This window comes from Sanguibacter massiliensis (assembly GCF_900240335.1).
Lineage (GTDB): Bacteria > Actinomycetota > Actinomycetes > Actinomycetales > Cellulomonadaceae > Flavimobilis > Flavimobilis massiliensis.
The window spans coordinates 2135807-2250532 of record NZ_LT964979.1; the positions used below are offsets into that span (position 1 = coordinate 2135807).

The 114726-nt window shown below is 72.4% G+C and carries 107 protein-coding genes and 4 rRNA genes (2 of these 111 only partly in view); 71 read left to right on the top strand and 40 right to left on the bottom strand.

What is annotated here, in order from left to right; genetic code table 11:
* The 5 genes in view from C1729_RS09925 to C1729_RS09945 are tightly spaced (at most 13 nt apart) and all read left to right on the top strand, a layout consistent with a single transcriptional unit that may run on beyond the window.
* On the top strand, positions 1-1847 hold the 3' end of the coding sequence (locus C1729_RS09925; RefSeq protein WP_422917648.1) for a nitrate reductase subunit alpha. 1939 nt of this gene lie to the left of the window's left edge; only the last 1847 of its 3786 coding nucleotides appear in the window; the start codon falls outside the window, past its left edge; its stop codon occupies positions 1845-1847.
* Complete coding sequence (gene narH, locus C1729_RS09930) at positions 1847-3637, top strand: nitrate reductase subunit beta (protein WP_102509798.1); 1791 nt, start codon at positions 1847-1849, stop codon at positions 3635-3637. Before C1729_RS09925 ends, narH begins: the two co-directional genes overlap by 1 nt.
* On the top strand, positions 3634-4422 hold the full coding sequence (gene narJ, locus C1729_RS09935) for a nitrate reductase molybdenum cofactor assembly chaperone (RefSeq protein WP_242493785.1): 789 nt from the start codon (positions 3634-3636) through the stop codon (positions 4420-4422). The genes narH and narJ overlap by 4 nt, the downstream gene beginning before the upstream one ends.
* A complete protein-coding gene (gene narI / locus C1729_RS09940) occupies positions 4419-5165 on the top strand; it encodes a respiratory nitrate reductase subunit gamma (RefSeq protein WP_102509799.1) in 747 nt (248 codons plus the stop codon). The genes narJ and narI overlap by 4 nt, the downstream gene beginning before the upstream one ends.
* 13 nt (positions 5166-5178) lie before the next feature.
* Positions 5179-6555, top strand: a complete 1377-nt coding sequence (locus C1729_RS09945) for a ThiF family adenylyltransferase (protein WP_102509800.1) — start codon at positions 5179-5181, stop codon at positions 6553-6555.
* 420 nt (positions 6556-6975) lie between these two features.
* On the opposite strand, the gene C1729_RS09950 is transcribed toward C1729_RS09945, so the two are convergent.
* From C1729_RS09950 to C1729_RS09960, 3 genes are read right to left on the bottom strand one after another with little or no spacing between them, the layout of a single operon-like run.
* A complete protein-coding gene (locus tag C1729_RS09950; protein ID WP_102509801.1) occupies positions 6976-7452 on the bottom strand; it encodes a MogA/MoaB family molybdenum cofactor biosynthesis protein in 477 nt (158 codons plus the stop codon).
* Positions 7452-7940 carry a cyclic pyranopterin monophosphate synthase MoaC gene (gene moaC / locus C1729_RS09955; RefSeq protein WP_102509802.1) on the bottom strand — a complete coding sequence of 163 codons (489 nt, stop codon included), beginning with the start codon at positions 7938-7940 and terminating at the stop codon, positions 7452-7454. The genes C1729_RS09950 and moaC overlap by 1 nt, the downstream gene beginning before the upstream one ends.
* Positions 7937-9217: a molybdopterin molybdotransferase MoeA gene (locus tag C1729_RS09960; protein ID WP_102509803.1), complete on the bottom strand. Its 1281-nt coding sequence runs from the start codon at positions 9215-9217 to the stop codon at positions 7937-7939. Before C1729_RS09960 ends, moaC begins: the two co-directional genes overlap by 4 nt.
* A 149-nt stretch (positions 9218-9366) precedes the next feature.
* On the opposite strand from C1729_RS09960, the gene moaA reads away from it, so the two are divergent.
* Positions 9367-10473, top strand: a complete 1107-nt coding sequence (gene moaA, locus C1729_RS09965) for a GTP 3',8-cyclase MoaA (RefSeq protein ID WP_102509804.1) — start codon at positions 9367-9369, stop codon at positions 10471-10473.
* Positions 10474-10475: 2 nt separating this feature from the next.
* Positions 10476-10745: a MoaD/ThiS family protein gene (locus C1729_RS09970; RefSeq protein ID WP_102509805.1), complete on the top strand. Its 270-nt coding sequence runs from the start codon at positions 10476-10478 to the stop codon at positions 10743-10745.
* A 76-nt stretch (positions 10746-10821) separates the two neighbouring features.
* On the opposite strand, the gene C1729_RS09975 is transcribed toward C1729_RS09970, so the two are convergent.
* Positions 10822-11298, bottom strand: coding sequence for a molybdenum cofactor biosynthesis protein MoaE (locus tag C1729_RS09975; RefSeq protein WP_102509806.1), 477 nt, complete (start codon positions 11296-11298; stop codon positions 10822-10824).
* A 230-nt stretch (positions 11299-11528) separates the two neighbouring features.
* Between C1729_RS09975 and mobA the strand changes: the two genes are divergently transcribed.
* The 12 genes from mobA to C1729_RS10035 all read left to right on the top strand — a co-directional run bounded on the left by mobA (position 11529) and on the right by C1729_RS10035 (position 24063).
* Positions 11529-12146: a molybdenum cofactor guanylyltransferase gene (mobA, locus tag C1729_RS09980; RefSeq protein WP_102509807.1), complete on the top strand. Its 618-nt coding sequence runs from the start codon at positions 11529-11531 to the stop codon at positions 12144-12146.
* A 102-nt stretch (positions 12147-12248) separates the two neighbouring features.
* Complete coding sequence (locus C1729_RS09985) at positions 12249-12650, top strand: TOBE domain-containing protein (protein ID WP_102509808.1); 402 nt, start codon at positions 12249-12251, stop codon at positions 12648-12650.
* Positions 12647-13558 carry a molybdate ABC transporter substrate-binding protein gene (gene modA / locus C1729_RS09990; RefSeq protein WP_102509809.1) on the top strand — a complete coding sequence of 304 codons (912 nt, stop codon included), beginning with the start codon at positions 12647-12649 and terminating at the stop codon, positions 13556-13558. The genes C1729_RS09985 and modA overlap by 4 nt, the downstream gene beginning before the upstream one ends.
* Positions 13555-14469: an ABC transporter permease gene (locus C1729_RS09995; RefSeq protein ID WP_242493787.1), complete on the top strand. Its 915-nt coding sequence runs from the start codon at positions 13555-13557 to the stop codon at positions 14467-14469. The genes modA and C1729_RS09995 overlap by 4 nt, the downstream gene beginning before the upstream one ends.
* Entirely contained in the window at positions 14466-15251 is a 786-nt protein-coding gene (locus C1729_RS10000) for an ABC transporter ATP-binding protein (RefSeq protein WP_102509810.1), read from the top strand. Before C1729_RS09995 ends, C1729_RS10000 begins: the two co-directional genes overlap by 4 nt.
* Positions 15248-15583 (top strand): DUF6457 domain-containing protein, encoded by a 336-nt coding sequence (locus tag C1729_RS10005; protein WP_207204600.1) that lies wholly within the window; start codon positions 15248-15250, stop codon positions 15581-15583. The genes C1729_RS10000 and C1729_RS10005 overlap by 4 nt, the downstream gene beginning before the upstream one ends.
* Positions 15584-15781: 198 nt before the next feature.
* The gene (locus tag C1729_RS10010; protein WP_165375478.1) at positions 15782-17065 is read left to right on the top strand and encodes an SWIM zinc finger family protein; all 1284 of its coding nucleotides are present in this window, start codon (positions 15782-15784) and stop codon (positions 17063-17065) included.
* Positions 17062-18546, top strand: a complete 1485-nt coding sequence (locus tag C1729_RS10015) for a DUF5691 domain-containing protein (RefSeq protein ID WP_102509812.1) — start codon at positions 17062-17064, stop codon at positions 18544-18546. The genes C1729_RS10010 and C1729_RS10015 overlap by 4 nt, the downstream gene beginning before the upstream one ends.
* Positions 18543-19634, top strand: coding sequence for an ATP-binding protein (locus C1729_RS10020; protein WP_102509813.1), 1092 nt, complete (start codon positions 18543-18545; stop codon positions 19632-19634). The genes C1729_RS10015 and C1729_RS10020 overlap by 4 nt, the downstream gene beginning before the upstream one ends.
* Positions 19631-22087 (top strand): DUF5682 family protein, encoded by a 2457-nt coding sequence (locus tag C1729_RS10025; protein WP_207204601.1) that lies wholly within the window; start codon positions 19631-19633, stop codon positions 22085-22087. Before C1729_RS10020 ends, C1729_RS10025 begins: the two co-directional genes overlap by 4 nt.
* Positions 22084-23256, top strand: coding sequence for a VWA domain-containing protein (locus C1729_RS10030; RefSeq protein WP_102509814.1), 1173 nt, complete (start codon positions 22084-22086; stop codon positions 23254-23256). The genes C1729_RS10025 and C1729_RS10030 overlap by 4 nt, the downstream gene beginning before the upstream one ends.
* A gap of 147 nt (positions 23257-23403) precedes the next feature.
* Positions 23404-24063, top strand: a complete 660-nt coding sequence (locus C1729_RS10035; protein WP_102510635.1) for a DNA alkylation repair protein — start codon at positions 23404-23406, stop codon at positions 24061-24063.
* 133 nt (positions 24064-24196) lie between these two features.
* Here the strand turns inward: C1729_RS10035 and C1729_RS10040 are convergent, their stop codons facing one another.
* Entirely contained in the window at positions 24197-25279 is a 1083-nt protein-coding gene (locus tag C1729_RS10040) for a Gfo/Idh/MocA family protein (RefSeq protein ID WP_242493788.1), read from the bottom strand.
* A 480-nt stretch (positions 25280-25759) separates the two neighbouring features.
* Between C1729_RS10040 and C1729_RS10045 the strand changes: the two genes are divergently transcribed.
* The 6 genes from C1729_RS10045 to C1729_RS10070 all read left to right on the top strand — a co-directional run bounded on the left by C1729_RS10045 (position 25760) and on the right by C1729_RS10070 (position 32093).
* On the top strand, positions 25760-26746 hold the full coding sequence (locus C1729_RS10045; protein ID WP_102509816.1) for a siderophore ABC transporter substrate-binding protein: 987 nt from the start codon (positions 25760-25762) through the stop codon (positions 26744-26746).
* 50 nt (positions 26747-26796) lie between these two features.
* Entirely contained in the window at positions 26797-27804 is a 1008-nt protein-coding gene (locus C1729_RS10050; protein WP_102509817.1) for an ABC transporter permease, read from the top strand.
* Entirely contained in the window at positions 27797-28858 is a 1062-nt protein-coding gene (locus C1729_RS10055) for an iron chelate uptake ABC transporter family permease subunit (protein WP_102509818.1), read from the top strand. Before C1729_RS10050 ends, C1729_RS10055 begins: the two co-directional genes overlap by 8 nt.
* Positions 28855-29610, top strand: a complete 756-nt coding sequence (locus tag C1729_RS10060) for an iron ABC transporter ATP-binding protein (RefSeq protein ID WP_102509819.1) — start codon at positions 28855-28857, stop codon at positions 29608-29610. Before C1729_RS10055 ends, C1729_RS10060 begins: the two co-directional genes overlap by 4 nt.
* Before the next feature lie 333 nt (positions 29611-29943).
* On the top strand, positions 29944-31179 hold the full coding sequence (locus tag C1729_RS10065; protein ID WP_102509820.1) for an AGE family epimerase/isomerase: 1236 nt from the start codon (positions 29944-29946) through the stop codon (positions 31177-31179).
* Positions 31176-32093 (top strand): carbohydrate kinase family protein, encoded by a 918-nt coding sequence (locus tag C1729_RS10070; RefSeq protein ID WP_102509821.1) that lies wholly within the window; start codon positions 31176-31178, stop codon positions 32091-32093. Before C1729_RS10065 ends, C1729_RS10070 begins: the two co-directional genes overlap by 4 nt.
* On the opposite strand, the gene C1729_RS10075 is transcribed toward C1729_RS10070, so the two are convergent.
* Entirely contained in the window at positions 32087-32731 is a 645-nt protein-coding gene (locus tag C1729_RS10075; RefSeq protein WP_102509822.1) for an NAD(P)-dependent oxidoreductase, read from the bottom strand. The two genes, C1729_RS10070 and C1729_RS10075, sit on opposite strands and share 7 nt — an antisense overlap.
* Before the next feature lie 112 nt (positions 32732-32843).
* Between C1729_RS10075 and C1729_RS10080 the strand changes: the two genes are divergently transcribed.
* From C1729_RS10080 to C1729_RS10105, 7 genes are all read left to right on the top strand, one after another.
* Entirely contained in the window at positions 32844-33266 is a 423-nt protein-coding gene (locus C1729_RS10080; RefSeq protein ID WP_102509823.1) for a winged helix-turn-helix transcriptional regulator, read from the top strand.
* Positions 33263-34078, top strand: coding sequence for a macro domain-containing protein (locus C1729_RS10085; RefSeq protein ID WP_102509824.1), 816 nt, complete (start codon positions 33263-33265; stop codon positions 34076-34078). The genes C1729_RS10080 and C1729_RS10085 overlap by 4 nt, the downstream gene beginning before the upstream one ends.
* 157 nt (positions 34079-34235) lie before the next feature.
* A complete protein-coding gene (locus C1729_RS10090; RefSeq protein ID WP_102509825.1) occupies positions 34236-34796 on the top strand; it encodes a PadR family transcriptional regulator in 561 nt (186 codons plus the stop codon).
* Positions 34793-35485 (top strand): ABC transporter ATP-binding protein, encoded by a 693-nt coding sequence (locus C1729_RS10095; protein ID WP_102509826.1) that lies wholly within the window; start codon positions 34793-34795, stop codon positions 35483-35485. The genes C1729_RS10090 and C1729_RS10095 overlap by 4 nt, the downstream gene beginning before the upstream one ends.
* A complete protein-coding gene (locus tag C1729_RS15215; protein ID WP_277985813.1) occupies positions 35482-35616 on the top strand; it encodes a hypothetical protein in 135 nt (44 codons plus the stop codon). The genes C1729_RS10095 and C1729_RS15215 overlap by 4 nt, the downstream gene beginning before the upstream one ends.
* Positions 35616-37634, top strand: a complete 2019-nt coding sequence (locus C1729_RS10100) for an FtsX-like permease family protein (RefSeq protein WP_129590725.1) — start codon at positions 35616-35618, stop codon at positions 37632-37634. Before C1729_RS15215 ends, C1729_RS10100 begins: the two co-directional genes overlap by 1 nt.
* A gap of 254 nt (positions 37635-37888) precedes the next feature.
* The gene (locus C1729_RS10105; RefSeq protein WP_102509828.1) at positions 37889-38881 is read left to right on the top strand and encodes a bile acid:sodium symporter family protein; all 993 of its coding nucleotides are present in this window, start codon (positions 37889-37891) and stop codon (positions 38879-38881) included.
* Between the two features lie 132 nt (positions 38882-39013).
* Here the strand turns inward: C1729_RS10105 and C1729_RS14635 are convergent, their stop codons facing one another.
* Positions 39014-39154 carry a hypothetical protein gene (locus tag C1729_RS14635; RefSeq protein ID WP_165375479.1) on the bottom strand — a complete coding sequence of 47 codons (141 nt, stop codon included), beginning with the start codon at positions 39152-39154 and terminating at the stop codon, positions 39014-39016.
* A 515-nt stretch (positions 39155-39669) separates the two neighbouring features.
* Here C1729_RS14635 and C1729_RS10110 point away from each other — a divergent pair.
* Entirely contained in the window at positions 39670-41409 is a 1740-nt protein-coding gene (locus C1729_RS10110; protein WP_165375480.1) for an endonuclease/exonuclease/phosphatase family protein, read from the top strand.
* Between the two features lie 9 nt (positions 41410-41418).
* Here C1729_RS10110 and C1729_RS10115 read toward each other — a convergent pair whose 3' ends face one another.
* A complete protein-coding gene (locus tag C1729_RS10115) occupies positions 41419-41745 on the bottom strand; it encodes a hypothetical protein (RefSeq protein ID WP_102509830.1) in 327 nt (108 codons plus the stop codon).
* 105 nt (positions 41746-41850) lie between these two features.
* Between C1729_RS10115 and C1729_RS10120 the strand changes: the two genes are divergently transcribed.
* The gene (locus C1729_RS10120; protein ID WP_102510636.1) at positions 41851-42495 is read left to right on the top strand and encodes a 1-acyl-sn-glycerol-3-phosphate acyltransferase; all 645 of its coding nucleotides are present in this window, start codon (positions 41851-41853) and stop codon (positions 42493-42495) included.
* Positions 42492-42986: a GNAT family N-acetyltransferase gene (locus C1729_RS10125; RefSeq protein ID WP_102509831.1), complete on the top strand. Its 495-nt coding sequence runs from the start codon at positions 42492-42494 to the stop codon at positions 42984-42986. Before C1729_RS10120 ends, C1729_RS10125 begins: the two co-directional genes overlap by 4 nt.
* 185 nt (positions 42987-43171) lie before the next feature.
* On the opposite strand, the gene C1729_RS10130 is transcribed toward C1729_RS10125, so the two are convergent.
* Positions 43172-43498, bottom strand: a complete 327-nt coding sequence (locus tag C1729_RS10130) for a hypothetical protein (protein WP_102509832.1) — start codon at positions 43496-43498, stop codon at positions 43172-43174.
* A gap of 90 nt (positions 43499-43588) precedes the next feature.
* Positions 43589-43951, bottom strand: a complete 363-nt coding sequence (locus C1729_RS10135) for a DUF952 domain-containing protein (protein WP_102509833.1) — start codon at positions 43949-43951, stop codon at positions 43589-43591.
* 183 nt (positions 43952-44134) lie between these two features.
* On the opposite strand from C1729_RS10135, the gene C1729_RS10140 reads away from it, so the two are divergent.
* From C1729_RS10140 to C1729_RS10150, 3 genes are all read left to right on the top strand, one after another.
* Positions 44135-44311 carry a CsbD family protein gene (locus C1729_RS10140; RefSeq protein WP_102509834.1) on the top strand — a complete coding sequence of 59 codons (177 nt, stop codon included), beginning with the start codon at positions 44135-44137 and terminating at the stop codon, positions 44309-44311.
* Between the two features lie 123 nt (positions 44312-44434).
* Positions 44435-44638: a hypothetical protein gene (locus tag C1729_RS10145; RefSeq protein ID WP_102509835.1), complete on the top strand. Its 204-nt coding sequence runs from the start codon at positions 44435-44437 to the stop codon at positions 44636-44638.
* Positions 44639-44731: 93 nt separating this feature from the next.
* Positions 44732-45133, top strand: a complete 402-nt coding sequence (locus tag C1729_RS10150; RefSeq protein WP_207204602.1) for an NUDIX hydrolase — start codon at positions 44732-44734, stop codon at positions 45131-45133.
* Between the two features lie 16 nt (positions 45134-45149).
* Here the strand turns inward: C1729_RS10150 and C1729_RS10155 are convergent, their stop codons facing one another.
* The 3 genes from C1729_RS10155 to C1729_RS10165 all read right to left on the bottom strand — a co-directional run bounded on the left by C1729_RS10155 (position 45150) and on the right by C1729_RS10165 (position 47873).
* Positions 45150-45788 carry a M15 family metallopeptidase gene (locus C1729_RS10155; RefSeq protein WP_102509836.1) on the bottom strand — a complete coding sequence of 213 codons (639 nt, stop codon included), beginning with the start codon at positions 45786-45788 and terminating at the stop codon, positions 45150-45152.
* A gap of 122 nt (positions 45789-45910) precedes the next feature.
* A complete protein-coding gene (locus C1729_RS10160; RefSeq protein WP_102509837.1) occupies positions 45911-47182 on the bottom strand; it encodes a M18 family aminopeptidase in 1272 nt (423 codons plus the stop codon).
* 151 nt (positions 47183-47333) lie between these two features.
* Positions 47334-47873: a GNAT family N-acetyltransferase gene (locus tag C1729_RS10165; protein ID WP_102509838.1), complete on the bottom strand. Its 540-nt coding sequence runs from the start codon at positions 47871-47873 to the stop codon at positions 47334-47336.
* A 555-nt stretch (positions 47874-48428) separates the two neighbouring features.
* Here C1729_RS10165 and C1729_RS10170 point away from each other — a divergent pair.
* The 3 genes from C1729_RS10170 to C1729_RS10180 are packed head-to-tail and all read left to right on the top strand — an operon-like array spanning position 48429 to position 52858.
* Positions 48429-49283: a hypothetical protein gene (locus C1729_RS10170; protein WP_129590726.1), complete on the top strand. Its 855-nt coding sequence runs from the start codon at positions 48429-48431 to the stop codon at positions 49281-49283.
* 32 nt (positions 49284-49315) lie between these two features.
* On the top strand, positions 49316-51814 hold the full coding sequence (locus C1729_RS10175) for a glycoside hydrolase family 31 protein (protein WP_102509840.1): 2499 nt from the start codon (positions 49316-49318) through the stop codon (positions 51812-51814).
* A gap of 24 nt (positions 51815-51838) precedes the next feature.
* Positions 51839-52858, top strand: coding sequence for an asparaginase (locus C1729_RS10180; protein WP_102509841.1), 1020 nt, complete (start codon positions 51839-51841; stop codon positions 52856-52858).
* Positions 52859-52871: 13 nt separating this feature from the next.
* On the opposite strand, the gene C1729_RS10185 is transcribed toward C1729_RS10180, so the two are convergent.
* From C1729_RS10185 to C1729_RS10205, 4 genes are all read right to left on the bottom strand, one after another.
* Positions 52872-53648, bottom strand: a complete 777-nt coding sequence (locus C1729_RS10185) for a VOC family protein (RefSeq protein WP_102509842.1) — start codon at positions 53646-53648, stop codon at positions 52872-52874.
* Positions 53649-53774: 126 nt separating this feature from the next.
* Positions 53775-55313, bottom strand: coding sequence for an MDR family MFS transporter (locus C1729_RS10190; protein ID WP_102509843.1), 1539 nt, complete (start codon positions 55311-55313; stop codon positions 53775-53777).
* 340 nt (positions 55314-55653) lie between these two features.
* Positions 55654-55980, bottom strand: a complete 327-nt coding sequence (locus C1729_RS10200) for a branched-chain amino acid transporter permease (protein WP_102509844.1) — start codon at positions 55978-55980, stop codon at positions 55654-55656.
* Positions 55973-56668 (bottom strand): AzlC family ABC transporter permease, encoded by a 696-nt coding sequence (locus C1729_RS10205; RefSeq protein WP_102509845.1) that lies wholly within the window; start codon positions 56666-56668, stop codon positions 55973-55975. Before C1729_RS10205 ends, C1729_RS10200 begins: the two co-directional genes overlap by 8 nt.
* Before the next feature lie 67 nt (positions 56669-56735).
* On the opposite strand from C1729_RS10205, the gene C1729_RS10210 reads away from it, so the two are divergent.
* Entirely contained in the window at positions 56736-57044 is a 309-nt protein-coding gene (locus C1729_RS10210; protein WP_102509846.1) for a hypothetical protein, read from the top strand.
* Between the two features lie 173 nt (positions 57045-57217).
* Here C1729_RS10210 and C1729_RS10215 read toward each other — a convergent pair whose 3' ends face one another.
* The 5 genes from C1729_RS10215 to C1729_RS10235 form a co-directional block, all read right to left on the bottom strand.
* The gene (locus C1729_RS10215) at positions 57218-57892 is read right to left on the bottom strand and encodes an IMPACT family protein (protein ID WP_242493789.1); all 675 of its coding nucleotides are present in this window, start codon (positions 57890-57892) and stop codon (positions 57218-57220) included.
* Positions 57893-58198: 306 nt separating this feature from the next.
* Positions 58199-58531: a hypothetical protein gene (locus C1729_RS10220; RefSeq protein WP_102509848.1), complete on the bottom strand. Its 333-nt coding sequence runs from the start codon at positions 58529-58531 to the stop codon at positions 58199-58201.
* On the bottom strand, positions 58500-58841 hold the full coding sequence (locus tag C1729_RS15390) for an HAAS signaling domain-containing protein (RefSeq protein ID WP_102509849.1): 342 nt from the start codon (positions 58839-58841) through the stop codon (positions 58500-58502). The genes C1729_RS10220 and C1729_RS15390 overlap by 32 nt, the downstream gene beginning before the upstream one ends.
* Complete coding sequence (locus C1729_RS10230; RefSeq protein ID WP_102509850.1) at positions 58838-59182, bottom strand: PadR family transcriptional regulator; 345 nt, start codon at positions 59180-59182, stop codon at positions 58838-58840. The genes C1729_RS15390 and C1729_RS10230 overlap by 4 nt, the downstream gene beginning before the upstream one ends.
* A gap of 52 nt (positions 59183-59234) precedes the next feature.
* The gene (locus C1729_RS10235; RefSeq protein WP_165375481.1) at positions 59235-60086 is read right to left on the bottom strand and encodes a Cof-type HAD-IIB family hydrolase; all 852 of its coding nucleotides are present in this window, start codon (positions 60084-60086) and stop codon (positions 59235-59237) included.
* Between the two features lie 36 nt (positions 60087-60122).
* On the opposite strand from C1729_RS10235, the gene C1729_RS10240 reads away from it, so the two are divergent.
* On the top strand, positions 60123-61265 hold the full coding sequence (locus C1729_RS10240) for a MalY/PatB family protein (protein WP_242493790.1): 1143 nt from the start codon (positions 60123-60125) through the stop codon (positions 61263-61265).
* A 33-nt stretch (positions 61266-61298) separates the two neighbouring features.
* On the opposite strand, the gene C1729_RS10245 is transcribed toward C1729_RS10240, so the two are convergent.
* Complete coding sequence (locus C1729_RS10245) at positions 61299-61694, bottom strand: ATP-binding protein (RefSeq protein ID WP_102509852.1); 396 nt, start codon at positions 61692-61694, stop codon at positions 61299-61301.
* Positions 61695-62041: 347 nt separating this feature from the next.
* Here C1729_RS10245 and C1729_RS10250 point away from each other — a divergent pair, with 347 nt between their 5' ends.
* Both C1729_RS10250 and rpmF read left to right on the top strand, forming a co-directional pair.
* Positions 62042-62323: an HU family DNA-binding protein gene (locus C1729_RS10250; protein WP_102509853.1), complete on the top strand. Its 282-nt coding sequence runs from the start codon at positions 62042-62044 to the stop codon at positions 62321-62323.
* A gap of 204 nt (positions 62324-62527) precedes the next feature.
* Entirely contained in the window at positions 62528-62698 is a 171-nt protein-coding gene (gene rpmF, locus C1729_RS10255; protein WP_102509854.1) for a 50S ribosomal protein L32, read from the top strand.
* A 179-nt stretch (positions 62699-62877) separates the two neighbouring features.
* Here rpmF and C1729_RS10260 read toward each other — a convergent pair whose 3' ends face one another.
* Both C1729_RS10260 and C1729_RS10265 read right to left on the bottom strand, forming a co-directional pair.
* On the bottom strand, positions 62878-65574 hold the full coding sequence (locus C1729_RS10260; protein WP_102509855.1) for a lysylphosphatidylglycerol synthase domain-containing protein: 2697 nt from the start codon (positions 65572-65574) through the stop codon (positions 62878-62880).
* 110 nt (positions 65575-65684) lie between these two features.
* A complete protein-coding gene (locus tag C1729_RS10265) occupies positions 65685-66470 on the bottom strand; it encodes a CPBP family intramembrane glutamic endopeptidase (RefSeq protein ID WP_102509856.1) in 786 nt (261 codons plus the stop codon).
* 91 nt (positions 66471-66561) lie between these two features.
* Here C1729_RS10265 and C1729_RS10270 point away from each other — a divergent pair, with 91 nt between their 5' ends.
* The 4 genes from C1729_RS10270 to C1729_RS10285 are packed head-to-tail and all read left to right on the top strand — an operon-like array spanning position 66562 to position 69165.
* Complete coding sequence (locus C1729_RS10270; protein ID WP_102509857.1) at positions 66562-67203, top strand: hypothetical protein; 642 nt, start codon at positions 66562-66564, stop codon at positions 67201-67203.
* Entirely contained in the window at positions 67200-67505 is a 306-nt protein-coding gene (locus C1729_RS10275) for a transcriptional regulator (protein ID WP_102509858.1), read from the top strand. Before C1729_RS10270 ends, C1729_RS10275 begins: the two co-directional genes overlap by 4 nt.
* Positions 67502-68401, top strand: a complete 900-nt coding sequence (locus C1729_RS10280; protein WP_102509859.1) for an ABC transporter ATP-binding protein — start codon at positions 67502-67504, stop codon at positions 68399-68401. The genes C1729_RS10275 and C1729_RS10280 overlap by 4 nt, the downstream gene beginning before the upstream one ends.
* On the top strand, positions 68398-69165 hold the full coding sequence (locus C1729_RS10285; protein ID WP_102509860.1) for an ABC transporter permease: 768 nt from the start codon (positions 68398-68400) through the stop codon (positions 69163-69165). The genes C1729_RS10280 and C1729_RS10285 overlap by 4 nt, the downstream gene beginning before the upstream one ends.
* Before the next feature lie 234 nt (positions 69166-69399).
* Here C1729_RS10285 and C1729_RS10290 read toward each other — a convergent pair whose 3' ends face one another.
* From C1729_RS10290 to C1729_RS10300, 3 genes are all read right to left on the bottom strand, one after another.
* On the bottom strand, positions 69400-70344 hold the full coding sequence (locus C1729_RS10290; RefSeq protein WP_129590727.1) for a hypothetical protein: 945 nt from the start codon (positions 70342-70344) through the stop codon (positions 69400-69402).
* Between the two features lie 257 nt (positions 70345-70601).
* On the bottom strand, positions 70602-73112 hold the full coding sequence (locus C1729_RS10295) for a heavy metal translocating P-type ATPase (RefSeq protein ID WP_102509862.1): 2511 nt from the start codon (positions 73110-73112) through the stop codon (positions 70602-70604).
* Between the two features lie 17 nt (positions 73113-73129).
* On the bottom strand, positions 73130-73432 hold the full coding sequence (locus tag C1729_RS10300) for a metal-sensitive transcriptional regulator (protein WP_102509863.1): 303 nt from the start codon (positions 73430-73432) through the stop codon (positions 73130-73132).
* 441 nt (positions 73433-73873) lie between these two features.
* Between C1729_RS10300 and C1729_RS10305 the strand changes: the two genes are divergently transcribed.
* The 4 genes from C1729_RS10305 to C1729_RS10320 all read left to right on the top strand — a co-directional run bounded on the left by C1729_RS10305 (position 73874) and on the right by C1729_RS10320 (position 78056).
* The gene (locus C1729_RS10305; protein ID WP_102509864.1) at positions 73874-75301 is read left to right on the top strand and encodes a quaternary amine ABC transporter ATP-binding protein; all 1428 of its coding nucleotides are present in this window, start codon (positions 73874-73876) and stop codon (positions 75299-75301) included.
* Entirely contained in the window at positions 75298-76161 is an 864-nt protein-coding gene (locus tag C1729_RS10310) for an ABC transporter permease (protein WP_102509865.1), read from the top strand. The genes C1729_RS10305 and C1729_RS10310 overlap by 4 nt, the downstream gene beginning before the upstream one ends.
* Positions 76162-76231: 70 nt before the next feature.
* On the top strand, positions 76232-77161 hold the full coding sequence (locus tag C1729_RS10315; RefSeq protein ID WP_102509866.1) for a glycine betaine ABC transporter substrate-binding protein: 930 nt from the start codon (positions 76232-76234) through the stop codon (positions 77159-77161).
* A gap of 310 nt (positions 77162-77471) precedes the next feature.
* A complete protein-coding gene (locus tag C1729_RS10320; RefSeq protein ID WP_242493791.1) occupies positions 77472-78056 on the top strand; it encodes an MFS transporter in 585 nt (194 codons plus the stop codon).
* Positions 78057-78087: 31 nt separating this feature from the next.
* Here the strand turns inward: C1729_RS10320 and C1729_RS10325 are convergent, their stop codons facing one another.
* The 8 genes from C1729_RS10325 to hemE all read right to left on the bottom strand — a co-directional run bounded on the left by C1729_RS10325 (position 78088) and on the right by hemE (position 87810).
* Positions 78088-79449, bottom strand: coding sequence for a glutamate-1-semialdehyde 2,1-aminomutase (locus tag C1729_RS10325; protein WP_102509868.1), 1362 nt, complete (start codon positions 79447-79449; stop codon positions 78088-78090).
* Entirely contained in the window at positions 79446-80450 is a 1005-nt protein-coding gene (gene hemB / locus C1729_RS10330) for a porphobilinogen synthase (RefSeq protein ID WP_102509869.1), read from the bottom strand. The genes C1729_RS10325 and hemB overlap by 4 nt, the downstream gene beginning before the upstream one ends.
* A 176-nt stretch (positions 80451-80626) precedes the next feature.
* On the bottom strand, positions 80627-81790 hold the full coding sequence (locus C1729_RS10335) for a uroporphyrinogen-III synthase (protein WP_165375482.1): 1164 nt from the start codon (positions 81788-81790) through the stop codon (positions 80627-80629).
* Positions 81791-82010: 220 nt separating this feature from the next.
* The gene (gene hemC, locus C1729_RS10340) at positions 82011-82994 is read right to left on the bottom strand and encodes a hydroxymethylbilane synthase (RefSeq protein ID WP_102509871.1); all 984 of its coding nucleotides are present in this window, start codon (positions 82992-82994) and stop codon (positions 82011-82013) included.
* Entirely contained in the window at positions 82991-84292 is a 1302-nt protein-coding gene (locus C1729_RS10345) for a ferrochelatase (RefSeq protein WP_102509872.1), read from the bottom strand. The genes hemC and C1729_RS10345 overlap by 4 nt, the downstream gene beginning before the upstream one ends.
* The gene (hemQ, locus tag C1729_RS10350; protein ID WP_102509873.1) at positions 84289-85074 is read right to left on the bottom strand and encodes a hydrogen peroxide-dependent heme synthase; all 786 of its coding nucleotides are present in this window, start codon (positions 85072-85074) and stop codon (positions 84289-84291) included. The genes C1729_RS10345 and hemQ overlap by 4 nt, the downstream gene beginning before the upstream one ends.
* Before the next feature lie 127 nt (positions 85075-85201).
* Complete coding sequence (locus C1729_RS10355; protein ID WP_102509874.1) at positions 85202-86698, bottom strand: protoporphyrinogen/coproporphyrinogen oxidase; 1497 nt, start codon at positions 86696-86698, stop codon at positions 85202-85204.
* Complete coding sequence (hemE, locus tag C1729_RS10360) at positions 86695-87810, bottom strand: uroporphyrinogen decarboxylase (RefSeq protein ID WP_102509875.1); 1116 nt, start codon at positions 87808-87810, stop codon at positions 86695-86697. The genes C1729_RS10355 and hemE overlap by 4 nt, the downstream gene beginning before the upstream one ends.
* A 50-nt stretch (positions 87811-87860) precedes the next feature.
* On the opposite strand from hemE, the gene C1729_RS10365 reads away from it, so the two are divergent.
* The 6 genes from C1729_RS10365 to C1729_RS10390 all read left to right on the top strand — a co-directional run bounded on the left by C1729_RS10365 (position 87861) and on the right by C1729_RS10390 (position 95796).
* On the top strand, positions 87861-89081 hold the full coding sequence (locus C1729_RS10365; protein WP_165375483.1) for a glutamyl-tRNA reductase: 1221 nt from the start codon (positions 87861-87863) through the stop codon (positions 89079-89081).
* Between the two features lie 141 nt (positions 89082-89222).
* Positions 89223-91172: an LGFP repeat-containing protein gene (locus C1729_RS10370; protein WP_102509877.1), complete on the top strand. Its 1950-nt coding sequence runs from the start codon at positions 89223-89225 to the stop codon at positions 91170-91172.
* 120 nt (positions 91173-91292) lie between these two features.
* On the top strand, positions 91293-91889 hold the full coding sequence (locus C1729_RS10375) for a DUF4956 domain-containing protein (RefSeq protein WP_102509878.1): 597 nt from the start codon (positions 91293-91295) through the stop codon (positions 91887-91889).
* Positions 91886-92677, top strand: a complete 792-nt coding sequence (locus C1729_RS10380; protein ID WP_102509879.1) for a VTC domain-containing protein — start codon at positions 91886-91888, stop codon at positions 92675-92677. Before C1729_RS10375 ends, C1729_RS10380 begins: the two co-directional genes overlap by 4 nt.
* Before the next feature lie 108 nt (positions 92678-92785).
* Positions 92786-94816 (top strand): carbohydrate-binding domain-containing protein, encoded by a 2031-nt coding sequence (locus C1729_RS10385; RefSeq protein WP_102509880.1) that lies wholly within the window; start codon positions 92786-92788, stop codon positions 94814-94816.
* Between the two features lie 56 nt (positions 94817-94872).
* Complete coding sequence (locus C1729_RS10390) at positions 94873-95796, top strand: Ppx/GppA family phosphatase (RefSeq protein ID WP_102509881.1); 924 nt, start codon at positions 94873-94875, stop codon at positions 95794-95796.
* A 70-nt stretch (positions 95797-95866) separates the two neighbouring features.
* Here the strand turns inward: C1729_RS10390 and C1729_RS10395 are convergent, their stop codons facing one another.
* Together C1729_RS10395 and purB are read right to left on the bottom strand one after the other, a co-directional pair.
* Positions 95867-97909 (bottom strand): hypothetical protein, encoded by a 2043-nt coding sequence (locus tag C1729_RS10395; protein ID WP_102509882.1) that lies wholly within the window; start codon positions 97907-97909, stop codon positions 95867-95869.
* A 205-nt stretch (positions 97910-98114) separates the two neighbouring features.
* Entirely contained in the window at positions 98115-99569 is a 1455-nt protein-coding gene (purB, locus tag C1729_RS10400) for an adenylosuccinate lyase (RefSeq protein ID WP_102509883.1), read from the bottom strand.
* Positions 99570-99713: 144 nt separating this feature from the next.
* Between purB and C1729_RS10405 the strand changes: the two genes are divergently transcribed.
* Positions 99714-100025: a hypothetical protein gene (locus C1729_RS10405; RefSeq protein ID WP_129590728.1), complete on the top strand. Its 312-nt coding sequence runs from the start codon at positions 99714-99716 to the stop codon at positions 100023-100025.
* A complete protein-coding gene (locus C1729_RS10410; RefSeq protein WP_102509885.1) occupies positions 100022-101719 on the top strand; it encodes a lipase family protein in 1698 nt (565 codons plus the stop codon). The genes C1729_RS10405 and C1729_RS10410 overlap by 4 nt, the downstream gene beginning before the upstream one ends.
* Before the next feature lie 7 nt (positions 101720-101726).
* On the opposite strand, the gene hisC is transcribed toward C1729_RS10410, so the two are convergent.
* A complete protein-coding gene (gene hisC, locus C1729_RS10415) occupies positions 101727-102806 on the bottom strand; it encodes a histidinol-phosphate transaminase (RefSeq protein WP_102509886.1) in 1080 nt (359 codons plus the stop codon).
* A gap of 39 nt (positions 102807-102845) precedes the next feature.
* Between hisC and C1729_RS10420 the strand changes: the two genes are divergently transcribed.
* The 4 genes from C1729_RS10420 to C1729_RS10435 all read left to right on the top strand — a co-directional run bounded on the left by C1729_RS10420 (position 102846) and on the right by C1729_RS10435 (position 107132).
* A complete protein-coding gene (locus tag C1729_RS10420) occupies positions 102846-103238 on the top strand; it encodes a phage holin family protein (protein ID WP_102509887.1) in 393 nt (130 codons plus the stop codon).
* A 184-nt stretch (positions 103239-103422) separates the two neighbouring features.
* Positions 103423-104577, top strand: coding sequence for a pyruvate dehydrogenase (acetyl-transferring) E1 component subunit alpha (gene pdhA, locus C1729_RS10425; protein WP_102509888.1), 1155 nt, complete (start codon positions 103423-103425; stop codon positions 104575-104577).
* A complete protein-coding gene (locus C1729_RS10430) occupies positions 104574-105653 on the top strand; it encodes an alpha-ketoacid dehydrogenase subunit beta (protein ID WP_102509889.1) in 1080 nt (359 codons plus the stop codon). Before pdhA ends, C1729_RS10430 begins: the two co-directional genes overlap by 4 nt.
* A gap of 12 nt (positions 105654-105665) precedes the next feature.
* Positions 105666-107132 carry a dihydrolipoamide acetyltransferase family protein gene (locus C1729_RS10435; RefSeq protein ID WP_102509890.1) on the top strand — a complete coding sequence of 489 codons (1467 nt, stop codon included), beginning with the start codon at positions 105666-105668 and terminating at the stop codon, positions 107130-107132.
* 77 nt (positions 107133-107209) lie between these two features.
* Here C1729_RS10435 and C1729_RS10440 read toward each other — a convergent pair whose 3' ends face one another.
* The gene (locus C1729_RS10440) at positions 107210-107842 is read right to left on the bottom strand and encodes a hypothetical protein (protein ID WP_102509891.1); all 633 of its coding nucleotides are present in this window, start codon (positions 107840-107842) and stop codon (positions 107210-107212) included.
* Positions 107843-108433: 591 nt separating this feature from the next.
* Between C1729_RS10440 and C1729_RS10445 the strand changes: the two genes are divergently transcribed.
* The 6 genes from C1729_RS10445 to C1729_RS10470 form a co-directional block, all read left to right on the top strand.
* Positions 108434-109954, top strand: a 16S ribosomal RNA gene (locus tag C1729_RS10445).
* Positions 109955-110378: 424 nt separating this feature from the next.
* Positions 110379-113481 (top strand): 23S ribosomal RNA (locus C1729_RS10450).
* A gap of 67 nt (positions 113482-113548) precedes the next feature.
* Positions 113549-113665, top strand: a 5S ribosomal RNA gene (rrf, locus tag C1729_RS10455).
* A gap of 24 nt (positions 113666-113689) precedes the next feature.
* Positions 113690-113803: ribosomal RNA gene (gene rrf, locus C1729_RS10460) — 5S ribosomal RNA — on the top strand.
* The 16S, 23S and 5S rRNA genes sit together here, the layout of an rRNA operon.
* 196 nt (positions 113804-113999) lie before the next feature.
* Complete coding sequence (locus C1729_RS10465) at positions 114000-114218, top strand: DUF6458 family protein (protein ID WP_102509892.1); 219 nt, start codon at positions 114000-114002, stop codon at positions 114216-114218.
* A gap of 118 nt (positions 114219-114336) precedes the next feature.
* On the top strand, positions 114337-114726 hold the 5' portion of the coding sequence (locus C1729_RS10470; RefSeq protein ID WP_102509893.1) for a bifunctional copper resistance protein CopD/cytochrome c oxidase assembly protein. The gene runs 1701 nt beyond the window's last position; 390 of the gene's 2091 nt are visible here — the first part of the coding sequence; its start codon is at positions 114337-114339; the stop codon falls past the right edge of the window.

Sequence of the window (114726 nt, forward strand, 5' to 3'; positions counted from 1 at the left end):
CCGCCGACGCGCTCGCCTCCCCGCTCGCCGAGGGCATGTTCTCCGACCGGACGACGGCCGACTGCCTCGTCGAGTCCGCGCAGCGCGGCTGGATGCCGAGCTACCCGACGTTCTCCCGCAACCCGCTCGACCTCGTCGACGAGGCGCGCGCCGCGGGCAAGGAACCCGCGCAGCACGTCGTCGACTCCCTCGCCGACGGCTCCCTGCGCTTCGCGTGCGAGGACCCCGACGACCCCGCGAACTTCCCGCGGGTCCTCAACATCTGGCGCGCCAACATCCTCGGCTCGTCCGGCAAGGGCAACGAGTACTTCCTCAAGCACCTGCTCGGCACGGACTCCGCGGTCCTCGCCGACGAGGCCGGCCCCGACCGCCGCCCGACGACGATGACGTGGCGGGACGAGGCACCGCGCGGCAAGCTCGACCTCCTCGTGACGAGCGACTTCCGCATGACGTCGACGACTCTCTTCTCCGACGTCGTCCTGCCGGCCGCGACCTGGTACGAGAAGTACGACCTCTCGTCGACCGACATGCACCCGTTCATTCACTCGTTCAACCCGGCGATCAACCCGCCGTGGCAGACGCGCACGGACTTCGACATCTACGCGACGCTCTCGAAGGAGGTCTCGCGGCTCGCCGTCGGGCACCTCGAGGCCCGCTCCGACCTCGTCGCCGTGCCCCTCGCGCACGACACGCCCGACGAGCTCGCGTACCCCCACGGCGTCGTGCCGCCGCCGGCGGAGCGCGTGCCGGGGCAGACGATGCCGAAGCTCGTCGTCGTCGAGCGCGACTACACGAAGATCGCCGAGAAGTGGTCGGCGCTCGGGCCGCTCACCGACCGCCTCGGCATGGTGACGAAGTCCGTCGCGTTCGACCCGACGCCCGAGGTCGCCGAGCTCGGCGTCCTCAACGGCCTCGTCGCCGGGAACGGCGTCGGCGCCGGACGGCCCCGCCTCGAGACCGCGCAGCAGGCGTGCGAGATGATCCTCGCGCTGTCCGGCACGACGAACGGCCGCCTCGCCGTCCAGGGCTTCAAGGACATCGAGAAGCGCACCGGCACGCGGATCGCGCACCTCGCCGAGGACAACGAGGGCCAGCGGATCACCTTCGCGCAGACGCAGTCGGCGCCCGTCGCGGTCCTCACGTCGCCCGAGTGGTCCGGCTCCGAGCACGGCGGCCGCCGCTACACGGCGTTCGCCATCAACGTCGAGCACGCACGGCCCTGGCACACCCTCACGGGACGCCAGCACTTCTACCTCGACCACGACTGGATGAGCGAGCTCGGCGAGTCCCTGCCCGTCTACCGGCCGCCGCTCGACATGCACCGGCTCTTCGGCGACGCGCGCGTCGGCTCGACCGACGCCTCGGGCGTGCGCGCCGCCGAGGGCCACGCCGAGGTCGCCGTCCGCTACCTCACGCCCCACTCGAAGTGGTCGATCCACTCCGAGTACCAGGACAACCTCTTCATGCTCGCCCTGTCCCGCGGCGGCCCCACGATCTGGATGTCGCCGCAGGACGCGGCGAAGATCGGCGTCACCGACAACGACTGGATCGAGTCGTACAACCGCAACGGCGTCGTCGTCGCCCGCGCGATCGTCTCCCACCGCATGCCGGAGGGGACCGTGTACATGTACCACGCGAAGGACCGCACCGTGGACGTCCCGAGGTCGGAGACCTCGGGGCTGCGCGGCGGCATCCACAACTCGCTCACGCGCGTGCTGCTCAAGCCGAGCCACCTCGTCGGCGGGTACGCCCAGCTGTCGTTCGCGTTCAACTACCTCGGCCCGACGGGCAACCAGCGCGACGAGGTCACGACCATCCGCCGTCGGAGCCAGGAGGTGACGTACTGATGCGAGTCATGGCACAGATGACGATGGTGATGAACCTCGACAAGTGCATCGGCTGCCACACGTGCTCGGTCACGTGCAAGCAGGCGTGGACGAACCGCTCCGGCATGGAGTACGTGTGGTTCAACAACGTCGAGACGCGGCCCGGCATCGGGTACCCGCGCACGTACGAGGACCAGGACCGCTGGAAGGGAGGCTGGCAGCTCACCCGCGGCGGCCGGCTCAAGCTCCGGGCGGGCGGACGCCTCGCGAAGCTCGCGAGCATCTTCTCCAATCCCGTGCTCCCGGAGATCTCCGACTACTACGAGCCGTGGACGTACGACTACGACACGCTCATCTCCGCGCCCCAGGGCGAGCACACGCCCGTCGCCCGTCCCATGTCGCTCCTCACGGGCGACAACATGGCCATCACGTGGTCCGCGAACTGGGACGACAACCTCGGCGGCGCGGGCGAGACCATGCAGCAGGACCCGATCCTCGCCACCATGTCCAAGCGCGTCGAGGCCGAGTTCTCGCAGTCCTTCATGTTCTACCTGCCGCGCATCTGCGAGCACTGCCTCAACCCGTCGTGCGTCGCCTCGTGCCCGTCGGGCGCGATGTACAAGCGCGAGGAGGACGGCATCGTCCTCGTCGACCAGGACCAGTGCCGCGGCTGGCGCATGTGCGTCACCGGCTGCCCCTACAAGAAGGTGTACTTCAACCACAAGACCGGCAAGGCCGAGAAGTGCACGCTCTGCTACCCGCGCCTCGAGGTCGGCCAGCCGACCGTGTGCTCCGAGACGTGCGTCGGCCGCCTGCGGTACATCGGGCTCGTCCTCTACGACGCCGACAAGGTGCTCGAAGCCGCGACCGTCCGCGACGAGAAGGACCTCCTCGACGCGCAGCGCGCCGTGTTCCTCGACCCCCACGACCCCGAGGTCGTCGCCGCAGCCCGCCGCGACGGCATCGCGGAGGACTGGATCGAGGCCGCGCAGAACTCCCCGTGCTGGGACCTCATCTCCCGCTACGAGATCGCGCTGCCCCTGCACCCCGAGTACCGGACGCTCCCCATGGTCTGGTACGTGCCGCCGCTGTCGCCCGTCGTCGACGTCGTTACCGACTCCGGCAACGACGGTGAGGACGCGCCGACGCTCTTCCACGCGATCGACAAGCTCCGCATCCCCGTCGAGTACCTCGCCGGCCTCTTCAGCGCGGGCGACACCGCGCCCGTCGTGCAGTCCCTGCAGCGCCTCGCCGCGATGCGTGCGCACATGCGCAACGTCAACCTCGGGCTCGAGCAGGACCCGCTCATCGCCGAGTCCGTCGGCATGGACGGCGAGACGATCGAAGCGATGTACCGGCTCCTCGCGATCGCCAAGTACGAGGACCGCTACGTCATCCCGACCGCGCACGCAGAGACGGCCCGCGAGCTCGAGATGCTCGGCCTCGACGAGCTCGACTCGGGCTGCTCGCTCGACCACGAGGGCGGCCCCGGCATGGGCGGCCCGCGCTTCGGATCCTCGAGCGGCACGCCGCTGCGCGCGACCGTCGAGAACTTCCACATCCTCCAGGAACGGCAGACCGCCGACGCGATCGACGAGCCGCGCTCCCGCGTCAACCTCCTCACGTGGGACGGGCAGGGCACGCCACCCGGCATGTTCCCCGAGCGTGAGGGCACCTCGCACCCGCACGGCGCGGCGCCCGGTGCGCCCGACCCCGACGGCGCGACGCCGCCGTCGGGCCCCGAACCAGGCTCCGACCCGGGCCCCGAGCCCGGCGCCTCGGCGATCCCCGAGGGAGGGCCGCGGCTGTGAGCGCCCCCGCACCCACGCTCTGGCAGCGCGTCACCGGACGCGCCCCGCTGCCCGCGGGGCCGCCCGAGCCCGTCACCTCCGTGCCGCCCGCCTCGACCGCGCCCCGGCGCGGCGGACGCACCGAGCCGCTGCCGTTCCTCGACCCCGTCGACCTGCCCGACGAGCTGCGGCGCGCGACCCACATGGCCGTCGCGCTGCTCCTCGACTACCCCGACGCGTCCTACGACGAGCGCCTCGGCGCCGTCGAGGCGACCGCGTCCGCACTCCCCGCCGTCATCGGCGACGACCTGCGCACGCACGTCGCCGCCGTCCGCGAGTGGGGCGTCGACCGCACGCAGATCCACTACGTCGAGACCTTCGACCAGAAGCGCCGCTGCGCCCTCCACCTCACGTACTACTCGTCGGGCGACACGCGCCGGCGCGGCATGGCGCTCGTGACGTTCGCCGAGGCGTTCGCCGCGTGCGGCTGGGAGCTCGGCGACGACGACCTGCCCGACTACCTGCCGAGCGTCCTCGAGCTCTCCGCACGCGAGGGCGGACCGATCGTCGACATGCTGCTCGCGACCCACCGCGAGGGCGTCGAGCTCCTGCGGTCCGCGCTCCACCACGTGCGCAGCCAGTACCGGCACCTGCTCGACGCGCTGTGCCGCACGCTCCCGCAGGTCGACGACGCCGCCGCCGCGCGGTTCGTCGACCTGCTCTCCGCTGGACCGCCCCAGGAGATGGTCGGCCTCGGCGGCACCCTCCTCCCGTTCCCGTCCGTCCGCCCGGAGGCGACGCCATGAGTGCGACCGACATCCTGCTGTGGGGCGTCCTGCCCTACGTCGTCACCGCCGTGTTCGTCGTCGGGCACGTGTGGCGCTACCGCTACGACCAGTTCGGGTGGACGACCCGCTCGAGCGAGGTCTACGAGAAGAAGCTCCTGCGCTGGGGCTCGCCGATGTTCCACGTCGGCGTGCTCATGGTCGCCGGCGGGCACGTCGTCGGGCTGCTCATCCCGCGCGAGTGGCTCTACGCGATCGGCATCGACGAGCACATGTATCACCTCGGCGCGACCTGGCTCGGGACGTTCGCGGCGGTCCTCACCGTCGTGGGCCTCGCGATCCTCATCTACCGGCGTCGCCGCACCCGCTCGGTGTTTCTCGCGACGACGCGCATGGACAAGCTCATGTTCGTGGCGCTCGGCGCCGCGATCGCGTTCGGCACGGCCGCGACCGTCGTCGAGCAGATCATCGGCGGCGGCTACAACTACCGCGAGACGATCTCGCCGTGGATCCGCTCCGTCATGTACTTCCAGCCGGACGTCGCGCTCATGGACGGCATCCCCGTGCTCTTCGCGCTCCACGTCGTCTCGGGGCTGCTGCTCCTCGCGCTGTGGCCCTTCACGCGGCTCGTCCACGTGTGGTCGGCGCCCGTCGGCTACCTCGTGCGGCCGTACATCGTCTACCGCTCGCGCGACGCCCAGCAGGGCATGCGCGAGGGCCGTCCCGGCTGGGACCCGGTCGAGACGCGCTCGCGCAAGCGGTGAGACGCTGGGCGGCATGACTTTTGTGGGAACGCCCGCCGCGCCCGGGGCGGCCAGGGCCGCCTCGGCAGGCGCCGCCGCACCCGGGACGGTCCGCGCCCCGGGGCCGCGGCGGCTCGGGCCGCTCGTCGAGCCCGGGCCCGCACTCACCGGCGCACAGGCCGAGCGCTACGCGCGGCACCTCGTCCTGCCCGAGATCGGGGCAGAGGGGCAGCGACGTCTCCTCGGCGCGCGGGTCCTCGTCGTCGGGGCGGGCGGCCTCGGCTCACCCGTCCTGCTATACCTCGCGGCCGCAGGCGTCGGCACGCTCGGGATCGTCGACGACGACGTCGTCGACCTCTCCAACCTCCAGCGCCAGGTCATCCACGGGACCGTGGACGTCGGCCGCAGCAAGGTCGACTCCGCCGCCGACGCCGTGCGCGCCCTCAACCCCGACGTCACCGTCGTCACGCACGACGTGCGCCTCGGGCCCGACAACGCGCTGGCGATCCTCGGCGGGTACGACCTCGTCGTCGACGGCGCCGACAACTTCGCGACCCGCTACCTCGTCGGCGACGCGTGCGCCGAGCTCGGCCTGCCCTGCGTGTGGGGCGCCGTCCTCGGCGGGCACGGGCAGGTCTCGACGTTCTGGGCCGCGCCGCCCGGCGGCGACGGCGTCGAGTACCGCGACGTGTTCGACGTGCCGCCACCGCCCGGGAGCGTCGCGAGCTGCTCGACGGCCGGCGTCCTAGGCGCCGTGTGCGCGGCCGTCGGCTCGATGCTCACGCTCGAGGTCGTGCGGCTCGTCTGCGGCGGGCCCTCGCTGCTCGGGCGGCTGCTCGTGCTCGACGCGTGGGGATCGTCGTGGCGGGAGCTCGCCGTGTCCGGGACTCCTGGGGGGCGGCCTCTCGGGAGGGACCTGCATGCGACCGTCGCGGCGTGCGGGGTGCCCGCGGGGGTGTCGCGGGGGACAGGGGAGACCGTCGTGCACGCGGGCGGGGCTCTCGCGGGGCTCGGACCGGGAAGTGGAGCCGGCGCTGACGGCGTACACGTTGCGTCTGGCGCGCCCGGGGTCCTGGTCCCCAGCGTCGACGTCGACGCGCTCGCGGACCTGCTCGTGGTCGGTGCCTGCGACGTCGTCGACGTGCGCTCACCCGAGGAGTTTGCCGCCTACGGCATCGCCGGCACGCGGTCTGTGCCGCTCGAGAAGTTCGAGGACGGCACGGCGTTCGTTGGGCCGGGCGCCGTGCGCACGCCGCTCGTCGTCCTGTGCGAGCTCGACGCGCGCGCCCAGCGCGCCGCGACCCTCGCCCGCGAGGCCGGTATGGCCGACGTGCGGGCGGTCACGGGCGGCGTCGTCGCATGGCACGCGACGGGACGCGAGGTCGTGGGGGCGGAGGGCTCTGGCGGTTGAGTCCCGGCGGGGCCAGACGTCGCGGACCTTGCATCGAGCTGTGCTCCGGTCATCGATCTGCGCGGGGGCCCCGGGAGCGTCCGCCGCGTGGGCCGGACGCGATCAGCGTGCTGCGGCGTTCCTGCCCAGGCGTTCGACGAGGCGGAGGGCAGAGGCATCGAGGTGCCGCCTGCCAAGCGTCGACTGAGGCCAATGTGTCGCGAATCCGCTCTCTGCATGCACTTTGGCGTGCTGAGCGTCAAAGTGCATGCAGAGTGCGGAAACGGATGCATATGGCTCTGAAGGGGAGGGGCCGGGCCAGGGGGTGCGGCCCGAGAGCTGGCTGTGGGAGTGAGGGCGGGGCAGTGGGGTGCGGTCCACGAGCGGGTAGCGAGCGGGTCGCGAGTGTGCGTCCGGGTCGTCAGTGCGGGCGCGGACGCGTCAGTGCGTGCGGCCCGCGAGCTGGTCGAGGGCGTGGGGGAGGACCGGACCGAGCACGCGGACGGCGTCGCGCGCCGCGCCCGTCGAGCCCGCGACGTTGACGACGAGCGTGTGGCCGACGACGCCCGCGATACCGCGCGAGAGGACCGCCGCCGGGATGCCGCGCGCGAGACCGTCGGCCCGGAGCAGCTCCGCGAGGCCCGGAACCGGACGCTCGACGACCGTCGCCGTGGCGTCGGGCGTGAGGTCGCGCGGGCCCAGGCCCGTCCCGCCCGTCGTGACGACGACGTCGACGCCCGCCCGCACCGCGTCGAGCAGCGCGGCGCGCACCGCGTCGCCGTCGGGCACGATCGTCGCGTCCGGGACCTCCAGGCCCAGGGCGCGCAGGCCCGCGACGAGGATCGGCCCGGAGCGGTCCTCGTAGACGCCCGCCGACGCGCGGTCGCTCACCGTGACGACGCGCGCTGACCCAGCCATCAGCGCGACCAGTCGCCCGAGCGGCCGCCGCTCTTCGCCTCGACGCGCACGTCCGTGATCGTCGCGAGCTTGTCGACCGCCTTGATCATGTCGACGAGCGCGAGCCCCGCGACGGACACGCACGTGAGCGCCTCCATCTCGACGCCCGTCCGGTCCGCGGTGCGCACCGTCGCCGTGATGGCGACGCCGTCGTCCTCGACGACGAGGTCGACCTTGACGCCGTGGATCGCGATGGGGTGGCACAGGGGCACGAGGTCCGGCGTGCGCTTGGCCGCCGCGATGCCTGCGATCCGCGCGACCGCGAGGGCGTCACCCTTGGGCATGCCCCCGCCGCCCAGCAGGCCGACGACCTCGGGGGAGACGAGCACGCGGCCCGTCGCCGTCGCCGTGCGCACGGTCACGGGCTTCTCGGCGACGTCGACCATGCGAGCAGCGCCGCTCGCGTCGACATGGGTGAGGCGGGGAGAGTCGGGCGTCGGGGAGGTCATGCCTCATCCTCCCGCAGGTCGAGCACGTCGACCATCGACCCCGCCGCGAGGTCCGTGACGTCCGCGGGCACGACCGCGAGCCCGTCGGACGCGGCGAGCGCCCCGAGCAGGTGCGAGCCGCGACCGCCGACCGGTGTCGCCTCGGGCAGGCCGTCCGACCACGTGAGCGCGACGCGCACGTACTGCTCCTTGCCCGGGGGCGAGGTGAGCGGGGCCGTGAGCGTCGCGCGCACACGCCGTCGCGTGAGCGACGCGGCACCCGCGAGGCGCCGCAGCAGCGGCCGCACGAAGACCTCGAACGACACGTACGAGCTCACCGGGTTGCCCGGCAGCCCCACGACGACGGCGCCCGACGGCAGCGTGCCGACCGCCTGCGGACGCCCGGGCTGCATGCGCACGTGCACGAGCTCGAGGTTCTCGGCGAGCGCGTCGCGCACGACGTCGAACTCGCCGACCGACACCCCGCCGCTCGTCACGACGACGTCCGCCGCGAGGTGTGGGTCCGTGAGCAGGGCGCGCAGCGCGGCGACGTCGTCGGGCACCGTCCGCACCGTCACCGCCGCGCCCGCCGCGCGCGCGAGCGCCGCGAGCTGGACGGAGTTCGACTCGAAGATCGCGCCGTGCGGCAGGCTCTCCCCGACCGCGACGGAGCCGGGCGCGACAAGCTCCGAGCCCGTCGAGACAACAAGGACGCGCGGGCGCCTGCGCACCGGCAGCGTCGCGTGACCCGTCGCGGCCGCAAGCCCGAGGCGCGCCGCCGTGAGGACCTCGCCCGCGCGCAGAACCGTCGCGCCCGCCGCGACGTCCTCGCCGCGGCGGCGGATGTTCGCGCCGGCCGGCACGGGCTCGAGAACCGTCACCGCGTCCCGGCCCGCGTCGGTGCGCTCGCCCTGCACGACCGTGTCCGCGCCCGACGGCACCGGAGCACCCGTCATGATGCGCACCGCCACACCCGGGACGAGCGTGAGGTCGCGCGGGTCGCCCGCCGGGACGACGTCGACGACGGGGAGGGTGCCCGTGCCGAGTCGCTCACCGTGGGCCCCCGTGAGATCCGCGTGCCGCAGCGCGTACCCGTCCATCGCTGAGTTGTCCCACGGCGGCAGGTCGACGAGCGAGGTGACGTCGGCGGCGAGGACGCGGCCGAGCGCGGCGACGTCGGCCGGGATCACCTCGGCGGGCAGCGGGGCGCCGAGCGCGAGGACCGCGGCCGCGTGCTCGGCCGGGGTGCGCGTCGGGCGGGGCGCGTCGAGGCGCTGCGCTGGGGCGTCGAGGCGCAGCGCGGGGGCGTCGAGGCGCGGGAGTGGCGGCGTCGGAGGGGCTCACGGCGCCAACCTACTCGGCGCCACCGACACCGCGCAGGGGCGCCACCGGGTTTTTCCACGGGCGGCGCCGGGCAGATGTCGGAGGCGCCTCCTAGACTGGCGGCGTGGCGGACCTCACCTCGACCGACCATCCCGCGCAGGCGCCCGGCGCCGCACGCGACGGGGCGAGCCTCGGCGAGGTCGTACGGCCCGCCGACCCCGGTCTCGTCGATCGCTTCGGGCGTCGCGCCGTCGACCTGCGCGTCTCGCTCACCGACCGCTGCAACCTCCGCTGCACGTACTGCATGCCGGCGGAGGGCCTCGAGTGGACGCCCACCGAGCAGATGCTCACCGACGACGAGATCTCACGGCTCGTGCGCATCGCCGTCGAACATCTCGGGGTGACCGAGGTGCGCTTCACGGGCGGCGAACCGCTCCTGCGGCGCGGCCTCGAGGACATCGTCGCGGCGACGCACGCGTTGCGGACCCCCGACGGCGCCCGCGTGCCGACGTCCCTCACGACGAACGGCCTCGGCCTCGACCGGCGCGCCCGCGCGCTCGCGGACGCCGGCCTCACGCGCGTCAACGTCTCCGTCGACTCCCTCGACGCCGCGCGCTACGCGCAGCTCACCCGCCGCGACCGCCTCCACGACGTCCTCGCGGGGCTCGACGACGCCGAGGCCGTCGGATTCGCGCCCATCAAGGTCAATGCCGTGCTCGTCCGCGGCATCAACGACGACGAGGCGCCCGCGCTGCTCGACTGGGCGCTCGCACGCGGCTTCGAGCTGCGGTTCATCGAGCAGATGCCGCTCGGCCCGCACGGCACGTGGGTGCGCGAGGACATGGTGACGGCCGACGAGATCCTCGCGTCCCTCACCGCCGCGCACACCCTCGAGTCCGAGGGCGCCGCCGCGCGCGGGGGAGCGCCCGCCGAGACGTGGCGCGTCGTGCGCGACGGCGTCGTCGTCGGACGCGTCGGCGTCATCGGCACCGTCACCCGGCCCTTCTGCGGCGCGTGCGACCGCACGCGGCTCACCTCCGACGGACAGGTCCGGACGTGCCTCTTCGCACGTGAGGAGACCGACCTGCGCGCGCTCCTGCGCGGCGGCGCTCCCGACGACGCGCTCGCAGACGCGTGGCGCGGCGCGATGTGGGGCAAGAAGGCCGGCCACGGCATCGACGACGACGGCTTCCTGCAGCCGCAACGACTCATGAGCGCGATCGGGGGATGAGCATGACGACGACCGACCTCAGCACGACCGTGACCGTCCGCTACTTCGCGGCAGCCGCCGCGGGGGCGGGCTGCGACGAGGAGACCCTCGTCGTCCCCGTCGACGCGACCGTCGGCGACGTCACCGCCGCCGTCCTCGCCGCCCACCCCGGGCTCGAGGCGCTCCTCGCGCTGTGCAGCGTCCTTGCCGAGGGACGCCTGCTGCGTGAGGCCGCCGCGCCGCTCGCGGGCGCGACGACCGTCGACGTCCTGCCGCCGTTCGCGGGCGGATGAGCCCGCCGGGCGAGCCGTCGTCGGGCGTCCGCGGCGCCGCGCGCCCTCGGCGCCGTGCGCCGCGCGAGCCCGTCGCTCAGGCCGAGCCGACCCACTCCTCGCCGCCGTCCGCGAGGTCCTGCCGCTTCCACACCGGGAGGTGCTCCTTGACCGCGTCGACCAGCGCCGCCGCGGCCTCGAATGCCTCGCGGCGGTGCGCCGAGCTCACCGCGAGGGCGAGCGCGCACTCGCCGACCGCGAGCGGCCCGAGCCGGTGCGTGACGGCCACCGCGTCGACGTCGAGATCCGCGACAGCCTCCGCGACGACCCGCGCGAGCACGTCGGCCGCGTCCGGGTGCCCGACGTACTCGATGCCCGTGACGCCGCGCCCACCGTCATGGTCGCGGACGACGCCCGCGAACGTCACGACCGCGCCCGCCGCCGGGTCGTCGACGAGCCGCGCATGCTCGTCGACGTCGAGCGGGTCCGTCGTCACCGTCGCGCGCACGACGGCGCGGCGCGGCGGCACGATCCGCGAGCTGTCACGAGGGGAGGGAACGTCGGGCAAGGTCACGCCCCCACCCTACGCACGCCGCCTGCCCGGCCTCGCCGTCGAGGCCGTGCCAATCCCCATCGCCGTGCGACGGATAGACGCGGCACCCCCGTTCGACGGAGGGAAGCCGTCTATCCGTGCGTCGTGGGGGAGCGTGGCATCGCACCCGTCACGACGGATCGACGCGTGGCACCCGTTTGATGGGGGGAAATCGTCTATCCGTGGGGGTGTGGGGGAGTCGGGGGTGGGGCATGAGGGCCGCTGACGTGCTCGCCGTCGTTCCCGCCGGCGGAACCGCACGACGACTCGGCGGAGGGGACAAGACCGCGCTCGACGTCGGTGGGCGCACGATCCTCGACCGCGTGCTCGACGCGACCGCCGCCTGGCCGCGCGTCGTCGTCGCCGACGACCCCGGACCCGCCGCCCATGCCCGGCACCCCGGCGTGCACTGGGTCCGCGAGGACCCGCCCGGCGGCGGGCCCGCCGCCGCACTTGCCGCCGGGGCCGCGACCGCGCCCGACGCGTCCGTGCTCGTCGCGCTCGCGGGCGACCAGCCGTGGGCGGGCATCGTCGTGCCGCGCCTGCTCGAGGCTCTCGACGCGCACCCGGACGCGGGGGCGGCGCTCGCAGTCGGGGCGTCGGGCAGGCGCCAACCGCTGCTCGCCGCCTACCGGCTCGACGCCGTCCGGCACGTGCTCGCGGGCGGCGCGCACAACCTCCCCGCGCGGGCCCTGGCCGAGGGGCTCGAGATCGTCGAGGTCCCGGTGACCGACGTCGAGGAGCTCGACGTCGACACCCCGGCCGACCTCGCGCGCGCCCGCGCAGCAGAACCTTCGGGTCCGCGAGATAGCGCTCCTCGGTCGAGATAGCGCGCCTCACGCGCTATCTCGACCCAGAAGCGCTATCTCGCGATGCGGGGGTTTCACGGTATTCAGGCCGTGGGTGCGGTGTTTTGGTCCTAGAGTTGCCGCATGAGCGTTCTTCGGGTGAGTGAGGCCGCGCGGCTGCTCGGCGTCAGCGACGACACCGTCCGCCGCTGGATCGACGCCGGCCGCCTGCCCGCGACCCGCACCGACACAGGCCGCTGGACCGTCGCCGGCGCCGACCTCGCCGCGTTCGCACGCGAGCTCGCCGACGCGCCCGACGGCGGTGACGGCACCGTCTCCGCCCGCAACCGCCTCGACGGCATCGTCACGCGCGTCGTCCGCGACGGCGTCATGGCGCAGGTCGAGGTCCAGGCCGGACCGTTCCGCATCGTCTCGCTCGTGAGCCGAGAAGCGGCCGACGAGCTCGGCCTCGAGCCCGGCAGCCTCGTCGCCGCACGCGTCAAGGCGACGTCCGTGATGATCGACCGCCTCGGGGAGGCACTGTGAGCGCGGCCCGACACGTCGCGATCCGTCCGGCGGCCGCAGCGCCCGGTCCACGTCGGACCCGTCCCGCGGCCCGCCAGATCGCCTCCCGCCACGTCGCCGCCCTCGCGCTCGCGGCGCTCGCTGCGAGCGGGCTCGTCGCGTGCGCCGACGCGGCGCCGTCGTCCGGGACGGCGTCCGGCACGGCGTCCTTCAGCGGGGCGTCGTCGGGCACTGTGTCGCCCAGCGGGACGACGCCCGCCGTCGCCGGACGCCTCGTCGTCCTCGCCGCCGCGTCCCTCCAGCCCGCCCTCACCGAGCTCGGCGACGAGCTCGAGGCCGCCCACCCCGGCCTGCAGATCGACTTCTCGTTCGCGGCGAGCTCCGCGCTCGCGGAGCAGGTCGTCGCGGGCGCTCCCGCCGACCTGCTCCTTACGGCCTCGGCCGCGACGATGACGACGGCCGCCGAGCGCGTGACCGACCAGGCGGTGTTCGCGGGCAACACGCTCGTCATCGTCACGCCGCCCGACAACCCGGGGAAGGTCGCGACCCTCACAGACCTTGAGAACGGCGACCTGCGGCTCGCCCTGTGCGCCGAGGAGGTGCCGTGCGGGGCCGCGGCCGCCCAGGTCATCGAGCAGGCCGGGCTCACCGTCACTCCCGACACGTACGCCGAGAACGTCACGGCCGCGCTCACGCTCGCCGTCACGGGCGAGGTCGACGCAGCACTCGTCTACACGACCGATGCGAAGGACGCCGGCGAGGCCGTCCGCACGATCGAGGTCCCCGAGGCCGCGAGCGTCGTCAACGACTACCTCGTCGCGACCGTCGCCGAGGCGCCCAACCCGGCCGCGGCCGCCGCGTTCCGCGCGCTGCTCGACTCCGAGCGGGGCCGTGCCGCGCTCACCGACGCCGGGTTCCGCGTGCCGTGACGTCCGACGCCCCACGGCAGCCCGCTGCGGCGCGGTATCCGCGCGCCGCCGCGGGGAGTCGTCGTGCGGAGCCGCGGCGCCGAGCAACCCGGCCACGGCCGCCCCTCGCGCTCGCGATCCCGGGCGTGCCCGCGCTCGCGTTCCTCGTCGCGCCGTTTGTCGCGCTCGTCGCCTCGGCCCCCGGGGGCGAGATGACGTCCCTGCTCGACGACGGCCCTGCGGCCGAGGCCCTCTGGCTGAGCCTGCGCCCCGCGAGCCTCTCGGCGGTGCTGTGCGTCGTGCTCGGCGTGCCGCTCGCGTGGCTGCTCGCGCACGACGCCCTGCCGCTGCCCGGCCTCGTGCGCGCGCTCGTGACGATGCCCATGGTGCTGCCGCCCGTCGTTGGGGGTGTCGCTCTCCTCGCGCTGCTCGGCCGTCGGGGCCTGCTGGGGGAGCATCTCGACGCGTGGTTCGGCGTGCAGCTGCCGTTCACGACGGCGGCCGTCGTCGTCGCGCAGACGTTCGTCGCACTGCCGTTCCTCGTCATCTCCGTCGATGCCGCGCTGCGGGCCGTCGACCCGCGGCTCGCGCAGGTCGCCGCGTCGCTCGGCGGCTCGCGCTGGTACGTGTTCCGGCGCGTGACGCTGCCCGTCGTCGCGCCCGGCGTCGCCGCGGGCGCCGTCCTCGCGTTCGCGCGTGCCCTCGGCGAGTTCGGCGCGACCATCACGTTCGCGGGCAACTTCCCCGGCGTCACGCGCACGATGCCCGTCGCGATCTACCTCGCGCTCGAACGTGACCGTGCGACCGCCGTCGCGCTCTCGCTCGTGCTCGTCGCCGTGTCGCTCGTCGTGCTCGTCGCGCTGCGCTCGCGCTGGCTCGGCGGGCTCGCGGGGCTCGCTGCGCGCGGCGTCGAGATGGCGGGTGCGCGATGACGCTCCTGGGGCCCGGAGCCGGGGCGGCCGGGGGACGCGCGGCCGACGGTCGCGTCGGGCCCGGCACGACGCCGCTGCCCGACAGCCTCCGCGCGCACGTCGTCGCCGAGCGCGGCCGCCTGCGGCTCGACGTATCCCTCAATGTCGCGCCCGGCGAGGTCCTGTGCGTTGTCGGGCCCAACGGGTCCGGCAAGTCGACGCTTCTCTGGGCGCTCGCGGGCCTCGTGCCGCTGAGCGGCGGGACCGTGACGCTCGGCGGGATGGTGCTCGACGACGCACGCCAGCACGTGCCCGCTGCGGGCCGGCACGTCGGGCTCGTGCCGCAGTCCCACGTCCTTTTCACGCACCTCAGCGTCCTCGAGAACGTCGCGTTCGGGCTCCGCGCCCGCGGTGTCCGGCCGGGTGTCGCGCGGGCGCGCGCGGCCGACGCCCTCGCACGCGTCGGCCTCACCGACCACGCCCACGACCGCGCCGACCGGCTCTCCGGCGGGCAGTCGCAGCGCGTCGCGCTCGCCCGCGCCCTCGTCGTCGAACCCCGGCTGCTGCTGCTCGACGAGCCGTTCGCGGCGCTCGACGCCGCCGTCCGGCCGCTCCTCCACGACGTCGTACGCGACGTCGTCGGGCGCGGCATCCCCACCGTCCTCGTCACGCACGACGCCACCGAGGCGGCCGCCCTCGGCACGCGCACGTTGCACCTGGCTGACGGGAGGGCCACCCTCGGGGGAGAATCAGGGCACGAGGCCCGCTCGGAGCGGGCCGACGACGGATGGAGACCCAGGTGAGCGACCTCGACCGCTGGCTCGAGCAGGCAGGACCCGCCCTCGACATCGAGCACGACGTCCTCGATCAGGTGACCGGCCCGCTGCTCGACATGGTCCGCGACGTCGCCCACAACGCCGTCCGTCCCGGCGCGCCGCTCACCGCGTTCCTCGTCGGGCTCTCCGCCGGACGCGTGCTCACGCGCCGCTCGAACGCCGAGGCCGTCGTCGCCGAGGTGCTCGCCCGGCTCGAGGTCGTCGACGGGCTCGTCTCCGAGTGGGAGCCGAACGCTGTCAGGCGCCTTGCGCGCGCGGTCGACGACGAGAAGGCCGAGGAGCCGTCGGACGGGGCGTGAGCTCACGCGGGGCGCTGCCGGAACTGCTCGTAGCGTTCGGCGACCTTCGCGTCGAGCGCGGCGATGAACCCGCGCCGCATCTCGGCAAGAGGCGAGGTGTCGGGCGGTGCGGTCGCGATCGCGTCGTGAATCGCCCCATCGAGGCCGCCCCACGCGTCTTGCGCCGCGAATGTCGGACCCGGCCGCTACTGTGTGCGCGTGGTCACCCCGTGGAGCATCGAGCAGGTTGCGGCCGTCGCCCCCGACGCGGCGTCCGTCACCGCTGCGCGCAAGCTCGCAGCGACGGGCACCTGGCCCGTCACGGGGGTGTGCGAGGAGCCCGCGGTGCTCTTCGGGGAGTGCAAGGGATCTGGTGCGACCCCCTACGTCGCGCTCGTCGACCTGGCCGGGCCCGCATGGAACTGTTCGTGCCCGAGCCGCAAGATCCCGTGCAAGCACGTGCTTGCGCTCCTGCTGCGCTGGAGCAGCGGCTCGGTGCCGGCGGCCCCGGAGCCGTCGGCCGCAGCCACGGCCTGGCTCGGCAAACGCGCGGCACGCGCGGAGAAAGTCGCGGAGCGCGCGGCCACCCCGCCCCGAGCGCCCTCGCAGGCGGCCCTCGAACGTCGGGCCGAGCGCATCGCTGCAGGCCTCGACGAGTTGGGCACGTGGCTCGAGGACCTGGTGACGGCAGGCGTGAGCGTCCCGCAGGGCGACGACGTGGCACGGGCCGCCGCGCGCCTCGTCGACGCGCAGGCCCCCGCGATCGCCGAGCGGGTCCGCCGCCTCCACGTCCGCAGCGATGACCCCTCGTGGCCCGGCAAGCTCCTCGAGTCCTACGGGCTCCTCCAGCTGCTCGTCACCGCGCACCCGCGCGCGAGCGAACTCCCGGGAACGCTCGGTGCCGTCGTCCGGCGGCGCGTGGGGGAGCCGACCCGCACCGAGGTCGTCCTCGCACAGCCACCCCTGCGCGACGTCTGGGACGTCGTCGCGCTCCACACCGATGAGACGAGCCGACCCGTCACCCACCGCACCCACCTGCGCGGGCGAACGCTCGGGCGGTCGTTCGTGCTCGTCGAGACGGGACCGCGCAGCGGCACCAACCCCGTGCCCGGCACGAGCATCGACGCCGATCTCCACCCGCACCCGGCCGCCACCGACCGCGCGCTGCTCGGCACCGTTCACACGCCGGCCGTGCCGCTCGAGCACGCGCCCCACGGCGACCCCGCGCACGAGCTCCCGCTCCTGTGGAGCGCAGCCGTCGCCGCCGACCCGTGGCGGGAACGGCACCCGGTGGTCCTCGCCGACGCGCGCCTGAGGCCCGATGGCGACGGCGGCTGGTTGCTCGACCTCGGCGAGGAGTCCCTCCCGCTCCTCGGACGGTCCGCTGCGCGCGCGTGCGCGGCCGTCGCGGGCGGGCACGCCGTGACGCTCGTCGGCGACTGCACCCCGCGCGGCCTCGAACCGCGCGCGGTCTGGGACGGACGGAGGCTCGTCGCCGCATGACGTCCCTGCCCGACCTCACCGCCGCGGCGCTCAGCGGCACACCCGACGCGCTGCCGCCGCACGCCATCGCCTCCGCGGCGCTCGCTGCGCTGCCGCCCGACGCCTCCCGCGCGACGACCCTGCTCGGCGTTGCGGGTGCCGTCGCCGTCGCGCGCAGCGCCCTCCTGCCGACGCGCCCGACCACGGGAAGCGTCCCCGACCCCGCACCCGTCGACGAGGCGCCGACGCTCAGCCCCGCCGCCGCACTGCGCGCCCGCACCCTGCTCGGCGTGCACGACCACGCGATGCTCCCCGAGTGGCTCGCCCACGCGCGCGCAGCGGGCCGCGTCCTGCCGCCCGAGCTCGTGCCGGCTGCGCTCGACCTCGCGAGGGCGACCTCACGGCGCGACGTCCGGCACGGCCTCGTCGCGGTGCTCGGGGCACGCGGCCGCTGGTTCGCGGCGCTCGACGCGACGACGTGGCACCTCGTCGCCGACGTCCCCCATCAGCCCGACGGCGCCCTCGACCTCGACACGCTCGCCGCGAGTCCCGCGTGGACCGACGGGACCATCGCCACGCGCGGCCGCTGGTTCGAGATGCTCAGGGCAGCCGACCCTGACGCCGCCCGCGAGCTGCTCGCCCGGGACTGGGACTCGCTCGGCGCCGCGCTCCTCGCGCGGTGCACCGAGCTGCTCGCCGACGGTGCCACTCTCGCCGACGAGGCCCTCGCCGAACGCGCAGCAGCCCACGCCTCGAAGCCCGTCGTCGAGGCCGCACACCACGTCCTGGGCCGGCTGCCCGGCGCCGCCCGGAATCGTGCGAACGCAACGTCCGTGAGCGACGTCGTCACGGTGACGCGCGGTCGTCTGCTCGCCAAGGACCGCCTGACGATCAACCAGACCGCGACTCCCGAGCACCTCGCGTCCGCCGTCGCGGCAATGCCCCTCGCTTCCTGGACGGCGTCAGGTCTCGCGCCGGCGGCCCTCGTCCGGCTGGCGGTCGAGGCCGGGGAGCCCGCCGCCCCCGTCCTCGACGGCTGGCGCGCCGCGACGTCCCGCGAGGGGAGCACCGACTGGGCGGACGCCCTGCTCGTCGCCGACGTCGGCGTGCCCCACGCCTGGCTGCTCGCCCACGCGAGCCCCGAGGTCCGGACCGCCACCTGGGACCGCCTCACCCGCGCAGCCCTCGCCGACGGCATGAACATCTGGCCGCTTCGCACCCTCCTCGAGGACCGCACCGTCGTCGTCCCCACCGAAGCCTGCGAGCGCATCCTCGCGCTCGTCATCCCCGCAGCAGCGGAGATCGGACCGCGCCGACTGCGCGAGATCGTCGGACCTCTTGCCCTCCGGGTCGAGGCCACCCCAGCCGTCCGCGACCTTCTCACCGCCGCCGCCGCGCAGATCGACGCGACCGACGACCTCCGCCCCGATCTCGACGCGGTGCTCCACGCGGGCGCCGCCACCGTCCAGGACCGACTCACCCTCGCCGAGGAGCTCACGTGACCACGACCCCCGACCTGCTCCGTCCGCACGCCGAGCAGCAGTTCGCGAGCGAGCTCGCGGCGCTCGCGGCTCAGGACGATCGGCCGCGCCCGCCCGCATGGCACCTCTCGCCGCAGGCGGTCGTCACCTACCTCATGGGCGGCACCCTGCCCGACGGCACCGTGATCTCCCCGAAGTACGTCGGAGCCCGGCGGCTCGTCGAGGTCGCCGTCGCGACGCTCGCGACCGACCGCGCGCTGCTGCTCCTCGGGCTGCCGGGCACCGCCAAGACCTGGGTGGGAGAGCACCTCGCAGCCGCCGTCTCGGGCCGCTCCACGCTGCTCGTGCAAGGGACGTCGGGCACCGCCGAGGACGCAGTGCGCTACGGCTGGAACTACGCCCGGCTCATCGCCGAGGGACCGAGCGAGGCCGCACTCGTGCCCTCGCCCGTCATGACGGCGATGCGTGAGGCCTCGGTTGTCCGCATCGAGGAGCTCACGCGCATCCCCTCGGACGTCCAGGACGCGCTCATCACGATCCTCTCCGAGAAGACGCTGCCCGTCCCTGAGCTCGGCACCGAGGTCCAGGCAGCGCGCGGCTTCAACGTCATCGCGACCGCGAACGACCGAGACCGCGGCGTCAACGAACTGTCCTCCGCGCTCCGCCGCCGCTTCAACACGGTCGTCCTGCCGCTGCCCGCGACGTTCGAGGAGGAGGTCGAGATCGTCACGCGCCGCATCGCACAGCTCGGCACGTCGCTCGACCTGCCGACGCTGCCCGAAGGCCACGAGGAGATCCGCCGCGTCGTCACCGTGTTCCGCGAGCTGCGGTCAGGGCGCACGCTCGACGGACGGACCGCGGTGCGACCGCCGTCCGGCTCGCTGTCGACGGCCGAGGCGATCTCCGTCGTCACCAACGGTGTCGCGCTCGCGACGCACTTCGGCGACGGTGCGATCGGGCCCGACGACATCGCCGCAGGCATCCTCGGTGCCGTCGTCAAGGACCCGGCGGGCGACGCGGCCGTGTGGAGCGAGTACCTCGAGACCGTCGTCCGCGAACGGGAGGGGTGGGGGAGCTTCTACGCCGCGTGCCGCGAGGTCGCGGGATGACGGTGACCGACGTCCCGGCCGGGCCTGTCGTCCCCGCTGAGCCTGACCCGGGCGCGCGCACCGGAGGGCCCGCAGCGCACGACGGCCCGCGCGTCGACGTGCTCGGCGTGCGACACCATGGGCCCGGGTCGGCACGTGCCGTGGCCGCCGCCCTCGACGAGCTCCGCCCGACGGTCGTGCTCCTCGAGGGCCCCGCCGACGCCGACCCGCTCAGCGTCCACGTGCCGGGCCTCGTGCCGCCCGTCGCGCTGCTCGCGACTGTCGACGACGATCCCGCGCAGGCGTCGTTCTGGCCCTTCGCGTCGTTCTCGCCCGAGTGGCAGGCCCTCGCGTGGGCCGCCGCGCACGACGTGCCCGTGCGGTTCATCGACCTTCCGTCCGGCACGGTCGCGGCCCTCACGGTCGCACGACGGGCCGCCGAGGCAGCCCTCAACGTCCCGTCGGACGAGGGCGAGGACGAGGTCGAGGGTGCCGTGCCGGGAGGCGCGGATCCTCGCGCCTCATCCGTTCCGGACGTCGAGCCCGACGTGCCGGGCGAGGAAGCGCCTCACGCCCCGGCCCCCACGTCCGTCCGCGCGGACCCCCTCGGCGCGCTCGCCGCCGCTGCGGGGCACGACGACGCCGAGCGATGGTGGGAGGACGTCGTCGAGCAGCGCTCCGGCAGCCTCGAGACCTTCGCCGCCGTCGCCGAGGCGATGGCCGCCCTCCGCGAGCAGGCCGAGCACGACACCAGGACCCCGGACGGCGACGAGGACGAGGAGCTCCGCGAGGCGTACATGCGCCAGCAGGTGCGCGCCGCGCTGCGCGAGGGCCACGCGCGGATCGCTGTCGTCTGCGGTGCCTGGCACGCACCCGCGCTCATGACGCCGCTGCCGCCCGCCGCGCCCGACGCACGCCTGCTGCGCGGATTGCCGCGCGTGCGCACGACCCTCACGTGGGTGCCGTGGACCACCGCACGCCTTGCGCGCGGCTCCGGCTACGGCGCCGGAGTGAGCGCCCCCGGCTGGTACGCGCACCTCTTCTCCGTGCACGAGGACGTCGTGCCCCGCTGGTTCGTCGGCGTCGGCGCGGCACTGCGGGGCCGAGACCTGCAGGTCTCGAGCGCGCACGTCATCGAGGCCTCGCGCCTCGCCGAGTCGCTCGCCACCGTCCGCGGGCATCGCTCGGTCGCGCTCGACGACGTCATGGACGCGACGCGCGCGGCCCTGTGCGACGGCGACACGGGCCTCACCGAGTGGGTGACGCGCGAACTCGTCGTCGGCACGGGCCTCGGCTCCGTGCCCGACGGCGTCCCCGCACTCCCGCTCGACGTCGACCTGCGTGCGACCGCACGACGCCTGCGCCTCAAGCTCGAGGACGCGCCGCGCAACCTCGACCTCGACCTCCGCACCGACGGCGGCCTCGCACGCTCGCACCTCTTCCACCGCCTCACGCTGCTCGACGTGCCCTGGGCGACGCCGCGGACGAGCACCGTGCGTTCCTCCGGCACGTTCCGTGAGAGCTGGACCCTCCGCTGGCAGCCTGAGCTCTCGGTCGCGCTCGCCGAGGCCGCGCTCCACGGCACGACCGTCGTCGGCGCAGCGAACGCGGCCGTGCGCGCCGCAGCGCGCGACGCTGACCTGCCGCGCCTCACGGCGCTCGTCGAGCAGTCGCTGATCGCCGACCTTCCCGACGTGCTCGACGACCTCCTCGGTCGCGTCGACGAACGCGCCGCCCACGCGGGCGACGTCGAACAGCTTCTCGACGCCGTCACCCCGATCATCCGGGCGCACCGCTACTCCGACGTGCGCGGCACCCCCGTCGCGCGGCTCGCCCACGTCGCCCGGACGATGCTCGTCCGAGCGAGCTCCGGCATCGTCCCCGCGGCGCTCGGCCGCGATGACGACACCGCAGCCGACCTCGCGCGCCGCGTCGCCGAGGCCGACGCCGCCGTCGCGCTGCTCGACCACGACCCCACGACCGACGTGTGGGTGCGCACGCTCCGCACCGTCGCGGCGCACGACCACCTGCCCGGCCACCTCGTCGGACGGACCACGAGGCTCCTGCTCGACGGCGCCCGGATCACGCCCGAGGACGTCGCCGGACGGCTCTCCCGCGTCCTGTCCGTCGGCACCCCCGTGCGCACCCAGGCAGGGTGGATCGAGGGGTTCCTCGCCGGCGGGGGACTTGTCGTCGCGCACGACGCGACGTTGCTCGGCGTGCTCGACGACTGGCTCGCGACGGTTCCGGGCGACGCTCTCACCGACGTCCTACCCGTGCTGCGACGCACCTTCGGTGCCATGCCCGCGGCCGAGCGACGGGCGATCGGCGACGCCGCGGCACGGCTTGCGGCGCGTCGGGGTCGAGGCGGGCCCGCGGCCCCGACCGGCGACGACGGTGGCCTCGCGATCGACGACCCGCGAATCGCCGGACCGCTCGCAACCGCGCTCCTGCTCCTCGGAGGTGGACGATGACCGGCCGCACGGCACCACGCGTCGACGAGTCCGAGCTCGCCCGCCGGTGGCGGCTCGTCCTCGGGGAGGAGGGACGACCGGACGTGACGCTCGGACGTTCCGACGGCCGGGTCGACGGCGCTCTCGCGGCCGTCTACGACACGCGTCCCGAGGCGTCCGGCGGACGTTCCGCGAGCCTCGGGTCGAGCGCGCCCGCCGTGGTCCGCTGGCTCGGTGACATCCGGACCTACTTCCCGACGAGCGTCGTCGAGGTCGTCCAGCGCGACGCCGTCGACCGTCTCGGCCTGCGTCGGCTCCTGCTCGAGCCCGAGCTGCTCACGAGCGTCCAGCCCGACGTCTCGCTCGTCGCGACGCTCGTCTCGCTCAAGGACGCGATGCCGGAGACTACGCGCTCGACGGCGCGGCAGGTCGTCGCCCAGGTCGTCGCCGAGATCGAACGACGGATCAGTGTCGCGACGACGACCGCCGTCTCGGGAGCGCTGCGGCGCGAGCGGACCCACCGGCCACGGCTCGCCGACGTGGACTGGCCCGCGACGATCCGTGTGAACCTGCGCCACTACCTGCCCGAGCTCGGCACGATCGTGCCCGAACGGCTCATCGGGACGGCACGTCGCGGGGGAGCCGTCGCGCGTGACGTCATCCTCGCGGTCGACCAGTCGGGATCGATGGCCTCGTCCGTCGTGTACTCCGCGGTCTTCGGCGCGGTGCTCGCGACGATGCGGTCCGTGCGCACGTCGTTCGTCGTCTTCGACACGGAGGTCGTCGACCTCACCGCTGAGCTCACCGACCCGGTCGACCTGCTCTTCGGCACGCAGCTCGGCGGCGGCACCGACATCGACCGCGCCGTCGCCTACTGCGCCGACCTCGTCGGACGGCCCGAGGACACCGTGATGTTCCTCGTCACCGACCTCTACGAGGGCGGTGACCGCGCCTCGCTCGTGCGCCGCATCGCCGCGCTGCGCGCGTCGGGCGTGCTCGTCATCGTGCTCCCGGCACTGTCCGACGACGGCACGCCCGCGTTCCAGCACGATCTTGCGGCCGAGCTCGCCTCGCTCGGCGTCCCGACGTTCGCCTGCACACCGGACACGTTCCCCGACCTGCTCGCGATGGCGCTCACGGACCGCGATGTGAGCGGGTGGTCGGCAGGGGACGGGGCGACGGGGCGGTAGTGCGGACGCCTGTCGCGTGATCCGCGGCGGGACGTGCTGGCGACGCCGGCGCGCAGGCACGTCAGAGGGAGCAGAGGCGGCTCAGTGTCGGAGGCTCGTCGTACGCTGCGAGCACCGGCTGACAGTGGAGGAATCGTGCCCGAGACCATGACCCGTGACGACGCCCTGGCGGAGCTTGCCGCGCTCGAGGACCCCAAGGTCCGTGAGGTCAACGCACGTCATGGCGACAACCACACGGTCAACCTCACGAAGCTCCGGGCTCTCGCCAAGCGCCTCGGCGCCAACCAGACGCCGCTCGCGCGCGAGCTCTGGGCGACGGGCGACGGTGACGCGCGCCTGCTCGCGCTGCTCGTGCTCAAACCCAAGGACCTCGGCGCCGATGAGCTCGACGCGATGCTCCGCGAGGGCCGCACCCCCAAGCAGCAGGACTGGCTCGTCGGGTACGTCGTCAAGAAGTCCCCGCACGCCGAGGCCCTTCGCGTCCGCTGGAAGGGCGACGCGGACCCGTGGGTCGAGTCAGCGGGTTGGGCGCTCACGAGCGACCTCGTGCCGGCGAAGGCTGACGGGCTCGACCTGCCCGCGCTGCTCGACGAGATCAGCGTCCGCATGAAGGACGCCCCCGAGCGGCTGCAGTGGGCGATGAACTGGTGCCTCGGTACGATCGGCATCCACCACCCTGCGCTGCGCGAGCGTGTCCTCGCGATCGGCGAGCGGCTCGAGGTCCTCAAGGACTACCCGACACCCCGCGGCTGCGTGAGCCCGTACGTGCCCCTGTGGGTCCCCGAGATGGTCGCGCGGCAGGGCTGATCGCCGCCGCTCGATAGCCGATCCGTACGCGGGAGTCGTGCAGATCCGCTATCGAGCGGGCTGGTGCTGTCGACGGATCGACGCGCTGCGCCCATCGGATGGGAGGAATGCGACGATCCGTCAGAGGGGTGGATCAGGACCAGGGTTGACGGTCGACGGTCACCGGGCGGTCCGACGCGACGGCCTCGTCGATCGCGAGCGAGATCGCGTGGTCATGGCACGCCCGCGCGAGCGGGTAGGGCCCTGGGCCGTCGTCGAGCGCGAGGTCAGCCGCGCCGAGCATGAGCGTCGCGATGGCGATCTCCTCGTCCATCCAGCGCTTCCCGACGAACGGGTTGCTCCACAGCACCTCGCCGCCGAGCGACACGTGGTCGGTGTCGTGACCGTCGAGGTCAAGGTCGTGGCCGAGCTGACGGCGCCGCAGCGTCGTTGTCGTCACCTGACGCGGACCTGAGAGCCGCAGGACGTCTTCGTTCGAGATCTCGCCGTGCGTGCCGCGCACGAGGATGCGGCGCGAACGCAGCTGGTTGTGCCACTGGTTGTCGGTGAAGTCGTAGAGGCCGTGGCGGCCGTCGAGCTCGAGCGTCGCGAGGACGGTGCCCGCGTCGTGCACGGAGGGGTCGTCGGTCCAGCCGTCGCGTGAGAGCGGCTGGACGATGCGTCCCGCGAAGCGGTGCGCGCGGACGGTGACGGGGCCGTGGTCGTCGGCGGCTCCGAGCAGCCCGCGGATCATCGACACCGCGTGGTAGCCGTGGGTCGAGGACACGTGGACGGACTGCGGCTCGCCGACGAGGCCACGCTCGACGACGGTGAGCCGTGCGGCGTGCATGGGCAGCGCGAGGTACTGCTCGGCGACGTGGACGCGGCCGCTCGCGCCGACCTCGGCCCACAGCGCGTGGAGGCCGGCGAGGTCGGGCGCGGGCGGGGTCTCCGCAAGGACGACGCCGCCGGCGCGGGCGACCTCCGCGGTCGCGACGGGGGTGACGGGCCACGGCGTCGAGACGATGGTGACCTGCGGGGACGCGCCCGCGAGCAGGTCGTCGACGGACGTGTACGGGCGCGTGCCCCAGGCCTCGGCGGCGCGGGCCGTGCTCTCCGGGCGGCCGCTCGTCACGCCGACGAGCTCGAAGCGCTCGGGCAGGGCGCGGGCAAGGCGGGCGAAGAACTGCGCACGCCAGCCGGAGCCGACGATCGCGAGGCGGACGGGTGCGGGCACGGCGATCTCCTTCGATGCAAGTGTGCCCCGACGCTACGCCTCACCTGGCGGCGCGGGGCGCTGCCCCGCCGTCCGACGTCGCCGACGCACGCAGTGCGGTGCGTACCCCGCCGGGGCTCATCGATAGCCGATCCATACACGGGTGCCGTACGGATCAGCTATCGAGTGCGCACGCCGCTGGGCCTTGGGGTTCGGATAGCCGATCCGTGTACATGAGGTGGCTCGATCGGCTATCGAGACAAGGGGGGTGGGGGCGTGGCGGGGGTGNGCGGGGGGACAGGCGGGGTGGAATCGGTCGACGGAGGGTGGGTGGACGCGGCCCAGGCGTCTCGGTTGGTGACACCTCGTCATCCATGTAGCGGACGACTGGTGAATATGGTTAGGCTCACATCACGTAATTGCGGTGAGGTGAGGCTTACCTGAGATGATGGTCCTCGTCGCAGCGCACGCACCCTGCATGCACCGATCGAGGAGAACCACATGATCCGCGTCCGACCCGCGCTCACCGCGCTCGTCGCCGCCACCGCGCTCGCCCTCACGGCCTGCGCCGCCGACACCGACGCCGACGCGCCCGCCGCCACCGGCGACGCGAAGACCGTCACCGTCGAGGACAACACCGGCTCGAAGACGGTCACGCTCCCGCTCACGTCCGTCGTCGCGACCGACAACCGGACGTTCGAGACCCTCGAGTCGTGGGGCGTCGAGCTCACCGCCGCGGCCCGCACGCTCATGCCGACGACGATCGGCTACAAGACGAACGACTCGATCGTCGACCTCGGCTCCCACGCCGAGCCCGACCTCGAGGCGATCGTCGCCGTCGAGCCGCAGCTCGTCGTCAATGGCCAGCGCTTCACACAGCACGAGGCCGCGATCGCCAAGCTCGCCCCGGGCGCGACGATCCTCAATCTCGATCCGCGCGACGGCCAGCCGCTCGACGCCGAGCTCAAGCGCCAGGTCACCGTCCTCGGCGAGGTCTTCGGCAAGCAGACCGAGGCGAAGAAGCTCGCCGACGACCTCGACGCGGCCGTCGCGCGCGTCAAGGCCGCCTACGACCCGTCGCAGAAGGTCATGGCCGTGACGACGTCGGGCGGCGAGATCGGCTACATCGCCCCCGAGGTCGGCCGCACGCTCGGCCCGCTCTTCGGCCTGCTCGGCCTCACTCCCGCGCTCGAGATCGAGGGTGCGTCCGACGACCACCAGGGCGACGACATTTCCGTCGAGGCCATCGCCCAGTCCAACCCTGACTGGATCCTCGTCATGGATCGCGACGCGGCCATCGCGGCGGACGACCCGGCGTACACGCCCGCCGCGAACGTCCTCGCATCCGCCGAGCCGCTCTCCAAGGTCTCGGCCGTCACGAAGAAGCAGCTCGTCTTCATGCCCACGGACACGTACACGAACGAGGGCATCCAGACGTACACCGAGTTCCTCAACACCCTCGCCGACGCCCTCGAGGCAGCGGCCTGATCCCGCGGTGACGCGCGGCCCCGCGGGGCCGCGCGTCACGAGGAGCACCGATGAGCACGACGACCGCCCGCCCCGCGGGCACGCCCGACGCCGACGCGACCCCCGCGCGCCGGCGTCGCGGTGTGCCGTGGCTCCTCCTCGCGAGCCTCGGCGTCGTCGGCCTGCTCGTCGCCTCGCTCTTCACGGGCCAGTACGACGTCGTCGGCGCCGACGACGGCGCGTGGATGTTCGCCGTGACGCGCGTCCCGCGCACCGTCGCGCTCGTCCTCGCGGGCGCCGCCATGGCCGTCTCCGGACTCGTCATGCAGATGCTCACGCAGAACCGCTTCGTCGAGCCAACGACGACCGGCACGACCGAGTGGGCCGGCCTCGGTCTCCTCGCCGTGACGATCCTTGCGCCGACTGCAAGCATCATGACGCGCATGGGCGTCGCGATCGTCGCGTCGTTCGTCGGCACGATGATCTTCTTCCTCGTCCTGCGCCGCATCACCCTCACGAGCTCGCTCGTCGTGCCCGTCGTCGGCATCATGCTCGGCGCCGTCGTCGGCGCGTTCTCGAGCTATCTCGCGCTCGCGACGAACTCCCTGCAGTACGTCTCCGTGTGGTTCGCAGGGTCGTTCACGTCGGTGTTCCGCGGGCAGTACGAACCGCTGTGGGTCGTGCTCGTCGTCCTCGTCGGGATCGTCGTCGCGGCCGACCGCTTCACCGTCGCGGGCCTCGGTCGGGACGTCGCGACGAACGTCGGCCTCAACCACGACCGTGTCGTCATGCTCGGCGCGGGGCTCGTCGCCGTCGCGACGGGCGTCGTCGCGGTCGTCGTCGGGAACCTGCCGTTCGTCGGGCTCGTCGTCCCCAACGTCGTCGCGCTGCGGCGCGGCGACGACCTGCGCTCCAACCTGCCGTGGGTTGTCCTCCTCGGCGTCGGCCTCGTCGCCGCGTGCGACCTCGTCGGGCGCGTCATCATCGCGCCGTTCGAGGTGCCTGTCTCGCTCGTCCTCGGCGTCGTCGGGTCGCTCGTCTTCATCACGATGCTCGTGCGCGGGAGGCGCCGTGGCTGACACCCTGCTCGCCCCCGTCGAGGCGCCCCCGGCGCCCGACCGCGCGACCGCCCCGCGCCGCTCCGGCCCGTTCACGAGCCGCCGTGCCGCCCGACGCTACGTCCTGCTTGTCGCGGGACTCGTCGTCGTCGCCCTCGGCCTCACCGCCGTCTACCTCCTCGTCGGCAACCCCGGCCGCCCCGGCAGCGCGGGCTACTGGCTCGTCGCGCAGCGACGGGCGACGAGCATCGTCGTCATCGCGGTCGTCGCGTTCTGCCAGGGCCTCGCGACCGTCGCGTTCCAGACAGTCACTGGCAACCGCATCGTCACGCCCGCGATCCTCGGCTTCGAGGCCCTCTACGTCACCGTGCAGACCGCGGGCGTCTACCTGCTCGGCGTCGCGGGCATCACCGCCCTCAGCGGTGTGCCGCAGCTGCTCCTGCAGATCGGCCTCATGGTGACGCTCGCCGTCGCGCTCTTCGGCTGGCTGCTCTCCGGGCGCTTCGGGAACCTCCACGTCATGCTGCTCGTCGGCGTCGTCCTCGGCACGGGCCTGCGGTCCGTGTCGAGCTTCATGCAGCGGCTCCTCACGCCCTCGGAGTTCGACGTCCTCACCGCGCGCATGTTCGGCTCCGTCTCCAATGCCGACCCGTCGTACCTGCCCGTCGTCGTGCCGCTCGCGGCGCTCGCGGGCGGCGCCCTCCTATGGCGCTCGCGCCGCCTCGACGTCCTTGCGCTCGGCGCTCCCGTCGCGGCCGGCCTCGGCGTCGACCACAAGCGTGAGACGCGCGTCGTGCTCACGCTCGTCGCGGTGCTCGTCGCCGTCTCGACCGCGCTCGTCGGACCTATGACGTTCCTCGGCTTCCTCGCGGCGACGATCGCCTACCAGGTCGCGGGCACGTTCTCCCACCGGCACGTCCTGCCGGTCGCAGTCCTCACGGCGTTCGTCTGCCTCGCGGGCGCGTACGTCACGCTCAAGCACGTCTTCTACGCGCAGGGCATGGTGTCGATCGTCGTCGAGCTCGTCGGCGGCACCGTGTTCCTCGTCGTCCTCTTGCGGAAGGGCCGCCTGTGATCACCCTCGCCAACGTCCGCAAGGACTACGCGTCCGACGTGTGCATCGGGCCGCTCGACGTCGAGCTGCCCGCGGGCGGCATCACGGCGCTCGTCGGCCCCAACGGCGCAGGCAAGTCGACGCTTCTCACGATGGTCGGGCGGCTCCTCGGGCTCGACGCCGGCACGGTGACGATCGGCGGGTACGACGTCACGCGCACGCCGTCGAAGCAGCTCGCGAAGGTCGTCTCGGTGCTGCGCCAGGAGAACCACTTCGTCACGCGGCTCACGGTGCGTCAGCTCGTCGGCCTCGGACGCTTCCCGCACTCGAAGGGCCGGCTCACCGCCGACGACGAGCGGCACGTCTCCGACGCGATCGACTTCCTCGGCCTCCACGACCTCGAGAGCCGTCACCTCGACGAGCTCTCGGGCGGGCAGCGGCAGCGCGCGTACGTCGCGATGGTCCTCGCGCAGGACACGCCGTACGTGCTGCTCGACGAGCCGCTCAACAACCTCGACATGCGTCACGCCGTCGGCATGATGCAGCACCTGCGGCGTGCGGCGGACACGCTCGGGCGGACGGTCGTCGTCGTCCTCCACGACGTGAACTTCGCGGCCCGCTACGCGGACCATGTCGTCGCGATGAAGGACGGGCTCGTCGTCGAGCAGGGCAGCCCCGCGGAGATCATGCGGGACGACGTGCTCTCACGGATCTTCGACACCCCGGTGTCGGTCGTCGACGGGCCGCACGGACCGGTGGCCTGCTACTTCTGACGCGCACCCACCCGAAGGGTTCTGCCAGCACGCCGGAGGCCGGCCGGGGACGCCCTCCACAGCGTCGTTCCCGACCGGCCTCCGTCCCCGTGCAGCCTGCGACGTCGGTCGTGACCGGACACTTCCCTGTCCGGAACCGTTCAGCCACGGACCGCCACGACCTCGAGACCGAGGCCCTCTACGGCGCGTGCGACGAGCAGGGCCCGCTCGCCTGGCAGGACTTCCCGTTCGTATGCGCCGCCTACCCGGAGGAGGAGCCGCTGCGCCGTCGCAGCCCTACGATCAGTTCTGGCGGGCGTCCACCCGCCTGGACGAACGAGAGGACGAGCGACGATGCTCCCCTGGACCTCCCGCCCCACCCACCGCGCATGGCTCGACGAACACGTGCGTGACCTCCTCGACTTCGGGCGTGCGCACGTCGTCGCCCCCGGCGGCGGCGCCGCGTACCTCGGCGACGATGGCCTGCCGTGGACCGACCGCGGCGTGCAGACGTGGATCACGTGCCGCACCGTCCACGTGTACGCGCTCGGCGCGATGCTCGGCGTGCCGGGCTCCGCTCCCGTCGCGGCGGGTGCGCTCGCGGGCCTCACGGGCCCGCTGCGCGACACCGAGCACGGCGGCTGGTTCCACGCGCTCGACGCGTCGGGCGTGCCCGACGTCGCGGTGGGCAAGTCCTGCTACGACCACGCGTTCGTGCTGCTCGCGGCATCGACCGCGACGCTCGCGGGTCTGCCGGGCGCACGGGAGCTGCTCGACGAGGCGTGCAACGTCTACGTCGAGCACTTCTGGGACGACGGCGTCGGCCGTCCCGTCGACACGTGGGACGTGACCTTCACGGAGCTCGACACGTACCGCGGCATCAACGCGAGCATGCACTCCGTCGAGGCGCTGCTCGCGGTCGCGGACGCGACGGGCGACGCCGCGTGGCGCGACCGTGCGGCGAGCATCGCGAGCTTCGTCGTCGGTCTCGTGGGCGAGCACGACGGCCGCCTGCCCGAGCACTTCGGGCCCGACTGGGTTGCCGACCTCGAGCTCAACGCCGACCGGCCGGGCGACCAGTTCAAGCCGTACGGAGCGACGATCGGCCACGGCTTCGAGTGGGCGCGGCTCCTCGTCCACGTCGAGGGTGCGCTCGGGCTCGCCGCCCCGGACGACCTCCTGCCCGCCGCCGTCACGCTCTTCGACCGCGCGACCACCGACGGGTGGGACGCCGACGGCGCCGAGGGCTTCGTCTACACGACCGACTGGACGGGGCAGCCCGTCGTCCGCGACCGCATGCACTGGGTCGCCGCCGAGGCCGCCGCTGCGGCCGACACGCTCCACCGTCGCACGGGCGAGGACCGCTACGCCGAGCTCTACGCCCGCTGGTGGGATTACATCGTCACGCACGTCATCGACCACGAGCACGGCTCGTGGCACCACGAGCTCTCGCCGACGCTCGAGCCCGCCGGCACCGTGTGGCCCGGCAAGCCCGACCTCTACCACGCGGTCCAGGCGGCGCTCCTGCCGCGGCTCCCGCTCGGGCCGTCGATCGCTCGCGCCGTCGCGGACGGGCAGGTGGCGTCATGACGCGCTTCCTCGTCGTGGGCGAGGCCCTTGTCGACGTCGTCCCCGGGCCCGACGGGCCGCGCGACCTGCCAGGCGGCTCGCTCGCGAACGTCGCCCTCACGCTCGGCCGGCTCGGCCGGGACGTCACGCTCGTCACCGCGCTCGCCGACGACGACCGCGGCCGGCTCGTCCACCGCTGGCTCGAGGAGTCCGGCGTCGACGTCGCCGCGCACGAGCCGTCGACCGGGCGCACGTCGTCGGCCGCCGTGACGCTCGATGCCGTAGGCGTCGCCTCCTACGAGTTTGACCTCGCGTGGGAGCTCGGGAACGTCGCTGTCGCGGACGCCGACGTTCTCCACGTCGGGTCGATCGCCCTGTTCCTCGAGCCCGGCGGGACGTCCGTCCGCGACGCGGTGCGACGCGCCCGAGGCCGCGCCGTCGTCGGCGTCGACCCGAACATCCGGCCCGCGCTCGTCTCCGACGCCGACGCCGTGCGGGAGCGCGTCGAGGAGATCGTCGCTCTCGCCGACGTCGTCAAGGTGTCCGACGAGGACCTCGCCTGGTTCGCACCCGGCGTCGACCCCCTCGACGTCGCACGCCGCTGGTCCGCGTGGGGCGCGGGGCTCGTCGTCGTCACGCGCGGTGGGGAGGGGGCGAGCGTGCTCCGGCACGACGGCACCCTCCTCGAGGTGCCCGGGCGAGCCGTCGACGTCGTCGACACCGTCGGCGCGGGCGACACCTTCATGGGGGCGCTGCTCGACGCGCTCGCGACGCGTGGCGTCGCCGGCGCGGGCGGTGCCGCGCTCCTGCGGGAGCTGTCCGACGACGACGTGCTCGCTGCGGCGCGCGCCGCAGCCGTCGCGGCCTCTGTCACCGTGTCCCGTGCGGGCGCCAACCCGCCGATGCGCGCCGAGCTCGACGCGCTGCTTCAGTAGCCGACCGTGAAGCGCTCGCGGCGGTGCGTCGGTCGCTCGATCTCGTCGAGGAACGCGATCGCGTAGTCGGCGCCGGAGATCGTCGACGTGCCGTCCTCCGCGACGAGCAGCACGTCGTCGCCCGTGCGGAACGAGCCCGTGCGCTCGCCAGGTGCGAACGCGCCGAAGCCTGCCGCCGGGCTCACCATGAACCAGTCGAGGCGCGCGTCCGTCGCACGCAGGTCGGCGAGGATCGCCGCCATCGTCATGGCCTCGGCGTGGAACGCCGGCGGGAAGTCGGGGCCGTCGGCCACGAGCGGTCCGCCCTCGCTCGCGAGGAGCGAGCCTGCCCCGCCGACGAAGCCCACGCGCGCGCCTGCGTCCGCGGCCTCCGCGGCGACGGCGCGCGCGATGTCCCTGAGTCGACCCTCGAGCGGGCCGCGCAGAGCAAGAGCATGGACGACGACGTCGGCCCCGACCGCGACGTGCGCGACGACGTCGGGGTCGAGCAGGTCGCCCGTGCGGTACGTGACGCCCTCGACCTGCTCGGCGGGGAGCGTGCGGCTCAGCGACGTCACCTCGTGGCCGCGCGCGACGGCCTCGCGGACGATGTGGCCGCCGGCGTAACCGGTTCCGCCGAGCACGGTGATGCGGGTCATGGGTCCTCCCGGAGTCTGGATGCCGCGCCCATCGCGGCGTACACTCACCGTAAGAGAGGGACTCTCTGCTGGGAAGTACGCACTTCAAGGTGCGTGGGAGGACGTGACGACCATGTCGGTGTGGGACCCCTACGAGCACGGCTGCCCGTCACGCCTGCTCCTCGACCGCATCGGCGACCGCTGGACCGTGCTCCTCGTCGGCGCGCTCGCGGACGGATCGCGACGCTTCAGCGAGCTCGCACGTTCCGTCGACGGCATCTCCCAGAAGATGCTCACCCAGACCCTCCGCTCCCTCGAACGTGACGGGCTCGTCGACCGCACCGTCCACCCGACCGTCCCGCCGCGCGTCGACTACGAGCTCACCGAGCTCGGCCGCTCGCTCACGGAGCCGCTCGCCGCGCTCTCCCGCTGGGCCGTCACCCACATGGACGCCGTCGTCGACGCGCGCGACCTCTACGACGCGGGGCTCCCGGCGGGCGTTGCGCCTGCTGTGCCCGTCGACGTCGGGCCTGCCGTCGAGCGGAGCGCGCCGTGACGCCCGACGTCCGCGAGCTCGCGGACTTCTTCGACGCCGAAGCGCGCGGCTGGGGCCGCCCCGCACCCGTGGCGCCCGGACCGCGCGCGAAGGAGCGCGAGGTGCGCGCGCACCTCGCCGCGCTCCTCACGCTGCGCCCGCCCCGACCCCTGCCCGGGCACGTCGCCGACGCGCTCGACACGCTGCTCGCGCGCGAGGCCGCAGCCCGCCCCGTCACGGACGCGGCGACGCTCCCGCGGCTCGCCGACGACGGGCCGCTCGCGTCGGTGAGCCTCTGGCAGGGTGACCTCACGACGCTGCGCGTCGACGCCGTCGTCAACGCCGCGAACTCCGCGATGCTCGGCTGCTTCACGCCCGAGCACGCGTGCGTCGACAACGCGATCCACGCCGCGGCTGGCCCGGGCCTGAGGGCCGAGTGCGCCGACCTCGTCGGGGCCCAAGGGCACCCCGAGCCGACGGGCTCCGTGCAGGTGACGAGCGCCTACCTCCTGCCGGCGCGGCACGTGCTCCACACCGTCGGCCCCGTCGTCCACGAGGGCGGGCCGACGGCGACGGACGCCGCGCTGCTGCGGTCCTGCTACCTCGCGTGCCTCGAGGCCGCGCGTCGCGCAGGTGACGCGTCGGTCGCGTTCCCGGCGATCTCCGCAGGCGCGTTCGGCTACCCGCCGTACGAGGCCGCGACGGTCGCGGTCGCCTCGGTGCTCGAGTGGGTGACGGCGCACCCGGACGCGGGGATGCACGTCGTGCTCGTCGCCTACTCGGCGGCTTCCCGCGAGACCTACGAGGACGTCCTCGCGGCGCGAGCGTCGTAGGGGGCCGGCCCGGCTACCCGGAAGCTTGTGCCCTACCCGCAAGTCCAAACTTGCGGGTAGGGCACAAACCCGCTGGTGGCTAGCCCGGCGGTCATTCCCGAGCGCGACCGCGGACCGGTATTCACTCAGGGTATACACCCGGTGTACTGTTCTGCTCATGACGGTTCCCATGGCCCTTCTCGCCTTCCTCGAGGGCGGCCCCACGCACGGCTTCGCCCTCAAGCGCCGCTACGACGAGCTGCTCGGCCAGGGCCGCGAGCTCAAGTACGGCCAGGTGTACTCGACGCTCGCGCGCCTCGAGCGCGACGGCCTCGCGGGCGGCGTCGGCATCGAGGCGGGGGAGGGCGCCGACCGCAAGGTCTACGCCATCACGCCCGACGGCGCCGGCGAGCTCGACGCATGGCTCTCCACGCCGCACCTCCCGTCGGGCCGCCCGTCCGAGCTCTTCACCAAGGTCGTCCTCGCACTCGTCGCCGGCCGGTCCGCGACCGACGTCCTCGACGGCCAGCGCGCCGCCTACCTCGCCCGCATGCGCGAGCTCACCGCCGCCCGACGCGCAGGCGACCTCGTCGACCGGCTCGCGGGCGACTACGAGATCGCGCACCTCGACGCCGACCTCCGCTGGATCGAGCTCGCCGGAGCCCGCCTCGACCAGCTCGCCGCGGAGGTCCGCGGCGGCAGCCACCCCCTGGCGCCCCTCACCGAGGAGACCCGATGACCACCCCCGTCCTCACCGGCACGCACCTCGCCAAGTCGTTCGGCCCGACGACCGCGCTCCTCGACGCGAGCGTGTCCGTCGCGCCGGGCGAGATCGTCGCGCTCATGGGCCCGTCGGGCTCGGGGAAGTCGACGCTCCTCCACCTGCTCGCGGGTCTGCTCCGCCCGGACGCGGGGACCGTCGAGCTCGCAGGGCAGCGCATCGACGCGCTGAGCGAGCGACGCCGCTCCGACGTGCGACTGCGCCAGCTCGGCTTCGTCTTCCAACACGGCGAGCTCGTCCCCGAGCTCACCGTCGTCGAGAACGTCGAGCTGCCCCTGCGCCTCACGGGCACGAAGGCCGGCCCAGCGCGGGCCCGGGCGCTCGAGATGCTCGATCGCCTCGACGTCGCCGCTGAGGCCGACCGTCGCCTCTCGGAGGTGTCGGGCGGGCAGGCGCAGCGCGCCGCGGTCGCCCGCGCGCTCGTCCACACGCCGCCTGTCGTCCTCGCCGACGAGCCCACGGGCGCCCTCGACACCGTGACGGGCGAGCTCGTCCTCGAGGCGTTCGTCGACGCTGCCCGCGACCAGGGCAGCGCCGTCGTCCTCGTCACGCACGACCTCCGCGTCGCGTCGTACGCCTCCCGGGACATCCTCGTGCGCGACGGCCGGACCGTCGCGGGCGCCTCTCTCGAGGCCACGCCGCGGTGAGCGCGCTCCTCGCTCTCTCGTGGCGGCTGGCCCGCGCGGGCGGCCTCGTCGTCGCGTGCGCAGGCGTCCTCGCCGTCGCCGTCGCGTCGGCGCGCGTCCGGCTCACGCCTGAGCTGCTGAGGGCCGAGTGATGACGACGCTGCTCCCGCTCGCCTGGCGCCTCGCGCGCGCCGGCGGCACGTACCGGCTCGCCGCGCAGGTCGGCGTCAACGTCCTCGGCGGGCTCGTCCTCACGCTCGCGTTCGCCGTGCCACGCGCGGCGCTCCCGCCGGGGTCGACGTCCGCGTCGTGGCTCGCGCTCGCCATCACCCTCGCCGTCGGGCTCATGCCCCTCGTCATCCTCCTCGTCACCGTCGGGCGCCTGTCCGCCGCGACGCGCGACCGCCGCCTCGCATCGCTGCGCGTGCTCGGCCTCGGACCGTCACGCACGCGCGCGGTCGGCGCGACCGAGGCCGCGCTGCTCGCCGGGGCCGGGGCGCTCGTCGGCGCCGCGCTCGCGGCCGCTCTCGCCCCGCTCGTCGACGGCCTCGTGCCCGACGCCCTGCTCGTCGCCCCGCTGCGCGTCACCGTCGTCGGAGCGCTCGCGGCCATCGGCGTGCCCGTCGTCGTCGCCGGGCTCGCCTCGACCGCCGGGACGCGGCGGCTCACCGGCAACCCGCTCGCGCAGCGCGCGACGAGCACCCGGCGCGTGCCGCTGCCGTGGGCGCTCGCCCCGCTCGGCGCGGGACTGCTGCTCACCGCCTGGGTCGCGCTCGGCATGCCCGGCACCGTGAAGACGCTCGACGACGGCTCGATCGTCGGTGGCGTCGTGCGGCTCGCTGACGTCGAACGCTTCTCGGTGCCCGTCGGCCTTGCCGTCGGGGCGTGCGTCCTCCTGCTCACCGTCGCCGCCGCGTACGTGCCGGCGCTCCTCACCGCGTGGAGCGCGGCACTGCTCGTCCGCAGCCGCCGCACCGCCGCGGTGCTCGCGGGCCGCGGCGTGCAGACCGAGCCGACGTCCGTGTCCCGCATCGTCGCGAGCGTTGGGGTCGTCGTCATGCTCGCGACGTGCGGCGCCGGCTACCTCGGCACCCTCAGCAGCGACCCGACGTTCCGTCTCGAGAAGCGTGCGGTCGAGGGTGGGGCGGTCGGGGTGCACGTCACGGGCGAGGTCGTCGATCACGGCGAGGAGAACATCCCCAACGACGTCGTCGCGCCGCCCCTCAGCGTGCGTGAGCGTGACGTCACCGCCGCGGATCTCGAGGCACTCCGTGCGCTGCCGGGCGTCGTCGCCGTCGCGCCGATGTACTCGCGGACGGTCGCGGACGGGGACGGGAAGAAGGGCGCTGGCATCCCGTTCGTCGGGACGTGCGCCGAGCTCGGCAGGGTGGTCAGCGTCGAGGGCTGCCGCGACGACGTCGCCGCGACGATCGTCGGGCAGGGAACCGACGACGTCGTCACGGGACCGATCCGGCTCGTCACAGTCGTCGACGCCTGGCGGGTCGTCGAGGTTCCCGTGACCCTCGCTGAGGCGCCCCTGCGCGTCGACGCCCTCGCGACGGCCGCGCTGTGGGGCGGGGTCACCTACGGCAACGGGTGGGACCTGGCCCCCTTCAGCGTTTTCGTGCCGACCACCGCGCTGGGCCCCGATACCGCCCCGACGGGGGCGGCGACCGTCTACGTCGAGGGCGGCCCCGAAGCCTGGGAGGCCCTCGCCGACGACGCGGCCGCGCTCGGCCTCGTCACGTCGCCGGTCGAACGCTCGACCTACGACAGCGTCCGGCTGCAGCAGACGCTGCTGCTCGCGGCCGCCACATGGTTCGTCGGCATCGCCGCGCTCGGCATCGCGCTCGCGGCGATTGACCGGCAGCGTGAGCGTCGACGTACGGTCGGCCGGCTCGTCGCGGTCGGGGTGCCGGCGCGCACCCTCGTGGGGGCGCAGGCCTGGCAAGTGCTCCTGCCGCTCGCGACCGCGGTCGTCGTCGCCGTCGGGGTCGGGCTCACGCTCGTCGGGGCGGTCGCGTGGTCGCACAGGACGGCGGCCGCCGTGCTGAGCGGCGGGATGCCGCTCCTGCTCGCGGTCGTCGGGATCGTCGTCGTGCTCGTTGCGGTGCTCACGCTGCCCGCGGCGACGACGCGCCTCACCCCGGAGCTGCTCCGCGAGGAGTGAGGAACGGGCGGGCCGCGCCGGCGCTGGGGGACGGCGCGGCCCCGCTCCCGCACGGCCCTGCGCCGCTCCCGCCCCGGCCCTGCCCCGCGCCGCGCGGCTCCGCGCCGCGCGGCTCCGCGCCGCGCGGCAGGGCGGCTACCCGCAACTTTGTGCTCTACCCGCGGATCGAGACCCGCGGGTAGAGCACAAAGTTGCGGGTGGGCGGGGCGTCGCCGGGCCAGCGCGACCCGTGGCCGCGTCGATAGGGTCGGCGGGTGGGAATCACGGAGCGTGCGCGGGCGTGGCGGCGGTGGGTCGACCCGCTCACCGCGTCGATCCTCGGGCTCCTCGTCCTGGGTCTCCTGCTGCCCGCGCGTGGCGCGGTCGGCGACGTGCTCGACGGCGTCCGCGACGGAGCCGTCGTCCTCCTCTTCCTCCTGTACGGCGCGCGCATGCCGTCGGGCGAGCTGCTGCGGGCCGTGCGGCGCGGACGCGTCCAGGGGTCGATGCTCGGCGCGACGTTCGGCGTGTTCCCGCTGCTCGGGCTCGCGGTGCAGCTCGTTCCGGACGCGGTCCTGCCGCCCGACGTGCGGCGTGGGCTGCTCTACCTGTCGATCCTGCCGTCGACCGTGCAGTCGTCGGTCGTCCTCACGGGCGAGGCCCGCGGCGACGTGCCCGCGGCGCTCACGGGCGCGACCGTCTCCAACGTCCTCGGCGTCGTCGTCACACCCTTCCTTGCGATCGCGCTGCTCGGCGCGGGCGGGACGGGTGGCGCGGGGTCGGTGCTGCTGCCTGCGCTCGGGATGCTGCTCGCGCCGTTCGTCGTCGGGCAGCTCCTGCAGCCGCTCGTCGGCGCGTGGCTGCGCGCGCACCCGCGGCTCACGCGCGTCACGGACCGCGCGACGATCCTCCTCGTCGTCTACACGTCCGTATCCGAGGCCTCGACGTCGGGCGCGTGGGACGACGTCACGCCGCTCGTCCTCGCGGCCCTGCTCGGCGTCTGTGCGGTGCTGCTCGCGATCATGCTCGGCCTCACGTGGTGGGGCGGCGGGCGTCTCGGGCTCACCCGGCCCGAGCAGATCGCGCTGCTCATGTGCGGGTCGAAGAAGTCAGCCGCGACGGGCCTGCCCATGTCGACCGTGCTCTTCGCGCCCGCCGCCGCGGCCGGGCTCGCACTGCCCGTCATCGCGTACCACCAGCTGCAGCTCACGGTGTGCGCGGTCCTCGCGCGCCGGCTCGCCCGCACCGAGCCCCTCCGGACGAACTGACGGCTTCCCCGTCCCCACTCACCTCTCTCCCAAGAATCCGCGCGTATGGCTGCCAGGAGTAGCCATGCGCGCAGATTCCTCGACGAGTGGGGCGGGAGATGGGGAGCGGGCAGGGGCGGGGGCTGACGCGTCCTAGCGCCGCACCTTGACCGTCGTGGTCCTCGAGGTCGCCCCCGACAGCTGCGAGTTGCTCACGTAGACGGCCTTGACCTTGAACGTCGAGCGCGGCCTCACGGGGAAGGCCGTGACGAGCCTGCCCGTCGTCGTCCGCACGACGCCGGAGACGCGGCGTTCGGTCTCGAGGGACCAGGTGCAGGTGCCGAGGACGCAGCCGCTGGTCCCCGTGCACGCGACGACGGTGAAGCCCGGGGGCCGGACCGCCGCCCGGGGCGACGAACCGCCCGGTGAGCGTCGTCCGTGCGGCGACGCTAGCGCGAGAGGAGGCCAGGAACCAGCCCCCGAAGGTCCGACGCGGCATTCAGGTGCTCACTGAGACCCTCCGTCACGTTCATCTCGGTCGGACCGACCGGCGGCACCCGGTCGACGAGCCTCGTCGCGCCAGCGGCGAAGTGCGCCGGAGGTGACGCGGAGCCGCGGCACGGACACACCTTCCCCTGTCGTGACATGTCACCGTGCAGTCCGGCAGGATGGCAGGTCGGAACGTCGATACAGGGGGATGGCTCCGGATGCAGTGCTCCAGGGAGAACGCGAAACCGCGCGCAAGAACGCGCCAGAACGAACGTCACGGCCGTGCCGCGCATACGGCGGGAGCTGGTGCGCCGCGTGAAATGCGTCCACGGCGACGGCGGGCAGCCCTCGTCATCGCGCTGGGCGTCGTCGCCGCGCTCACGGCGCCCGCACCGGTTGCCACGGCCAGTGCCCCGTCCGAAGCCTCCCGCGCGACAGTCAGCGGCACATCCGTCGGCGGCACGATCACCGGAGCGACGACGAAGGCCGCCAAGAGCCCGTCGCGCAAGACGACGACGAAACTCCCCGCCGGACCGCGCGTCCGAGCCATCCCGGGACGTACGACGACGACCCTGCGTTGGGGCCGGACGAAGGGAGCCACACGCTACCTTGTCGAGCTCACGACCGGCACGAATCCCGGCACGAAGAAGACCCGCAGGATCACGACGTCTCGCACGACGATCCGGGTCACAGGCCTCCGCCAGAGCACGACGTACAAGGTCCGGGTCTCCGCGGACCGCGGCGTCCGCACCCGCCCCTCGCGCGCGATCACGACCCGCACGTCGTCCAAGGCAGCGAGCCGGGTCGTCGCCCGCGCTGTGCCCGCAGGGGCCGACTCGATCCGGGTGAGCTGGACCCGCCCCGCACGCGCCACCTCCGTGACCGTGGCGATCGCACCCACGCAGGCCGCGCTCGCCGACCGCGGTGCACGCGTGACGATCAACGGGATCTCGGCTTGGACGACGTCCATGGTGGTCAAGGTCCCGGCCCGCTTGCGGAACCGCATCGGTTCGACGAGCGGCAACCCCGTCTACGTCCGCGTCACCGTCTACAACAGCGAGCACCGGTGGACGCACGCTGCAACGGTCGCGGCGTATGCGGGTTCGCCCGCCGTGCGTGGGACCGCGGCCGACCGGACGAAGGTTGCGACGTACAACGTCCAGCTCCCGTCGATCACGCAGCACATCCCCGGTCGTCGCTGGGCGGACCGGCGCCTCGCCGTCGCGCGTGCGATCGCCAGGGGGAAGCCGGACGTCGTCGGTCTGCAGGAGACCGACATGTCCTTCGTCGAGCCGGGCGTGCGTCAGTATCAGGACGTCGAGCGGCTCGTCGCGCCCTACGGGTACGCGTGGGCGACGAGCGCCGAGCAGATCGACGCGATCCGCACGACCGTGCCCCGGCGGTCCCTCGGCGCCCACCTCATCTACCGCACCGCGACTACCGAGCTCCTCGACTCAGGCCTGACGTCACTCCGGAACGCGGCCGCGACCTATGACCCGACGACACCGTGGGTCGATGCGACTGGCGCCATCGACCCCGACCGTTACGCCACCTGGGCGCTGTTCCGCGACCGTGACTCCGGGCGCGAGTTCTACGCGGCCTCCGCGCACCTCAAGAACGGCGACGACATGGCGACCCAGGTGCTGCGCGACGTCTCGGCCGGGGGCCTCGACCTGTTCCTCAGGAGCCTCGCCCGCTCCCAGGGGCGTCCTGCGGCTCCGGTCGTCATCCTCGCAGACCTCAACTCCGACGACCTCCGCTTCCCGGAGGGCGCGCACGAGACGTTCCTCGCCGCGGGCTACGTCTCGAGCGCGTCCGCGCCGCGGTGCGACAACATGAACGTGGCGACGGTGAACTCGCGCTCGTCCGGGTACCCGTCCCGGCCCACCGTGGTGCCGTTTGCCGGGATGCGCATCGATCACATCCTCGTGCGCGGCGGGGGCGGCGTCGCGCGGCACACCAACCAGGTCGTCCTCACGTCGAAGGGCACCTTCGACGAGGGGTTCCGGGGTTCTGACCACAACCTCCAACTGGCCGAGATCTCGCTCGCGCCGCGCTGACGTTCAGCGTCAGCTCGCGCGCGACGCCGTCGCGTGGCGATGGCGGCGACGACCGGCGCGACGGCGGGGGTACGTGAGCGCAAGTGCGATCGCTGCGACCGTGAGGGCTGTCGCAGCGGTGAGGAGCGGGGTCGCCACCTCCCGGATGACGTCGGGCGGCAGCACGAGCGGGAACGTGACGAAGACGGCGGCCGCGAAGTTGAGGCAGGCGAGGGGCGCGAGAGCGACCGGGCGGTCGGCCGTCGGGTGAGATGGCAGTCCTGCCCGGAAGCCGTGGGACTGTGCGACACCCGGCGGCGGCAGGAAGGGATCGGGACCGGACGGAAACGACGTCATCCCCGAAGCCTGTGCCGTTCGACCGCGCAGCGCAGCACGGCACGAAGATCTGTGGACAACCGCGGGGACGTGTCGCAGCCGCCGCGGCGCGTAGGCTCTGGCGTCATGAGGTTCCGCCGCCTGCTCGCCCGTGCCATTTTCGCGATCGGTCGCTACGACCACCGGTCGACGGCCCGGCCGACAGACGGCGTCGGCGTGCTCGTCGGGGCACCGCACACGTCGAACTGGGACTTCATCCTCATGCTCGCGATCTCGTGGGACCTAGGGATCCCGGTGAAGTACTTCGGCAAGAAGTCGCTGTTCAAGCGGCCTTTCGGCTGGCTCATGCGGGCGCTCGGCGGGATTCCTGTCGATCGGTCGAACCCGGCGGGTCTTGTCGACGCGGTCGTCGCGCGGCTCGAGGCGGGGGAGCGGTTCTACCTCGTCGTCACTCCCGAGGGCACGCGCGGCAAGGGCCGTTACTGGAAGTCCGGCTTCCTGCGGATCGCGACGGCGGCGAACCTGCCGATCACGCTCGGCTACGTCGACAACCCCACACGGACGACGGGCCTCGGCCTCACGTTCACGCCGTCGGGCGACGTGCGCGCGGACATGGACGTCGTGCGCGCGTTCTACGCGGACAAGCACGGCGTGCGGCCTGCGCTCCGCACGGAGCCGCGCCTGCGTGAGGAGGACGCGCTCGACGCGAAGGGGGAGGCCGGCGACGGTGGTGCGCACGCCGACGGCGCGACGTCGGGCAGCGACGCGTGAGCGTCGTCCCGGCCTCGGTGCGGCGCGCGCGTCCGCAGGACGCGGCCGCGATCGCGGACGTCCACGTCCGCGCGTGGCGCGAGACGTACCCGGGCATGCTGTCCGACGAGCTGCTCGCGAACCTGTCCGTCCCCGCGCACGAGCGCATGTGGACGGCGATCCTCGGCGGGGCGGACGCGCCCGGCGCGTTCGTCGCGGAGTGGGCCGACGGCACGCTCGTCGGCTTCGTGCTCGCGTGCACGCCGCACGAGGACGACGCGCCGCGTGACGTCGAGCTCGGCATGCTCTACCTGCTCGAGGAGGCCAAGGGCTCCGGGCTGGCCGATCTGCTGCTCGAGGCCGCGCTCGGCGACCGGCCGGCGTTCCTGTGGACGGCGGACCTCAACCGTCGGGCGCTCGCGTTCTACGCGCGTCACGGGTTCCGGCGCGACGGCGCGAGCAAGCGGATTGCGCGCTGGGACGACATCCTCGACGTCCGCCTGGTCCGCTGATCTGCCGCGCCGTCCGCTGACCCGCCGCCTCCGGCGCTGCCCGGCACGGTGTTCTCCCGACGGATTGATGGGTCCCGACCATCGAACGGTCGGGACCCATCAATCCGTCGGGAAGGGCGAGCCGGGGCTCGGGCTGAGGCGAGCCGCCCGGCACGGGTTCCTTGGGAGCGTTGGCCGGGGTCGGGTCAGACCGGGGACGTCGTGTCGGTGAGGGCGACGGTCGCGCCGGCCGCCGTGAGGGCGTCGGCGAGGCGGCGGGCCTGGGCCTGCGTGTAGGCGCGGGGCAGGGCCGTCGGAAAGCAGAGGTCGAGGCGCTGCGCGGACGTGAGCCCGGCGTGCTGCTCGAGCGCGTGACGTGCCTGTCCGGTGAGCGCCCCGTGGGGGGCGCCGCCGTCGAGGACGTGAACCGTCGCGAGCGCGACGCGGAGCGGAGCGTGCGCGGGACGACGCGCCCGGCCGGTCGTGCGGACCGGGTCGGCCGTGCGCGCTGCGGAGATCGTCGTGGTGAACATGGGAACAAGAGTGCTCCCGCGTCAAGAAAAGGTCAAGCACTCATTGGTAGTGAGTCACGTCACGTCGCGTCTCGGTCACGACGCGCAGGCTCAACCCGCCTCAGCGCCCCAGAAGAACGACCCGCCCCCGGCACGCACCGGGTGCACCTCGACGACCCATGCGGGGTCGAGCGGCCCGTACACGTGCGGGAACAGCTCGCCCGTCCCGCCGTCCTCGAGCCGCACATCCGCGCCCGACGCCGCGACGCGCGCGTCGTCGAGCTCGAGGACGACGAGCTCGCCCGCGCCTCCGTCGGCATAGATGAACGTCCCGACGCGCCCTACCTGGTCGCGCAGCGAGCAGTGGACGAACCCGACCTCCGCGAGCGACGCGCCCCGCGTCGAGCGCACGTACGCGCCCGACTCCTGCGCAGATTGCCAGTCCTGGATCTCGGCGATGTGGAAGAGCGACATCCGGGCATTCTGTCACACCCGGGCCTGGCTCCTGCCGACAGGGAAATAAGCCACGCCCGGGTGCGCGCGGCCCGCACCGCACGGGCGGGCCACGCTGCGTTGCACCCCCGTCTCCGGATGCAAGGGCACGAGGCCGTGCCTACGGTGGGAGTGTTCGCACGCACCATCGTTGAAGGAGGAACCATGGGTACCGACGACAAGATGAAGAACGCCGCTCAGGGCGTCGAGGGCGACATCAAGGCCGCCGCCGGCCGCGCAACCGGTGACAAGGGGCTCGAGGCCGAGGGCACAAAGGACCGTGTCGTTGCGGATCTCAAGCAGGCCGGGGAGAAGGTCAAGGACGCGTTCAAGCGCGACTGAGACGTCCGCTGCGCCCGCACGCGTCGGCACGACGACGCAGCCGCAGGGCCGCACGACCAGGGGCCCGGGCGAGGGATGCACGTCCCGCGCCCGGGCCCGCACCGTTCGACGTGAGGAGCCATCATGCACCGACGCACCGAGGACGACACCGCCCCTGGCGAGGACCAGCGCGAGCCGGAGCCCGTCCGGGCCGACGGCCGCCCGACAGAGAGCATGGACGAGATCACCGAGCCTGCCGGCACCACGGGCACGGGGCCGGACGAGTCCGACCACCACAACGTCGCCGACAGCACGGGCGACGACGAAGAGCGCTTCGACGCGGGGTGAGCCTCCGCGCGGCGCCCCACGACGTCATCGCACGACGCCCGTGGCCCTTCCGCCCCTCGCCGGGGCGGGAGGGCCGCGGCGTACCCTGGGCGGGTGCCCACCGTCCTCACCATCGCTGCCGTCTGCTTCCGTGACCCTGCCGGGCACATCCTCACCGTCCGCAAGCGCGGCACGAGCAAGTTCATGCTCGTCGGCGGCAAGCTCGAGCCGGGCGAGTCGGCGTCGGCCGCCGCGGTCCGCGAGGTGCGTGAGGAAGTGGGCCTCGTGCTGAGCGTCGACGACCTCGAGCTTCTCGACACGTTCGACTCGGACGCGGCGAACGAGACCAACACTCGGATCGACTCGACGGTCTACCTCGCGCCGCTGCCCGCCGACGCGCTACCGGTCGCGGCGGCGGAGATCGCCGAGCTCGCGTGGCTCGACCCAGCAACCGCGCCCGGGCGGGAGGACCTCGCGCCGCTGCTGCGCGACCACGTGGTGCCGCGGCTCCGCTGAGACGCCTTCGTCGCGGTCAGTGCGTGGGGTGGTATCCCCAGTGCCACGGCTCGCGCGGTACGTCCTCGACGAACCCGAAGCTCCCAGCGTTCTTCCGCATCCAGACTTGTGCCTCGGAGTCGAGCCTGAGGTCGAGCGCCATGCCCCAGCCGTGGTTGGACGTCCCCGGCTTCGCGGCGAGGCCGCCCTCAGTGTAGAGGCCCTTGCGGCGGACGAGGTCGACCTGCGTATCGTAGGTCCGGTAGGAGTCGGTGATGCCGATCTCGACGCCGTCCGCCTTGGCGGCGGCGCGCAGCGCCTCGAACGAGGTGGCGGCGGGTTCCCAGAGCTTGTGGTTCGACCCGGAGATCTCTGTGAGTGCTGAGGTCGGGATCGTGCCGTTGCCGTAACGCTTGAGCTCGGTGGGGACTCCGTCCGCGTCGAGCCCCGCGAGCCCGCCCGCGACCTCGGTGCGGGCGGATCCGTCGACCTGGGCGAGGGCGCGTGCGAAGGCACCCGCGGTCGCCGCGGTGCCAGCCCCGACGTTCGGGGCCGTCGTCGACTGCGTCGCCGCGGTGTCGAGGCCGAGCACGCCGACGGCAGGTCCCTGGGCGAGTGCGTCGATGTACCCGGTGATCTCGCTGATCCGTGCGGTGACGGACGCGATGCCGCTCATGCTGTTCCTCCGTGCCGCGGGATGACGTCCCCGGGCACGTTCCACATCGGCCCGCGGCCGCCGTTCATGAGTGATCGGGGGCGAATGGACACGGTGTGCGCCGCCCGCCGACGGTCGAGCGCTCAGGCCCCCGCGAAGAACGCGCTGATCGCGCCCGAGAGCGCGACGACGTCGCGGACGTGGATGAGCTCGCGCGCCGAGTGCATCGACAGGAGCGGCGCACCGACGTCGACGGTGCGGATGCCGAGGCGGGTTGCGGTGAGCGGGCCCGTCGTCGAGCCGCACGGCACCGTGTTGTGCGAGACGAACGGCTGCGCCGTCGTGCCCGCGGCGTCGCAGCAGCGCGCCCAGAGGGCCGCGCCGGGACCGTCGGTCGCGTAGCGCTGGTTGGCGTTGACCTTGAGGAGCGGGCCGCGGCCCGCGAGGGGGTGGTGCGTGGGGTCGTGACGCTCGGCGTAGTTGGGGTGGACGGAGTGCCCGACGTCGCTCGAGACGTGCCACGACGCGGCGTAGGCGCGCCGCAGCTCGGTCGCGGTGCCGCCCGAGAGGCGCACGAGCACGTCCTCGAGGAAGGGCCCGCATGCGCCCGAGCGGGTCTCGGAGCCGATCTCCTCGTGGTCGAATGCCGCGAGGACGCTCGTGTGCGGGGCGTCGGCCGGCGCGTCGAGCAGGGCGACGAGCGCCGCGTGCACGGACGTGAGGTTGTCCATGCGCGGGGCGGCGAAGAGGCCTGATCCTGCGCCGAAACGCTGCGGGGGCGCGGTGTCGACGGTGATGAGGTCGTGCCCGACGACGTCCGCGGGGTCGATGCCCGCGAGCGCGGCGAGGTGCGTGAGGATGTCGCCCTCGGTGCTGTCGCCGTCGCCGACGACGCCGTAGACCGGCTGCGTGTGACGCTGCTTGTCGAGCGTGAGCCCGTCGTTGGCGGCCCGGTCGAGGTGGATCGCGAGCTGCGGCAGGCGCAGGTAGGGGCCGGTGCGCACGAGGTGCTCGGTGCCGTCGCGCGTGACGAGGCGGCCGGCGAGCTCGAGCTCGCGGTCGAGCCAGCTGTTGAGGAGCGGCCCCCCGTAGACCTCGACGGCGACCTGGTTCCAGCCGTGCGCGTCGACGCGCGGGTCGGGCTTGGCCTTGAGGCCGGGGGAGTCGGTGTGCGCGCCGAGGATGCGGAAGGGGCTCGTCGGCGTCGCGTCGGCGGGGCGGACCCACGCGATGATCGCGCCTTCACGGACGACGTAGGCCTTGTCGAGGGCGTCGGGCGCCCACTCGTCGGCCTCCTCGAGGCGCGTGAAGCCTGCGGCGTCGAGACGGCGCGCGACCTCCGCGGCGGCGTGGAACGAGGAGGGGGACGCGGAGATGAACGAGGCGAAGTCGTCGATGTGGTCGTCGAGGAGCATGAGTCCATCCTCCCACCGCCCGCCGGCCGCGACCCCGGACCTTGCTTCGCCTCCCCCTGTCGCTCCCCGCGCGTCCCGCTCCTCCGACTCGTAGGTCCGGAGCACCATTCGATGGTGCTCCAGGCCTACAAGTCGCGGGGCCGTTCCGGGGTCAGAAACGGATCGGCAGCAGCTCGACGTCCGGGTCCGGGTCCGTCGCGAGGCGCGCGTGCGTCTCGACGTCGAAGCGCTCCGTGCCGTAGCGCAGCTTGTGCCGCTCGATCCCCTCGGCAGCGAACCCGGCGCGGTGCGCGACCCGGCACGACGCAGGGTTGTTGACACGGTGCCCGAGCTCGAGCCTGTGGACGCCCAACGTGTCGAAGGCGTGCCGGGCAATGCTCGCGCACGCGCGCGCCGCGAGCCCGGCACCCCGGGCCTCGGCCGCCACCCAGTAGTGCATCCACCCGGTGTTGTGACGCATCTCGATCGCGCCGACGCCGACGTTCCCGAGGGCGCGACCGTCGACGTCGATGGCGAGGCTCACCTGGGACGTCGGATCCACACACATCTCGGCGACGATGAACGCGGCGTGCTCGGAGCGTGTGACGGGCCCGGACCCGCCGAACTGTTTGTCGAGCTCCGGGTCGCCGTGGCGCGCCGCCATGAGTGCGGGGGCGTCGTCGATGGTCCAGGGGCGGAGAGTCACGATCACCGGTCAACCCTACGCGGCTCCTGGGTCGAGGGCCCGCCCCGTGGCTCCGCGCACTTCCGCTCGGCTCGGCACTCTTGTCCCGTGGCTCCGCACCCTGCCGCTCGGCTCCGTCCTCTCGCCTCGTGGCGCCGCACTCTTGCCTGAACTCTCGCCTCCGTGCCGTGCTGCTCCGCCCCGTGCCCTGCTGCTCCGGCTCTGCTGCCCGAGCGCTTCACTCCAGTGCTTCGCGTCTGCCCCTCGCTCCGGAGTCTTGCGCCCAGCCTGGGCCCGGACCCGACCACGTGGCTGCGGGGTGCGTCCAACGGCGGGCCGTGATCGGGGCGGTGATCGCGCCTGACCGGGCTTGCGTTCTCCGGGACGTAGGTATCGACGTCATCGCACTCCACGCGCACTTTGGCGTCTCAGATGCCAAAGTGCGCGTGAAGCGCAGTTCTGCAACACCATGATTCCGAGCCCCGAGCCGGCCCGTGTCCACAACCCGCTGGGATGGCGACGGCGTCCACAGACTGCCGACGCCACCGGACGTGACGCGCAGGAGGGCTCATCCTCGTCAATGTGACCACGACGTCTGCCACGCCTGCTGATCCCGTAACGCAGCCCTCAGCGCCCTCTGCAGTGGGGAGGATCGCGCTCGAGCTGGCGACCGCTGCACCGTTCCAGACGATTCGCGCGGTCGACCTCGCACCGTTCGCGGTCCGACCGAGCGCGGTGCTCGCAGCGCTCGCCCGCGACGGGTGGTTGCACCGGCTGGCGCGCGGTGCCTACTGCCTCGTCCCGGGCGGGGCAGCCCTCTCGACCGGTGCGCGAGAGTCGCGGACCACGACGACCGCCGAACATGACGTGCGCGAGACCGCGAGGGTCCGGCCCGGACCGTTCCCGGCCGAGATGCTCGAAGCAGGAGTCCTCGACGAGGATCCGCGGCCCGCGGCAGGATCCCGGCCCGTTGACCCGTTCTCCGGCGATCCCGTTCCCTGGCCCCCAACGGTCGAGGCTGCCGCGATCGCCGTCGCGTCGACGATCCACGGTCACGGGGCCGCTGTCCTCTCGGGGCTGTCGGCCGCGCGTCTGCTCGGGATCTGGCTCCCGCTGCTCGACGTCGCGTTCGTCACCGTCCCGTCGCCGCAACGCGCACTGCCGCTCGACGACCACCCTGGCGGCATCAACTTCTCGCAGCGACCGCTCGAGAATCTTGCGCTCGAGACGCGACCGACGGACCTCGGGCCTGCGCTCGTCACGTGCCCCGAACAGACGATGCTCGACCTCGAGCACGCAGACCGGCTGCACAGGAACCCCTTCAGCTGGTCGGTCATACGGCGCCTCGGCGATACGTGCGACCGCGAGCTCCTCGACCACCTCGCGCGCACCCAGCGGCGTCGACGCACGCTCGACCGCATCCTCGGGCTCCGCTGACACCGGGCCGACCCCTGCGCGAGGATGGGAGCATGCAGCCCGAGACTGGCCTCCGTCATCTCCCCACGACCCCCGTCGCACGCCCGGAGGCGATCGTCTCGGGCGACACGTGGCGCATCACTGTCCTCACGGACGCCCTCGTGCGCATCGAGCTCGCCCCCGGCGGTCGCTTCGAGGACCGCGCCTCGGCCTTCGCCCTCCATCGCGACCTGCCCGTGCCAGAGCTTACGGTCGACGACACCGGCACCCATGTCGAGATCACCACGGCCCGGCTCCGACTCACGTACGACAAGGGCCCGCTGACGACGTCGGGCCTCAGCGTCGAGGCTCTCGGCGGCCACACCGCCTACCAGTCGGTGTGGCGCCCCGACCAGCCGCGATGGGACCGTGACGGCAACTCCGCGGGCCTCGTCCGCCTCCCCGGCACGGCACGGACCCTCGACACCGCCGACGGTGCCGTCGACCTCGACGACGGCGTCGTCTCCCACACCGGCGTCATCGCGCTCGACGACTCGTCGACGCTCCTGCTCACCGACGACGGGTGGGTCGCCCCACGGCCTGAGGGTGCGCGCGACCTCTACATCTTTGCCCACGGCCACGACTACCGCGGCGCCGTGCGCGACCTCTTCCGCGTCTCAGGACCGACGCCGCTCCTCCCACGCTTCGCGCTCGGCTCGTGGTGGTCGCGCTACTACCCGTACACAGCCGACGGCTACCGCGGGCTCATGGAACGCTTCGCGACCGAGGGCATCCCGTTCTCGGTGTCCGTCATCGACATGGACTGGCACGTCGTCGACGTCCCGGCTCGCTTCGGCTCCGGCTGGACGGGCTACACGTGGAACCGGGACCTTTTCCCCGACCCGGCCGCGTTCGTCGCCTGGCTCCACGAGCACGGGCTGCGCGTCACCCTCAACGTCCACCCGGCGGACGGCGTGCGCGCCTTCGAGGACGCCTACCCTGCGATGGCCGCAGCCCTCGGACGCAGCACCGACGACGAGGCACCGATCCAGTTCGATGTCACCGACCGGGCGTTCCTCGAGGCCTACCTCGACGTTCTTCACCGCGGGCTCGAGCGCGACGGCGTCGACTTCTGGTGGCTCGACTGGCAGTCCGGGCCGCACTCGCGCGTCGCAGGCATCGACCCGCTGTGGATGCTCAACCACGTCCACTTCCTCGACAACGCCGACCGGCGCGAGGGCCGCGAACGTCGGCCGCTAACCTTCTCGCGCTACGCGGGCCCGGGCTCGCACCGCTACCCGGTCGGGTTCAGCGGCGACTCTGCGATCACGTGGGCCTCGCTCGACTTCCAGCCGTACTTCACGGCGTCCGCGTCGAACATCGGCTACGGCTGGTGGAGCCACGACATCGGCGGGCACATGCACGGCGTCAAGGACGACGAGCTCGCGACCCGCTGGGTGCAGCTCGGCGTGCTCTCGCCGATCATGCGCCTGCACTCGGGCAACAACCCGTTCACCCACAAGGAGCCGTGGGCGTTCGGCCCTCAGGCGCAGCGGGTGCAGACGGCGTTCCTACGCCTGCGTCACCGCCTCGTGCCGTACCTCCACACGATGAACCACCGTGCCGCGCAGGGTGCACCGCTCGTCGAGCCCATGTACTGGGAGCATCCGGAGGCGCCGGAGGCGTACCGGGTGCCGAACCAGTTTCGTTTCGGCACGAGCCTGCTCGTCGCGCCCGTGACGCAGCCCGCCGACGGGCGCCTCGGCCGCGGCGCGGTGCGCACATGGCTGCCCTACGGCACGTGGGTCGACGTCCTCACGGGCACGGTCTACGACGGCGGCCGTGAGATCGTTCTGTGGCGCGACCTCACGTCGATTCCGGTGCTCGCCCGGCCCGGCGCGATCGTCCCCCTCGACGGCGCGCACGTCCCCGTCAACGGCGCCGAGGCGCCCAGCAACCTCGAAGTCCTCGTCGTTGCGGGTGCGGATGGCGCGTTCGATCTCCTCGAGGACGACGGCTCCGTGCCCGGACCTGGCGGCCCGACCGACGTCCCGACGCTCGTCACACCGCTGCGCTGGACGCAGTCGTCGGGCACGTTCACGGTCGAGCCGGTCGTGACCCGCGGTGACGCCGCTGCCGCGCGCACGTCCGCGCCCGACGTCCGCACGTGGACGGTCCTCCTGCCAGCGGTCGACCTCGGGTGGGGCGGCACAGCGTCCGCGACCGTCGACGGGCACCCGTCCGACGTCCACGTCGACGCGTTCGCGCCACTGCCCGGCGAGACCGGCGCGACCGGGCTCGCCGTGCGCGTCGCCGACGTCCCGGCCAGCGCCCGTCTGACGATCACCCTCCACCCCGTGGTCGGCGAGGTCGCGCTCGCGGGCAACGACACGGGCAGGCTCGTCTTCGAGCTGCTCGATGCGGCCCGCATCGAGTACGACCTCAAGAGCCGCGTCATGGACGTCGCGACGTCAGGGCACCCGCTCGTCGTGCGCCTCGGGCACCTCGAGGCGCTCGGCCTCGATCCCGCGCTGCGCTCGGCGCTCGTCGAGATCCTCACGGCGCGCGGCTGACGCGCGGCGCGGAAGGATGGGTGCATGAGGATCGCACTGGTGACGCTCGGTGGCACGATCAGCTCCGAGCCGCTCGACGGTGACACGTCGCCGGGCCCTGAAGCGGGCGGCGGCGCCGTCGTCCCCGTGTCCGGTGCCGCGACCTTCGTGCGCGAGGTCGCGCGCTACCTGCCCGGGATCACGGTCGTTCCCGTCGAGATGCGCATGGTGCCGTCACCGTCGCTCACGGTCGAGGACCTGCGCGAGCTCGCCGCACGCATCACGGAGCTCGTCGAGGACGGCGACGGGGTCGACGGAGTCGTCGTCGCGCAGGGGACCGACACGATCGAGGAGACCGCGTACTCGCTCGACCTCGTGGGCGCTGCGGACGACGTGCCCGTCGTCGTCACGGGCGCGATGCGCGACCGCACCGCGCCCGGGCCCGACGGCGCGGCGAACGTCGTCGCCGCGATCCGCGCCGCGGCGAGCGCCGAGGCGCGTGGCAAGGGAGTGCTCGTCGCGTTCGCCGACCGGTTGCACGCGGCACGCTGGGTGACGAAGGCGTCGACGTTCCGCGTCGACGGCTTCACATCCGAGCCGTACGGGCCCGTCGGGATCGTCGCGGAGGGTCGCGTCCGCCTCGGCGCGGCGCCGCGCCCGCTGCCACCGTTCGATGTGCCCGACGGGCCGCCGGCCCGCGTCGCGATCGTCGAGGCGGGTCTCGGCGACGACCTGGCGATCCTGCCCGCGCTCGCGGACGCCGGCTACGACGGCGTCGTGCTCGCCGCGATGGGTGCGGGTCACGTGCCGGCAGCGGCCGTCGACGCGGTCGCGCTCACCGCGTCGCTCATGCCCGTCGTCCTGTGCTCGCGGACAGGCGCCGGACCCGTGTTCACGCACACATACGGCTACGAGGGCGGTGAGGTGGACCTCCTCGAGCGCGGTCTTCTGCCGGGCGGGAGCCTCTCGCCGACGAAGGCCCGGCTCCTGCTCATGCTGCTTCTCGCCTCGGGACTGCAGGGTCGCGAGCTCGCGCACGCGTTCGCGCGCCACGCGGAGGCCTGACGGGCTCCCGCCTCTACTGGACGAGCCGGAACACTGCTCCCGTCGGGTCGGTCACCGTGACGAGGCGCCCGAAGGGTGTGTCGTCGACACCTGAGACGGCCTTCCCGCCCGCGGCCTCGGCACGGGCGAGGGCCGCGTCGACGTCGTCGACCTTGAAGTACACGTGCCAGCGGCCGCCGTCCACCGACTCCTCGAGCGTCGCGTCGGCGAGCGCGACCGCGGGCTCGCCGTCGATCATGTGCCGCGCGTACCGGAACGTGTCGGAGACCATGTCGTCGTTGAGCTCCCAGCCGACAACGCGGGTGTAGAAGTCGCGGGCGCGCGGGTAGTCGTCGGACCACAGCTCGGCCCACGCGGGGCTGCCGGGCGTGTCGCCGTCGAACGTCTGCACGGAGCCCTCGGCGATCTCCATGAGTCCGAGGTCGACACCCGTCGGGTCGGAGAGGAACGCAAAGCGGCCGCCGTCGGGCAGCGTCATGGGCTCGTGGTGGATCGTCGCGCCCTCGGCGCGTGCACGGGCGGCCGCGGCCTCGACGTCGGGCACGGCGAGCGAGACGATCCACGCGTCGCGCGTCCCCGGCGCCATCGGTGCCGACTCCGGGGTGACGGGCATGAGCCCGGCGACGAGCCGGTCGCCGAGGTGCGCGAGCTGGTAGTGGCCGTTCTCCTCGCCGGAGTCCTCGATGCGCCAGCCGAGCACGGACTCGTAGAAGGGACGGACGGCCTCGATGTCGGTCGTCGAGATGTCGATCCAGGCGACGGCGCCGGGTCGCAGGGCGGACGTGCTCATGGTGGTCCTTCCGTCGGGGACCTCTCACGCTACGACCAGCGACGGAGACTCGCATGGGCGCCGCCGCCCGACGCCCCCCTCGGCCCGTCGGTCGTGGGATTGCGGGAAGGACGCGGGAGCGGGAGCTCAGTGCCCGACGCCGCCTCCGGGCCCCTCACCGTCGGGCCGCGTGACGAAGAACGACAGCACGACGGCCCCGAGCGAGACGATCGCCCCGACGAGGAACGCGTCCCGCACACCAGCCGCCGTCGCGGTGGCCTCCGGCACGCCGTCGGCGACGAGCGTCGCCGCTCCTGACGCCATGAGCGTGACGAACACGGCAGTGCCGATCGCTCCCGCAACCTGCTGGACGGTGCCGAGCGTCGCGGAGCCGTGCGAGTACAGGCGCGGCTCGACCGAGCCGAGCGACGAGGTGAACAGGGGCGTGAAGGTGAGCGCCAGGCCGAGCGACAGGGTGACGTGCGCCGCGATGAGCATCGCGGTCTGGGTCGTCTCGCTCACCTGCGTGAGGCTCCACAGGACGCCGGAGACGATCATCACGCCGGGCACGACGAGCGGCCGCGGGCCGAGCTTGTCGTAGAGCCGTCCGACGAGCGGCCCGCACAGACCCATGAGCAGCGAGCCGGGCAGCAGCACGAGACCCGATGCGAGGGTGTCGAGGCCGAGGGCGCGCTGCATGAACAGCGGCAAGAGGATGATCGTGCCGAAGAGCACCGCCATGAGCATGGTCATGAGTGCGATCGACACGCTGAAGTTCCGCGAGCGGAACGTCCGCAGGTCGAGCAGCGCGGAGTCGGTCCGCTGGCGCAGGACCTGCCGGACGACGAACGTCATGAGCGCGACGGCGCCGACGGCGAGCGCGACGAGCATGGTGCGGCCGTGCGCGGCGTTCGCGGCGGCCGTGTCGCCGCCACCCTCGCCGCCGACGAGCGAGAGCCCGAAGACGAGCCCGCCGAAGCCGAGTGCCGCGAGGACCACGGAGACGGGGTCGAGCGGCGCCTTGCGGGTCTCGCCGACGTTCGTGACGTGCCGTGCGCCGATCGCGAGCATGACGAGGGCGATCGGCAGGACGAGGATGAACATCCACCGCCACGTGAGGTACTTGAGGATGAGGCCCGAGATCGTCGGGCCGACCGCGGGCGCGACGGACATGACGATCGAGATGCGACCCATGAGGCGGCCGCGGTGCTCGGGCTCGACGAGCGTCATGATCGTCGTCATGAGCAGCGGCATCATGATGGCGGTTCCCGACGCCTGGACGACGCGCGCGCCGAGCAGCATGGGGAATCCGAGCGACACGGCGGCGACGAGCGTCCCCGTCGAGAACAGCGACATGGCCGCGATGAAGAGGGTGCGCGTCGTGAAGCGCTCGAGCAGGTAGCCCGTCACGGGGATGACGACCGCCATGGTGAGCATGAAGGCGGTCGTCAGCCACTGGGCGGCGACCGCGTCGATGCTGAGGTCGGTCATGAGGTGGGGGATCGCGACGCCCATGATCGTCTCGTTGAGGATGACGACGAACGTGGCGGCGAGCAGGAGCCAGATGACGCCCTGGCTGCGCGGTGTCTCGGCGCCGCGCGCGGCCCCGGGGGTGGTGGCGAGGCCGTCGAGCGACGTCGCGGGCGCGTCGGCCTCGTCGTGCGGGGTCGAGGGAGTGCTGCGCACGGGTGGTCCTTCGATCGTCAGGGTTCGGGCGGGGTGCGCCGAGGCACGGGGCGCCCCGGTGGAGGGGGCGGGGAGGGGCCGTCGTCGTCATGAGGGCACCCGTCATTGCCTCACCTCAACCCGGGGTGGGCCAAGGTTATTTCCCGCCCCCGACATTTCTATGCCGTGGGACGTCGGCCTCAAGGACGTCACCGAGCTCAACACAGCGGTGTACGACCACTACTGCGACCCGTCGCAGCCCTACGGCTGCCCCGCGGGCGACGATCGCGCAGGCATGCGCCGGGGCTCGCCCGCACCCGGACGTGGTCGGATCGGCTCTCGGAACGCTGAGGGGCGGCGCTCAGGCGAGCAGCGCGAGGAGCCCTGCGTAGAGGAGCGTCCCGCCGACGATGCTCAGCAGCGCGTTGCGTCGCCACACGTGCAGCCCGACGGTGACGGCGAGCGCGATCGCTTCCGGCAGACCGTGCGGCGCGGCCGCGAACGACGTGTCGCGCAGCGTGTAGACGACGAGGATCACCATGATCCCGACGGGCATGCGCGCGCCGAGCCAGCCGACGATGCGTGACTCGCGCAGCCGCTCGACGACGAGGAACGGCGCGGCCCGCAGCGCGAACGTCACGACGAGCGTCGTGAGGAGCGCGGCGAGGAGGTACCCGGTCTCAGGCATGCCGCGCCTCCGTGAGCAGGTACCGCCCGACGAGCAGCGCGACGAACCCGGTCATCGCGACGACAAGCATCTGCCCGGGCGCGACGAGCTGGGCGACGATCGCGCAGCCGACGGCGAGCAGGGGCGCGGGCACGTCGCGCTGGGCGCGGAAGGCGTCGATCGCGAGCACGGTGAAGAGCGCGGTGAGCGCGAAGTCAAGGCCGGGAACGTCGGGCAGGAGCGTGCCGACGAGCGCACCGAGGATGCCGCCGCCCACCCAGTAAGCCTGGCAGAGCACCTGGATCCAAAGGATGCGCGCGCCGGTGAGTGCGCCCGGTGCGCGGGTCGCGACGACGGCGTAGGTCTCGTCGGTGAGCGCGTACATCGCGTAGAGACGGCGCAGCGGCCCGTGGACGACGTGGAGGGGGAACGACAGCGCGTAGAAGACGTGCCGGAAGTTCACGAGGAACGTCGTGAGGGCGATCGTCGCGAGGGGGGTGACGGCGAGGACGAGCCCGATCATGAGGAACTCGAGCGACCCGGCGTAGACGAGGAACGAGAAGACGGGCGTCCACCACCAGGCGAAGCCGGACTGCACCATGAGGACCCCGAACGCGAGGCCGAGCGGCACGAGCCCGAACCCGACGGGTGCGGTGTCGCTGAGGGCGGCGCGCCACGCGGGGTAGGTGGGGCGGGACTCGGCGGGCACGCTCCCACGCTACGTCGCCGAGGTGGCGTGCCCTCGGGCTGTCCGGGGGCGCGCCTAGGCTGGGGCCGTGCCCACGTATCGCGTCGTCCTGCCGATCGGTGACATGCGCGTCGGCCGCGTCCCGGAGGACGTGCTGCCGGCTGCGGTCGACGGCGCGCGTGAGCTCACGGATGTTGAGGCGTGGGACGTCGGAATCGTGCGGGGGCTGCCGCGCGTGACGGTGCGGTTCACGGCGGACGACGACGACGAGGCGTTCCGCGTCGCCGAGCTCACGCGGGCGCGGACGAACCTTGTCGCGCAGGTGCTGGGCGTCGACGTGCTGCGGCGGTGGGGCTCGCGGTTCCATCAGGTGGTGCGGCGCCCGGACGTGTGGTGAGGGGCATGGCCGGCGTCCCGGTGCGCGTCGGCCGACGGAGCGTGTCGCCGTGACCCGCGTCGTCCTCACCTGAGCCCCAAGAATCCGCGCAGATGGCTGCTCCCAGCGACCATCCGCGCGGATTCGTCGACAGGGGGCGGGGCGGGGCGAGGGGAGAGGGGAAGGGGCCGGGGTTACGCCGGGATGCTGGCGATGCGGGTGCCGAGCTCGATCGCCTCGACGCTGCCAGCGGTCGTTGCGGCGAGGTCGGCGTCGAAGGTTGTGCGCAGGTGCGGCGGCACGAGCACCGTGAACGACGCGTCGGCGCCGTAGGACACGTCGTCGAGCACGCTGTCGTGCGCGGCGACCCAGGTCCGCAGGACGTGCTCGACTCGGCCCGCGTCGGCGAACGGCACGGCGACGAGGAGCTCGACGAGCACGGACCTGCGCACGAGCGGCGCGAGGTCGAGCGCCTGCGCGACCGCACCCGAGTAGGCGCGGACGAGCCCGCCTGCCCCGAGCAGGACGCCACCGAAGTAGCGGGTGACGACGGCGACGACGTCCGTGAGCCCGCGGTGCCGCAGCACCTCGAGCATGGGGACACCCGCGGTGCCGGAGGGCTCACCGTCGTCTGTCGACCGCTGCTGGTCGGCGTGCGTGCCGAGGACCATTGCGACGCAGTGGTGGCGGGCGTCCCAGAGTTCCTTGCGGGCCGCAGCGACGACGGCGTCGGCGTCCTCAACGGTCGTGACGTGGACGATGCGCGTGAGGAACCGCGACTTCTTGATGACGAGCTCGTCGAGCGTCGTGCCGGCGACTGTCGACGGCAGCGCGGCAGCGCGCCTGGCGGGATCGTCGGCGTTGCTCACATCGTCCATCCTCCCAGCCCGGCCGGCCGGGGTCCGGGGCGTCGCCGACAGGGAACGGCGACGCCCCGGCCGCGCTCCCGGGTTCAGGGGGCCCGGGGCGCGGGGGCCGGGCGGTGCCCGGCCGGCGCCTGTCAGGGAACAGGCGCTCGGGGGTTCAGGGGGCCCCCGAGGACACGACACTAACGCTCTGGCGTCGATGTCTCACCTCAGAACACCCTGTCGACCTGTGTGGATGCTGAGATCGGCGTGGAGAAGTTGTTGTCGTCGGACGTGCGGGACGGAAGTCCCGACCTTCGCGGAGGTGAGTCAGTGGACTGGAGCGACGCTTTCGACGACGGTGCGACTGCCGTCGGTCTCGGAGTAGGTGGTGCGCGCGGCGAGGAGGCTGACGAGTCCCGCGATGATCATGAGCTGTCCGGCGAGCGCGACGATGCCGAGAGTGAGTCCGGTCGTGCGGATCCCCTCGCGGCGGGTGCCCCGTCGCCGGGAGCGTCGGGCGAGGACGATCGTGGCGACCGCGGCGATGATCCCGATGAAGGGGATGAGGAGCGCGAGGATGCTGAGGACGAGCGCGACGGTGGCGTCGCTGTCGCCGGGGCTGGCTCTTTTAAACCACTGACGCTGGCGGCCGGCCCCCACGGGGGAGGTCCCGGTTCCCCCCGGGCCCTGGAACCACACAGAGNTCGGCGGGCAGGGGTGCGTCGGCTGGGGCTGGTCCGGGTGGGGCGTCGTCGAGCAGGGCTGCGGCGACCGTGGCGGGGCTGCCGAGGCGCGTGAGGATTGCGGTGACGTCCTCGGGCGTCGCGGGCCGGCCGAGGTCGGCGATCGCGTCGTCGAGGTGCTCGCGCACGGAGCCGAGGGCGTCGGCGCGCTCGGCGGGTGGGAGAGCGGTGAGCATGCGGGCGAGGTCGTCGAGGTAGCGGTCGACGAGGGTCGAGGTGTCGTTCATGAGGGGCTCCCGGTGAGGGTGGAGTCGACGGCGTCGCGGAAGCGGGCCCAGACGGTCGTGAAGCGGTCGAGGGCGTCGTGCGCTGCGGGGGTGAGTGCGTAGTAGCGACGGGGAGGGCCGGCGGGGGACTCGCGCCAGCTCGTCGTGACGAGGCCCTGTTTCCGGAGGCGGGAGAGCAGCGGGTAGAGGGTGCCTTCGCTGGTGAGGAGCACGCCGTCGTGGCCGAGGCGCGCGGCGATGTCGAGGCCGTAGGCCTCACCGTCGCGCAGGAGGGCGAGCACGCAGTGCTCGACGCTGCCGCGCCTGAGATGCGCCAGGATCGCATCGTCGCCAGGTACCATGTGACACACGATAGTCGGACGCGACAAGACCCCGCAAGGCCCTGCGCGCGGCTCAGCCCAAGAGGCGGTCGATCGCGAGCGCGAGCCCGTCCTCACGGTTCGACGCGGTCACCCACGTCGCCGCCGCCTTGACCGCGTCCGAGGCGTTCGCCATCGCCACCGCAGTCCCGACGTGCGCGAACATCCCCAGATCGTTCGGCCCGTCCCCGACCGCCGCCATCGCCTCCGGCCCGACGCCGAGGTCCGCGGCGAGCTGCACGAGTCCGCTCGACTTGTCGACGCCCGACGCGACGATCTCCAGGTAGTGCTCCCCCGAGAGGAAGCCCTCGCACCCCTCCGGCAGGTTCGCGGCGATCCGCGGCACGAGCTCCGGGTCCCACGCGCACGGCGGCACCATGAGCTTGTGCGGCGCCCGCGCACCCGCGTCGACGAGCTGCGCGTCGCCGATGAACCCCGCCGGCTCGACGGCCGTCGCACGCGCCTCCAACTCTCCGAGCTCGTCCCACCGGGACGGCAGCCAGGCCGCACCGTCGTACCAGTTCGCGACGTGCCCCGCCGCGACGACCGTCCGCACGATCTCCCGTGCGGCTTCGAGGTCGAGCCGCGTCTCGTGGAGCACGTCGAGCGAGCCGTCCGCGAGGAAGTGCCCGACGACGGCCCCCTGGAACGAGACGAACGCACCCGCGAGCGGGTCGTCCGACGGCGACTCCGCGAACGGCGGCAGCCCCAGCTCGGCGACGATGTGCCGGAAGGCCTCAGGCCCGCGGGCGGAGGCGAGGACGACCGTGACGCCCGCGTCCGTCGCGCGCCGCACCGCCGCACGCACAGCGGGCGTGATGCGGTGGTCGGGCGTGAGGAGCGTGCCGTCGACGTCGGAGGCGATGAGACGGATACCAGAAGTCACAGGGCCCATCATTGCCCAGCAGGTACCGTCGTGGGCGTGACGGACCTTCTCAGCATCCTCGACCTGGCCCAGCTCCGTACGCGGACGGGCGTCAAGTGGCGGGCGTACGAGCCCGATGTCCTGCCCCTGTGGGTCGCGGAGATGGACGTGCCCGTCGCCGAGCCCGTCGTGCGCGCCGTGAGCGACCTCGTCGCCGCGGGCGACACCGGCTACCCCGCGTCGCCCGACGAGTTCGTCGCGGCGTTCAGCACGTTCGCCGCCGACCGCTGGGGCTGGCAGGTCGACGCGACGCCCGCGCGCGTCGTGCCGGACATCCTCGCGGGGCTCGGCGCCGTCATCGAGGCGACGACGCCCCCGGGGGACACCGTCATCGTCCCGTCGCCCGTCTACGGGCCGTTCTTCCGCAACCCCCGCCTCATCGGTCGCGTCGTCGAGCCCGTCGCGCTCACGGCCGACGGCCGTCTCGACGTGCCCGCCCTCGAGGAGGCGTTCGCCGCGGCCGTCACCGGCGGGCGGCGCGCCTCCGTCCTCCTCTCGAACCCGCACAACCCCACGGGAGTCGTCCACACGCGTGCCGAGCTCGAGGCGCTCGCCGCGGCGGCCGCCCGCCACGGCGTCGTCGTCATCTCCGACGAGGCGCACGCGCCGCTCGTCCACCCGGGCGCGACGTTCGTCCCGTACGTCGAGGTCGACCCGCGCGGCGTGTCGGTGCTCTCCGCCGCGAAGACGTGGAACCTCGCGGGCTTCAAGGCGGCCATCGTCGTCGCAGGGCCCGAGGCGCGCGCGATCGTCGACGCCTTCCCTGTGACGCTCTTCAACGGCGTCGGGCACGTGAGCCTCGTCGCGCAGACCGCAGCGTTCCGCGACGGCGGCCCGTGGCTCGACGAGCTCCTGCCGGCGCTCACGCGCTCGCGCGACCTCCTCGTCGACCTCGTCGCCGAGCACTTGCCGCTCGCGCGCATGCAGGTCCCCGAGTCGACGTACCTCGCGTGGGTCGACCTCGCCGCGTACGGTGCGGGCGACGACCCGGCCGCGCAGATCCTCGAGCGTGGACGCGTCGCGCTGTCGCGCGGGACCGACTTCGGGCCCGGCGGCGAGAAGCACGTGCGGGTGAACTTCGCGACGCACCCCGAGATCCTCACGGAGGCCGTCCGCCGCATCGCGGCGGCGCTCGCGTAACGGGTCCGGTACGCCGTCTGCCTGCCCGACGGGTCAGTCCGGCCGGACGTCCTCGAGCGCGACCTCGAACCACACCGTCTTCGGCGCGTCCTCGTTCGCCGATTCGATGACGCCCCATCGCGTCGCGAGCATGTCGACGAGCCCGACCCCGCGGCCGCCGCCCTGCGTGGGTGCGGGATGCCGGATGACCGGAACCTCGCGCGCGCGGTCCGACACCTCGACGCGCGCCACGCCGTCCGTGATCTCGAGCCGCAGGTGGACCGGGGGAGACGCGTGGGCGACGGCGTTCGTCACGACCTCGCTGACGAGCAGCACGAGGACGTCGAGCAGGTGACCGCCGACGCCGGCGGAGCGCAGGTGACCGGCGGCCCATCTGCGCGCGGGAGCGACCGCGCCGAAGTCGGGCGGGATCGCCAGTGCGTGCTTCATGGACGGATGCACCTCTTCCGCTCTCGACAGGGCTGCCTGTGCGCGTCCGGCCGACCCGCAGAACGACCGTCAACGCTCTCAAGCGTCGTGCCCCGTGCGGGCGCGCGCAACCGGAGCCGTGGGTGATGGAGTACTTCGTCGGCGACATCCTGCGGTCCTGGGCGCGTCGCGCGTGCGCCGACTCCCCCGGGACGTTGTACGGTGACACGCGGAACGATGCTGATGCGCCTCGCGAGGGGCATGGCAAGATTCCCGACGATTGTCCACGGTCCCGCCGCCCGGCAGGACTCTGAAGTCTGACGTCCCGACGCCTCGTCGCCGGGCCGTGACCCGATGAAGGGATATGTATGTCGCTCAACCGTTCCGACCTCGTCTCGGCCATCGCCGCCAAGGCTGACCTCACGAAGGCCGACGCCGACCGCGCTGTCGCCGCTCTCCAGGAGGTTCTCATCGAGTCCCTCGGCAAGGGCGAGGCCGTGAAGCTCACGGGCCTCCTCTCCGTCGAGCGTGTCGAGCGCGCCGCGCGTACGGGCCGCAACCCGCGCACGGGCGAGGAGATCTCGATCCCCGCCGGCTACGGAGTCAAGCTCTCCGCCGGTTCGCTGCTCAAGAAGGCCGTCCAGGGCTGACGCAGCGCCGCACTCTCGCACGACCCCGTCCCTGCTCGCAGGGGCGGGGTCGTGTCGTTCCTCGGGTGTGACGTGCGCCCGTGGTACCGCCAGAGATTTGACCGTCGTTCCGACGCGGTCGTAGCATGAGGCGAAATATGACCGCTCCCCGGGCCTTGGCTCGTCTTGACGGAGCCAGGTTTCACTCCGATCCAAAGGACGATCATGGCAGTTCCGAAGCGGAAGATGTCCCGCTCCAACACCCGTGCCCGCCGTTCGCAGTGGAAGGCCACCGCGACCGAGCTCGTCGAGGTTCGCGTCGACGGTCAGACCGTCCGCATCCCGCGTCGCCTCGTCAAGGGCGCGCAGCGCGGTCTCGTGAGCGTCGAGGGCTGAAACCCTCGTCTCACGACGTGAAACACCCGGAAGCCCCCCACCGCTGAGCGGTGGGGGGCTTCCGCATGCGCGCGCCGTGCGGGAAGCCCCCGCAACTCCAGCGACTCGTAGGTCCGGAGCACCATCGAATGGTGCTGGGACCCTACGAGTCGGGGACGGGAGAGGGGATGACGGTGGGGCTAGAGGTCGCCCGAGTGCTGGAGGATGCGCATCGCGATCGCACCGATGGGGATGCGCAGCCAGAACGTCGTGACACGGAAGAGCATGACGGCCGTCGCGCCGACGGCCGGCAGGACCCCCGCCGTGAGCTGCAGACCGAGCGTCAGCGCGCCCTCGACGGCGCCGATGCCGCCCGGCACGGGCACGGCCGCACCCGCGGTGTTCCCGAGGAGGTAGATGACCGCGGAGTCGATGATCGCGACGTCGAGCCCGAACGCCTTGAGGGACGCCGCGAACGCGAAGATGTACCCGAGTGACATGAGCGCGTTGCCCGCGAGCCCGATCATGATGCGCCGCGGAGACGAGAGGATCGTCGAGAGGCGCGGCCACGTCTGCGTGACGAGCGGCTCGATCTTCGTGCCCACCCAGCGCCGCACGCCCGGCACGAGGAACATGCTCGCGACGAGCGCCGCGACGATGCCGAGGGCGACGAGCACGGTCGCGGACGGCAGCTGGCGGAGCAGTCCGCCGTCGCCCGTCGCGGCCGCGAGGATGACGAGAATGACGACGGTGACGACGATCTGTGCGACCTGGACGAGCCCGACGGACGCGGCCGCGAGGGTCCCCGACGTTCCGGCGCGCGTGAGCAGGCGGAGGTTGAGCGCGGCGGGGCCGATGCCGGCGGGTGCCGCGATCGACACGTAGGACGCGGCGACCTGCGTGAGCGTCGTCTTCCACAGGGAGAGGCGTGCAGGGGAGAACGCCATGAGGGCGAGGGCCGCGCCGAGCCAGGTGAGGCAGCCGATCGCGAACGCGGCGACCGCCCACCACGGGTTGGCCTGCGAGACCGCGTCGGTGATCTGGTCGAACTTGATCTTCGTGACGAGCACGGAGACGGCGACGATCGCGAGGACAGCGGTGATGACGGAGCGCGCTCCGAAGCGCACGAGGCGCAACGGCTCGACGTTGGCCTCGGGGAGGCGGGCGACGATCTCGTCGCGCAGCCGGTCGAGGACGTCGCTCTTCGACCGGCGGATCTCCTCGCGCGTCGCGGTGGGCAGGGCGATCGTCTGGAGGAGGGGGCCGAGCGCCTCGATCTCGTCGTCAGGCACGAGGCCCGTGACGGAGGCGAGCGCGCGCTCGGGGCCGACCCGCAGCGCGAGCAGCGCGAGCATCTGCGTGAGGTCGACGCGGCGGGCCAGCTCGGCGCTCGCGATGTCGCCGTTCTCCCAGCCGGTGAGCCACACCTCGGGCTGCCCATCGGGGTCGTGGCCGACGAGCACGACGTCGGCGGTGAGGGAGCGGTGCGCGAGCCCCGCGTCGTGGGCGCGCAGGAGCTGTCGCCAGCACTCGGCGAGCGTCGCGTCGTCGAGGACGAGTTCGGGCACGTCCCGCAGCGGGAGCGAACCGTCGACGTGCTCCTGGACGAGGATCATCGAGTCGTCGGCCGCGGACACGCCGAGGAGCTCGGGAGTCCGCACCCCCGCGGCCTGCGCGGAGTACTGCAGGAGCGCGGCGCGCTCGGCGATCTGCCGCAGCGAGATCGCGGAGCGGCCCTCGATGCCGCGCATGCGCAGCGACCGCCACGTGCGGGCGAGCATGCCGACGACCTGCCGCTCGCCGTCGAGCACGACGACGTCGAGGCGGTCGCGCTCGGCGGTCGTCATCGAGTAGATGCGGTGGTCGGAGGACCGCATGAGGGCGAGCGTCGCCTCGTCGAACGGCGAGGGCTCGGGCGTGCCGAGCGCGCTGCCGGACCACCAGGGTCCTGAGCGGTGCAGCGGCGCTGTGCCTTCGGGCGCGATGTCCTGGACGACGTCGTGCGGCCGGTCGGAGAGGTCACGGACTCGGACGAGCGCCGTCGGCTCGAACCCTGCGCGGCGCACGCCGTCGACGAGCGTCGGGCCGTGCGCGCGCTCCGACCTCACGCCCGAGACGTAGCGGACGGTGAGGCCTGCGACGCGGCCGACGAGCAGCATGAGGAGGACGCCCGCGAGCGACACCTGGCCGGTGATGAGGTAGATCGCGAGCGTGAACCACAGGAGGTTCCACGACCACGCGACGGAGCGACGTCGGGTGCGGGGGCCCGCGCCGACGAGCATGCCGACGATCGCGGCGACGTACGCGGGCAGCGAGAGCGTCGGCTGCCCGCCGATGCTGATGGTGAGGCCCGCGATGAGCGAGACGGCGCCGAACGTCGTCACGGCGACGTACGTGAGGAGCGCGAGGAGCAGGCCGAGGCCTGCGGCGAGCAACGACTCGACGACCTGCCGGAGGTTGCGCCGCCACAGGAGCTCGCCGAGCACCATGAGGGGCGCGCCGAGGGTGACGATGCCCTCGAGGAGGACGACGGGCAGCGTGAGGATCTGCGCGAGGAGGCGGGAGAAGCCCTGGACGTCCTGCTGGACGCCGACGGTCGTCGCGTGGGCGAAGATCGTCAGGAGGATGACGAGCGCGATGCCGAGGAGCGCGAGGACGATGCCGAGCGCGTCCTGGGGGCGGCGGACCCGGTTCGAGGGGGCGTCGATGAGGCGGACGTGGCCTGGCTCGCCGGGCTCGGGGAGCCGGGGTCGGGCGAGGCGTGGCCCGCGGACGTAGGCGCCGACGTCGTGGGTGCGACTGGGGTGCGGGGTGTCGGGCGACGCGTCCGGGGCGGGCCCAGCGTCGGGCGCGTCGACGTGCGTGGGCGCGTCGGGAGTGCTCGGGCTGGTGGGCATGGCCCGAGTCTAGGGCCGCGACCTGGCCGACCCGAGGGTTTTGTCGGGTGTGGAGCCGAGGATCATCCCTGGGGCGTACGAGGTCGAGCCCGAAGGTGGAGCCGCGAGCCTCACATGACGCCGAGGGCGGCGAGGAGGCTCGCGGGAAGGAGCGCCCAGCCGACGAACGACACGATGTCGAGGACCGTGTGCGCGACGACGAGCGGCATGGTGCGCCGGCGTCCCCAGCGGGAGAGGTAGAAGAGGCAGAAGACGACGCCCATGACGACGTTGCCGAAGAACGGGCCGATGCCCTGGTAGAGGTGGTAGCTCCCCCGCAGGACGGACGACGCGACGATGATCGCGGGGACGGACCAGCGCATCTGCTCGAGCCGTGTCATGAGGTAGGCAACGACGATGACTTCCTCGAGGAGCGCGTTCTTGAGCGCGTGGAGGATGAGGACGGGGACGGTCCACCAGTAGGCGTCGAGGTTGGCGGGCTGCACCTGGACGGTGATGCCGACGGCGCGGCCGAGCGCGTAAAAGCCGAGGCCGGGCAGGCCGATCGCGGCGGCGAGGGCGATGCCCCAGCCGAGGTCGCGCAGGGGGCGGGCGCGGTCGAGGCCGATCTGCTTGAGGACGGAACGGCCCGGTTCGGACAGGAGGTAGAGCGCGAGTGCGACGGGGACGAGGGTGAAGCCGATGCTGAGGAGCTGGTAGCCGAGGTCGACCCAGGGGCGTTCCGCGAGGGACGTGTTGATGGACGCGGCCTGGTCCTTGAGCGCGGTGTCGGCGCTGAGGCGTTCGAGGATGTTGGCGATCGCGTAGACGGCGGAGCGGCCGAGGGAGAGTCCGAGGACGATCCAGATCTCGACTCCGAGGCGGCGGCGGGTGCGGCGGTCGACGTCGGTGCTCATCGCCCCGTTATAGCAGTGGTGGCTGGGGAGGGGTTGCGTCTCAGCTGGATGCAGTGCAAAGTAGTTTGCACTGCAAACCTCAGGAGGGGTCATGACCGACGACACCCAGGACGACGCGACGCTCGACGCCGCCGCCTCGCTCGCACTCATCAACGCCCAGCGCGCGACCGTCGTGCAGCGCGCCGAACCCTCGCCCACGTACCTCTTCGCCGTGTGGGGCCTCGCCTGGGTCGTCGGCTACACCGTCATGGCCTGGGGTGCCCGCACCCACGACGGCCGCCCCGGGGCCGTCGCAGGCACGGCCTTCGCCGTGCTGCTCGTCGCCGCCGGCGTCGCGACCGGGACCCACATCGCCCGCCGCTCGGGCGGCGTCCGCGGTCCCTCGGCCCGCGCCGGAGCGATGTTCGGCTGGTCCTGGTTCATCGCGTTCGCCGCCGTCAACCTCGTCATGGCCGGCCTCACGCAGGCAGGCGCCAACGACACCGTCGTCGCCCTCGGCTGGAACGCCCTCTCCGCGCTCGTCGTCGGCATGCTCTACCTCGCCGGAGGCGCCGTCTGGCAGGAGCTCACCATGTACCTGCTCGGCGCCTGGATCGTCCTCGTCGGCGGCGCCGCGACCCTCGCGGGCGTCCCCGGCGTCTACACCGTCATGGCCGCGGCGGGCGGCGGAGGCATGCTCCTCGCCGCGCTCGTCACCTTCGCGCTCGCACGTCGCCGTTGGGCGCAGGCATGAGCGTCGGCGAGCTCGACCCCGTCATCCACGCACCCGCCCGGCTCCGCGTCGTCGCAACCCTCGCGACGCTCGGCCCCGGCGACGAGATGACCTTCCCCCGCCTGCAGAAGCTCCTCGACATGACCGGCGGCAACCTCTCCACCCACCTCCGCAAGCTCGAGGACGCCGAGTACGTCGCCGTCACCAAGAGCCACGAGGGCCGCAAGCCCGTCACCTACCTCGCGCTCACCCCAGCCGGGCGCCGCGCGTCCGAGATCTACACCGAGACCCTCCGCCAGATCGTCCGAGGAGCCACCCCATGACCAGCGCAGTCACCGTCACCGGCGTCACCCGACGCTTCGGATCCGTCGTCGCGCTTGACGACGTGTCGCTCGACGTCCCCGCAGGCCAGCTCGTCGGTGTGCTCGGCCCCAACGGGGCCGGTAAGTCCACCCTGCTCTCCCTCGTCTCTGGACGCCGACGCCCCGACGCCGGGACCGTCCTCCTCGAGGGCCGCGACCCGCGCGACCCCGTCGCACGCCAGGGCCTCGGCCTCACCCCGCAGGAGACCGGGCTGCCGCCGACGCTGCGCGTCGGTGAGGTCGTCGACTTCGTCGGCGCCCACTTCGCCGACCCCGTCCCGACGGCGTCGCTGCTCGACGACTTCGACCTCGCCGACCTCGCCCGACGCCAGACCGGCTCGCTGTCCGGCGGGCAGAAGCGCCGCCTCGCCGTCGCGCTCGCGCTCGTCGGCCGCCCTCGCGTCCTCCTCCTCGACGAGCCCACAACCGGCCTCGACGTCGACGCCCGCCACGCACTGTGGGACGCCGTCCGCGGCTACCACCGATCCGGCGGGACCGTGCTCCTCACGAGCCACTACCTCGAGGAGGTGCAGGCCCTCGCCGAGCGTGTCGTCGTCATCGACCGCGGCGTCGTCGTCGGCGACGACTCCCTCGCGGGGATCCTCGCGCGCGTCGACGTCCAGCGCGTCACGATGACGTCGGACGACGACGTCGACGAGCTCGACGGCGTCGTGAGCGCCGAGCGCGACGGCGACCGCCGCACGATCCTCACGCGCGACGCCGACGCCTACGTGCGCACGCTCGTCCGCTCGGGCCTGCGCTTCCACGGCCTCGAGGTCCGCGGCGCGACCCTCGAGGAAGCGTTCGCGCACGTCGTCGCCGAGACCGCCACCACCCCGCAAGGAGCCCGACGATGACCGCCACGACCCCCGGGGCGCTCCGCCTCGTCGCCGTCCACACGAAGTTCCAGCTGCTCGAGACGATCCGCATCCCTGCGGCCGTCATCGGCAACACCGTCTTCCCCGCCCTCGCTCTCTTCTTCTTCGTCGTGCCGCAGGCGGACGTCGCCGGCAACAGGCTGTGGGCGACGACGGCCGTCGCGGGCCTCGCGTTCTTCTCCGTGTGCTCCGCGAGCATGTTCACGCACGGGCTCGGCGTCGCCGAGGACCGAGAGTCACCCTTCGACCCGTTCGTGCGCTCCCTGCCGGCGGGACCCGTGCCGCGGTTCGTCGGGCGGATCCTCGTCGGGCTCGTCATGGCACTGTTCGGCATGGTGCCGCTGCTGCTCGTCGCGGCGTTCTTCACGGAGGCGGGCGTGCCTGCGCCGCAGCTGCTCGCGGGCGTCGGGATGCTGCTCGTCGGCGCCGTGCCGTTCATCCTCCTCGGCATCGGACTCGGGTACGCGCTCACCGCGAAGGCGGCGATCGCGATCGTCCAGGTAATCCTCTTCCCGCTCGCGTTCGCGGGTGGGCTCTTCATGCCGCCGCACCTCTTCCCGGCGTGGATGGACACGGTGTCGCTCGCGACGCCGACGCGTGCGGGCCGGGACCTGCTCGTCGACGCGCTCGGCATCGAGGCGGCGCACGGCTCGTCGTGGCTCGTGCTGCTCGGCTGGACGGTGGCGTTCGGGGCGCTCGCGGTGTGGGCGTACCGCCGCGACGAGGGTCGCCGCTACCGCTGACCCCCTCGTCCCCGTTCCACTCTTCCCTCTCACCCCCTCCGACTCGTAGGCCTGCAGCACCATTCGATGGTGCTGGGGGTCTACGAGTCGTTTCTGGTGTGCGACTTGTAGGTCTGGGGCACTGTTCGATGGTGCTGGGGGTCTACGAGTCGTTTCTGGTGTGCGACTTGTAGGTCTGGGGCACTGTTCGATGGTGCTGGGGGTCTACGAGTCGAGTGTGGGGGACGACGGGGGTCAGGCGCGCTGACGGACCCGGGCACGTTCTCGGAGGCGCGCCTCGACGACCTCTCGGAGGCGTTCGGCGACGCGCGCGGGCGTGCGCGCAAGGTCGTCGGCCTGGATGCGGTGCGTCGCGATCCCCAGGGCGCGCAGTCGCATGTCCCGGATGCGGTCCTCCTCGCGGCGATGCGCGTGGGTCTCGGGCCGGTCGATCTCGACGTCGAGCCGCGCCGCGTCGAAGTAGACGTCCGCGCGCGCGACGGGCGCCCGGTCATCCGGCAGAGGCACGTCGGCTCGCCAACCCGTGAATCTGTACTCGTGGAGCATCGCGTGCGCACGATCCTCGTCGCTGCTCATCGCACCCGTCTCGCAGTAGCCGATGAAGCGTTTGACCTGCGGGTTTCCTCGGGTGCGAGGCTGTGCGGCGACGTCAGCGACGAGCTCGTCGCCCGTGACCATCTCCCGGCTGCGCGCCCACGCGAGCGCGTTGCGGCCGACGACGTGCGGCGTCCAGCGGAAGGTGTCGGCGCAGGAACGCGCGACGGTCGTGGCGCGTCCGGGGCGGCCGTCGACGGTGGCGACGTCGACGATCTCGTCGTCGCGGAGCCGAACTCGCCGCGGGGTGATCCGCGCGGGCCCTGGGTCGCCGGGTGCGTCGGTCCAGATCTCGACGGTTCCGTCGAGCTCGACGCGGACCCCGTGAAGTGCGGCGGCGACCTTGCCGAGCACGATGCAGTCGGGCCGGGAGAGCCAGGCTGCGCAGGCGAGGGACCAGGCGTCGATCGACGCGTCGCGGTGGGCGAGCGCCTTGCCGACGACGTACACCCACAGGCCGGTGCGGACGCGGTGGTCCACCTGGCGTCGGGTGAAGCCGTCGGCGATAGCCTGCGCACGTGTGAACACGCCGTGCTGGAGGTGGGCCACGGCCGGAATGCGGGACGGGTCGATGCGTGGCGGCACGGGCACGAGTGAAGCGTCCGTCGGTGTCTGTCGCGACCGTCGACGCGACATTTGTGGATGGCGGGGGCGCCTCCGGTCACTGTGGTCGACACGCCAGCCCGACTCGTAGGCCTGGAGCACCATTCGATGGTGTCTCAGCCCTACGAGTCGCGGACCTGGGGCGACTCGTAGGTCTCCAGCACCATTCGATGGTGCTGGAGACCTACGAGTCGGGGAGAGGGAAGGGGAGAGGGAAGGGCGGGGCGGAGGAGAGGGGGCTAGGAGGCCTGGCGGAGGCGGAGGCTGTTCGTCACGACGATGACCGAGCTCGCCGCCATCGCCGCCCCCGCGATCATCGGGTTGAGCAGGCCGAGCGCCGCGAGCGGGATCGCCGCGACGTTGTACGCGAACGCCCAGAAGAGGTTCTGCTTGATGATCGTGAGCGTCCGGCGCGAGATCCGCACGGCCGCTGCGGCCGAGCGCAGGTCACCGCGCACGAGCGTGACGTCGGACGCCTGGATCGCCGCGTCCGTGCCGGTGCCCATCGCCATGCCGAGACCCTGCGTGCCCGCCTGGGCGAGCGCTGCGGCGTCGTTGACGCCGTCGCCGACGACCGCGACGACCCGCCCCTCGGCCTGGAGTCGCTTGACGACGTCGACCTTGCCGTCGGGCAGGACGCCCGCGACGACGTCGGCGGGATCGATGCCGACCGCAGCTGCGACCTCGCGGGCCGCGCCCGCGTTGTCGCCCGTGACGAGGTGGGGCCGCAGCCCGAGGGCGCGGAGCTCGGCGATCGCCTCGCGCGAGGTGGGCTTCACGGGGTCGCGCAGGACGACGACGCCGCGTGCGGAACCGTCCCACGCGACGACGACTGCCGTCGCGCCGGACTCCTCGGCGTCGCGCACAGCGGTGGCCGCGCGGGCGTCGGTGGCACCTGTCTGCCCCGCGATCCATGCGGGCTTGCCGACGAGGACGCGGCGCGAGAGGTGCGGCCCCGAGTGCGCGGTGCGCACGGTGCCGGTGACACCGCCGCCCGCGGTCGTCGTGAAGTCGAGCGTCTGGAGGGACCCGACGGCAACGCCGTCGGCGCCGACAGCCGGGCTGGCGGCGCTCGCGGGAGCGCCGTCGTCCGTGCGGGAGCGGCTCGCGTCCACGCCGGCGCGCACGATGGCGCGGGCGACGGGATGCTCGGATCCTGCCTCGACGGCGGCGGCGTACGCGAGGACCTCGCTCGCAGGTACGGCGTCGTCGAGGGTGACGACGTGGTCGACGGCCATGGCACCTGCGGTGACGGTTCCGGTCTTGTCGAGGACGACGGTGTCGATGCGGCGCGTCGACTCGAGCGTCTCGGGGCCCTTGATGACGATGCCGAGCTGGGCGGCGCGCCCGGTGCCGACGAGCAGGGCGGTCGGTGTCGCGAGGCCGAGGGCGCACGGGCACGCGATGATGAGCACAGCGACGGCGGCGGTGAAGGCGGCCTGGACGTTGGCAGCGTCGGTCCCGCCGACGAGCAGCCACGTGACGAGCGTGAGCAGCGAGATGACGAGGACGACGGGTACGAAGACCGCGGAGATGCGGTCGGCGAGCCGCTGGACGGGTGCCTTGCCCGTCTGGGCTTCGGCGACGAGCCTGCCGATCTGGGCGAGGGTCGTCTCGTCGCCGACGCGGGTCGCGCGGACGACGAGGTGGCCGTCGGTGTTGAGGGTCGCGCCCGTGACGGCGTCGCCCACGGTGACGTCGACGGGGACGGGCTCGCCCGTGAGGAGGGACGTGTCAATCGCAGCGGTTCCGCTGACGACGACGCCGTCGGTGGCGACCTTGCCGCCCGGGCGGACGACGAACTCGTCACCAACCTGGAGCTGCGCGGCGGGGATCTCGCGCTCGGTGACGGTGCCGTCGGCGCCGGTGACGCGGAGGGTCGCGGTCGTGGCGCCGAGCTCGAGGAGGGTGCGGAGTGCGTCGCCTGCGCGTCGGCGTGAGCGGTGCTCGGTGTAGCGGCCCGCGAGGAGGAAGACGGTGACGACGACGGCGACCTCGAGGTAGAGCTCGGGCATGCCGGTGTGGTTGCCGGCGCGTGGCAGGAAGGTCATCTCCATGCGCATGCCGATCTCGCCGGCGCCGCCGAGGAGGAGGGCCCAGAGGGACCAGCCGGTCGCGGCGATGACGCCGAGGGAGACGAGGGTGTCCATGGTGGACGAGCCGTGGCGGCCGGCGCGGAACGCGGCGGTGTGGAACGGCCAGGCACCCCAGGTGACGACGGGCAGGGAGAGTGCGGCGACGAGCCACTGCCAGCCGTCGAACTGCGTGGCGGGGATCATCGAGAGGACGACGACGGGCAGGGCGAGGACTGCGGAGACGCGCAGTCGTCGCAGGAGGTCGGTGCCGCGGTCGGGCGTCGGGGCGGACGTGTCGTGGTGGTCGTCGGCGGCGAGGGAGTCATCGGCAGACGTGGCGGCGGGTGTCCCGGGCTCTGCCGTCCCGGGTTCTACCGGCCCGGGCTCCGCGACGGGCGGCTGGGGCGCCGTCGTGCGGGTGACGCTCGCGGTGTACCCGGCGGCTTCGACGGCGGCGACGAGCGCGGTGGCGTCGACGGTCTCGCCGTCGACGGGCTCGATGGTGACGTGCGCGGACTCGAGGGGGAGGTTGACGGTCGCGCTGACGCCGGGCAGCTTGGCGAGCTTCTTCTCGACGCGGGCGACGCACGACGCGCAGGTCATGCCGCCGACGGCGAGGTCGATGACGACGGGGTCGGGCGCGGCGGGCATGCCGAGACCGGTGGTGGTGCTCATGGTGGTGTCTCCTCGTGTCAGCGGAGCAGGCGAGCGATGGCGTCAGTGGCTTCGGCGACCTTGGCGGCGCCGGCCTCATCGGACTGCTTGGCGGCATCGACGACGCAGTGGCCGAGGTGGTCGCCGACGAGGCCGACGCTCACCGCGTGGAGCGCCTTCGTCACGGCTGCGACCTGGGTGAGGATGTCGATGCAGTAGGTGTCGTTCTCGACCATGCGGGCGATGCCGCGGACCTGGCCCTCGATGCGGGCGAGGCGCTTGAGGTAGGCGTCCTTGTCCTGCACGTAGCCGTGGGTGGTGGTGCCGTGCGTGTGCTCCATGCCATCGACTATACCCCCGAGGGGTACCCACGTACACCCCCTGGGGGTATCGGGCGGTGTGGTTCGTGCGTCGCGGCCGGACGAGACCTTCCCGGTTTCCTTGTGAATCCCCTCACTTTGGTAAAAGTCACGGTCCTATAACGTTCCCGCGGTCTGCATCGATGCAGGTCAGGCGGCTATCCGGGCAACGGGATGGTCAAGAGTGAGCCAAAAACTGTGCTCCGCAGGTCGAGAATCAATCTCGAGTAGGGCAAGGTTGACGAGGACCGGCCGACGACGGCGCAGGGCCGCGGCCACCGCCGCTCCGGACTCGACCTCACGGCCGCAGCCCCCGCCCCGCCATCTCGCACGCCCGACGATCACTCCGGGCAGGTTCACGAGAGCAGGGCCACCGCCCCGCTCCGGACGGCAAGCGTACGAAGGTGGCGAGCACCCAAACCCATGACAGCGATCCGCGTCGAGAACGTCTACAAGGTCTTCGGTCGACGACCGCAGGAGGCCGTGCGCAAGCTGCGCGCCGGCGCCACACGTGACGAGGTCAAGTCGCTCGGCACCGCCGCCGTCATCGACACCTCCTTCGAGGTCGCCGACGGCGAGATCTTCGTCGTCATGGGCCTCTCCGGCTCCGGCAAGTCCACCCTCATCCGCATGCTCAACGGACTGTGGCGCCCCACCTCCGGCCGCGTGCTCCTCGGCGACGACGACCTCGCCACCGTGAGCGCCTCCCGCCTGCGCACCCTGCGCCGCACGACCGTCTCCATGGTCTTCCAGCACTTCGCGCTCCTCCCGCACCGCACCGTCCTCGACAACGCCGCCTACCCCCTCGAGATCCAGGGCATCGGCAAGGAGGAGCGACGTGAGCGCGCCCGCGCCGCACTCGAGCTCACCGGCCTCGGCGGCTGGGAGGACTCCCTGCCCGGTCAGCTCTCCGGCGGTATGCGCCAACGCGTCGGCCTCGCCCGCGCACTCACCGCGGACACCGACATCCTCCTCATGGACGAGGCCTTCTCCGCACTCGACCCCCTCATCCGCCGCGAGATGCAGGAACAGCTTGTCGAGATCCAGCAGAAGCTCGGCAAGACCATCGTCTTCATCACCCACGACCTCAACGAAGCCATGTACCTCGGCGACCGCATCGCCGTCATGCGCTCCGGCCGCATCGTGCAGATCGGCACCGCCGAGGAGATCCTCACCGCGCCGGCCGACGACTACGTCGCGCAGTTCGTCGCCGACGTCGATCGCACCCGCGTCCTCACCGCGTCCTCCGTCATGCTCCGCCCCGGCGTCGTCCTTCCCGCCGCAGCGGGCCCGCGCCGCGCGGCCCGCGCCATGCGCGAGGCCCAGGTTGCTGCCGCGTTCGTCGTCGACCGCGACCGCGTGCTCCTCGGCTTCGTCCGCGACTCCGACGTCGTCGACGCCGCCCGCGCCGGCCTCCCGCGCCTCGACGGCCTCGTCAAGAACGACGTCGCGACCGTCACCGAGGACACGCCGCTCTCTGAGATCTTCGCGCCGTCTGCCGAGTCCCTCGTGCCCGTCGCCGTCACCGACGACCACGGTCGCCTCCTCGGCGTCGTCCCCCGCGTCACTCTCCTCGAGGCCATGGTGCCCCCGGAGATCGACCTGCCCGACGACACCGCCGCCGACGGTCCGTACGAGACCGTCGTCGGCGCAGGTGCGACGACCGTCAACGGCAACGGCGTGCCCGAGGGCTACGAACCCCTGCCGCCCGACGACGGCGTGCCCGGGCTCGCCCCCGACGAGCTGCCCGCCGCCCGGACCGCGGCGTCCGCCGCCGAGGTCGCGGCCGCCGAGGCCGCGGACGACCCCACACCCCACCGCACCGCGACGACCGAAGGAGGCACCCGATGAGCGACACCCTCGTGCCCCGCCTGCCCCTCGGAGACGTCGCCGCTGATGCCGTCGACCTCATCACGAAGTCCGGCAAGGAGTTCTTCGCGGCCATCAAGACCGGCTTCCTTGCCGTCTACGACCCGCTCGAGCTCGTGCTCACGACCCCGCCCGCGTGGGTCGTCATCCTGCTCGTCGCCGCGCTCGCATGGTGGGTCAAGGGTTGGCGCCTCGGCATCGGCTCCGCGCTCGGCCTCGTGCTTGTCGCCGCGATGGGCCAGTGGGACAACGCGATGATCACACTCGCGCTCGTGCTCCTCGCGAGCGCCGTCGCGATCGTCCTCGCCCTGCCGCTCGGTATCTGGGCCGCGCGTTCCGACCGCGTCTCCTCCGTCGTGCGGCCCGTCCTCGACCTCATGCAGACGATGCCAGCGTTCGTCTACCTCATCCCCACTGTCGTCGTCTTCCTCACGGGCGTCGTCCCCGGGCTCGTCGCGACGATCATCTTTGCGCTCGCCCCAGGCGTGCGCTTCACCGAGCTCGGCATCCGCCAGGTCGACCCCGAGGTCGTCGAGGCCGGCCACGCGTTCGGCGCGACCGAGGGACGCATTCTCCGGCAGATCCAGCTGCCGCTCGCGCTCCCGACGATCATGGCCGGCGTCAACCAGGTCATCATGTTGTCCCTGTCGATGGTCGTCATTGCGGGACTCACCGGCGCCCCCGGCCTCGGCCGTGACGTCGTCGCGTCACTCACGCGCGTCAACGTCTCCCTCGGCGTCGAGGCGGGCCTGTCCGTTGTCATCCTCGCGATGATCCTCGACCGCGTCACGGCCGCCCTCGCCGACCGCGCGCCCGTCGCCAAGGCCCTCGCGCGCATCTGACGCGCCCCCTCGCTGAACCTCTGTCCACCACACCGAACCTGGGCGCCACCGGCGCCCACGAGAGGAACGCATGACTCGCACGTCCCGCACCACCCGTCCCGTTCTTGCCGCGCTCGCGGCGCTCAGCCTCGGCCTCACGCTCAGCGCGTGCGCGTCCGACGACACCGACGCCCCGAGTTCGGCGGGTACGACGCCCGGCAAGAACGTGAGCATCGGCATCCACTCCGGGTGGGACGAGGGCATCGCCGTCTCCCACCTCGTCAAGGTCATGCTCGAGGACGACGGCTACACGGTGACGACCGAGACCGCAGACCCGGGCGTCGTCTACACGGGCCTTGCCGGCGGCGGCTACGACCTCAACTTCGACATGTGGCTGCCCGTCACGCACGGTGACTACCTCAAGCAGTACGGCGACAACCTCGAGCAGCTCGGCGTCTGGTACGACGACGCTCGCCTGACGATCGCAGTCAATGAGGACGCCCCCATCACGTCGCTCGACGAGCTTGCGGGTGCGGCCGACGCGTTCGACGGCCGCCTCGTCGGAATCGAGGCCGGGGCGGGCCTCACGCGCATCACGCAGGACGAGGCGATCCCCGCGTACGGGCTCGAGAAGATGGAGTTCATCATCTCTTCGACGCCCGCGATGCTCGCAGAGCTCAAGAGCCGGACGACGGACGGCGAGAACGTCGTCGTCACGCTGTGGCGTCCGCACTGGGCGTATGACGAGTTCCCCATCCGTGACCTTGAGGACCCGAAGGGGGTCATGGGTGAGGCCGAGGAGATCCACACGGTGGGCCGCAAGGGCTTTGCTGCGGACCAGCCGGAGGTTGCCGCACTCGTCAAGGCGCTCGAGCTGACCGACGAGCAGCTGACGTCGCTCGAGAACATCATGTTCAACGACGACGCGGGCAAGGACCCGGACGCGTCGGTCCGTACGTGGCTTGAGGCGAACCCGACGTTCGTCGACGACCTCAAGACGAAGGCGGGCCTCGCCTCCTGACCCGCTGAGCGACCCTCTGCCGGTCCTGCCCTCCACGGCTGACCCGCAGTGTTCCGATAGCCGATCCGTGCACGTGAGTCGTACGGATCGGCTATCGCGCATTCTGCGTGACGGAGCCCGGTCGTTCGATAGCGGATCCGTGCACCATGCGTGTGCGGATCCGCTATCGAGCGCCGTCGCGTCACGCGGCGACGCCTAGGATCGTGAGTCGTGACCTCCGCCGCCCTCCCGTCGGCCCCATCCGTCGGCGCGGTGCGCCTCGCGCTCCTGGTGCACATCGGGCTCTTCGGTGTCGTCGGCTCCGAGTGGCTTGCCCGCCTTCCGTCCGCGCACCCTCCTGCTCGGCCTCGTCCTCCTCGCGTCCTCGCTGTCCGAGGGGTCCGCGGGAACGTGGCTGTCGATCGCGGTGACCGACGGGTTCGCGACCCGCGAGGCGATCGGTGCGGTCGCCTACGGCACGTTCGTCGCGTCGATGACCGTCGTGCGTTTCCTCGGGACGGGCCTCGTCGACCGCTTGGGGCGCGTGACGGTCGTCCGCGCGTCGGGCGTCTCCGCGTTCGTCGGTCTCGCGGTATTTGCGCTCGCGCCGAGCCTTGCGACGGCGTGGATCGGCATCGTCCTGTGGGGCGTGGGTGCGGCGCTCGTCAACCCCGTGACGATCGCGGCGGCGTCCGACGAGCCGCTGCACGCGGCTGCGCGCGTCTCCGTCGTCACGTCGTTCTCGACGATCGCGATGCTCACCGCGCCGCCCGTGCTGGGGGCGCTCGTCGACGGGCTCGGGGCGCGGCACGCGCTCGGGCTCATCACGCTCGCGACGGTTCTGTCGATGTCGCTCGCGGGCCAGCTCCGGCCGCGGGCACCGGGCGCTCCCTCGTCCGACGGCCTCGCTCGATAGCCGATCCGTACGTGTCAGGTGTGCGGATCGGCTATCGAGCGGGCTTGGCCGCCGCGGCCGCCCGGGCCGCAGCGGGCAGAGCCTCGAGGATACGGCCGACGGCCTCCTCGTCGTGCGCTGCCGTGAGGAACCACGCCTCGAACACCGACGGCGGCAGCGCCACCCCGGCGTCGAGCATCGCGTGGAAGAACGGCGGGAACCGCCACCCCTCCTGCGCCTGCACCTGCGCGTAGGTGCGCGGACCTGCAGGAACGTCGGGCCTGAGAGCGTCGGGCACGGACGCGTCGGACGACGCCGTCGGCCACTCCCCGAACGCGACCGAGAACAGCGAGCCCGCACGCTGCACCGAGTGCGCGACGCCCTCGGCGTCGAGCGCGGCCGACACCGCGTCGGACACGACGCGCGACACCCGGTCGACGTGCGCGTACACCGCGGCGTCCGCGAGCCGCAGCGTCGCGAGCCCCGCCGCGACCGCGACCGGGTTCCCCGACAGCGTGCCCGCCTGGTACACGGGCCCGAGGGGCGCGAGATGGTCCATGACCGACGCTCGCCCGCCGACGGCCGCGACGGGCATGCCGCCACCGATGACCTTGCCGAACGTCACGAGGTCAGGCTCCCAGCCCTCGCGCCGCCCCTCGAGACCCCACCATCCGGCTCCCGAGACGCGGAAGCCCGTGAGCACCTCGTCGAGCACGAGCAGCGCCCCGTGCTGCGAGCACAGACGCCGCAGCGCCGCGTTGTACCCGGGCGCAGGCTCGACGACGCCCATGTTCGCGGGCGCCGCCTCGACGATGACCGCCGCGACCCGCCCCGGGTGCGCGTCGAACGCCGCAGCCACGGCCGCGACATCGTCGTACGAGACGACGATCGTCTCCGCCGCCGTCGCCTCCGTCACCCCCGCCGAGCCCGGCAGCGCCTGGTTCGCGACGCCCGAGCCCGCCTGCGCGAGCAGCGCGTCGAGGTGCCCGTGGTAGCAGCCCGCCATCTTGATGACGAGCGGCCGGCCCGTGACGCCGCGCGCGAGGCGCACGGCCGTCATCGTCGCCTCGGTGCCCGTCGAGACGAGCCGCAGCTTCTCGACGAACGGCACGCGCGCGATGACCGCGTCGGCGAGCTCGGCCTCCGCGACCGTCGGCGCCCCGAACGACAGGCCGCGCGCCGCCGCCTCCTGAACCGCCGCGACAACCTCGGGATGTGCGTGCCCGAGCAGCGCCGGACCCCACGATGCGACGAGGTCGACGCGCTCGATGCCGTCAGCGTCCGTGACGTACGCGCCGCGCGCCGAGCGCAGCATGCGTGGCGTCCCCCCGACGGACCCAAACGCCCGCACGGGCGAGGACACCCCGCCCGGCAGAACCCGCCGCGCGTGCTCGAAGTCGGTCTCGTTGCTCACAGCAGCTCCCTCACCTGCGGGTTCTCGACCGCTTCGAGAGCCCAGTACGTCGCGATGATGTCCGCGCCCGCACGCTTGATTGACGTGAGCGACTCGGCGATCGTCCGCTCGCGGTCGATCCAGCCGATCGCCGCGGCGGCCTCGACCATCGCGAGCTCGCCCGACACCTGGTACGCCGCGACCGGCACGTCCGAGCCCGCTGCGACGTCCGCGAGGACGTCGAGGTAGAGGCTCGCAGGCTTCACCATGACGATGTCCGCGCCCTCGACGACGTCGAGCGCAACCTCGCGCTGCGCCTCCCGACGGTTCGCGGGGTCCATCTGGTACGTCCGACGGTCGCCCGTGAGCGTCGACTCGACGGCGTCGCGGAACGGCCCGTAGAGCGCCGACGCGTACTTCGCGGCGTACGCGAGCACGGCCGTGTCGGTGAGCCCCGCGTCGTCGAGCGCCTCGCGCACCGCCTCGACCTGACCGTCCATCATCCCCGAGAGCGCGACGACGTCCGCGCCGCGCTCCGCCTGGAGCACGGCCATGCGCGCGTAGAGGTCGAGCGTCGCGTCGTTGTCGACGGTGCCGTCCGCGCGCAGGACACCGCAGTGACCGTGGTCCGTGAACTCGTCGAGGCACACGTCCGTCATGACGACGACGGCGTCGCCCACCTCGGCCTTGACGGCGGCCGTCGCGACGTTGAGGATGCCGTCCGGGTCGGTCGCGCCCGAGCCGCCCGCGCCCCGTTCGGGGGGCCCGCCGAAGAGCAGGGGCCCGCCGAGACCCGCCTCGGCGACGCGCACGGCCTCGCGACGCAGCGAGTCGAGGGAGTGCTGGACGACGCCCGGCATCGACATGATCGGCGCGGGCTCGGTGAGGCCCTCCTTGACGAACGCGGGCAGGACGAGCTCGCGTGCGTCGACGCGCGTCTCGCTCACGAGCGCGCGGAGCGCGGGTGTGCGGCGCAGGCGGCGGGGGCGGTAGGGGAGCGCGGGGCGGGCGTCGTGAGTCACGGTTCTCTCCAAGGTCCGGGGTCCTTCATCTTCCCAGGTGGGCGCGGCGGAGGCCGCCCCACGCACGTACGTGCGACTCGTAGGTGCTGAGCACCGTTCGATGGTGCTGAGGGTCTACGAGTCGGTTGCTTCTTGCGACTGGTAGGTCTGGAGCACCGTTCGATGGTGCTGGAGGCCTACGAGTCGGGGGGTGGGGTGATCCGGCTGACCGCTGCGACGAGCGCGGGGACGTCGGGCGTCGTCGCCTCCGCCTCGACACGTAGCCCGAACGTGCGCGCGGTCGCCGTCGTGCGGGGGCCGATGCTCACGATCCGCCACGGCCGCGGGAGGGTCCCGGTGGCGACGCCGTCGAGCGTCAGGGTCTCGTCGGCCGACGCAGTGCCCGCGAGCGTCGCCCAGGTCTCCGCGGTGCTCGACGACGTGAGGACGACGACGTCGACGTCGAGCGCTTCGTCGGGCAGGGACGTCGCCAGCTCGGTGACGTATGCGTCGGGCGCATCGACGATCCACCCGGCGTCGCGGAGCCCGTCGACGAGCTCGGGCCGTGCGATTGCGGACCGCGGCGCGAACGCCCGCACGGCCACGCTCGATAGCTGATCCGGACCAGTGTTTTGCACCGATCCGCTATCGAGCGCCCCGCCCCCGGGCGCTGAGTGGTCCGATAGCCGATCGGTGCGCGACCCGTGCACGGATCGGCTATCGACGTGCTGCCCGGTCGACAGCGCATCGTTCGATAGGGGATCGGGACGGGACTCGTGTCCGGATCCGCTATCGAGCGGAGCGTTCCGCACCTCCTGACGGATTGACGGGTTCCCCCCGTCCGACGGGGGGAACCCGTCAATCTGTCGGGGAAGGTGGGGGTCGTCAGGTCGAGACCCGACGAGCGCCGCGAGGAGGCCCGTCGCGGTCCGGTCCCACTCCGGGACGACGTCGACGTCGAGACCCGCCCGCCGGGCACGGCGCGCGGTCGACGGCCCGACGGCCGCGATCCGCGTCGTCGCCGGCACGATGATCGTCGGCGGGCCCGGTACGTCCACGCCGGACGGGCGGTCCGCTGCGGACGTGCCGTGGCCGCCCGACGCCTCGGCGAGCGCGTTGACGGTGCCCGTGGACGTGCCGTGGCCGCCCGACGCCTCGGCGAGTGCGTCGATCGTGCGCTCGGACGTGAGGACGAGCCAGTCGTACTCGCCGGCTGCGAGCCTGCCCACACCCTCGTGCAGCGGTGCGGCGTCCACAGGCGGTCCGAACGTGATGAGTGGGACGACGACCGGCTCGAACCCCGCGTCGGCGAGTGCCGCTGCGAGCTCCCGCCCGGGCCGCCCACCCCGCGGCACGAGCACCCGCGCGTGACCCCTGCCCCCGCCCCGTCGAGCCCCCGCCGCACGTGCTCGCGCCTGCCGCCGTCGCGGCAGTACTCCGTCTCTCCCGCCCTGTCGCCGCGGACGCCCCCGCCATAAGCCTCTACCGCGCCGTCGCCCTTGTCCGCCGTCGCGCCGCACTCCCTGCCCTCACCCGCCCACCCCCCCGCCGCCTCGCCGTCCACCGAGNGGGGGTGGGTGGTCATCGGAGGGGGGCGATGTCGGCGGCGCCCATCTCGAGGACGATCTCGGCGAGGTTGATGCCGAGCGACGCGGCACTCTCGACGGCGTCGGCCACGTCGTACGCCGAGCCCGCGACGATGGTGGGCCCGCTCGACGACGCCCCGTGCCGCAGCACGCGCGTCCCGTCGAGCGCTGCGACGACGACCTCGAGGTCGATCCGCATCCGTGTGTCGGACACGGAGACGGACGCGAGCGCCCCGACGGGCGCCGCGCACCCGGCTTCGAGCCGTGCGAGGAGCGCGCGTTCGGCGGTCGCGGCGAGCCGCGACGGCGCGTGGTCGAGCGCGTCGAGCCCCGGCACGGCGGTGCCGGTCCGCGTCTCGACGCCGAGCACGCCCTGCCCGGGTGCGGGCAGCATGACGGACGGGTCGAGCACCTCGGTGACGAGCGCGCTCCGTCCGATGCGTGCGAGCCCTGCGGCTGCGAGGACGACGGCGTCGAGGTCGGCGTCCGGTCCGAGGGCGCGCGCGACGCGCGTGCCGACGTTCCCGCGAATGTCGACGACGTCGAGGTCGGGCCGCGCGGCGAGCAGCTGGGCGCGCCTGCGCGGCGAGCCTGTCCCGACGCGGGCCCCGCGCGGCAGCCCGGCGAGGGTGAGCCCGTCGCGGGCGACGAGCGCGTCGAACGGCGACTCGCGTGGCGGCATCGCGGCGATCGTGAGCCCGGGCGCGGGCGCGGTCGGCAGGTCCTTGAGCGAGTGCACGGCGACGTCGATCCGGCCGTCGAGCAGAGCGTCGCGCAGGGCCGCGACGAACACGCCCGTCCCGCCGAGCTGCGAGAGCGACGCGCGCGTCGTGTCGCCCTCGGTCGTCACGTGGACGGTCTCGAGCTCCACGGGTGTTCCGGCCGCGTCTGCGGCCGCGCCGAGCGCGTCGGTGACGTGCCCGGTCTGGGTGCGGGCAAGCTCGGAGGCGCGAGTTCCGACGCGGATGACGCTGCTCATCCGACGTCCTCGGCGACGGTGGGCAGCACCCGTCCGCGCGGGTCGGGGCAGCAGTCCGGCCGGCACCTGTCGTACCAGGGGCCGAGGACGCCGGCGGCGCCGCACGTCGCCTGCGTGGGCACGCGGGTGGGGGCGGCGGTGCGCTCGGCGACGAGGTCGACGAGCCCGGCGACGAACGCGGGATGCACGCCGGGCGTGGGCACGCGCTCGGCCGGGAGGCCGAGCTCGGCGCACGTGTCGAGGGCTTCGGTGTCGAGGTCCCAGAGGACCTCCATGTGGTCGGAGACGAAGCCGAGCGGCACGATGACGACGGCGTCCGGCCGCTCGTCGGGGTCGGCGGCGAGCTCGGCGAGGCGGTCGTTGATGTCGGGCTCGAGCCAGGGGGTGCGGGGGTCGCCCGAGCGTGACTGGTAGACGAGCTCCCACGGCACGGAGTCGTCGACGGCGGCCATGACGGCGTTCGCGACGGCGTAGTGCTGGGCCTCGTAGGCGCCGCCGTCGGCCCAGCCGACGGGTCCGTCGGGGCCGGTCTGGGGTCCGGTGACCTCGGCCGCGGCGGTGGGGATCGAGTGGGTGGCGAAGAGCACGCGGACGTCGCCGTGGGTGCGGAGGCGGTCGAGCGCCGCGCGCACGCCCTCGACGAACGGCGCGACGAAGCCGGGGTTGTCGAAGAACTGCCGGACCTTGTCGATGTGGAGGGTGCCCGTGAGGCCGGTGGCCTCGAGTGCCCCGGCGAGGTCCTCGCGGTACTGGCGGCAGCCGGAGTACGACGAGTACGCGGCGGTGACGATCGCGAGAAGGCGCCGGTGCCCCGCGTCTGCGGCGGAACGCAGCGTGTCGGCGAGGTAGGGGTCCCAGTTGCGGTTGCCCCACAGCACCGGGAGATCAAGCCCGCGGCGCGCAAGCTCGGTCTCGAGCGCGGCGCGCAGCTCCCGGTTCTGGTCGTTGATGGGGGAGACGCCGCCGTGGGCGCGGTAGTGGACGGCGACCTCCTCGAGGCGCTCGTCGGGGATGCCGCGGCCGCGTGTGACGTTGCGGAGGTAGGGCAGGACGTCGTCCTGGCCCTCGGGGCCGCCGAAGCCGACGAGGAGCACGGCGTCGTAAGCGACGGGCTCGGAGGGGACGACGGGCGGCAGCTGGCCGGCGATCTCGGCGAGGTAGTCGTCGAGGTCGATCTCGACGTCCTCGCAGCCGTCGGTGCCGCACGCGCAGCCGTGCGCGTCGTCATGAGTGTCATCGTGCGCGTCCGCGAGGGGAAGCACGGGCAGGCCGTCCCGGAACAGGTCGTCGGTGCTCATGCGACGTCCAGGAGGATCGCGGCGAGACGCTCGACGCTCACGCGGCGGCCGGTGTAGAACGGCAGCTCGTCGCGCACGTGGCGGCGGGCCTCGGTGTAGCGCAGGTGACGCATGAGGTCGACGAGGTCGGTGAGCTCGTCGGCCTCGAGGCCGAGCAGCCACTCGTAGTCGCCGAGGGAGAACGCGGAGACCGTGTTGGACAGCACCTGGGGGAACTCGCGGCCCTTGAGACCGTGGTCGGCGAGCATGGCGCGCCGCTCGGCCTCGGGGAGCAGGTACCACTCGTAGGACCGCACGAACGGGTAGACGGTGAGCCAGTCCTTGGGTTCCTTGCCGGTCATGAACGCGGGCAGGTGGCGGGCGGTGAACTCGGCGGGACGGTGGACGCCCAGGACGTTCCACACGGGCAGCAGGTCGCCGAGGAGGACGGACGTGCGCAGGGCGCGCAGCGCGGCCTGAAGGCCGTCGGCGGTGGGCCCGGTGAGCCAGACGATGACGTCGGCGTCGGCGCGCAGCCCGGACGCGTCGTAGAGGCCGCGGAGGCCGACGCCCTCGGGCAGGTCCTCGACGAGGTCGGTGAGATCGGAGGCTGCGGCCTCGAGCAGCTCGACGACGGTCTCCTGCGTGACGGACGTCGCGGAGGCGTCGATCGCGTCGCCGAGGAGCCGGGTGAGGAGCGGTTCGGCGGCGGGGTCGCGCCGCAGGACGGCCCAGAGGGTGTAGGCGACGGGCTCGGGCCCGTCGTGCTCGGACGTGGGGGTGCCGTACGCGTCGTGGCTCATGGGGTCGATTGTTGCCCCTCGGGGGCCGTGAGGAAAATGCAGCGCGCAATATCTCGCCGTGATGAGGATCCGGAATGACGTCGTGACACGCGTCCACAAAAAGCGATGCGCATTTCCGCACGACGTCTCAGGAATGTACGGCTGGTCCTGCACGTCGGGCATCGGCGACGACGGAGGCGAGCCCCGTCCCCGCGACCCATGCCCCGGTGACGTGCAGCCCGCCGACGTCGTCGAGCACGGCCCGCAGCCGGGCGACGCGGTCCGCGTGCCCGAGCGCCGCGAACGGCAGCCCCGCACCGAAGCGCACGACCTTCGCGCCGACGACGTGCGCGGGCGTGAGCGGCACGCCGAGCAACTGCCCCGCGTCGTGGAGGGCCGTGCGTTCGAGGGACGTCGCCGACGCGTCGCCGGGGTCGGGGTCGCCGCCGAGCCGCCCGTAGGAGAGCCGCACGGCGTGGTGGCCGTCGGGCAGCGCGTCGCGCACCCACGCCCATTTGGCGCTCGAGTGCGTGAGCGCCTTGGCGCGCACGCCGTGCGCCGCGTTGACACCCTGCGCGACGAGCACGCCCGTGCCGCGCGGCGCGGCGTCGAGCCGCGGGTCGGCGAGGACGAGGGTGACGAGGCTCACGTGCCCGCTTGGCAGCTCGGGCAGAACGGAGCCGGGCACGTGCGGGGCGAGGAGGCGCGCGGCCTCGGCCGCGGTCGTCGCGACGACGACGTCCTCGGCGTCGAGAGTGGCCGACGCCCGCGCCCCGACGGCGTCCTCGAAAGTCCCGGGACGCGCGGGCCCGAGCGCGTGGATGCGCCAGCCGTCGCCGGTCCGCTCGAGACGTTCGACGTGCGTCGAGCGTCGGACGTCGCCGCCGCGCGCCGCGAGGTCCGCGAGGAGCGCGGCGCCGAGCGTGTGCATGCCGCCGCGGAGCCCCGCGACGGCCGACCCGGCGGGTGCGGCGGCCCGCAGCGCCGCGGCTGCGGCGACGAGCGAGCCGTGCCGGGCGACGTCCTCGCGCAGGCCGGGCGCAACGGCGTCGACGTCGAGGAGGTCCGCGCTCGCGGAGTGGACGCCACCGGCGACGGGCGCGACGAACGCGCGCAGCACGTCGTCGCCGAGGCGTGCCCGGACGAGGTGCCCGACGCTCACGCCGTCCGCACCCGCAGGGGGCCGTGTCCCGACGGACGCGGGCAGCGCGCCGTCGAGGCGCGCCCGCAGCCAGGCACGTGTCCCGAGTGCGCGCCGCACGACGTCGAGGTCACCCGGGATGCCGAGCACCCCCGAGCGCGGCAGCGGCATGAGCGCGTCGGGCGTCCGCACCCACGCGGGAGCGTCGGCGGGCGTGACGATCTCGCCCGCGAGGCCGAGCTCGTCGAGCAGGTCCGCGACCGCGGTCGAACGGGTCGCGAAGGACTCGGCGCCCGCGTCGAGCGTCACGCGGTCGAACGGGGAGTCGTCGGGGCACTGTGGCTCGGCGCCGTCGAGCCCGCCACGCTCGACGACGAGGGGGCCCACGCTGCCGCCGACGTGCGCGGACGCCTCGAGAAGCACGACGGAACGCCCGGCGCGGGCGAGCTCGCGCGCGGCGGTGAGCCCGGCGACGCCTCCGCCGACGACGATCGTGCGGCTCATGAGTTCTCCGGCTGCCAGTCGTGGACGGTGCGGACGATGCCCGTGAGGACATCGGGGTCGGCGTCCGGCGGGACGCCGTGGCCGAGGTTGACGACGTGCGCGGGCGCGGCGAGGCCGCGGCGCAGGACGTCGTGGACGTGTGCGTCGAGCGTCGCACGGGGCGTGAAGAGGTAAGAAGGGTCGACGTTCCCCTGCAGGGGCGTCGCGTGCCCGAGCAGCGCGGAGGCCTCGTCGAGCGGCGTGCGGTGGTCGACGCCGACGACGTCCGCGCCGACGTCGCGCATCGCGGCGAGCAGGTGCCCAGTGCCGGTGCCGAAGTGGACGACGGGCACGCGCTGCCCGCCGACGTCGAGGGCGCGCACGGCGTCGAGCGCGAGCGCGGAGAACGGCGCGACGGACTCCGTGTAGGACGCGAGGGACAGCGAGCCTGCCCACGAGTCGAAGAGCTGGACGACGCTCGCGCCGGCCCGCACCTGCGTGACGAGGAAGTCCGACGTCACGCGGGCGCACCACGTGAGGAGGCGCGCCCAGAGCTCGGGGTCGGCGTGCATGAGGCCGCGTGCCGCGAGGTGGTCGCGTGACGGACGGCCCTCGACGAGGTACGCCGCGAGGGTGAAGGGCGCGCCGCCGAAGCCGACGAGAGGCGTGTCGCCGAGGCCGGACGCGCCGGGCTCCGCGGCGAGCCCTGCGACGGTGAGGGCGACGGCCTCGGCGATCGGGGCGAGGGCCGTCTCGTCGAGGCTCAGCTCCTCGAGCCGCGCGACGTCGTCGGCCGTCCGCACGGGCGCGCCGAGGACCGGCCCGATGCCGGGGGCGATGTCGACGTCGACGCCCGCGAGCCGCAGCGGCACGACGATGTCGGAGAAGAACACGGCGGCGTCGACGTGGTGGCGTCGCACGGGCTGGAGCGTGATCTCCGCGGCGAGCTCGGGCCGCAGGCACGACTCGATCATCCCGACGCCCTCGCGGACGCGCCGGTACTCGGGCAGGGAGCGTCCGGCCTGGCGCATGAACCAGACGGGTGCGACGTCCGGCCGTTCGCCACGAAATGCGCGCACAGCGCGCGACGAAGATGTCACATTGTCAGCAAGGGGATGCGTCGTGAGATTCACAAGAACTGATTGTGCCGTGAATTCGTCGCAGTGGTTCAATCATTCTCACCGTGAACATCTTGTCCTTCTCCGCGTCGCACCACGACCTCGACCTCGACCTGCTCGAGATGCTCGGGTCGGTGGGTCCGGGGCTCGCGCGCGACGTCGTCGCGCCCGCCCCGGGGATCGTCGTCCCTCCGGCCGGCGCGGTCGTCCTCGCGACGTGCAACCGCGTCGAGGTCTACGTCGAGGCCGACGACGCGGCCGAGGCGACCGCGCGCGTCGCCACCGTCGTCGGTGCAGCCACCGGTCTGCCGCGCGACGAGGTCACGGCCTCGCTCACGCGTCGGACGGGCGTCGACGCGGCCCGGCACCTCCTGCGCGTCGCCTCGGGCCTCGAGTCGATGGTCGTCGGTGAGCGCGAGATCGCCGGCCAGGTGCGTCGGGCCGCGGTCCGCGCGCGTGAGCTCGGCACGTCGACACCAGCGCTCGACCTCCTCTTCGAGGAGGCATCGCGCACGTCGCGTCGCGTCGAGGCCGCGACGGGCCTCGGCGCCGTCGGCCGCTCCGTCGTCGGCGTCGGTCTCGACCTCGCGGGGGAGAACCTGCCGCCGTGGCGGCAGGTGCGGGCCGTGCTCGTCGGCACGGGCTCGTACGCGGGGGCGGCCTTCGCGGCGCTCCGCAGCCGCGGCGTCGTCGACGTCCGCGTCCACTCCCGCTCGGGACGCGCCGAGGGCTTCGCGCACGCGCGCGGCGGCCTCGCGGTCGTGGGCGACGGCCTCGTCGACGCGGTCGCCGCCGCCGACCTCGTCGTCTCCTGCTCGGGTCGTGTCGGGCACGTCCTCGACGCGGCGGGCGGCGCGTCGGCACGCGAGCGTGCGACCGCCCGCGCCGGGCGCCGGGCGCGCGAGCCCGACCCGACGGTGCGTCCCCTCGTCATCCTTGACCTCGCTCTGCGGCGCGACGTCGAGGCCGCGGTCGGTGACGTCGAGGGTGTCCTCCTTCTCGACCTCGCGACGATCGGTGCGCACGCCCCCGCGGCGGGGCCGCGACCGGTCGCGCACGCGGAGTCCCTCGTCGAGGAAGGTGTCGCCGGGCTCTCGGGCCGCGAGCTGCGCCGCCGCGTCGACGCCGCCGTCAAGGACGAGGCGCTCGCCCTCACCGCGGCGGCCGAGCGCGAAGCTGCGACCGCGGGCGTCGACGCCCGCGCGGCGCGTCGCGACGCGTACGCGCGCCGGCACGCCGCGCTCCTCGCGGCGAAGGCGGCGGCCGCGCACCGTCTCACGCACTGACGCACAGGGTCTCGCCCCGACGGCCGGTCCCGACGTACGGTGGTCGGGCCCGTGCACGGTCCGACCGTGCGGGGGGCGCTCGGGGGAGACGGCGACGCTCGTCGCCGTCGGGCGTGAGCACGGACGACGACGCTGGGACGGATGACGACGATGTGGACTGACGCGCAACGCACGACTGTGAGGGCCGGCCGCCCTGCCCGACACCGGGGCGGGCGCGCTGCCGCGCTCGTGAGCGCTGCGGCGCTCGTCGTGGGGGTCGGCGTGGCGGTCGTCGAGGCGGCGCCCGCCGCCGCTGCGCCTGTGGCCGCTGCGCCTGTGGCCGCTGCGCCCGTGGCCGCTGCGCCCGTGGTCGCGGCGAACGACGGCGACGGGCAGACGTTCGACACCGCGCTCGGCCGCTTCGACGCGGGCAGCATCATCACCGACGAGGTCTTCTTCGCCGGCGCCGACCTCAGCGCGGCGCAGGTCCAGACGTTCCTCGAGGGCAAGGTCCCGGACTGCGCCGCGACGACAGGGCCGACGTGCCTCAAGGACTTCCGCCTCACGACCGCGTCGGTCAAGGCCAACGACTACTGCCGCGCGTACAAGGGTGCGAAGAACGAGCGCGCGTCGACCGTCATCTCCAAGGTCGCCGCCGCGTGCGGGGTGAGCGCGAAGTCGCTCCTCGTGCTGCTCCAGAAGGAACAGGGACTCGTCACCGCGAAGGCGCCCACGCAGCGTCAGTACGACGCCGCGACCGGCTTCGCATGCCCCGACAACGGCGGGTGCAACCCGGAGAACGCAGGGTTCTTCAACCAGGTGTACGGCGCAGGGCGGCAGTACCAGCGGTACGTCAAGGAGACCGGTATCTACAACTGGCGACCCGCGGGCGAGACACATGAGATCCTCTACCACCCGAACCGCAGTTGCGGCACGCGGACGGTGACGATCGCCAACAAGGCCACCGCAGGTCTCTACTACTACACGCCCTACACCCCGAACGCGGCCGCGATGGCGAACCTCTCCGGCACCGGTGACGAGTGCTCGTCGTACGGCAACCGCAACTTCTGGCGCCTCTTCACGCAGTGGTTCGGCTCGACGACGGTGAGCGTCACCGGTCCGGTCCAGGCGGCGTGGCTGCGGGCGGGCGGCGTCGACGGCAGCTTCGGACGGCAGCAGTCGGCGGTCCGCTGCTCGACGGGCTCGCCCCGCTACTGCGTGCAGACGTTCGCGGGCGGCACGGTCGCGTCGGCGGGGTCGTCGGGCTTCACGATGCCGGGCTCGGCGCTCCGCACGCGCTGGACGACAGCCGGCTCGGAGAAGGGCGCGCTCGGCTGGCCCAAGGCTGCGCAGCGGTGCGGCGCGGGCGGTGTGTGCACGCAGAAGTTCACGGGCGGGTACGCGGCGACCTCGCCGAAGACCGGGACGCGCGCGGTGCTCGGACGCCTCTCGACCGCGTGGGTGAAGGCTGGCGGACGCAACGGTGCGCTGGGCCTGCCGCGTGCCGAGCAGCGGTGCACGCGCTCCGGGAAGTCGTGCACGCAGAAGTTCCAGGGCGGGTACGCGACGACGCACCCGACGTACGGCACGCGGACCGTCACGGGCGACTTCTCGTCCCGCTGGGTGCGCACGGGCGGGCGGAACGGGTCGCTCGGCTGGCCGACGACGTCGCGCTACTGCTCGAAGGTCAAGGGCGGTGCGACGGCGTGCGGCCAGCGCTTCGCGAAGGGCGCGATCACGTCGCACACGCGGTACGGCGTCCAGCACGTCAACGGCCGCATCGGTGCGGAGTGGCTCGCGCGGGCGAAGGCGGGCCGCTCGGTCGGGTACGCGAAGGCGCCGACGAGCTGCTCGAAGCGCAAGGGCGTCAACACGTGCCGGCAGGAGTTCTCCTCGGCGACGCTCGTGTCGCGCACGGGCAAGCGCACGGTCGCGGTGACGGGCATCAACCGCACGCTGTTCCTCAAGAACGAGAAGAAGCTCGGCCTGCCGACGTCGGACCGCACGTGCTCGGGCACGGGTAAGAAGAAGGTGTGCACGCAGTCGTTCGCGAAGGGCAAGATCGTCAAGAAGGGTTCGGGGCGGTCGAAGGTCGTGCTCACGCGTCGCTGACGACGGACGGCTGAGCACGCTCTCATTCGCAGGCGACGTCCAGCGAGCGTCGAGGTTCGCGTCAGCGCACCGCGGTGAACTCAGGGTGAACACACACCCGAGCGATCCCCGGAGCCCGCCGTGCAGCACCTTCCTCTTGTCCTCGCCGATCTTGTCGCGATCAGCGTCCTCGTCCTCGCGGTGTACCACCCGCGGCACCGGCGCAAGGACCTCGCCGTCGCGTTCTTCGGCGTCAACGTCGGGGTCATGGCGGTCGCCGTCGTCCTCTCGGGCACGACGGTCGGTGCGGGGCTGGGCCTCGGGCTCTTCGGTGTCCTCTCGATCATCCGACTGCGGTCGACCGAGCTGAGCCAGCGAGAGGTCGCGTACTACTTCGTGGCGCTCGCGCTCGGGCTCGTCTCGGGCCTCGGGGCGACGAGCGTCGCCGTGACGGCGGCGTTGCTCGTCGGCCTCGTCGCAGTTCTCGCGATCGTCGACGCGCCGGGCTTCCTCGGGCGTGACCGGGAACGGCTCGTCGTCCTCGACGCCGCGTACACGGACGACGTGGCGCTCGCGGACGCGGTCGAGCGTCTGCTCGGGGTGCGCCCGCACACGCTCGACGTTGTGCGGCTCGACCTCGTCAACGACTCGACGACTGTGACGGTCCGGTTCCGTGAGCCGCGCGGCGGGCGTGCCGTCGCGGGTGACGCGGCGCTGCCCGTCGCGGTGACGGCATGAGCGCGGCGCTGCTCGACGCCCCGGTCTGGGCCGGTGCGGTCGAGGGCCTCGCGCCGGTGGGGCTCGACGAGCTCGTCGAGACGGCGGGGCTGCTCGCGCGCATCGACCGCAAGTACGTCGTGCCCCTCCCTGTCGTCGCCGAGGTTGTCGGACGGCTTGCGGGCGTGCGGGTCCTCGACGTCGGTGGGCGTCGGGCGTCGGCGTACGGCTCCGTGTACTTCGACACGCCGGACCTCGCGTGCTTCCGCATGTCCGCGCACGCGCGCCGCCGCCGGGTCAAGGTGCGTTCGCGCACGTACCTCGACTCGGGCGTCGCGTTCACGGAGGTGAAGACGCGCGGTCCGCGCGGGCTCACGGTCAAGGACCGGCAGCCCCGTGCGGGGGCGGACGACGCTCTCGGCGCGGACGATCGTGACTATGTCGCGGGCGTCCTGCGCGCGCGGGTGCCGTCCGACGGCGCCCTGGAGCCGGTGACGCTCGCGCCGGTGCTGCGGACGACGTACACGCGGACGACGCTCGCCCTCCCGGATGGTGCCCGCGCGACCGTCGACCTCGACCTCGTGTGGCGCACGCCCGGGAGCACGGCGGCGTGCGGTGTCGAGGGCGTCGCCGTCGTCGAGACGAAGTCGCCCGGCGGGGCGACGGTGCTCGACCGGGCGCTGTGGCGCGCGGGCGTGCGGCCCTCGCGGTTGTCGAAGTTCGGGGCGGGCCTCGTCGTGCTCGACCCGTCGCTCCCTGCGCACCGGTGGTGCTCGACGCTCCGCCGGCTCCCGCTGTACGCGGCCTGAGCCGCACGACGCTCCTGCGGCCCCGAGCCGCTCCTGCGACCCCAGTCGCGCCCTTGTTCCTGCCGTGGCCTGCCGGCCCGGCTCCCCCCGCCTGGAAGGTGCCCTCCCATGACTCGTCTGTCCTCCCTCGGTCCCACGACCCGTTCCGCGCGCCCGGACCGGTCCGCTCGCGCTGGTGCGCGGCGGCGGCTCACTGCCGCGACGCTCCTCGGCCTCGGCGGCGCGGCGCTGCTTGCCGGCTGCACCGACGACGCGACCGCGACCGACCCCGCGGACCCGGCGACCCTGAGCGCCGCCGAGGCCGAGGCGGTCGTCGCGGACGCGTCGGTCGACGCCGCGACCGTGCTCGCAGAGAACGCGAACGCGTCGGTGACGACGCCCGACGAGTGGGCGTCCGACGACGTCGTCGACGTCGCGCTCGCGGGCGACGCCGCGACGACGACGGGCACGGGCGTGACGTCGTCGGGCGGAGTCGTGACGATCTCGGCGGCGGGGGTCTACCGGCTCTCGGGCGAGCTGGCCGGGTCGGTCGTCGTCGCGGCGCCCGACGACGCACGCGTCGTCCTCGTGCTCGACGGCGTGACGATTACGTCGCCGACGTCGGCCGCGATCGCCGTGACGAGCGCGGACGACGTCGTCCTCCACTTGGCCGAGGGCTCGACGAGCACCCTCGAGGACGCGACCACGCGCACCGACGGCGACGCGACGGACGAGGCCGTGTGGTCGGACGCCGACCTCACGGTGTCGGGCTCGGGGACGCTTGCCGTGACGGCGCACGTCAACGACGGGATCGTCGCGACGGACGACCTCGCGGTGCTCGACGGCACGCTCACGGTGACCGCGGTCGACGACGGCCTGCGCGGCAAGGACGCGCTCGAGATCCGTGGCGGGTCGGTGACGATCGACGCGGGCGGGGACGGTCTGACGAGTGACGAGGACGAGGACATGACGTCGGGCACCGTGACGCTCACGGGTGGCGACGTCGTCATTACCGCGGGCGACGACGGCGTGCAGGCGACGACGGACGTCGTCGTCACGGGCGGGACGCTCACGGTGTCGGCGGGCGGCGGGGCGGACGGCGCGTCGGCCTCGGCCTCGGCGTCCTCGGACGGGGAGACCGCGAAGGCGCACGGGGTCACGGCGGGCGTCCACCTCGTCGTGGCGGGCGGCGCGCTCGAGGTCGACGCGGCCGAGGACGCGCTCACGAGCGACGGCGCGCTGCGCGTCGAGGGCGGGTCCCTCACGCTCGCGGCGGGTGACGACGGGCTGCACGCGGACACGGCGTTGACGATCGCCGCGGGCGACGTCACGGTGACGCGGTCCGAGGAGGGCGTCGAGAGCTTCGCGATCCGGGTCGAGGGCGGGACGGTCGACGTCACGGCGTCGGACGACGGGTTCAACGCGTCGGGCGACGTGCCGGGCACGTCGACGACGTCGACGACGTCGGGGGACGCCGGTGCGGAGGCCGACGGGGCGCCGACGGCCGGCCCGGACGGCGCACGACCCACGGACCTGCCCACGGACATGCCGGCGGACATGCCGACGGGTGGCCCTGGCGACGGCGGCACCCGACCCGAGCGGCCCGCCGACGGGGGTCACGACACCGCGAGCGACCCGGGGCGCGGCGGCCAGGGCGGCGGCCCCGGCGGAGGTGGGGGATCGGAGGCCGACGGCGGGCAGAGCCTCGTCGTCGCGGGCGGGACCGTCACGGTGAGCGCGGGCGGCGACGGCCTCGACTCGAACGGCTCGCTCACCGTGAGCGGCGGCACCGTCGTCGTCGGCGGCTCCCGCGACCCCGAGAGCGCGTTCGACGTCAACGGGACGTTCGCGCTCACGGGCGGCACCGTTCTTGCGACGGGCGCGATCGGCATGAACGAGTCGCCGGACCCGGACGCGTCGACGCAGGCGTGGCTCCAGTCGAACCTCACGACGACCCTCGCCGCGGGCACGCGCCTCACGCTCGTCGACGCGTCGGGCGCCACGATCCTCACGCTCACGGCGTCGGGGCCGGCGACGCAGGTCCTCGTCTCGTCGGCGGACCTCACCGACGCGGCGAGCTACACGCTCACGGCGGACGACGCCGAGGTCGCGACCGTCGTCGCGGGCGAGACCCCCGCCGGAGGGCGCGGCGGTCGGTGAGCCGCGCGGGACGCGGCACCTGCGGGCCGGGGCCCGCTCACCTGTAGCGTCTCACCATGAGGCTGGGAGTCCTGGACGTCGGGTCCAACACGGTGCACATGCTCGTCGTCGACGCGGAGCGTAGCCGCCCGCACGTGCCCGTCGCGAACCGTCGCTCGATCGTGCGGCTCATGCGCTTCCTCGAGCCCGACGGCTCGATCGGCGCCGAGGGGATCGACCTCATCCTCGCGGGCGTCCGCGACGGCCGCGAGCTCGCGCGCGAGCACGGCATCGCCGAGCTGCTCGTCCTCGTGACGTCGGCGATCCGCGAGGCACCGAACGGCGCGGACGTCATCGCGCGCATCGAGGAGATCCTCGGCGAGCAGATCGCCATCCTCTCGGGCGAGGAGGAGGCCGCGCTGACGTTCTTCGCAGCGCGGCGCTGGCACGGCTGGGGTGCGGGACGCATCCTCCTGCTCGACATCGGCGGGGGGTCGCTCGAGGTTGCCTACGGTGTCGGCGAGGTGCCGGACGTCGCGTTCTCGCTGCCCCTCGGCGCGGGACGCTCGACGATCCAGTTCCTCGACACGGACGTCTCGACGCCCGAGCAGGTCGAGGCGCTGCGTCACCACGCGCGGGCGGTCCTCGCGGACGCGCTCGGCGAGCTCGACGAGCGGCCTCGGCCCGACCACGTCGTCGCGACGTCGAAGACGTTCCGCTCGCTCGCGCGGCTCGCGGGCATGCAGGTCGAGGCTGTCGGGCCCGACGACCGCTGGCGGCTGCGCCGTTCGATGCTCGCCGACTGGGTGCCGCGCCTCGCGCGGCTCACGGCGCAGGGCCGCACCGAGCTTCCCGGGATCACGCCGGAGCGGACGTACCAGATTGTCGGCGGCGCGATCGTCGCCGAGGAGGCGATGCGCGCGCTCAAGGTCGCCGAGGTCGAGATCTGCCCGTGGGCGATGCGCGAGGGCGCGATCCTGCGGCGCACGGACACGCTCTGACGGGGTACGGACGACGGCGGGGCTCCCGCACCGTGTGGTGCGGGAGCCCCGCCGTCGTCCGGGTCCGCGGTCAGCGGACCTTGAGCTTCACGGTCTTCGATGCCTTCGCGATGCCCGCGGAACCGCTGTAGGAGATCTTCACGGTGCGCGTGCCGCGGGGGAGCTTGATCGTCACGGAGCCGCGGTGCTTCGCCTTGAGGACCACTCGCGTGGTCGTCGAGCCGTGGCGGACCGTGAGGGTGCCGGTCGGCCTGGTGACCCCGGTGACCTTCACCCTCAGCGTGGCCTTGCCCTTGCCTGCCTTCGCGGTGAGGGCCGCGGTCGCGCGGACGATCTTCTTCGTCGCGGGCGAGGTCTTCGTCGTCGTCGTGAACCCGGGGCGTGTGAGCGTGACGCGCACCTTGAGGGTCTTGCCGACGTCAGCAGAGGTGGGCCTGTACGTGCGCTTCGTCGCACCCTTGATGACCTTGCCGGAGCGGTACCAGCGGTACGAGGCCTTCCATCCGGAGGGGGCAGCGGCCGCCGTGAGCGTCCGGCCGACCTTCGCGGTGCCGGTCGTCCGTGCAGCGTAGGGAGCAGCTGCACCACGCGCCGCTCGTGCGCCGGTGACGATGAGGGCACCGGACGAGTGTCCCGGCGCGGTGGCGGTGATGACGGCGTCGATCTGGCGGCCGACGTCCGATCCTGAGACGGCATAGCTCGTGCCGGTGGCACCGATGATCGGTGCTCCGTCGCGCGTCCACTGCACCGTGGTCGTCGTGCCGTCGGCGTCCCACGAGCCGCTCGTGACGTTGACCGTCCGCCCGGCTGCGACGGTCCCGGTGACGCGGGGGGCGGCGGTCGCGCGAGGTGCGTCGCCGACCTTGCCGTAACCGACGGCGGAGACCGCAATCGCGGGGATGTACCCGGGCGCCGTCGCGAGGGTCACGGCTCGCACGTACGTGTGGAGGTCGCGTGCCGTGAGCCGGTACTGCTGTCCCGTCGCGAGGACCTCGCCGTTGCCGGTCCACGTCGTCGTCACGGTGGCGTCGGTGGCGGAGGGCCGCACCGAGCTTCTGAGGGTCTGCAGTGCGCCGACCTGCGCGTTGCCGTCGAGGCGGTTCGAGAGGACGAGCACCCCGCGGGGCTCGGCGATCGTGAGGGTCGATGCGTGCGTCCCGGTGAGGTCCATCACCGCGGCGGCGCCGTAGGTGGCGTTCGGGAGCGCGACCCTCACGAGGTAGGGCCCGGGTACGAGCCGCGTGAAGGACGTCCTGGAAGAGCTCCCGGGGACGGTGGAGATCGTGCTGCTTCCTGTGCGGAGCGACGTGAGCGTCACGGATGCGTTGACGGCCGGGTCGAGGTTCGCGAGCGTGAGGTCGAGCCGAGCGGTCAACGTCGTGAGCGCCAGGGGGTGCGCCGTGACGGTCTCGCCTGCCGCCGGGGCGACGCGCATGAACGATGTGTCGTCCTTCGACGGGAGGTCCGTGCGCCCGAACGGGTACGCCGTGACGAAGGGGACGTCCACGCCGTCGACGACGAGCTTGGACTCGGCGCCGACGAGGACGGTGCTCCCGGGACGGACGGGGACCCGGTAGGTGCCGTCGGCCGCGATTTTGGCCGTGCTCTGGAACGTCCATCCGTTGGTGATGTCGGACCAGATGTTGACCCAGACGCGGCCGTTGGCGAGGGCCTCGGCAGACCCGCTCACGGAGCCGACGATCCAGGCCGAGGGCTGGGCGTCGAAGCGCACGGTGTGCTCCGCCGAGTCGCCGGAGATCTCGAACCGGTCTCCGTCGTCGGGGTCTCCGCCCAGCATCTGACGGTGCACCTGCGACCCGATCCTGCTCGCCAGCCCGAGCGAGAGGGGCCTCCCGGTGGGGACGTTGTTGAAGACCGCCTTGCCGGTCGCGTCGACGACTCCCTCGACGTACGAGGCGCCGGTCGAGCTCCTGCTGTAGGTGTGGAGGGTGACGACCTCGCCCGCCGGGACGTTCGTCGTCTGCACCGTGACGGTCGCGGTGTCGTACGTCGCGGCCTGGGCGGGCGTCGTGCCGATGGCGACGAGCATCGCGGCGAGCGTCGCCGCGACAGCGAGCCGGAGGAGGCTCGGGATCCTGGTCGTGCGTGACATGTTCTCCCCTGGTCGGGCAGCACGATGTCGCGTCGTTCGCGCGATCGGTTCCCGGCGGCCCGTGCCGAAGATAGTGGACTTGTCCGTTCCTCGCGACTTGAGCGATACCGGCCCGTGCCGGTGCGGACCGCGCTCGCAGGCAGGGACCGCGGGACTCGACGCGGAAGCCGCGCCACCCGTCGGTCGTGAGGCGTCCGCTCGGAGGTCAGAGGTAGCGCTCGACGAGCGCGCCCGCAATGCCCGTGTAGGTGGCCGGTGTCATGGCCTGGAGGCGCTCGGTGACGTCGGCCGGCAGGCCGAGGGTGCCGACGAACTCACGCATCTCTGGACCCGTGACGCGGTGGCCGCGCGTGAGCTCCTTGAGCCGCTCGTACGGGTTCTCCATACCGGCGACGCCGGCGACGCCGGCGGCGCGCATGGCCGACTGGATGGCCTCGCCGAGGACCTCCCAGTTGTGGTCGAGGTCGTCGAGGAGCGTCGGCTCCGAGACGGCGAGCGCGGTGAGCCCGCGCGCGACGTTGTCGATCGCGAGGAGCGAGTGGCCGAAGGCCGTGCCGATGTTGCGCTGCGTCGAGGAGTCCGTGAGGTCGCGCTGCATGCGGCTCGTCACCAGGGTTGCGCCGAGCGTGTCGAGGAGCGCGTTGGAGATCTCGAGGTTGGCCTCGGCGTTCTCGAAGCGGATGGGGTTGACCTTGTGGGGCATGGTCGACGAGCCGGTTGCGCCGGGCACGGGGATCTGCGTGAAGAATCCGAGCGAGATGTACGTCCACACGTCGGTCGCGAGGTTGTGGAGGATGCGGTTGAAGCGCGCGACGTCCGCGTAGAGCTCGGCCTGCCAGTCGTGAGACTCGATCTGCGTGGTGAGCGGGTTCCACGTGAGGCCGAGGTGCTGGACGAAGCTCTGCGAGACGGCCGGCCAGTCGGCGCCCGGCACGGCCGCGAGGTGCGCGCCGTAGGTGCCGGTCGCGCCGTTGAGCTTGCCGAGGTACTCGGCGGCCGCGACGCGGCGGGGCTGCCGGCGCAGGCGGGGCGCGGGGGCGGCGAGCTCCTTGCCGACGGGCGGCGGGGGCGCGGGCTGCCCGTGCGTGCGCGAGAGCATGGGGACGTCGGCGTGCTCGCGGGCCATGTCCGCGATCTGCGCGACGAGCGCCTCGGCGGCCGGCAGCCACACCTGGCGGACGGCTCCCTGGACCATGAGCGCGTAGGAGAGGTTGTTGATGTCCTCGCTCGTGCACGCGAAGTGGACGAGCTCGCTCACGGACGGCAGGACCGTCTCGTCGCCGAGGAAGCCGGGGGCGGCGGCGATGCGGCGCTTGATGAAGTACTCGACGGCCTTGACATCGTGGACGGTCTGCCGCTCGATCTCGGCGAGCTCGGCGACGCCGGCGGCGCCGAAGTCGGAGACGATCGCACGGAGGTAGCCCTTCTCGTTCTCCGAGAGGCGTGCTGCGCCCGGGACGACCTGGTGGTCGGTGAGGTGGATGAGCCACTCGACCTCGACGTGGAGGCGTTCGCGGTTGAGCGCGGCCTCGGAGAGGTGGTCGACGAGCGGCGCGACCGCGCGGCGGTAGCGGCCGTCGAGCGCACCCAGGGCGATCGGCGGGTTCGCGTCGGCGAGGATGACGCGGTCGGTCACGGGCGTGGGCGTCGTCGAAGGCATGGCGGCATCCTCCCACGGGGGACGGACATCCGGGCGGGGTCGTCCGACCTGCGACCTGACCACAGGTGAGGCTTCCGAGGACCCCGTCCACGGATCTCCGGGGAGCCCTCGCGGAGCCGTCCCACTGCGCCTACGGTCACCGCCATGACAGATACCGCGCCTCCTGCACCGCCTCCCATCCCCGCGCCCCACGGCGACGAGCTCGCGTGGGTCGCCGCACGACTTGCCCACGTGTCCGGGGTGCTCACCGACGCCCGCGCGACCCTCGTGCAAGTGCGGACGACGACCTGGCGTTCGGGAGCAGCGCTGCGCTTCCTCGAGCTCGTCGGGCTCCTGGCCGACGACCTCGAGGTCGCGTCCGGCCTCGTCGCCGAGGCCGAACGCGCGCTGCCCAGGCTTGGGAGCGCGGCCGTGAGGGCGGAGCAGGCAGTGAGCGCGGCCGGGGCGCAGGCGTGAACGGCGGTCTCACCCCGCCGGCGCCGTTCCCAGCGCCGTCATTGACGACGGGCACGGTCCCGCTCGTCCCGCAGGCGTTGACGGACGGGCTCATGCCGGCGCGCAAGCTCGCGCAGGGTCCCCGAACGTCGGTGCGGGAACCGGCCGACGGCTCGCCGCCGGTCTGCCTCCCGTCCTATGACACGAAGATCGCACGACTTCCGGAACTCCCGCAGGGCATCGTGGTCTCCGGCGGCGCCACGGGCCTCCACGTCGACCTCGACGAGCTCGAGACCCTCGGTACGACGCTGCGACGGCTCACCGACCGGCTCGACGGCGCCGGGGCGCAGCGCGGCATCGCGGTGACGGACGTCCGCGCTCTCGACGAGCGTCTCGGGAGCGCGCTCGTGACGGCGATGGCGAGCGCCGCCGCGTCGGGGGCGACGTTCGAGGTCCTCACGGCGCAGTCAGGCCTGTCGGCCCGTGCGGACGAGGCGCTGGAGGCGCTCGATGAGCTCGGGCGCGGGCTGGTCCGGGCCGCGGACGAGGCGGGAAGGCTCGCGGACGGGCTCGACGGTGCGCGGGAGACGTATGCGCGGGCGGAGGAGCAGGCACGCCCCCGCGAGGAGAGGTGGACGTGGCGTCGGTTCGCGAAGCTCAGCCCGCTCGTCGTGGGCGTGACGAACATCGCGCGGGGGGCGGACCTCGTGACGGACATCCGCAATGACGGGGCCGAACGGACCGACATCGCGACCCCGGTGCTCGACATGGTCACCGACCTGCGCACCCCGCTCTACCCCGTCGTGAGCGTGCTCGGCGCAGCACTGGGTCGGGCACCGAAGCCGCTCACCCGCGGCGGGACCGCCGACTTTCTCACGGAGGTCGCTCACTACGGGCTCTCGGAGCCGGCGACGTTCGTGGTGGCTCATCGGTTCCGGGACGATCTCCCGACCCCCGAGATGAGCCGGCACGCCGCGCCCGAGGGCGCGCGGCGCGCGGGCACGACGACGCAGGCGCTGCGCACCCTCGACGCGATCAACGCGCGCTCGGCGGAGGGCGCGGTCGGTGTGCAGCGCCGGGTCCGTCCGGACGGCTCGAGCTCGTGGGTCGTCTACATCCCGGGCAGCGAGGGGAGCGCGAACCCGGCGGAGAGGGGGTTCTTCCTCGCTGACCACGCCCGGACGTGGGCCGGCAACACCGGGGTCCTGCTGCGTCGGCACGAGCAGGCGATCCGTGCGGTCGAGCGGGCGATGCGCAACGCGGGCGTGAAGGACGGCGAGAAGGTCGTGTTCGTCGGACACAGCCAGGGCGGCGCGATCGGCGCCCTGCTCGCCGCGAAGCGCGGTGCGGGAGGGCTCGTCACGGTGGGGGCGCCGACGGGCGGCATCGACCTCCCGAAGGAGGTCGAGGCGGTGCACATCGAGGTCGAGGGCGACGAGGTCCACGAGCTCGACGGCCGGGAGAACCCGGCGACGTCGACGCGGACGACCGTCACAGTGCGACCGGACGAGGCCGCTGGGACGCCGCACGCGCCGGTCGACAAGATGCACTCCTCGGTCAACGGGGTGCGCGCCGCGGAGGCGCTCGAGGGCTCGGCCGTCACGGCGGCGCTCGACGACGTGCTGGGGGACGCCGGTGGGCGGCCGTCGGGCCCTCTCGAGGAGGCGCTCGCAAGCCCGGTCGAGGTCTACGTGCCCGAGCCGACGACGCGGTGAGGGCTGCTCAGAGGCCCTCGCGCCACCCCGCGGCGATCTCGCAGAAGAGATCGGTCGCCTCGGGCTCGCCGACGCTCACACGGATGCCCTCGCCCGCGAACGGGCGGACGACGACCCCGGCGCTCGCGGCCTCGGCGGCGCGGGCGACGGTCTGCTCGCCGAGCGGCAGCCACACGAAGTTCGCCTGCGTCTCGGGCAGGTCCCAGCCCTGGGCGGTGAGGAGGTCGACGAGCCGGGTGCGTTCGTCGACGAGATCGTCGACGATCTCGAGGAGGCGGTCCTGGACGCCGATCGCGGCGATCGCGGCGCGCTGCGCAACGTGCGAGACGCCGAAGGGCGTCGCGACCGCACGGATGCCCGCGGCGAGACGGGGGCGTGCGACGGCGTACCCGACGCGCAGCCCGGCGAGCCCGTAGGCCTTCGAGAGCGTGCGGAGGAGGACGACGTTGGTGTGGGCGCCGAAGACTGCGACGCCGTCGGGGGCGTCGGGGTCGCGGACGAACTCGACGTAGGCCTCGTCGAGCACGACGACGACGTGCCGCGGCACCGCAGCGAGGAACGCGTCGAGCTCGTCGGCGTGGACGGCGGGGCCTGTCGGGTTGTTGGGCGTGCACACGAGGACGACCTTCGTGCGCTCGGTGACGGCCGCGGCCATCGCGGGCAGGTCGAGGCGCCCGCCTGCGGCGAGCGGGACGCGCACGCCCGTGCCGCCGGCGACCTGGATGGCGATGGGGTAGGCCTCGAAGGACCGCCACGGAAGGACGACCTCGTCGCCTGCGTCGACGAACGCGCCGAGCACGTGCGCGAGCACCGCGACGGAGCCGTTGCCAGCAACGACCTCCTCGGCGCGCACGCCGATCATCCCGGCGATCGCCTCGCAGAGCTCGCTCGCGTGCATGTCGGGGTAGCGGTTGGTGTCCTGCGCGGCGTCGACGATCGCAGCGAGCACCGCGGGGTGCACGGGATAGGGGTTCTCGTTCGAGGAGAGCTTGAACGAGGTCGCTCCTGCACGGGCGCCGGGGACGTAGGCGGGCAGCGCGTCGACCGCGGGCCGCAGCTGAGGGTTGTCGCTCACGCAGGACAGCATCCCACTGACACGGCGGTGGGTGGCTGGCAGGATCGAGGCATGACCTTCGTGCTGCGTGTCATCGTCAACGCCTTCGCCCTGTGGATCACGTCGCTGCTCGTCACGGGCTTCAACATCGTCGGGGCGAGCTCGGCGGAGGGCAAGATCTTCGTCCTGCTGGGTGTCGCGGCGATCTTCGGGGTCGTCAACGCGGCGGTGCGGCCGGTCGTCGCGTTCCTCTCGGTGCCGTTCTACATCCTCACGCTCGGTCTGTTCACGTTCGTCGTCAACACCCTCATGCTCCTGCTCACGGTGTGGATCACGGAGCAGACGTCGTGGGGCATCCGGATCGACGGCGGGTTCTGGACGGCATTCCTCGCGGCCCTGCTCGTCACGGTCGTGTCGTTCTTCGGGTCTCTCGCGATCGGGCGCGCCGACCGCAAGGACCGCTGACACTGCTGGCAGGGACCTCGGTCCCAGAACTTGTGGGTCCCCCACAAAGAATCACCGGTCCCCGTGGCGCGGCAGCCCATCCCTTCGTCGATGATGTCTGCCTACGCTGGCGTAGGTTACGCAACCGTAGCCAGCGCCGGCCGCCCGGTCGGCGTCCCGCCGAGAGTCCTCGGGGAGAACCTTCGTGACCGACGACGCGACCGACAGCACGGGCCCGACCGGCGACGCCGTGCCTATGGTGCAGCTGCTCACGCCCACGGGCGAGCGCACGACCGACCCACGCTGGGAGCCCTACCGGGAGCGCGCCGCGCACCTCGACCACGGCCACGTCCGCGACCTGTGGCGCGACATGGTGCTCGTGCGGGCCTTCGACGACGAGGCGACGTCGCTCCAGCGTCAGGGCCAGCTCGGTCTGTGGGCGCAGTGCCTCGGCCAGGAGGCGGCGCAGGTCGGCTCGGGCCGCGCGCTCGCCCCGCAGGACTACGTCTTCCCGTCGTACCGGGAGCACGGCGTGGCGCACACGCGCGGCGTCGACCTCGCGCAGATCCTCCGGCTGTTCCGTGGCGTCGACCACGGTGGCTGGGACGGCGAGGCGCACCGGTTCCACAACTACACGCTCGTCATCGGCTCGCACACGCTGCACGCGACGGGCTATGCGATGGGTGTCCAGCGCGACGGCGTCGTCGGCACGGGCGACCCGACGGTCGACACCGCTGTCGTCACGTACTTCGGCGACGGCGCGACGGCGCAGGGCGACGTCAACGAGGCGCTCGTCTTCGCAGCGGTCAACCAGGCGCCGCTCGTGCTGTTCTGCCAGAACAACCAGTTCGCGATCTCGGAGCCCAACGAGCGTCAGTTCCGGGTGCCGGTCGCGCGCCGCGGCGAGGGCTTCGGCGTGCCGGGTGTGCGCGTCGACGGCAACGACGTCCTCGCGAACTATGCGGTGACGCAGGAGGCGCTCGAGCGGGCCCGCTCGGGCGGTGGCCCGAGCCTCGTCGAGGCGTTCACGTTCCGCATGGGCGCGCACACGACGTCGGACGACCCGACGCGCTACCGCACGCGCGAGCTCGAGCAGCGGTGGCGTGAGCGCGACCCGATTGCGCGCGTCGAGGCGATGCTGCGACGTGAGGACGGCTGGGACGACGCGTGGGCCGCGCAGGTCGCCGAGGAGGCCGCCGACCTCGGCGCACGCGTGCGCGAGACGGTGCGGTCGATGCCCGCGCCCGCGCCCGCGAGCATGTTCGACCACGTCTATGCGACCCCGCACGCGGCGGTCGAGGACGACCGCGCGTTCTTTGCCGAGTACGAGTCCGGTTTCGCTGACGGAGGTGCCCGATGACCACGACGTCGACGCAGCCCGCGATCGAGGCGCAGGTCGCGCCGTTCCCGACGGGCACGACGACGCTGCCGCTCGCCAAGGCGATCACGCTCGCGATGCGTCAGGCGCTCGCGGAGGACCCGAAGGTTCTCGTCATGGGGGAGGACGTCGGCCGGCTCGGCGGCGTCTTCCGTGTGACGGACGGCCTCCAGGCGGAGTTTGGCGAGGACAGGGTCGTCGACACGCCGCTCGCGGAGTCGGGGATCGTCGGCACGGCGATTGGGCTCGCGATGCGCGGCTACCGCTCGGTCCTCGAGATCCAGTTCGACGGTTTCATCTTCCCGGCGTTCGACCAGATCACGACGCAGCTCGCGAAGATGCGCTACCGCACGTCGGGGCGTGTGAGCCTGCCGATCGTCATCCGGGTGCCGTACGGCGGTGGCATCGGCGCGGTCGAGCACCACTCGGAGAGCCCCGAGGCGCTCTTCGCGCACACGGCGGGTCTGCGTGTCGTCTCGCCGTCGAACCCGGCGGACGCCTACCGCATGCTGCGCGAGGCGATCGCGTCGCCGGACCCGGTCCTCTTCCTCGAGCCGAAGGGCCGCTACTGGGACAAGGGCCCCGTCGAGGTCGCGCCTCTCACGCTCCCGGCGGCCGGTGCGCCGACGGCGTACGACGCGATCGGGCACGAGACGCTCGACCGCGCGGTCGTCGTGCGCCCGGGCACGGACCTCACGCTCGTCGCGTACGGGCCGTCGGTGCACGTCGCGCTCGCGGCGGCCGCGGCCGCCGCGGAGGAGGGTCGCAGCCTCGAGGTCGTTGACCTGCGGACGATCTCGCCGATCGACTTCCCGACGGTCGTGGAGTCGGTGCGCCGGACGGGCCGCTGCGTCGTCGTCCATGAGGCCCCTGTCTTCCACGGTGCGGGCGCGGAGGTCGCGGCACGTGTGACGGAGGAGTGCTTCTTCTCGCTCGAGGCGCCGGTGCTGCGCGTCGGCGGGTTCCACACCCCGTACCCGGTCGCGAAGATCGAGCACGACTACCTGCCCGGGCTTGACCGCGTCCTCGACGCAGTCGACCGCTCGCTGGCCTTCTGAGACGGAGACGCTGTGCCGACCTTCGAGTCTTTCCCCCTGCCGGACGCCGGTGAGGGCCTCACCGAGGCCGAGATCGTCCAGTGGCACGTCGCGGTGGGCGACCGGGTGACGGTCAACCAGACGATCGTCGAGATCGAGACGGCGAAGTCGCTCGTCGAGCTGCCGAGCCCGTGGACGGGCGTCGTCGCGGAGATCCTCGTGCCGGAGGGCACGACGGTCGGGGTGGGGACGCCGATCGTCGTCGTCGACACGGACCCGGACGGTGCTGCGACGCCGGCCGCTCCGGAACCTGCGGCGGCATCCGCGGCTGCGGCTGCCCCGAGCGTGCAGGACGGGGCCGATGCCGGCTCGGGGGCGGTGCTCGTCGGGTACGGCACGGCTGAGCACGCGTCGGCCCGACGTCCGCGCCGGGCCGCGCCCTCGGCTTCGCCGGGCACGCCCGCGGCCGGGTCGGCCGTCGCGCCTGCGGGTTCTTCTTCGGGCGGCGTCGTGGCGCCCGCGCCGGTCCCGGCCCGCGCGCCGGTGGGCACGGCGGCGCCCGCCCCCGAGTCGTCGCGCGGTCCTGCGGTGGTGCTCGCGAAGCCGCCGGTCCGCAAGCTTGCGCGGGACCTTGGGGTCGACCTCACGTCGATCGTCCCGTCGGGCCCGGGTGGCCTCGTCACGCGCGAGGATGTCGTCGCGCAGGCGGAGCGCGCGGACGCGCGCGAGCTCGCGACGTACGCGAACGACACCGACGACGACAGGCCGTGGCTCGCGCAGGGTTCGGTGACGTCCGACGGGCGGCAGACGCGCGTGCCGGTGCGGTCGGTGCGCAAGCGCACGGCCGAGGCCATGGTGGCGAGCGCGTTCTCGGCGCCGCACGTCACGGTGTTCCACACGGTCGACGTCACGCGGACGATGCGTCTCGTCGAGCGGCTGCGCGCGGACCGTGATTTCAAGGACGTGCGGGTGACGCCGCTGCTCGTCGCGATGAAGGCGCTGCTCATCGCGATCGACCGGCACCCGCAGATCAACGCGAGCTGGGACGACGCCGCGCAGGAGATCGTCTACAAGCACTACGTCAACCTCGGGATCGCGGCGGCGACGCCGCGGGGCCTCATGGTGCCGAACATCAAGGACGCGCACCGTGCGACGCTGCTGCAGCTCGCGGAGGCGCTCGCGGGGCTCACGCAGCTGGCGCGGACGGGGAAGACCCCTCCGGCGCACATGCAGGACGGCACGATCACGATCACGAACGTCGGTGTGTTCGGGATCGACACGGGGACGCCGATCCTCAACCCGGGGGAGGCGGCGATCCTCGCGTTCGGCGCGATCCGTGAGCAGCCGTGGGTCCACAAGGGGAAGATCAAGAAGCGGTGGGTGACGCAGCTGGCGCTGAGCGTCGATCACCGTCTTGTCGACGGTGAGTTGGCGAGCCGGGTGCTCGCGGACGTCGCGGCGGTGCTCCACGAGCCGGGTCAGGCCCTCGTCTGGATCTAGCTTTCGCGTTTCTCGACGGATCGACGCCGCCCCCGTCCGACGGGGGACGGCGTCGATCCGTCAGGAGGCGGGTGCGGTCAGGCGGCGACGGGGACCGCGAGGACGAACTCGTCGGTCGTCGTGTCACGCGTGAAGCCGACGGTCTCGTAGTACTGGGCGGTCCGTCCGGTGATCCCGGGCCGGGTGACGATGCGGTCGTAGCCGTGCCCGGCGAGGATGCCGGAGCGGCGGAAGACGTGCTCGCCGGGCGTGAAGTCCCTGTAGCGCTCGACGACGTGGTCGAGCGTGAGGCGTGCGGTGCCGTCGCCGGCGTCGTCGAGGAGGACGGCACCGACGGTCTCGTCGCCGCGGAGGACGAGGTAGGCCTCGGTCGCGGGGACGTCGGCGGGCTCGACGCCGTGGAGCTTGACGATCTCGTCGTGATGGCGCGTCAGCAGGTGACGCAGGAGGGGTGCGTCGACGTCGGTGGGTACGACGTCGTAACCGCCCTCGTCCGCGTGCCGCTCCTTGAGGAGCTTGCGCAGCTGCACGACGTTGACGATCGCGAGGACGACATTGAGCCCGACCATCGGCCACACGCCGACGGCGCTGTTGTAGCCGATGTGCACGAGGCACCCGGCGAGGTTGAGGATCCGCAGCCGCAGGATGCGTGTCTGCACGAGGGAGAGGACGAGGATCGCGGATCCGATCCAGCCGATGGCTTCGAGCATGGCGTGCTCCAGAGGGAACGGCATGATGCCGGGGCCGGCGGCTCTGCCGGCACGTTCACGATAGCCCGGCTGGTGAGGCAAGTGACCGGCGTCACCGCTCACGGATTTGACCCTCGTGGAAACCTCCGCGTAACGTTCTACTCGTTCGCCCGGCAGGGAGGAACGGACACCGAGCAGGCCTCCGCAAGGAGAGAGCTGGTGGCCGGTCCCGCCTGGAGAACCACCCCCAGACTCGGAACAGCATCGCTGTGCCGCGGACGGGAACTGGCCGTCGACCGCAACCAGGAACCGCAAGGAACCGGAGTTGACACCGGCACGCGGGCAGAGTAAGTTTGAACGGTTGCCTCCGAGCAGGACCCGCAAGGGAAGAGCGAGGATGCGCGTCTGTTCCTTGAGAACTCAACAGTGTGCTTGATAGTCAATGCCAAATAACTCTCGTGCGAGAGGGATGCCGGCCGCTACATGGTGGTTCGGTGCCTGATCGTGGAGATTCCTTTGGAATGGATCGACGATTGTCGGTCATTGCCAGTTTAATTGGACCTTCGGGTCCGCTTCGTATGGTTGTTAGTCCTTCGGGGCTGGCGATACACATTTACGGAGAGTTTGATCCTGGCTCAGGACGAACGCTGGCGGCGTGCTTAACACATGCAAGTCGAACGGTGACGGCAGAGCTTGCTCTGCCTGATCAGTGGCGAACGGGTGAGTAACACGTGAGTAACCTGCCCCTCACTTCGGGATAACCTCGGGAAATCGTGGCTAATACCGGATATGAGACCTGACTGCATGGTCGGGTCTGGAAAGATTTATCGGTGGGGGATGGACTCGCGGCCTATCAGCTTGTTGGTGAGGTAACGGCTCACCAAGGCGACGACGGGTAGCCGGCCTGAGAGGGCGACCGGCCACACTGGGACTGAGATACGGCCCAGACTCCTACGGGAGGCAGCAGTGGGGAATATTGCACAATGGGCGAAAGCCTGATGCAGCGACGCCGCGTGAGGGATGAAGGCCTTCGGGTTGTAAACCTCTTTCAGCAGGGAAGAAGCGAAAGTGACGGTACCTGCAGAAGAAGCGCCGGCTAACTACGTGCCAGCAGCCGCGGTAATACGTAGGGCGCAAGCGTTGTCCGGAATTATTGGGCGTAAAGAGCTCGTAGGCGGTTTGTCGCGTCTGGTGTGAAAACCCAAGGCTCAACCTTGGGCTTGCATCGGGTACGGGCAGACTAGAGTGCGGTAGGGGTGACTGGAATTCCTGGTGTAGCGGTGGAATGCGCAGATATCAGGAGGAACACCGATGGCGAAGGCAGGTCACTGGGCCGCAACTGACGCTGAGGAGCGAAAGCATGGGTAGCGAACAGGATTAGATACCCTGGTAGTCCATGCCGTAAACGTTGGGCACTAGGTGTGGGGCTCATTCCACGAGTTCCGTGCCGCAGCAAACGCATTAAGTGCCCCGCCTGGGGAGTACGGCCGCAAGGCTAAAACTCAAAGGAATTGACGGGGGCCCGCACAAGCGGCGGAGCATGCGGATTAATTCGATGCAACGCGAAGAACCTTACCAAGGCTTGACATACACCGGAATCATGCAGAGATGTGTGCGTCTTCGGACTGGTGTACAGGTGGTGCATGGTTGTCGTCAGCTCGTGTCGTGAGATGTTGGGTTAAGTCCCGCAACGAGCGCAACCCTCGTCCTATGTTGCCAGCACGTTATGGTGGGGACTCATAGGAGACTGCCGGGGTCAACTCGGAGGAAGGTGGGGATGACGTCAAATCATCATGCCCCTTATGTCTTGGGCTTCACGCATGCTACAATGGCCGGTACAGAGGGCTGCGAAACCGCGAGGTGGAGCGAATCCCAAAAAGCCGGTCTCAGTTCGGATTGGGGTCTGCAACTCGACCCCATGAAGTCGGAGTCGCTAGTAATCGCAGATCAGCAACGCTGCGGTGAATACGTTCCCGGGCCTTGTACACACCGCCCGTCAAGTCACGAAAGTCGGTAACACCCGAAGCCGGTGGCCCAACCCTTGGGAGGGAGCCGTCGAAGGTGGGATTGGCGATTGGGACTAAGTCGTAACAAGGTAGCCGTACCGGAAGGTGCGGCTGGATCACCTCCTTTCTAAGGAGCCACAACCCGCCCAGCCTCACGGTTGGTGTTCGGGTCAGTGCCACGCCTCGGCCGTACGCGTCGGGGGTGGACGCTCATGGGTGGAACATTGACTCTTGCCTCCCCGCATCTCGCGGTCGGGCTCGCCAGTACGCTCTAGCTTCGGCTGGGGAAGGACCGCGAACCTCGGCGTCGGTGGGGAGGATCAAGCACGCTGTTGGGTCCTGAGGGAACAGGCCCACGCCCCACGGGGTGTGTGGACCTGCCTCTTCGGACCGCGCCGGCCGGCGAACCGACCTTGAGCTGCTTTGCGGGCTCGGGTCAGGCGCCTGGCACAACGCGCGGGGCCGGTGGTTGCTTGAGAACTGCACAGTGGACGCGAGCATCTTTGAAGTTTCAAAGATTCTTATATCTTTGGTATCTGCAAATAGCTGTTGTTCAAGTTTCTAAGAGCACATGGTGGATGCCTTGGCACTAGGAGCCGATGAAGGACGTCGTAGCCTGCGATAAGCCTCGGGGAGTTGGCAAACGAACCGTGATCCGAGGATGTCCGAATGGGGAAACCCACCTGGAGTCATGTCCAGGTACCCTCACCTGAATATATAGGGTGAGCGGAGGGAACGCCGGGAAGTGAAACATCTCAGTACCGGCAGGAAGAGATATTCCGTGAGTAGTGGCGAGCGAAAGCGGATGAGGCCAAACCGTGCGTGTGTCAAAGCCGGCAGGCGTTGCGCGTACGGGGTTGTGGGACCCTTTGGGATCAGCTGCCGCTGGTCCAGGGAGTCAGAAAGTCACGTCATAGTCGAAGGATCTGGGAAGGTCCGGCACAGAGGGTGAAACCCCCGTAGACGAAATGGCGTGGCCTCCCAAGGGTGTTCCCAAGTAGCACGGGGCCCGAGAAATCCCGTGTGAATCCGTCGAGACCACTCGATAAGCCTAAATACTACCTAGTGACCGATAGCGGACCAGTACCGTGAGGGAAAGGTGAAAAGTACCCCGGGAGGGGAGTGAAATAGTACCTGAAACCGTGTGCTTACAAACCGTGGGAGCCTCCTTAGCAGGGGTGACCGCGTGCCTTTTGAAGAATGAGCCTGCGAGTTAGTGCTCAGTGGCGAGGTTAACCCGTGTGGGGAAGCCGTAGCGAAAGCGAGTCCGAAGAGGGCGACCATAGTCGCTGGGTCTAGACCCGAAGCGGAGTGATCTACCCATGGCCAGGTTGAAGCGCGGGTAAGACCGCGTGGAGGACCGAACCCACCTAGGTTGAAAACTGGGGGGATGAGCTGTGGGTAGGGGTGAAAGGCCAATCAAACTCCGTGATAGCTGGTTCTCCCCGAAATGCATTTAGGTGCAGCGTCACGCGTTCCTTGCCGGAGGTAGAGCTACTGGATGGCCGATGGGCCTCACCAGGTTACTGACGTCAGCCAAACTCCGAATGCCGGCAAGCCAGAGCGTGGCAGTGAGACTGCGGGGGATAAGCTCCGTAGTCGAGAGGGAAACAGCCCAGACCACCAGCTAAGGCCCCTAAGCGTGTGCTAAGTGGGAAAGGATGTGGAGTTGCACAGACAACCAGGAGGTTGGCTTAGAAGCAGCCACCCTTGAAAGAGTGCGTAATAGCTCACTGGTCAAGTGATTCCGCGCCGACAATGTAGCGGGGCTCAAGTACACCGCCGAAGCTGTGGCATTCACACATTTGCTAGGCCTTCGTGGTCCAGGCGTGTGGATGGGTAGGGGAGCGTCGTGTGGGCGTTGAAGCCGCGGGGGAACCCAGCGGTGGAGCCTACACGAGTGAGAATGCAGGCATGAGTAGCGAATGACGGGTGAGAATCCCGTCCGCCGAATGACCAAGGGTTCCAGGGCCAGGTTCATCCTCCCTGGGTTAGTCGGGACCTAAGGCGAGGCCGACAGGCGTAGTCGATGGACAACGGGTTGATATTCCCGTACCGGCGAAGAGCCGCCAAGATCGAATCCGGTGATGTTAAGCGCCCGAGCCGGCACCATGTTCCCTTCGGGGGACCGGTGCTCCGGTGAGGCCGTGAACCAATCCGGTAGTAGGTCAGCGCGAGGGGTGACGCAGGAAGGTAGTCGAAGCACGGCGATGGTAGACCGTGTCCAAGGCTGTAGGGCGAACGGTAGGCAAATCCGCCGTTCATGTGCCTGAGAGCTGACGGGGACCGTTAAGGGAAGTCGATGATCCTATGCTGCCTAGAAAAACCTCGGCGCGAGGCTCAAGCCGCCCGTACCCTAAACCGACTCAGGTGGTCAGGTAGAGAATACTAAGGCGACGAGAGAATCGTGGTTAAGGAACTCGGCAAAATGCCCCCGTAACTTCGGGAGAAGGGGGGCCTGAGGCGTGAACCTGCTTGCCAGGGGAGCGTTTGAGGGCCGCAGAGACCAGGGGGAAGCGACTGTTTACTAAAAACACAGGTCCGTGCGAAGTCGCAAGACGATGTATACGGACTGACGCCTGCCCGGTGCTGGAAGGTTAAGAGGACCGGTTAGCTCTTCGGAGCGAAGCTGAGAATTTAAGCCCCAGTAAACGGCGGTGGTAACTATAACCATCCTAAGGTAGCGAAATTCCTTGTCGGGTAAGTTCCGACCTGCACGAATGGCGTAACGACTTCCCCGCTGTCTCAACCGCGAACTCGGCGAAATTGCAGTACGAGTAAAGATGCTCGTTACGCGCAGCAGGACGGAAAGACCCCGGGACCTTTACTATAGCTTGGTATTGGTGTTCGGTGCGGCTTGTGTAGGATAGGTGGGAGACTGTGAAGCCGGCACGCCAGTGTCGGTGGAGTCATCGTTGAAATACCACTCTGGTCGCTCTGGATACCTAACCTCGGTCCGTGATCCGGATCAGGGACAGTGCCTGGTGGGTAGTTTAACTGGGGCGGTTGCCTCCTAAAATGTAACGGAGGCGCTCAAAGGTTCCCTCAGCCTGGTTGGCAATCAGGTGTCGAGTGCAAGTGCACAAGGGAGCTTGACTGTGAGACTGACAGGTCGAGCAGGGACGAAAGTCGGAACTAGTGATCCGGCGGTGGCTTGTGGAAGCGCCGTCGCTCAACGGATAAAAGGTACCCCGGGGATAACAGGCTGATCTTGCCCAAGAGTCCATATCGACGGCATGGTTTGGCACCTCGATGTCGGCTCGTCGCATCCTGGGGCTGGAGTAGGTCCCAAGGGTTGGGCTGTTCGCCCATTAAAGCGGTACGCGAGCTGGGTTTAGAACGTCGTGAGACAGTTCGGTCCCTATCCGCTGCGCGCGTTGGAAATTTGAGAAGACCTGTCCCTAGTACGAGAGGACCGGGACGGACTAACCTCTGGTGTGCCAGTTGTTCCGCCAGGAGCACGGCTGGTTGGCTACGTTGGGAAGGGATAACCGCTGAAAGCATCTAAGCGGGAAGCCTGCTTCAAGATGAGATTTCCTTGCCCCTTGAGGGTGTGAGGCTCCCAGGAGACCACTGGGTGGATAGGCCGGATGTGGAAGCGAGGACGAAAGACTCGTGGAGCTGACCGGTACTAATAGCCGATGACTTGATACAACAGTTTTGCTTGCGTCCACTGTGCGGTTCCCGGGTCATCACCGGTGTGTTGATAACCCTATAGAGTTACGGCAGTCATAGCGTGAGGGAAACGCCCGGTCCCATTCCGAACCCGGAAGCTAAGCCTCACAGCGCCGATGGTACTGCCCTGGTGACGGGGTGGGAGAGTAGGACGCTGCCGGACATTCTTTCGCGAAGGCCCACCCCGTTAAGGGGTGGGNTGAGGGAAACGCCCGGTCCCATTCCGAACCCGGAAGCTAAGCCTCACAGCGCCGATGGTACTGCCCTGGTGACGGGGTGGGAGAGTAGGACGCTGCCGGACATTCTTTCGCGAAGGCCCACCCCGTTGAGCGGTGGGCCTTCGTCGTTTTCGGAGCGGTTCCGCCGGAGCCGGTCTCCCCGGGGTCGGAGGTGAGCCCACCTAGGTCGCTGAACCTCTTCACCCCTCTCCCGACGTGCGAAGACGCACCGGACGGGTGACGATGGTCCCTCCAGTCAGACCGACGGAAGGAACGACCATGAAGTACGGCACAGGAATCTTCCTCCTCGTGATCGGAGCCATCCTCGCCTTCGCCGTCGCCGACCGCATCGAGGGCATCGACCTCGTGATGATCGGCTACATCTGCATGGGCGCAGGGGTGCTCGCCCTCATCATCGGCGCGATCGCCGGGGCGCAGCGTTCCAACACCTCGCACCACGAGATCGTCGAGCACCGCGAGGACCCCCCGCGCGTCTGAGCCACCCCACGCACGGGCCCCCTGCGCCGAAGCGCAGGGGGCTTCGTCGTCCCCCAAAGCGCGGAGGTTCCGTGGCTGGCGGCCTCGTCCCAGACGCCGCGCGCCTAGGATGGGCCCCATGACCGCCCCTGCCGTCCCGGCCGCACCCACGCCAGACGTCACAGGCACAGGGGTCCGCAGCTACCGCGCCGCGGTCCTTGCCGGCACGGCCCTCGTCGGCATTGCCGCCGCCATCGTCGCGGGCCTCACCACCGGAATCTTCGACCCTGCAGTGATCTCTGATCCCGGTCCGCTCGTGACGTGGGCGCTCCCGCTCATCGGGGTGCTGCGCGACCTTGCGACGTCCGTGACCGTGGGGGCACTCCTCCTCGTGACCTTCCTTCTCCCCTCGGGACGTGACCGCGACCGCGCCCTCACCATCGCCGGGGCGGCCGCAGGGGCGTGGACGCTCCTCGCGATCGCCGACGTCATCACGACGTTCGCAGACGTCCTCGGCGCGCGGAGCGGC

Bases quoted from the DNA above. Each gene is read 5' to 3' on its own strand.
- narH (WP_102509798.1), top strand. From the start codon at position 1,847: ATGCGAGTCATGGCACAGATGACGATGGTGATGAACCTCGACAAGTGC.
- narI (WP_102509799.1), top strand. From the start codon at position 4,419: ATGAGTGCGACCGACATCCTGCTGTGGGGCGTCCTGCCCTACGTCGTC.
- C1729_RS09945 (WP_102509800.1), top strand. From the start codon at position 5,179: ATGACTTTTGTGGGAACGCCCGCCGCGCCCGGGGCGGCCAGGGCCGCC.
- C1729_RS09950 (WP_102509801.1), bottom strand. From the start codon at position 7,452: ATGGCTGGGTCAGCGCGCGTCGTCACGGTGAGCGACCGCGCGTCGGCG.
- moaC (WP_102509802.1), bottom strand. From the start codon at position 7,940: ATGACCTCCCCGACGCCCGACTCTCCCCGCCTCACCCATGTCGACGCG.
- C1729_RS09970 (WP_102509805.1), top strand. From the start codon at position 10,476: ATGACGACGACCGACCTCAGCACGACCGTGACCGTCCGCTACTTCGCG.
- mobA (WP_102509807.1), top strand. From the start codon at position 11,529: ATGAGGGCCGCTGACGTGCTCGCCGTCGTTCCCGCCGGCGGAACCGCA.
- C1729_RS09985 (WP_102509808.1), top strand. From the start codon at position 12,249: ATGAGCGTTCTTCGGGTGAGTGAGGCCGCGCGGCTGCTCGGCGTCAGC.
- C1729_RS10000 (WP_102509810.1), top strand. From the start codon at position 14,466: ATGACGCTCCTGGGGCCCGGAGCCGGGGCGGCCGGGGGACGCGCGGCC.
- C1729_RS10015 (WP_102509812.1), top strand. From the start codon at position 17,062: ATGACGTCCCTGCCCGACCTCACCGCCGCGGCGCTCAGCGGCACACCC.
- C1729_RS10025 (WP_207204601.1), top strand. From the start codon at position 19,631: ATGACGGTGACCGACGTCCCGGCCGGGCCTGTCGTCCCCGCTGAGCCT.
- C1729_RS10030 (WP_102509814.1), top strand. From the start codon at position 22,084: ATGACCGGCCGCACGGCACCACGCGTCGACGAGTCCGAGCTCGCCCGC.
- C1729_RS10035 (WP_102510635.1), top strand. From the start codon at position 23,404: ATGACCCGTGACGACGCCCTGGCGGAGCTTGCCGCGCTCGAGGACCCC.
- C1729_RS10045 (WP_102509816.1), top strand. From the start codon at position 25,760: ATGATCCGCGTCCGACCCGCGCTCACCGCGCTCGTCGCCGCCACCGCG.
- C1729_RS10050 (WP_102509817.1), top strand. From the start codon at position 26,797: ATGAGCACGACGACCGCCCGCCCCGCGGGCACGCCCGACGCCGACGCG.
- C1729_RS10065 (WP_102509820.1), top strand. From the start codon at position 29,944: ATGCTCCCCTGGACCTCCCGCCCCACCCACCGCGCATGGCTCGACGAA.
- C1729_RS10070 (WP_102509821.1), top strand. From the start codon at position 31,176: ATGACGCGCTTCCTCGTCGTGGGCGAGGCCCTTGTCGACGTCGTCCCC.
- C1729_RS10075 (WP_102509822.1), bottom strand. From the start codon at position 32,731: ATGACCCGCATCACCGTGCTCGGCGGAACCGGTTACGCCGGCGGCCAC.
- C1729_RS10080 (WP_102509823.1), top strand. From the start codon at position 32,844: ATGTCGGTGTGGGACCCCTACGAGCACGGCTGCCCGTCACGCCTGCTC.
- C1729_RS10090 (WP_102509825.1), top strand. From the start codon at position 34,236: ATGACGGTTCCCATGGCCCTTCTCGCCTTCCTCGAGGGCGGCCCCACG.
- C1729_RS10095 (WP_102509826.1), top strand. From the start codon at position 34,793: ATGACCACCCCCGTCCTCACCGGCACGCACCTCGCCAAGTCGTTCGGC.
- C1729_RS10100 (WP_129590725.1), top strand. From the start codon at position 35,616: ATGACGACGCTGCTCCCGCTCGCCTGGCGCCTCGCGCGCGCCGGCGGC.
- C1729_RS10110 (WP_165375480.1), top strand. From the start codon at position 39,670: ATGCGTCCACGGCGACGGCGGGCAGCCCTCGTCATCGCGCTGGGCGTC.
- C1729_RS10115 (WP_102509830.1), bottom strand. From the start codon at position 41,745: ATGACGTCGTTTCCGTCCGGTCCCGATCCCTTCCTGCCGCCGCCGGGT.
- C1729_RS10120 (WP_102510636.1), top strand. From the start codon at position 41,851: ATGAGGTTCCGCCGCCTGCTCGCCCGTGCCATTTTCGCGATCGGTCGC.
- C1729_RS10130 (WP_102509832.1), bottom strand. From the start codon at position 43,498: ATGTTCACCACGACGATCTCCGCAGCGCGCACGGCCGACCCGGTCCGC.
- C1729_RS10135 (WP_102509833.1), bottom strand. From the start codon at position 43,951: ATGTCGCTCTTCCACATCGCCGAGATCCAGGACTGGCAATCTGCGCAG.
- C1729_RS10140 (WP_102509834.1), top strand. From the start codon at position 44,135: ATGGGTACCGACGACAAGATGAAGAACGCCGCTCAGGGCGTCGAGGGC.
- C1729_RS10145 (WP_102509835.1), top strand. From the start codon at position 44,435: ATGCACCGACGCACCGAGGACGACACCGCCCCTGGCGAGGACCAGCGC.
- C1729_RS10155 (WP_102509836.1), bottom strand. From the start codon at position 45,788: ATGAGCGGCATCGCGTCCGTCACCGCACGGATCAGCGAGATCACCGGG.
- C1729_RS10160 (WP_102509837.1), bottom strand. From the start codon at position 47,182: ATGCTCCTCGACGACCACATCGACGACTTCGCCTCGTTCATCTCCGCG.
- C1729_RS10175 (WP_102509840.1), top strand. From the start codon at position 49,316: ATGCAGCCCGAGACTGGCCTCCGTCATCTCCCCACGACCCCCGTCGCA.
- C1729_RS10180 (WP_102509841.1), top strand. From the start codon at position 51,839: ATGAGGATCGCACTGGTGACGCTCGGTGGCACGATCAGCTCCGAGCCG.
- C1729_RS10185 (WP_102509842.1), bottom strand. From the start codon at position 53,648: ATGAGCACGTCCGCCCTGCGACCCGGCGCCGTCGCCTGGATCGACATC.
- C1729_RS10200 (WP_102509844.1), bottom strand. From the start codon at position 55,980: ATGCCTGAGACCGGGTACCTCCTCGCCGCGCTCCTCACGACGCTCGTC.
- C1729_RS10230 (WP_102509850.1), bottom strand. From the start codon at position 59,182: ATGGTACCTGGCGACGATGCGATCCTGGCGCATCTCAGGCGCGGCAGC.
- C1729_RS10245 (WP_102509852.1), bottom strand. From the start codon at position 61,694: ATGAAGCACGCACTGGCGATCCCGCCCGACTTCGGCGCGGTCGCTCCC.
- C1729_RS10250 (WP_102509853.1), top strand. From the start codon at position 62,042: ATGTCGCTCAACCGTTCCGACCTCGTCTCGGCCATCGCCGCCAAGGCT.
- rpmF (WP_102509854.1), top strand. From the start codon at position 62,528: ATGGCAGTTCCGAAGCGGAAGATGTCCCGCTCCAACACCCGTGCCCGC.
- C1729_RS10260 (WP_102509855.1), bottom strand. From the start codon at position 65,574: ATGCCCACCAGCCCGAGCACTCCCGACGCGCCCACGCACGTCGACGCG.
- C1729_RS10265 (WP_102509856.1), bottom strand. From the start codon at position 66,470: ATGAGCACCGACGTCGACCGCCGCACCCGCCGCCGCCTCGGAGTCGAG.
- C1729_RS10270 (WP_102509857.1), top strand. From the start codon at position 66,562: ATGACCGACGACACCCAGGACGACGCGACGCTCGACGCCGCCGCCTCG.
- C1729_RS10275 (WP_102509858.1), top strand. From the start codon at position 67,200: ATGAGCGTCGGCGAGCTCGACCCCGTCATCCACGCACCCGCCCGGCTC.
- C1729_RS10280 (WP_102509859.1), top strand. From the start codon at position 67,502: ATGACCAGCGCAGTCACCGTCACCGGCGTCACCCGACGCTTCGGATCC.
- C1729_RS10285 (WP_102509860.1), top strand. From the start codon at position 68,398: ATGACCGCCACGACCCCCGGGGCGCTCCGCCTCGTCGCCGTCCACACG.
- C1729_RS10295 (WP_102509862.1), bottom strand. From the start codon at position 73,112: ATGAGCACCACCACCGGTCTCGGCATGCCCGCCGCGCCCGACCCCGTC.
- C1729_RS10300 (WP_102509863.1), bottom strand. From the start codon at position 73,432: ATGGAGCACACGCACGGCACCACCACCCACGGCTACGTGCAGGACAAG.
- C1729_RS10305 (WP_102509864.1), top strand. From the start codon at position 73,874: ATGACAGCGATCCGCGTCGAGAACGTCTACAAGGTCTTCGGTCGACGA.
- C1729_RS10310 (WP_102509865.1), top strand. From the start codon at position 75,298: ATGAGCGACACCCTCGTGCCCCGCCTGCCCCTCGGAGACGTCGCCGCT.
- C1729_RS10315 (WP_102509866.1), top strand. From the start codon at position 76,232: ATGACTCGCACGTCCCGCACCACCCGTCCCGTTCTTGCCGCGCTCGCG.
- hemC (WP_102509871.1), bottom strand. From the start codon at position 82,994: ATGAGCAGCGTCATCCGCGTCGGAACTCGCGCCTCCGAGCTTGCCCGC.
- C1729_RS10345 (WP_102509872.1), bottom strand. From the start codon at position 84,292: ATGAGCACCGACGACCTGTTCCGGGACGGCCTGCCCGTGCTTCCCCTC.
- hemQ (WP_102509873.1), bottom strand. From the start codon at position 85,074: ATGAGCCACGACGCGTACGGCACCCCCACGTCCGAGCACGACGGGCCC.
- C1729_RS10355 (WP_102509874.1), bottom strand. From the start codon at position 86,698: ATGAGCCGCACGATCGTCGTCGGCGGAGGCGTCGCCGGGCTCACCGCC.
- C1729_RS10370 (WP_102509877.1), top strand. From the start codon at position 89,223: ATGACGACGATGTGGACTGACGCGCAACGCACGACTGTGAGGGCCGGC.
- C1729_RS10380 (WP_102509879.1), top strand. From the start codon at position 91,886: ATGAGCGCGGCGCTGCTCGACGCCCCGGTCTGGGCCGGTGCGGTCGAG.
- C1729_RS10385 (WP_102509880.1), top strand. From the start codon at position 92,786: ATGACTCGTCTGTCCTCCCTCGGTCCCACGACCCGTTCCGCGCGCCCG.
- C1729_RS10390 (WP_102509881.1), top strand. From the start codon at position 94,873: ATGAGGCTGGGAGTCCTGGACGTCGGGTCCAACACGGTGCACATGCTC.
- C1729_RS10395 (WP_102509882.1), bottom strand. From the start codon at position 97,909: ATGTCACGCACGACCAGGATCCCGAGCCTCCTCCGGCTCGCTGTCGCG.
- purB (WP_102509883.1), bottom strand. From the start codon at position 99,569: ATGCCTTCGACGACGCCCACGCCCGTGACCGACCGCGTCATCCTCGCC.
- C1729_RS10405 (WP_129590728.1), top strand. From the start codon at position 99,714: ATGACAGATACCGCGCCTCCTGCACCGCCTCCCATCCCCGCGCCCCAC.
- hisC (WP_102509886.1), bottom strand. From the start codon at position 102,806: ATGCTGTCCTGCGTGAGCGACAACCCTCAGCTGCGGCCCGCGGTCGAC.
- C1729_RS10420 (WP_102509887.1), top strand. From the start codon at position 102,846: ATGACCTTCGTGCTGCGTGTCATCGTCAACGCCTTCGCCCTGTGGATC.
- C1729_RS10430 (WP_102509889.1), top strand. From the start codon at position 104,574: ATGACCACGACGTCGACGCAGCCCGCGATCGAGGCGCAGGTCGCGCCG.
- C1729_RS10440 (WP_102509891.1), bottom strand. From the start codon at position 107,842: ATGCTCGAAGCCATCGGCTGGATCGGATCCGCGATCCTCGTCCTCTCC.
- C1729_RS10465 (WP_102509892.1), top strand. From the start codon at position 114,000: ATGAAGTACGGCACAGGAATCTTCCTCCTCGTGATCGGAGCCATCCTC.